102 protein-coding genes and 2 pseudogenes (1 of these 104 running past the window's edge) are annotated in these 115,343 nt (G+C 63.3%); 49 read left to right on the top strand and 55 right to left on the bottom strand.

The genetic code is table 11. The features are described from left to right. The 3 genes and pseudogenes from BM019_RS08130 to BM019_RS08140 all read left to right on the top strand — a co-directional run. On the top strand, window positions 1–917 hold a 917-nt coding region (locus BM019_RS08130), incomplete at its 5' end, for a hypothetical protein (protein WP_092418015.1). Then, window positions 898–1,476 carry a hypothetical protein gene (locus tag BM019_RS08135; RefSeq protein ID WP_092418016.1) on the top strand — a complete coding sequence of 193 codons (579 nt, stop codon included), beginning with the start codon at window positions 898–900 and terminating at the stop codon, window positions 1,474–1,476. The genes BM019_RS08130 and BM019_RS08135, both read left to right, overlap by 20 nt. A gap of 146 nt (window positions 1,477–1,622) precedes the next feature. Next, window positions 1,623–2,743: pseudogene (locus tag BM019_RS08140) on the top strand (IS3 family transposase); the annotation flags it as partial. A gap of 125 nt (window positions 2,744–2,868) precedes the next feature. Here BM019_RS08140 and BM019_RS08145 read toward each other — a convergent pair. The 10 genes and pseudogenes from BM019_RS08145 to BM019_RS08190 all read right to left on the bottom strand — a co-directional run bounded on the left by BM019_RS08145 (window position 2,869) and on the right by BM019_RS08190 (window position 13,116). Then, window positions 2,869–3,507: a hypothetical protein gene (locus BM019_RS08145; protein WP_092418017.1), complete on the bottom strand. Its 639-nt coding sequence runs from the start codon at window positions 3,505–3,507 to the stop codon at window positions 2,869–2,871. 177 nt (window positions 3,508–3,684) lie between these two features. Beyond that, window positions 3,685–3,987 (bottom strand): annotated as a pseudogene (locus BM019_RS30990) (DEAD/DEAH box helicase); the annotation flags it as partial. 154 nt (window positions 3,988–4,141) lie between these two features. Further along, window positions 4,142–5,419 (bottom strand): tryptophan permease, encoded by a 1,278-nt coding sequence (mtr, locus tag BM019_RS08155; protein ID WP_092418018.1) that lies wholly within the window; start codon window positions 5,417–5,419, stop codon window positions 4,142–4,144. Between the two features lie 99 nt (window positions 5,420–5,518). Beyond that, window positions 5,519–6,862 (bottom strand): amidase family protein, encoded by a 1,344-nt coding sequence (locus tag BM019_RS08160; protein WP_092418019.1) that lies wholly within the window; start codon window positions 6,860–6,862, stop codon window positions 5,519–5,521. Between the two features lie 36 nt (window positions 6,863–6,898). After that, window positions 6,899–8,608: an NAD(P)/FAD-dependent oxidoreductase gene (locus tag BM019_RS08165; protein ID WP_085530105.1), complete on the bottom strand. Its 1,710-nt coding sequence runs from the start codon at window positions 8,606–8,608 to the stop codon at window positions 6,899–6,901. Between the two features lie 18 nt (window positions 8,609–8,626). After that, complete coding sequence (locus BM019_RS08170; RefSeq protein WP_009042645.1) at window positions 8,627–9,097, bottom strand: aromatic-ring-hydroxylating dioxygenase subunit beta; 471 nt, start codon at window positions 9,095–9,097, stop codon at window positions 8,627–8,629. Further along, a complete protein-coding gene (locus tag BM019_RS08175; RefSeq protein WP_087089003.1) occupies window positions 9,090–10,391 on the bottom strand; it encodes an aromatic ring-hydroxylating dioxygenase subunit alpha in 1,302 nt (433 codons plus the stop codon). Before BM019_RS08175 ends, BM019_RS08170 begins: the two co-directional genes overlap by 8 nt. 13 nt (window positions 10,392–10,404) lie before the next feature. After that, the gene (locus BM019_RS08180) at window positions 10,405–11,352 is read right to left on the bottom strand and encodes a PDR/VanB family oxidoreductase (RefSeq protein WP_092418020.1); all 948 of its coding nucleotides are present in this window, start codon (window positions 11,350–11,352) and stop codon (window positions 10,405–10,407) included. A 14-nt stretch (window positions 11,353–11,366) separates the two neighbouring features. Next, entirely contained in the window at window positions 11,367–11,768 is a 402-nt protein-coding gene (locus tag BM019_RS08185; protein ID WP_062823307.1) for a hypothetical protein, read from the bottom strand. Next, window positions 11,749–13,116: an MFS transporter gene (locus BM019_RS08190; protein WP_007920621.1), complete on the bottom strand. Its 1,368-nt coding sequence runs from the start codon at window positions 13,114–13,116 to the stop codon at window positions 11,749–11,751. Before BM019_RS08190 ends, BM019_RS08185 begins: the two co-directional genes overlap by 20 nt. 118 nt (window positions 13,117–13,234) lie before the next feature. Here BM019_RS08190 and BM019_RS08195 point away from each other — a divergent pair, with 118 nt between their 5' ends. Then, complete coding sequence (locus tag BM019_RS08195; protein ID WP_009042649.1) at window positions 13,235–14,122, top strand: LysR family transcriptional regulator; 888 nt, start codon at window positions 13,235–13,237, stop codon at window positions 14,120–14,122. A gap of 46 nt (window positions 14,123–14,168) precedes the next feature. After that, window positions 14,169–15,293 (top strand): GNAT family N-acetyltransferase, encoded by a 1,125-nt coding sequence (locus tag BM019_RS08200; protein ID WP_092418021.1) that lies wholly within the window; start codon window positions 14,169–14,171, stop codon window positions 15,291–15,293. 15 nt (window positions 15,294–15,308) lie between these two features. Here BM019_RS08200 and aqpZ read toward each other — a convergent pair whose 3' ends face one another. From aqpZ to BM019_RS08225, 5 genes are all read right to left on the bottom strand, one after another. After that, window positions 15,309–16,007 carry an aquaporin Z gene (aqpZ, locus tag BM019_RS08205; RefSeq protein ID WP_087088997.1) on the bottom strand — a complete coding sequence of 233 codons (699 nt, stop codon included), beginning with the start codon at window positions 16,005–16,007 and terminating at the stop codon, window positions 15,309–15,311. 341 nt (window positions 16,008–16,348) lie between these two features. Then, window positions 16,349–18,181, bottom strand: coding sequence for an ABC transporter ATP-binding protein (locus BM019_RS08210; protein ID WP_009042652.1), 1,833 nt, complete (start codon window positions 18,179–18,181; stop codon window positions 16,349–16,351). Between the two features lie 230 nt (window positions 18,182–18,411). Next, a complete protein-coding gene (locus BM019_RS08215) occupies window positions 18,412–18,975 on the bottom strand; it encodes a peptidylprolyl isomerase A (protein WP_007920626.1) in 564 nt (187 codons plus the stop codon). A 3-nt stretch (window positions 18,976–18,978) separates the two neighbouring features. Further along, the gene (locus BM019_RS08220) at window positions 18,979–19,782 is read right to left on the bottom strand and encodes an alpha/beta fold hydrolase (RefSeq protein ID WP_062823303.1); all 804 of its coding nucleotides are present in this window, start codon (window positions 19,780–19,782) and stop codon (window positions 18,979–18,981) included. 43 nt (window positions 19,783–19,825) lie between these two features. Further along, window positions 19,826–20,749, bottom strand: a complete 924-nt coding sequence (locus BM019_RS08225; RefSeq protein WP_007920628.1) for a PA3225 family LysR-type transcriptional regulator — start codon at window positions 20,747–20,749, stop codon at window positions 19,826–19,828. 49 nt (window positions 20,750–20,798) lie between these two features. Between BM019_RS08225 and BM019_RS08230 the strand changes: the two genes are divergently transcribed. The 3 genes from BM019_RS08230 to BM019_RS08240 all read left to right on the top strand — a co-directional run bounded on the left by BM019_RS08230 (window position 20,799) and on the right by BM019_RS08240 (window position 23,101). Beyond that, window positions 20,799–21,113 carry a hypothetical protein gene (locus BM019_RS08230; protein ID WP_007920629.1) on the top strand — a complete coding sequence of 105 codons (315 nt, stop codon included), beginning with the start codon at window positions 20,799–20,801 and terminating at the stop codon, window positions 21,111–21,113. A gap of 149 nt (window positions 21,114–21,262) precedes the next feature. Then, window positions 21,263–21,862, top strand: a complete 600-nt coding sequence (locus BM019_RS08235; protein WP_009042654.1) for an FMN-dependent NADH-azoreductase — start codon at window positions 21,263–21,265, stop codon at window positions 21,860–21,862. Between the two features lie 375 nt (window positions 21,863–22,237). Next, window positions 22,238–23,101, top strand: a complete 864-nt coding sequence (locus tag BM019_RS08240) for a carboxylate/amino acid/amine transporter (RefSeq protein WP_009042655.1) — start codon at window positions 22,238–22,240, stop codon at window positions 23,099–23,101. 39 nt (window positions 23,102–23,140) lie between these two features. Here BM019_RS08240 and BM019_RS08245 read toward each other — a convergent pair whose 3' ends face one another. After that, a complete protein-coding gene (locus BM019_RS08245; protein WP_007920632.1) occupies window positions 23,141–24,439 on the bottom strand; it encodes a mechanosensitive ion channel family protein in 1,299 nt (432 codons plus the stop codon). Window positions 24,440–24,631: 192 nt separating this feature from the next. Between BM019_RS08245 and BM019_RS08250 the strand changes: the two genes are divergently transcribed. After that, a complete protein-coding gene (locus BM019_RS08250; RefSeq protein WP_007920640.1) occupies window positions 24,632–25,969 on the top strand; it encodes a DEAD/DEAH box helicase in 1,338 nt (445 codons plus the stop codon). Between the two features lie 56 nt (window positions 25,970–26,025). Here BM019_RS08250 and BM019_RS08255 read toward each other — a convergent pair whose 3' ends face one another. Continuing rightward, entirely contained in the window at window positions 26,026–26,304 is a 279-nt protein-coding gene (locus BM019_RS08255) for a hypothetical protein (RefSeq protein WP_009042658.1), read from the bottom strand. Window positions 26,305–26,513: 209 nt separating this feature from the next. On the opposite strand from BM019_RS08255, the gene BM019_RS08260 reads away from it, so the two are divergent. Further along, a complete protein-coding gene (locus BM019_RS08260; protein ID WP_139217365.1) occupies window positions 26,514–27,005 on the top strand; it encodes a hypothetical protein in 492 nt (163 codons plus the stop codon). A gap of 33 nt (window positions 27,006–27,038) precedes the next feature. On the opposite strand, the gene BM019_RS08265 is transcribed toward BM019_RS08260, so the two are convergent. Continuing rightward, window positions 27,039–27,986: an AraC family transcriptional regulator gene (locus tag BM019_RS08265; RefSeq protein ID WP_009042659.1), complete on the bottom strand. Its 948-nt coding sequence runs from the start codon at window positions 27,984–27,986 to the stop codon at window positions 27,039–27,041. Between the two features lie 116 nt (window positions 27,987–28,102). Next, window positions 28,103–28,840, bottom strand: a complete 738-nt coding sequence (locus BM019_RS08270) for a DUF899 domain-containing protein (protein WP_009047621.1) — start codon at window positions 28,838–28,840, stop codon at window positions 28,103–28,105. Between the two features lie 199 nt (window positions 28,841–29,039). Here BM019_RS08270 and BM019_RS08275 point away from each other — a divergent pair, with 199 nt between their 5' ends. Then, complete coding sequence (locus BM019_RS08275) at window positions 29,040–29,432, top strand: transcriptional regulator (protein ID WP_092418023.1); 393 nt, start codon at window positions 29,040–29,042, stop codon at window positions 29,430–29,432. A gap of 87 nt (window positions 29,433–29,519) precedes the next feature. Here the strand turns inward: BM019_RS08275 and BM019_RS08280 are convergent, their stop codons facing one another. The 3 genes from BM019_RS08280 to BM019_RS08290 form a co-directional block, all read right to left on the bottom strand. Beyond that, window positions 29,520–30,389 (bottom strand): DUF6279 family lipoprotein, encoded by an 870-nt coding sequence (locus BM019_RS08280; RefSeq protein WP_092418024.1) that lies wholly within the window; start codon window positions 30,387–30,389, stop codon window positions 29,520–29,522. A gap of 79 nt (window positions 30,390–30,468) precedes the next feature. Continuing rightward, a complete protein-coding gene (locus BM019_RS08285) occupies window positions 30,469–31,182 on the bottom strand; it encodes a TorF family putative porin (RefSeq protein WP_092418025.1) in 714 nt (237 codons plus the stop codon). 196 nt (window positions 31,183–31,378) lie between these two features. After that, window positions 31,379–31,567, bottom strand: coding sequence for a hypothetical protein (locus BM019_RS08290; protein ID WP_016702300.1), 189 nt, complete (start codon window positions 31,565–31,567; stop codon window positions 31,379–31,381). A 351-nt stretch (window positions 31,568–31,918) separates the two neighbouring features. Here BM019_RS08290 and BM019_RS08295 point away from each other — a divergent pair, with 351 nt between their 5' ends. From BM019_RS08295 to BM019_RS31155, 4 genes are all read left to right on the top strand, one after another. Beyond that, on the top strand, window positions 31,919–32,755 hold the full coding sequence (locus tag BM019_RS08295; protein WP_023968236.1) for a CvfB family protein: 837 nt from the start codon (window positions 31,919–31,921) through the stop codon (window positions 32,753–32,755). A 440-nt stretch (window positions 32,756–33,195) separates the two neighbouring features. Next, the gene (locus BM019_RS08300) at window positions 33,196–34,644 is read left to right on the top strand and encodes an NCS1 family nucleobase:cation symporter-1 (protein ID WP_092418026.1); all 1,449 of its coding nucleotides are present in this window, start codon (window positions 33,196–33,198) and stop codon (window positions 34,642–34,644) included. A gap of 152 nt (window positions 34,645–34,796) precedes the next feature. Further along, on the top strand, window positions 34,797–35,720 hold the full coding sequence (locus tag BM019_RS08305) for a DMT family transporter (protein WP_092418027.1): 924 nt from the start codon (window positions 34,797–34,799) through the stop codon (window positions 35,718–35,720). Window positions 35,721–35,971: 251 nt separating this feature from the next. Next, window positions 35,972–36,100: a PA1414 family protein gene (locus BM019_RS31155; RefSeq protein WP_009042667.1), complete on the top strand. Its 129-nt coding sequence runs from the start codon at window positions 35,972–35,974 to the stop codon at window positions 36,098–36,100. 148 nt (window positions 36,101–36,248) lie between these two features. Here BM019_RS31155 and BM019_RS08310 read toward each other — a convergent pair whose 3' ends face one another. The 6 genes from BM019_RS08310 to speB form a co-directional block, all read right to left on the bottom strand. Then, complete coding sequence (locus BM019_RS08310) at window positions 36,249–36,500, bottom strand: phosphopantetheine-containing protein (RefSeq protein WP_007920673.1); 252 nt, start codon at window positions 36,498–36,500, stop codon at window positions 36,249–36,251. A 72-nt stretch (window positions 36,501–36,572) separates the two neighbouring features. Further along, complete coding sequence (locus tag BM019_RS08315) at window positions 36,573–37,298, bottom strand: MBL fold metallo-hydrolase (RefSeq protein WP_092418028.1); 726 nt, start codon at window positions 37,296–37,298, stop codon at window positions 36,573–36,575. Window positions 37,299–37,382: 84 nt separating this feature from the next. Beyond that, window positions 37,383–38,762, bottom strand: a complete 1,380-nt coding sequence (locus BM019_RS08320) for a sodium:solute symporter family protein (RefSeq protein ID WP_092418029.1) — start codon at window positions 38,760–38,762, stop codon at window positions 37,383–37,385. 138 nt (window positions 38,763–38,900) lie between these two features. Continuing rightward, window positions 38,901–40,412 carry a purine-cytosine permease family protein gene (locus tag BM019_RS08325; RefSeq protein WP_092418030.1) on the bottom strand — a complete coding sequence of 504 codons (1,512 nt, stop codon included), beginning with the start codon at window positions 40,410–40,412 and terminating at the stop codon, window positions 38,901–38,903. A gap of 197 nt (window positions 40,413–40,609) precedes the next feature. Beyond that, window positions 40,610–41,032: a YybH family protein gene (locus tag BM019_RS08330; protein WP_092418031.1), complete on the bottom strand. Its 423-nt coding sequence runs from the start codon at window positions 41,030–41,032 to the stop codon at window positions 40,610–40,612. Between the two features lie 9 nt (window positions 41,033–41,041). After that, window positions 41,042–41,992: an agmatinase gene (speB, locus tag BM019_RS08335; RefSeq protein ID WP_007920678.1), complete on the bottom strand. Its 951-nt coding sequence runs from the start codon at window positions 41,990–41,992 to the stop codon at window positions 41,042–41,044. 372 nt (window positions 41,993–42,364) lie between these two features. On the opposite strand from speB, the gene BM019_RS08340 reads away from it, so the two are divergent. Next, window positions 42,365–43,258, top strand: coding sequence for a LysR family transcriptional regulator (locus BM019_RS08340; protein WP_092418032.1), 894 nt, complete (start codon window positions 42,365–42,367; stop codon window positions 43,256–43,258). A gap of 10 nt (window positions 43,259–43,268) precedes the next feature. Continuing rightward, window positions 43,269–43,880 carry a tRNA-uridine aminocarboxypropyltransferase gene (locus tag BM019_RS08345; protein WP_092418033.1) on the top strand — a complete coding sequence of 204 codons (612 nt, stop codon included), beginning with the start codon at window positions 43,269–43,271 and terminating at the stop codon, window positions 43,878–43,880. Window positions 43,881–44,700: 820 nt separating this feature from the next. Here BM019_RS08345 and BM019_RS08350 read toward each other — a convergent pair. From BM019_RS08350 to BM019_RS08360, 3 genes are read right to left on the bottom strand one after another with little or no spacing between them, the layout of a single operon-like run. After that, window positions 44,701–46,056 (bottom strand): HlyD family type I secretion periplasmic adaptor subunit, encoded by a 1,356-nt coding sequence (locus BM019_RS08350; protein WP_062823287.1) that lies wholly within the window; start codon window positions 46,054–46,056, stop codon window positions 44,701–44,703. A 10-nt stretch (window positions 46,057–46,066) separates the two neighbouring features. After that, complete coding sequence (locus tag BM019_RS08355; RefSeq protein ID WP_062823286.1) at window positions 46,067–48,226, bottom strand: type I secretion system permease/ATPase; 2,160 nt, start codon at window positions 48,224–48,226, stop codon at window positions 46,067–46,069. A gap of 19 nt (window positions 48,227–48,245) precedes the next feature. Further along, window positions 48,246–49,604, bottom strand: a complete 1,359-nt coding sequence (locus tag BM019_RS08360) for a TolC family outer membrane protein (RefSeq protein WP_007920684.1) — start codon at window positions 49,602–49,604, stop codon at window positions 48,246–48,248. 588 nt (window positions 49,605–50,192) lie between these two features. On the opposite strand from BM019_RS08360, the gene BM019_RS08365 reads away from it, so the two are divergent. After that, entirely contained in the window at window positions 50,193–56,567 is a 6,375-nt protein-coding gene (locus tag BM019_RS08365) for a retention module-containing protein (protein WP_092418034.1), read from the top strand. Window positions 56,568–56,629: 62 nt separating this feature from the next. On the opposite strand, the gene lapD is transcribed toward BM019_RS08365, so the two are convergent. The 4 genes from lapD to BM019_RS08385 form a co-directional block, all read right to left on the bottom strand. After that, complete coding sequence (lapD, locus tag BM019_RS08370; protein ID WP_092418035.1) at window positions 56,630–58,570, bottom strand: cyclic di-GMP receptor LapD; 1,941 nt, start codon at window positions 58,568–58,570, stop codon at window positions 56,630–56,632. A gap of 18 nt (window positions 58,571–58,588) precedes the next feature. Beyond that, complete coding sequence (locus BM019_RS08375) at window positions 58,589–59,296, bottom strand: transglutaminase-like cysteine peptidase (RefSeq protein ID WP_037004550.1); 708 nt, start codon at window positions 59,294–59,296, stop codon at window positions 58,589–58,591. 108 nt (window positions 59,297–59,404) lie between these two features. Beyond that, window positions 59,405–59,800 carry a YbaN family protein gene (locus BM019_RS08380; protein WP_007929758.1) on the bottom strand — a complete coding sequence of 132 codons (396 nt, stop codon included), beginning with the start codon at window positions 59,798–59,800 and terminating at the stop codon, window positions 59,405–59,407. A gap of 10 nt (window positions 59,801–59,810) precedes the next feature. Further along, on the bottom strand, window positions 59,811–60,398 hold the full coding sequence (locus tag BM019_RS08385; RefSeq protein ID WP_007929756.1) for a UPF0149 family protein: 588 nt from the start codon (window positions 60,396–60,398) through the stop codon (window positions 59,811–59,813). A 274-nt stretch (window positions 60,399–60,672) separates the two neighbouring features. On the opposite strand from BM019_RS08385, the gene recQ reads away from it, so the two are divergent. From recQ to BM019_RS08400, 3 genes are all read left to right on the top strand, one after another. After that, complete coding sequence (gene recQ, locus BM019_RS08390; protein WP_007929753.1) at window positions 60,673–62,799, top strand: DNA helicase RecQ; 2,127 nt, start codon at window positions 60,673–60,675, stop codon at window positions 62,797–62,799. 124 nt (window positions 62,800–62,923) lie between these two features. Next, entirely contained in the window at window positions 62,924–63,358 is a 435-nt protein-coding gene (locus tag BM019_RS08395) for a MarR family transcriptional regulator (RefSeq protein ID WP_007929752.1), read from the top strand. A 129-nt stretch (window positions 63,359–63,487) separates the two neighbouring features. Further along, window positions 63,488–64,723: a type IV pilus assembly protein FimV gene (locus BM019_RS08400; RefSeq protein ID WP_092418036.1), complete on the top strand. Its 1,236-nt coding sequence runs from the start codon at window positions 63,488–63,490 to the stop codon at window positions 64,721–64,723. Here the strand turns inward: BM019_RS08400 and BM019_RS08405 are convergent. After that, on the bottom strand, window positions 64,696–66,885 hold the full coding sequence (locus BM019_RS08405) for a patatin-like phospholipase family protein (RefSeq protein ID WP_092418037.1): 2,190 nt from the start codon (window positions 66,883–66,885) through the stop codon (window positions 64,696–64,698). The genes BM019_RS08400 and BM019_RS08405 overlap by 28 nt on opposite strands. Before the next feature lie 71 nt (window positions 66,886–66,956). Between BM019_RS08405 and BM019_RS08410 the strand changes: the two genes are divergently transcribed. After that, entirely contained in the window at window positions 66,957–67,244 is a 288-nt protein-coding gene (locus BM019_RS08410; RefSeq protein ID WP_007929749.1) for an Rdx family protein, read from the top strand. Here the strand turns inward: BM019_RS08410 and BM019_RS08415 are convergent. Then, complete coding sequence (locus BM019_RS08415) at window positions 67,238–68,128, bottom strand: DMT family transporter (RefSeq protein WP_092418038.1); 891 nt, start codon at window positions 68,126–68,128, stop codon at window positions 67,238–67,240. The two genes, BM019_RS08410 and BM019_RS08415, sit on opposite strands and share 7 nt — an antisense overlap. A gap of 94 nt (window positions 68,129–68,222) precedes the next feature. Beyond that, window positions 68,223–68,981 carry a helix-turn-helix transcriptional regulator gene (locus BM019_RS08420; protein ID WP_092418039.1) on the bottom strand — a complete coding sequence of 253 codons (759 nt, stop codon included), beginning with the start codon at window positions 68,979–68,981 and terminating at the stop codon, window positions 68,223–68,225. Between the two features lie 132 nt (window positions 68,982–69,113). Here BM019_RS08420 and BM019_RS08425 point away from each other — a divergent pair, with 132 nt between their 5' ends. Continuing rightward, window positions 69,114–69,935: a UDP-2,3-diacylglucosamine diphosphatase gene (locus tag BM019_RS08425; protein WP_009042684.1), complete on the top strand. Its 822-nt coding sequence runs from the start codon at window positions 69,114–69,116 to the stop codon at window positions 69,933–69,935. Between the two features lie 87 nt (window positions 69,936–70,022). On the opposite strand, the gene BM019_RS08430 is transcribed toward BM019_RS08425, so the two are convergent. Both BM019_RS08430 and BM019_RS08435 read right to left on the bottom strand, forming a co-directional pair. Beyond that, on the bottom strand, window positions 70,023–70,613 hold the full coding sequence (locus BM019_RS08430) for an HD domain-containing protein (RefSeq protein ID WP_009042685.1): 591 nt from the start codon (window positions 70,611–70,613) through the stop codon (window positions 70,023–70,025). Window positions 70,614–70,712: 99 nt separating this feature from the next. After that, entirely contained in the window at window positions 70,713–71,024 is a 312-nt protein-coding gene (locus tag BM019_RS08435) for an Mpo1-like protein (RefSeq protein WP_092418040.1), read from the bottom strand. Between the two features lie 162 nt (window positions 71,025–71,186). Between BM019_RS08435 and BM019_RS08440 the strand changes: the two genes are divergently transcribed. Next, a complete protein-coding gene (locus BM019_RS08440) occupies window positions 71,187–72,248 on the top strand; it encodes an AraC family transcriptional regulator (protein ID WP_009042686.1) in 1,062 nt (353 codons plus the stop codon). On the opposite strand, the gene BM019_RS08445 is transcribed toward BM019_RS08440, so the two are convergent. Next, window positions 72,205–73,659: a TrkH family potassium uptake protein gene (locus tag BM019_RS08445; protein ID WP_009042687.1), complete on the bottom strand. Its 1,455-nt coding sequence runs from the start codon at window positions 73,657–73,659 to the stop codon at window positions 72,205–72,207. The two genes, BM019_RS08440 and BM019_RS08445, sit on opposite strands and share 44 nt — an antisense overlap. 120 nt (window positions 73,660–73,779) lie before the next feature. Here BM019_RS08445 and BM019_RS08450 point away from each other — a divergent pair, with 120 nt between their 5' ends. Further along, window positions 73,780–74,346, top strand: a complete 567-nt coding sequence (locus tag BM019_RS08450; RefSeq protein ID WP_092418041.1) for a nitroreductase family protein — start codon at window positions 73,780–73,782, stop codon at window positions 74,344–74,346. A 12-nt stretch (window positions 74,347–74,358) separates the two neighbouring features. Here BM019_RS08450 and BM019_RS08455 read toward each other — a convergent pair whose 3' ends face one another. From BM019_RS08455 to BM019_RS08480, 6 genes are all read right to left on the bottom strand, one after another. After that, window positions 74,359–75,699 carry a sensor histidine kinase gene (locus tag BM019_RS08455; protein ID WP_092418042.1) on the bottom strand — a complete coding sequence of 447 codons (1,341 nt, stop codon included), beginning with the start codon at window positions 75,697–75,699 and terminating at the stop codon, window positions 74,359–74,361. Between the two features lie 69 nt (window positions 75,700–75,768). Then, window positions 75,769–76,206 (bottom strand): Spy/CpxP family protein refolding chaperone, encoded by a 438-nt coding sequence (locus BM019_RS08460; protein ID WP_016702278.1) that lies wholly within the window; start codon window positions 76,204–76,206, stop codon window positions 75,769–75,771. Between the two features lie 250 nt (window positions 76,207–76,456). Further along, the gene (locus tag BM019_RS08465; RefSeq protein ID WP_038581213.1) at window positions 76,457–77,134 is read right to left on the bottom strand and encodes a response regulator transcription factor; all 678 of its coding nucleotides are present in this window, start codon (window positions 77,132–77,134) and stop codon (window positions 76,457–76,459) included. 7 nt (window positions 77,135–77,141) lie between these two features. Then, a complete protein-coding gene (locus BM019_RS08470; RefSeq protein WP_009042691.1) occupies window positions 77,142–77,552 on the bottom strand; it encodes an SH3 domain-containing protein in 411 nt (136 codons plus the stop codon). Window positions 77,553–77,662: 110 nt separating this feature from the next. After that, window positions 77,663–77,962, bottom strand: coding sequence for a YciI family protein (locus tag BM019_RS08475; RefSeq protein WP_007930077.1), 300 nt, complete (start codon window positions 77,960–77,962; stop codon window positions 77,663–77,665). A gap of 1 nt (window position 77,963) precedes the next feature. Then, window positions 77,964–78,560, bottom strand: coding sequence for a septation protein A (locus tag BM019_RS08480; protein WP_092418043.1), 597 nt, complete (start codon window positions 78,558–78,560; stop codon window positions 77,964–77,966). Window positions 78,561–78,647: 87 nt separating this feature from the next. Between BM019_RS08480 and BM019_RS08485 the strand changes: the two genes are divergently transcribed. The 5 genes from BM019_RS08485 to rluB all read left to right on the top strand — a co-directional run bounded on the left by BM019_RS08485 (window position 78,648) and on the right by rluB (window position 83,504). After that, entirely contained in the window at window positions 78,648–79,511 is an 864-nt protein-coding gene (locus tag BM019_RS08485; RefSeq protein ID WP_085530131.1) for a PHP domain-containing protein, read from the top strand. 13 nt (window positions 79,512–79,524) lie between these two features. Then, window positions 79,525–80,154 carry an L-threonylcarbamoyladenylate synthase gene (locus BM019_RS08490; protein ID WP_009042694.1) on the top strand — a complete coding sequence of 210 codons (630 nt, stop codon included), beginning with the start codon at window positions 79,525–79,527 and terminating at the stop codon, window positions 80,152–80,154. Between the two features lie 120 nt (window positions 80,155–80,274). After that, window positions 80,275–80,973, top strand: coding sequence for a segregation and condensation protein A (locus BM019_RS08495; protein WP_172962981.1), 699 nt, complete (start codon window positions 80,275–80,277; stop codon window positions 80,971–80,973). Window positions 80,974–80,985: 12 nt separating this feature from the next. Further along, the gene (gene scpB / locus BM019_RS08500) at window positions 80,986–82,086 is read left to right on the top strand and encodes an SMC-Scp complex subunit ScpB (protein ID WP_092418044.1); all 1,101 of its coding nucleotides are present in this window, start codon (window positions 80,986–80,988) and stop codon (window positions 82,084–82,086) included. A 203-nt stretch (window positions 82,087–82,289) separates the two neighbouring features. Next, the gene (rluB, locus tag BM019_RS08505; RefSeq protein ID WP_007930085.1) at window positions 82,290–83,504 is read left to right on the top strand and encodes a 23S rRNA pseudouridine(2605) synthase RluB; all 1,215 of its coding nucleotides are present in this window, start codon (window positions 82,290–82,292) and stop codon (window positions 83,502–83,504) included. Between the two features lie 87 nt (window positions 83,505–83,591). Here rluB and BM019_RS08510 read toward each other — a convergent pair whose 3' ends face one another. Then, window positions 83,592–84,551 (bottom strand): CgnE/CgnB domain-containing protein, encoded by a 960-nt coding sequence (locus BM019_RS08510; RefSeq protein ID WP_092418045.1) that lies wholly within the window; start codon window positions 84,549–84,551, stop codon window positions 83,592–83,594. 70 nt (window positions 84,552–84,621) lie between these two features. After that, complete coding sequence (locus BM019_RS30750) at window positions 84,622–84,759, bottom strand: hypothetical protein (RefSeq protein WP_007930088.1); 138 nt, start codon at window positions 84,757–84,759, stop codon at window positions 84,622–84,624. Between the two features lie 1,057 nt (window positions 84,760–85,816). Between BM019_RS30750 and BM019_RS08515 the strand changes: the two genes are divergently transcribed. Next, window positions 85,817–87,238: an amino acid permease gene (locus BM019_RS08515; RefSeq protein ID WP_007930090.1), complete on the top strand. Its 1,422-nt coding sequence runs from the start codon at window positions 85,817–85,819 to the stop codon at window positions 87,236–87,238. A 104-nt stretch (window positions 87,239–87,342) separates the two neighbouring features. Further along, window positions 87,343–87,756: an alternative ribosome rescue aminoacyl-tRNA hydrolase ArfB gene (arfB, locus tag BM019_RS08520; RefSeq protein WP_007930091.1), complete on the top strand. Its 414-nt coding sequence runs from the start codon at window positions 87,343–87,345 to the stop codon at window positions 87,754–87,756. On the opposite strand, the gene BM019_RS08525 is transcribed toward arfB, so the two are convergent. The 6 genes from BM019_RS08525 to phhA all read right to left on the bottom strand — a co-directional run bounded on the left by BM019_RS08525 (window position 87,753) and on the right by phhA (window position 92,095). After that, entirely contained in the window at window positions 87,753–88,952 is a 1,200-nt protein-coding gene (locus BM019_RS08525; RefSeq protein ID WP_085530135.1) for an MFS transporter, read from the bottom strand. The two genes, arfB and BM019_RS08525, sit on opposite strands and share 4 nt — an antisense overlap. A gap of 113 nt (window positions 88,953–89,065) precedes the next feature. Beyond that, window positions 89,066–89,248 (bottom strand): hypothetical protein, encoded by a 183-nt coding sequence (locus BM019_RS08530; RefSeq protein ID WP_053277930.1) that lies wholly within the window; start codon window positions 89,246–89,248, stop codon window positions 89,066–89,068. A gap of 81 nt (window positions 89,249–89,329) precedes the next feature. After that, window positions 89,330–89,461: a hypothetical protein gene (locus tag BM019_RS31160; protein WP_007930094.1), complete on the bottom strand. Its 132-nt coding sequence runs from the start codon at window positions 89,459–89,461 to the stop codon at window positions 89,330–89,332. 223 nt (window positions 89,462–89,684) lie between these two features. Then, window positions 89,685–90,878, bottom strand: a complete 1,194-nt coding sequence (locus BM019_RS08535) for an amino acid aminotransferase (protein WP_092418046.1) — start codon at window positions 90,876–90,878, stop codon at window positions 89,685–89,687. Beyond that, window positions 90,878–91,234 carry a 4a-hydroxytetrahydrobiopterin dehydratase gene (locus tag BM019_RS08540; protein WP_009042703.1) on the bottom strand — a complete coding sequence of 119 codons (357 nt, stop codon included), beginning with the start codon at window positions 91,232–91,234 and terminating at the stop codon, window positions 90,878–90,880. The genes BM019_RS08535 and BM019_RS08540 overlap by 1 nt, the downstream gene beginning before the upstream one ends. 69 nt (window positions 91,235–91,303) lie before the next feature. Beyond that, window positions 91,304–92,095: a phenylalanine 4-monooxygenase gene (gene phhA / locus BM019_RS08545; RefSeq protein ID WP_009042704.1), complete on the bottom strand. Its 792-nt coding sequence runs from the start codon at window positions 92,093–92,095 to the stop codon at window positions 91,304–91,306. Between the two features lie 305 nt (window positions 92,096–92,400). Here phhA and BM019_RS08550 point away from each other — a divergent pair, with 305 nt between their 5' ends. The 17 genes from BM019_RS08550 to BM019_RS08630 all read left to right on the top strand — a co-directional run. After that, a complete protein-coding gene (locus tag BM019_RS08550) occupies window positions 92,401–93,966 on the top strand; it encodes a sigma-54-dependent transcriptional regulator (protein ID WP_092418047.1) in 1,566 nt (521 codons plus the stop codon). A 362-nt stretch (window positions 93,967–94,328) separates the two neighbouring features. Beyond that, window positions 94,329–95,069 carry a flagellar basal body rod protein FlgF gene (locus BM019_RS08555; protein WP_009042706.1) on the top strand — a complete coding sequence of 247 codons (741 nt, stop codon included), beginning with the start codon at window positions 94,329–94,331 and terminating at the stop codon, window positions 95,067–95,069. 45 nt (window positions 95,070–95,114) lie between these two features. Continuing rightward, window positions 95,115–95,900: a flagellar basal-body rod protein FlgG gene (flgG, locus tag BM019_RS08560; protein ID WP_009042707.1), complete on the top strand. Its 786-nt coding sequence runs from the start codon at window positions 95,115–95,117 to the stop codon at window positions 95,898–95,900. Window positions 95,901–95,952: 52 nt separating this feature from the next. After that, a complete protein-coding gene (gene flgH, locus BM019_RS08565) occupies window positions 95,953–96,648 on the top strand; it encodes a flagellar basal body L-ring protein FlgH (RefSeq protein ID WP_092418048.1) in 696 nt (231 codons plus the stop codon). Window positions 96,649–96,675: 27 nt separating this feature from the next. Then, the gene (locus BM019_RS08570; RefSeq protein WP_080748366.1) at window positions 96,676–97,764 is read left to right on the top strand and encodes a flagellar basal body P-ring protein FlgI; all 1,089 of its coding nucleotides are present in this window, start codon (window positions 96,676–96,678) and stop codon (window positions 97,762–97,764) included. Window positions 97,765–97,774: 10 nt separating this feature from the next. Beyond that, window positions 97,775–99,055 (top strand): flagellar assembly peptidoglycan hydrolase FlgJ, encoded by a 1,281-nt coding sequence (gene flgJ / locus BM019_RS08575; protein ID WP_092418049.1) that lies wholly within the window; start codon window positions 97,775–97,777, stop codon window positions 99,053–99,055. Between the two features lie 10 nt (window positions 99,056–99,065). Continuing rightward, window positions 99,066–101,117 carry a flagellar hook-associated protein FlgK gene (gene flgK / locus BM019_RS08580; protein WP_085530139.1) on the top strand — a complete coding sequence of 684 codons (2,052 nt, stop codon included), beginning with the start codon at window positions 99,066–99,068 and terminating at the stop codon, window positions 101,115–101,117. Window positions 101,118–101,130: 13 nt separating this feature from the next. Next, a complete protein-coding gene (locus tag BM019_RS08585) occupies window positions 101,131–102,705 on the top strand; it encodes a flagellar hook-associated protein 3 (protein ID WP_092418050.1) in 1,575 nt (524 codons plus the stop codon). A gap of 120 nt (window positions 102,706–102,825) precedes the next feature. Then, the gene (locus tag BM019_RS08590) at window positions 102,826–106,389 is read left to right on the top strand and encodes a glycosyltransferase (RefSeq protein WP_092418051.1); all 3,564 of its coding nucleotides are present in this window, start codon (window positions 102,826–102,828) and stop codon (window positions 106,387–106,389) included. A 305-nt stretch (window positions 106,390–106,694) separates the two neighbouring features. Beyond that, complete coding sequence (gene rfbF / locus BM019_RS08595; protein ID WP_009042713.1) at window positions 106,695–107,468, top strand: glucose-1-phosphate cytidylyltransferase; 774 nt, start codon at window positions 106,695–106,697, stop codon at window positions 107,466–107,468. Beyond that, a complete protein-coding gene (rfbG, locus tag BM019_RS08600) occupies window positions 107,450–108,532 on the top strand; it encodes a CDP-glucose 4,6-dehydratase (RefSeq protein WP_092418052.1) in 1,083 nt (360 codons plus the stop codon). The genes rfbF and rfbG overlap by 19 nt, the downstream gene beginning before the upstream one ends. Next, window positions 108,529–109,089 carry a dTDP-4-dehydrorhamnose 3,5-epimerase gene (rfbC, locus tag BM019_RS08605; RefSeq protein WP_062823262.1) on the top strand — a complete coding sequence of 187 codons (561 nt, stop codon included), beginning with the start codon at window positions 108,529–108,531 and terminating at the stop codon, window positions 109,087–109,089. The genes rfbG and rfbC overlap by 4 nt, the downstream gene beginning before the upstream one ends. Beyond that, entirely contained in the window at window positions 109,086–110,312 is a 1,227-nt protein-coding gene (locus BM019_RS08610) for a class I SAM-dependent methyltransferase (RefSeq protein ID WP_092418053.1), read from the top strand. Before rfbC ends, BM019_RS08610 begins: the two co-directional genes overlap by 4 nt. Before the next feature lie 5 nt (window positions 110,313–110,317). Then, on the top strand, window positions 110,318–111,175 hold the full coding sequence (locus BM019_RS08615) for an NAD-dependent epimerase/dehydratase family protein (RefSeq protein WP_175510620.1): 858 nt from the start codon (window positions 110,318–110,320) through the stop codon (window positions 111,173–111,175). Then, window positions 111,165–112,235: a class I SAM-dependent methyltransferase gene (locus BM019_RS08620; RefSeq protein WP_092418055.1), complete on the top strand. Its 1,071-nt coding sequence runs from the start codon at window positions 111,165–111,167 to the stop codon at window positions 112,233–112,235. Before BM019_RS08615 ends, BM019_RS08620 begins: the two co-directional genes overlap by 11 nt. A 19-nt stretch (window positions 112,236–112,254) precedes the next feature. After that, window positions 112,255–112,992 (top strand): cephalosporin hydroxylase family protein, encoded by a 738-nt coding sequence (locus BM019_RS08625; protein ID WP_009042719.1) that lies wholly within the window; start codon window positions 112,255–112,257, stop codon window positions 112,990–112,992. Between the two features lie 50 nt (window positions 112,993–113,042). After that, window positions 113,043–115,343, top strand: the 5' portion of a protein-coding gene (locus BM019_RS08630; RefSeq protein ID WP_092418056.1) for a TIGR00180 family glycosyltransferase. It continues 648 nt past the right edge of the window; the window shows 2,301 of its 2,949 coding nt (coding positions 1–2,301); the start codon lies at window positions 113,043–113,045; the stop codon falls past the right edge of the window.

Below are 115,343 nucleotides of genomic sequence, written 5' to 3' on the forward strand. Positions count from 1 at the left end.
CTGAGCTGTTGGCCGATCCACAACTGGAGCAGCGCGCCTTGCTCTCGGGCGCTCTGGTGCAACCTGGCAGTTCGTCCTTAACAACCCCGAAGGAGCCGTTGACTCCCGAGCTAATCGCAGTCGCCGGCAGCCAGCACGACACAAGCTCGGGCAACCAAATGATGTTCATCGGCCAAGCTGTGCGCGAACTGGCCGAATTCAAGCGCAGCAAGCCCGCCCTGGCGCGGACGCTGGTAGTGTTCACCCCGTCATACAGCGAAGCAATGCTCAGTGCGGCACGTGAATCCGCTGATGCCTATGATGCTGGCTTTATTGGCGTAACCAACGTTCAGGAACTGATCGACTACATGAACCAGGGCAAGGACCGCAAGCAATCACCCATCCAACACCTATCGCTGTTCAGCCACGGCGTGCCGCATCGGATCGCCTTCGGCTATCAGCTCGCCGGCGACTTCCAAATGTCCCTGGACGTACTGAGCTACGAGAAGATTTCACCTTCGGCGTTTGCCAGTTCGGCGCAGATCGACAGCTACGCCTGTAGGACCGGCATGGGCAATCGGTCAGACTTCCCCGTCGAAGATGGTATCCAGTTCTTTGCGCAGACTAATGAGAGCCTGGCGCAGTTGATGGCCAATCACCTGCAGATCAAGGTGCATGCCTTTGTTCGACGTTCAGATTACAAGAACACCTGGGGGTCGTTCGAGGAGCGGCAGTTGGGCAAGCTGTGTGGCATCAGCAATAACGCCGCACCTGGGGAAGAGTGGTGCAGGAAGTGGGGGACACTGAAAGATGAACGAAAGGAAAGCCAGGACATACTGAAGTTCACCTATCAAACCATGGGGGCTATCAACCCTGTAATTTCAGGCGACACGCCCATTGGCATACCAGGAGGTCATTTTGAGTTTCTACCGAAGTAAGCCCTTCTGGATCGCAATAGCCATTTTCTCACCGCTACTACTGGTCGCGAGTTACTACGGGTTCAAATTGATGACGAGCATATACAAGACGGATTTTGGCAACGGTGTGGTGATCTATGCCGACGATTATGTAAAAACCGGTCGCTGGGTGTTTGACTGTGAATACTCACGGTTGATCAGTCGAGAACCGCTGCCTGTACCGCTATCTGAGTTGGAGAATGCTGGAAAACTCACCATCGGCAACATGTTCTTTTTGAAAGACTCGGACAAGGAGCCAGCGAAGGAGGCGCTGAGGGCCATAACGGGCATACGAGATTGGTACAAGAGTCTGCGTTATCTTTACTCCAGCTTGGATGAATATAGTGATCTCAACACTCATGTTTTTGACTTGCTCGCTAAACATGATGGCCGGCAGTGGGCCTTGAGAGTGCGCCAGAACGTAGATTACAGAGGAGAGTCAAGCTTCAAAGTAACCGCAGAGCCCTACGATTCCGAAACCTACGTGGACTATGCTAAGGCACTTCAGGCTGCTGCCAAGAGCTGTCCTGTTCCACAGTAAAGGCATCAGTCGCCATGGATCTCCCTGTTGCCTTGCCGGTAGGCATTCGACGAAACCGATCCTCATGGCCTTTAGAGGCCATGAGGATCGCGACAAGCACCTCCCTCCTTACAAGTCCTGCGGCTGCTTTGTAGTGGTCAACTAATCCCGGGCAAAGCGTCTCGGTGGTGGCCCGGCGCAATGGCATCAACCCCAACCAACTGTTCCACTGGCGCAAGCTCTACCAGGACGGCAGCCTCTCGGCGGTCAGTGCCGGTGAAGCGGTGGTGCCCGCTTCCGAGCTGGCCGATGCCCTCAAGCAGATCCGCGAACTGCAACGGATGCTGGGCAAGAAGACCATGGAGGCCGAGATCCTCAAGGAAGCGGTGGAGATCGCCCGCTCGCGAAAATGGATTGCGCACTCACCCTTGTTGCCGGGGGACGACCAATGAAGGCGGTCAGTGAAAGTCTCGGTGTAGCGCGCTCGCAATTGACGGCTCGATGCAAGCAACCCACGGGCGAAAAGAGAGTTCGTCGTCGCAGGGTCTCCCGCGATGCGGCACTGCTCGAACAGATCAAGCTGGCGGTCGGCGAGTTGCCTAGCTATGGCTACCGGCGGGTCTGGGGTCTGTTGCGTCGGCAGCATGAACAGCAGGCCCTGCCACCGGTCAATGTGAAACGGGTTTACCGCGTCATGCGGGACCACGATCTGCTGCTGGAACGGCGGCGCAAACAGCCGGGTGTGGCTCGGCGTCACGAAGGTCGTGTGGCCGTGGACACGAGTAACACCCGCTGGTGTTCGGATGGCTTCGAGTTCCGCTGCGAGGATGGCGAAAAGCTGCGCGTGACCTTCGCCCTGGACTGCTGTGACCGCGAAGCCATCAGCTGGGTGGCCAGTCCCCACGGCTACAGTGGCGACGATGTCCGCGACGTGATGCTGGAAGCCATCGAGCACCGTTTCGGCGGTGAACTGCCTGCGTCGCCGGTGCAATGGCTAAGCGACAACGGCTCGGCCTATACCGCCGAGCAGACCCGCGCCTTTGCCCGGCAGATCGGCCTGCTGCCGTTGACAACCCCGGTGTGCAGTCCGCAGAGCAACGGCATGGCCGAGAGCTTCGTGAAGACCATGAAGCGCGACTACATCCGCCACATGCCCAAACCCGATCGAGCAACGGCCCTACGCAACCTGGCCATCGCCTTCGAGCATTACAACGAGGAACATCCGCATAGCGCCCTGAAATATCGCTCACCTCGGGAGTTCAGGCGCTTGGCTGAGGCATCAACTTAACGGGGTACCGGTGTCCGGTTTGATAGGGGCAAGTCCACCGATTGCCTGCGATGGCCATGCAGTCAAAGGAAAATCAAACGTCAGATCGGGTCGTTCTACCAATGCAGCTACGGGTCAAAGGAAAATCAAGGCAAAGGAGCTGCGTTGACGGTGTTCCAGCCCGATGGTGTTTTGGCACACACCTGCGGTCTTAGCGGAGTTTCAATGGTGGTATTGGCCTGAGTGGAGAGTTGGCGAACGGCAATCACGCAGCCTGCCTTGAACGTGCTGACTTTTATAATTTGAAGTTCCATTTCATAGTCTTTACCGGGCTCGGGGATGAGCGTGACGGGCGCGGGAAAGCAGGATATTTGCGAACCACCCATGGCGAACCCTGCAATAAAGGGTTTACCGGCTGGGATGACATGCTCGTCAAACACCTTGGGCGAATGATTGATGGCTTTGCTCGCTTTGCTGGCAGGCATGCCAATCACGCTGTTCTGGCTGTCTGTTGCCCGAAAAGGGTAGAGACCCGCCGAGTCGACATGCGCTGTTTGCCATCCGGCTTCTTCAGGCGTTTTGGTCAGCAGCGACTCGTTGTAAAACATCTCGCAGGTCTGGCCACTGATGAAGCCTGCATTGGAGGTATCACCTGTGATCAGGCGGACGCGAGCTGTGTTGGCCGGATCATATTGGCTTATTTGTGCTTCGTTACGAACGTCGGTTTTAGTAGTGGCGCAGCCGATAAGGGTCAAGCTGACGGCCAGTGGAAAGAGTAAACGCATGGGAACCTTCACATCCTGGAATGGTTGGTGGCCGCAACCATACTATGAAGGGGCCGTACTCGCCCACTTGCCAAATGCCGCGCAGGAGTGCCGCTGACTGAACAGCGGGAAGACAAGCCTGTTGTGAGCTGCATGATATCCGCAAAAAAGAAAGGCCACTCAAAGGTGGCCTGAAAATCATGTAGCAATCAATTGTCTGGCAAGTGCCATCTCCACTGAATCACCATCCTGGTTCAATGAATCGAGACCCGACTCAGGAACGTCTCCCGACGTGCTTTGAGCCACGGCAATTTTCTTGGCCATCAGTTGCAGACAGGTAATCTGCGAACTGTCGGCATAGACAAAGAAAACGACCCGCACAGGTTGCTTCTGCCCGATCCGTCACAACCGTCGCGCCGCCTGCTGCAGGGTGTACACGTTGTAACCCGTATGCAGGAACACAATGGTCGGAAAGTCGAGTAGATCCAGCCCGGTCTTTACCGTAAACGTCCGAACTACGCCGCCTTGCAACTCAAACCTTAACCCTAATGCTCCGCGTATAGGGTGACGCCGCGTTACCCATAACGCCTTATATGTGAAATCGGGGGGCACTTTGACGAGGAACCCCCTTTTTTGCCTGGGCCGAGGCCGGCAGCTAACGCCAGACCGGCAGCAGGTCGAAGCTGAACAGCAGGTGGGCCAGGGCGTTGGCCAGGCCGAACAGCAGCACCAGGACGATCATCGGCGTGCCACCCCAGACCCGGTACAGCGGGCTGGCGAAGCGCTTGCGCGAGGCGCGGGCGAGCAGGGCCGGGGTGATCACCGCCCAGACGGTCGCCGCCAGGCCGGCAAAACCGATGGCGAGGATGAAGCCTTTCGGCCAGATCAGCGCACAGCCGATCGGTGGGGCGAAGGTGGCCAGCGCGCTTTTCAGGCGGCCTTGGGGGCTGTCGTCGAAGCCCAGGGAGTCGGCGATGTAGTCGAACAACCCCAGGGTGACGCCGAGGAACGAACAGGCCACGGCAAAGTTGGAGAACAGGGTCAGCAGCAGGTCGACCCGGGCGCTGTCGAGCATGCTGCCCAGGGCGCTGATCAGCACATCGATGGTGCCGCCCTGGCGGGCGATGTCCTTGAACTGCTCGCGGGACAGGGTGCCCATGGTGCAGAGCATCCACACCGTGTACAGGACCAGGGCGATCAGGGTGCCGATCAGCAGGCAGTTGCGGATGCGCTGCGGGTCCTTGCCGTAGTGCTTCATCAGGCTCGGCACGTTGCCGTGAAAGCCGAAGGAGGTCAGGCAGAACGGCAGGGTCATGAACAGATAGGGCAGGTAGTCCGGCTGTGGGTTGCCGCGATCGAGCAAAACCTGTGGCTGCACCTGGCCGAGCAGGCCGCCGAAGGTCAGGAAGAAGGCGAGGATCTTGGCGCCGAACACCAGGGTGGTGATGCGGCTGACCGCCGCGGTGCTGAGCCAGACCACCAGGGCCACCGCCAGGGCGAACAGCAGGCCGCCGTTGCGCGAGGAAATCTCCAGGCCCAGGGTGTGGGCGGTATGACGGATCACCGAGCCGCTGGCCGAGATGTAGGCATAGGTCAGGATGTACAGGACGAACACCAGGGTGGCGCCGTTGAACAGGTTCCAGCGCCGGCCGATCAGGTCACGGGTGATGGTCGAGAAACTCGCCCCCGGCCGGTAGTTGAGGTTGGCTTCGAGAATCATCAGCCCCGAGTGCAGGGTGCAGAACCACGACAGCGCCAGCACCGCGAGGGAACCTTGGAACCACAGGCCCGACATCATCACCGGCAGCGAGAACATGCCCGCTCCGACAATGGTGCCGCCGATGATCATGGCGCCGCCGATGACCGAAGGCCGGCGTTCGTCGACCGTGCAGTGGGAGGTTGAAGGGGATGAAGCGATGGACGTACCGCGCATGGCAAGGCCTGCAATGAAATTGTTATTGGAGGTAGCGAGGGGGGCGCCTCGGATGTGCGGAAAACCGGCAGGCCGGCTCCCGCGCACCCGGGCGCTGAATCAGCGCAGAGCCAGCAGGCGACTCAGTTGCTGGGCCATCTGTAGCAACTGGTGGTCCTGCCCGGGCAAGGCGTCGAACGACAGCCCGACCGGCAGGCTGCCCGGCTCGGCCACCGGCACGCTGACACTCGGCGCCGCCAGGTTGCTGGCCGGGTCGGTGTTGCGCACGAAACGCTCGAAATGCTCCTGGGCGCCGCTGTCGCTCAGTAGCGGCGCGGTGCAGCTGACGGTCGGGTAGGCGATCAGGTCCAGCCGATGCTGCTGGAACAGCCCGGCGTATTCGCGATCCAGGCGGATCTTGCTCATCAGGGCCTGCACGTAGTCCTCGTAGGAAATGGCCGGGCTCTCCAACTGCGCCATCAGGGTCTTCTTGATCTGCGGGTCGCGGATCTGCGCCAGGATCTCGAGGAACCGCTCGCCACAGCCGGCCTTCAGCAGGAAGCGCGGGAAGTCGATGAAGAACTCGAAGATCGGCAGCGGGAACTGGATGCTTTCGTTGATCTCGCCGATCAGGCGGTCGTCCACCGGCACCATGTCCACGCCCTGATCGGCCAGGCAATCGATCGCCGCGCGGCAGTCGCTGTGCACCTTGGTCTCCAGCTCGGACCAGAAGAACCGCTGGGGAATGCCGATGCGCAGGCGCTTGGGCTCGGTCGGCGCGGCAAAGGACGCGCCGGTCAGATGCCGATGGACGAACAGCGCGTCTTCCAGGCTGCGGGTCAGCAGGCCCGGTGAGTCCTTGGTCTGGGACACCGGGACGATGCCGTCGCCAGGGTAGACCCCGGTGCTCGGCCGGAAGCCCACCACGCCGCAGAAGGCCGCGGGAATCCGCACCGAGCCGCCGGTGTCGGTGCCCACCGCGCACGGCACCAGGCCGGCGGCCACGGCCGCGGCACAACCGCCGCTGCTGCCACCGGCGCTGTGTTGCAGGTGGCGCGGGTTGACCACCGCGCCGTAGCTCAGGTTGGCCGAGGTCACGCCGAACGACAGCTCGTGCATATTGTTCTTGCCGGCGACCCGCGCGCCCAGCGCCCTGAAGCGCCGGACGATGCCGGCGTCCGCGGCCGGGTGGTAGTCGGCCAGGCCAGGGGTGCCGGCGGTGGTCGCCAGGCCACTGACATTGATGTTGTCCTTGAACGAAACCGGGATGCCGTAGAGCGGCGCCTGGCGCTGCTCGGGCGTGCCGGTGTCGCCGCTGAACGCCTGCGCGGCGAAGCTGATGAAGCTGTTCAGGTGCCCGGCGTCGGCGTATTGCTCGAGCAGCGCGCGGTGCCAGGAATCCAGGCAGAGGCTGCCCTGGCGAAACCCGTCAACGAGCGCTTCGATCGAATGCTGGCTGTACATGAAAAAGTCTCAACGAAAGTCGGTAGGGGCCTGGGCTCAGCAATAGCGGAAGTGCGATTGCAGATCGAACAGCGGGTTGCCTTCGAGCAGTTCGCCGCCGAGGCTGGCGATCACCGCACAGGCGCCGTTCAGGGCGGTCTGCACCGCGCCTTCGGCCCAGCCGCCGGTAAACGAACTGCCGCAGCCGGCCAGGTACAGGCCGGTGTCCTGCTGCGGGTCGAGGGCGGTCTTGAACTGATAGAACAGGCGCTGGGAGTACAGGTCGTCGCCCGGGAAGTTCAGCTTGAAGGCGCCCAGGGCCTGCTTGTCGGTGAGCCAGTCGTATTCCAGTACGTAACGCTGGTAGTCGCCGTCCAGCGGCACCAGGTGGCTAGCGAACTGCGGCGCGCTCATCGCCAGTTCGTCCACCAGGCGCTTGCAGCGCTGGACCTTGTCGGTCATCGAAACCATTTTGTGCGAGTCGTCTTCCCAGGTGTAACTGATCAGTACCACGCCCCAGGAGTCCGGGTCCTGCGGGGCGTAGTCCAGGCAGTAGACGCCCTTGACCAGGGTGTCGGTCTGGATGTTCTGCGCCAGGCCATGTTTGAGCCAGAACTTGTCGCGGGTCAGGATGAACAGCTTGGACGAGCCGACCATGTGGGTTTCGTTGATCGCCCGGGCCACGTCGCGATTGACGAACTGCTCGGCCTGGGTGAGGCGCATGTTGACTTGCAGGGCGCGGGTGGTGGCGGTGGTGATCACCCGGTCGCAGCCATAGGTTTCACCGTTGCAGCCTTGCAACAGGATCTGCCCGTCGGCGCCCTTGCTGATGGATTCGATGCGCGTGCGGCAGATCCGGTCGCGCAGGGCGATGCCATGGAATTCCTCGTCGGCGATTCGCTCCCAGAGGGTGGAAATGCCATTGGGCACCAGCCGCTGGTTGACCTCGAAGGCGTTGATCACCAGCCGCAGGATCTCGGTGAACGAGGCCCGGTACACCGACTGGAACCCACCCGAGCCGATGCCCAGGGAACCGAACAGGTGGAAGTCTTCCGGCTTGCGCCAGCGCTTGCCGCCCGGCGGGTTGTTCGAGGTGAAGATCTGCACCATGGCCGAGTAGAAAGAGTGGTCGCCAAAGCAGTCCAGGTAGCGTTGCCACTCCGGCTGCACTTCGGCGTATTGCTGCTTTTCCAGCAGGTCGGTGAGTAGCAGCGGCGGCGCCAGGAAGGTGCCGTCGTCCAGGCGCACGCCCTCCTTGAGAAAGGCGTTCCAGCCCTGGTGCACGGTGTTGAAGATCGGCGGTGGATTTTCCCCGGCCGGCCAATGGTGGGTTTCGCCGCGGTAGTGGATTTCGGTGTCGACCACGCCGGGGTCGGGGAAGGCCTCGGTGGTGCCGATGCCGAAGCGGTCCAGGTAATGGAACAGGCCGACTTCGCTCGGCGGGAAGCGCATGGCGCCCATCTCGGCGATGAACTGCGGTTGGGTTTCGTCGAAGCACTGGGTCAGGAAACGCCCGCCAAGGTGGTCTTTCGAGGCTTCGAACAGGGTGATGCGGGTGGCGCCGGCGCGCAGCAGTTCATAGGCCGCGATCAGGCCGCTGAGGCCGGCGCCGACGATGCCGACGTGCTTGTCGGCGATCGCCGGCGGCAGGTGACCGATGGCCTGGGTGGCACGGCGCAGGAACTGCCCATAGTCGTACAACAGATCGATGTTGGGGAACGAGCGGGTGCCTTGGGTTTCTTCGAAACCGGAGTGGGAGGAGTTCACAGGTAAGGGTCTCGGAAATCAGATGATGAGCTGCAGGCTTTCAAACGCGCGGGAAGGGTTGAGCAGGAGGACTTTCTTGCGCTGGATCTTCCACTGGCCGGCGAGGCACAGCAGTTGGTGTTCCACGGTCACCGGGTAATGCCATTCGCTGTCGCCCCGGGCTTCGCAATACAGCATGGGGGTCCGGCAATGGGCACTCAGGCCATCCGCATCGAGGCTGATCGTTGGCCTTTGGGCAATATGCAGGCCGCGGCTCTTGGGCTGCTGCGAGAAGTTGCGGGCACTGGCCAGGCGGTTGATGCGCAAGGTGGTGAGGAAGCGGTCCTCATACAGCAGCGAGGATTCGCGCAACGGGCAGGGTTGGTCGTGGCGCAGCGGAATCCAGTAGTGGAAGTCGTCGCACAGCAACTGTTGCCAGGCGTCGAAATCCTGTTGGTCGAGAAGCGCGATCTCTTGGTAGATCAGCTGTTCGAGGGGCGAGTTATCCATGGGCGGTCGATCCGTCTGGGGCCTGCATCAGTTGCTGCCAGGTGTTGTAGAAGTTGCGCATGGCCCGTTCGCTGGTGCCGGACACCACCTGGGTCTGCTCAAAGGCTTCGCCCGGTTCGAACAGGCGGGCGACATTCACCCAGTCGTTGGCCTGGCTGCGCAGCCCGTCCATGGCCCGCTCGTACATCTCCACGTCGTCGTGGGCGACCATCGAGCATGGCGAGTTGATCAGGTTGTTGTACTGCACGGTTCTTTCCAGCAACTGCACCGGCGCGCCCACCAGTTCGAAGATCCACGACTCGACCACGGTTTCGCTGGCCGAGATCGGGCGGATCACCCGCAGGGTCTGGATCGGTCCCTTGACCATCAGGTTGGGGAAATACACGGTGTTGTGCCGGGTGTCGTCGAGGATCGCCGCGGCCTGGGTTTCGCCGTAGCTCTCGACCATCAGTTCCCAGTAACCGGGAATGCTCGAATAGGCCTTGTGGATCGAGTTGCTGACGCCGGTATGACCGTGGCCGTTGGGCCAGGTACGGATGCCCATGGCGCTGAAGAACTCGTAGGACGCCATGAACGGCGAGAACAGTTCCACGGCCATCGGCGGCTGGCCGTCATGCCCGGTTTCCTTCCACAGGCGAATGGCTTCGCCGGCCGAGGATTCGTGGGCGACCATCGGGTGGCAGGTGTCGGTCTGGTTGTCGACCACCATCTTCCAGTTGCAGCGATGGCGGTGCAGCAAGGGCTGGCCGATGGCACGCAACTGCCCCTGGGGCGAGCGCATGACCATGTTGTCCAGGGTCGACAGCGAGTCGCCGAAGAACTCGCTGAAGCCGACGCCTTGCTCCTTGAGGCGCACGAACACGAAGCCCCGGTAGTTCTCCACCGCGGCCACCGGCTGCATGCCCTTGTGGGCGGCGCAGCTGCTGAGGTCGCAGTCGTCGTATTCTTTTTTCACCGGGATGCTCAGCAGCTGGCCGTCGGTCTTGAAGGTCCAGGCGTGGTACGGGCAGCGGATGAACCGGCCGACATTGCCTTGCGGCTCGGCCAGCACTTTCACGCCCTTGTGCGGGCAGCGGTTGTGCAGCACGACGATCTCGCCGTTTTTCTGCCGGACCATGGCCAGCGGTTGGCCGGCGATCTCGCCGGTGAAGAAGTCGCCGGTTTCCGGGACCAGGCTTTCATGGCCCAGGTAGCACCAGCTGGCGGCGAATACCTGTTGTTGTTCTCGCTCGAAGAGCGACGGATCAAGGAACAGCGTGCGATGCACTTCCTTGCCGTTGAAGTAGTTGTCCAACGAGGTTCTCTCTTTAGATGACCAGTTTCAGGCTTGGGCTTTTGGCCCGGGATACGCAGGGGTAGATCTTGTTGCTGCAGGCGGCCTGCTGCGGACTCATGATGAAATCGCGGTGATCGACTTCACCTTCCAGCACGTCCAGCTCGCACACTCCGCATTCGCCGCGACGGCAGTCATAGAGCGGCTCCAGGCCGGCCTCTTCGAGGGCGTCGAGCAGGGACTGGCCGGGCTGCACCCGCAGGTCGACGCCGGAGTCCGCGGCGTGCACGGCGAAGCCGGGGTCATCCTCGGCCAGGCAGGTGTTGAAGACTTCGAAGTGGATGCGCTCGCGGGGAAACCCCAGGCTCTGGGCATGGCTGAACACGTCGTTGAGCATGGCTTGCGGGCCGCATACATACAGGCGGTCCCGGGGTTGCAACTGGCCCAGCACCGCGGCCACCGACGGGCGCCCTTCGGCCGAGTCGGAGCAGTGCAGGCTCAGGCTGTCCTGCAACAGCTCGCGCATCTGCGCGGCATAGGCGGCGTCGCCCGCGCTCTTGGCGAAATAGTGCAGCCGCGCCGGGCGCTGTTGGGCTCGCAGATGCCGGAGGATGCCAGTCAACGGTGTGATGCCGATGCCGCCGGCGAGGGCGATGTCGGCGCCGTCGCCGTCGTCCAGCTGGTAGTCGAAGGCATTGAACGGGCCGTCCAGCCGTACCGGGTCGCCGGCCTTCAACTGGCGGATATAAGCGCTGCTGGGCGAGTCGGGGTTCAGGCGGATGGCGAACACCAGGCTGCCCGGGGGCAGCTCATGTTCGGCCAGCTCGACCCGGGAGTAGTGACGCCATTGCTCGAGCGTGGGAATCCACCATTTGAAGTGGGCCCCGGCGGTGGTCTCGCAGGGAGCCGGGACAAGAGGCGCCAGAGTGATTTCCTTGATGCTTGGCGAGAGCATCAGGCACTGGGTGATCTGGTAATTCATGGGGTGACTCGCTGTCAGCTTAACGGTGTTTCATGCAGGTACAGCCACTGGGCCGAGTGCTCATGGATGCGGATCACCACCACCGAGAGGCGCGAGGTTTCCTTCTGGTCCAGGCGATGGGTTTCCTTGTAGCGGATCGCCGCGCTGTGGCCTTCGTGCCACACGGTGTGCAGGTCGCTGACGAGGATTTCCAGGCCGGGGCGGGCACCGACGGCGCCGCGGAACATCTGTTCGACCTGTGCGCGGCTGACGATGGCGCCCGCGGTGGTGACCATGCTGAAGTGCTCGGCGAAGGCCGGCAGCAGGCGGTCGATGGCGGCGGCGCCGTTGCCGTCCTGGTCGGTGAAGACCGCGTGGATCAAGTCGTGGACCGCATGGATGCTGTGTTTGGCCTGTTCAACGATTGTGTTGTGCATGACATTCCTTTTGCGTGGTCAGGTTGCTCATCTGCAACAGGGGTAACAGACCCATCACCGCCGCGATGACGAAGGTCAGGTGATAGGCCGGGGTAGACGCCAGGCGGGCGAGCAGCAGGTTGTAGATCATCAGGAACAGCGCGGCGCCGATGCTGAAGGACATCTGCCGGTTGATGTTCCAGATCACGCTGCCCTTGTGGGTATCGGCACCTTCGAAATCCATCAGCGAAGTGGTTTGCGCGGTGTTGGCGCCGATGCCGCCGCCGATGCCCATCAGGCAGTAGGCGATGACGATGATCGGCAGGTCGGCGGCGCTGTCGACCAGGTACAGGGTGGCGATGCCGGCGCTGTGCAGGAGCATGCCGAGGGTGAACAGGCGCCGGGCGCCGAAGCGGTTGTAGACCCGGCCGCAGACCAGCATGGCGATGAAGGCGCCGCTGGCGTAGAGGATCATGAACATGCCGGTCAGCTGGGCGCTGAAGTGCAGGCTGTTCTGCAGGAAGAAGATGCTCAGCAGGTTGACCCCGGTGAACACTCCGGGAATCGCGTAATAGATGAAGATCGAGGTACTGAGCTTCTTGCTCTTGAGCAGGCTCAACTCGACGATGGCGTTGTCGCAGCGGCGGTAGTGCAGGACATACAGCACCACGCAGGTGACCCCCAGCATCAGGCAGCTCAGGGCGGCCAGCGGCGGGTAGTCGCCGCCGTACAGCGACATGCCCATCAGCAGGCTGCCCAGGGCCGCGCTGACCAGCAGCAGGCCCTTGATGTCCGGGCGCGCCAGGCTGGCGGGCCGGGCTTCCTTGATCCACAGCCAGGACAGGGCGGCGGCGATCAGCGAGAACGGAATATTGCTGTGGAACACCCAGCGCCAGGAGCTGCTGTCGACGATCACGCCGCCGATGGTCGGCGAAATGGCCGGGGCGATCAGGGCGACGGCCATCACCAGGGTGGAGATCTTGGCCCGCTGCGGGCCCTGGAACAGGTTGAAGGTCAGGGCCTGGCCCACCGGGATCAGCAGGCCGCCGCCGATGCCCTGGACGAAACGCCAGATCACCAGTTCATGGAAGCTGCCGGCCATCCCGCACATCCACACGGCGGTGCTGAACACCAGCATCGAGGCGGTGAGGGTTTCGCGGCTGCCAAAACGTCCGGCCAGCCAGGTGCTCACCGGAATGATCAGGGTCAGGCCGAGAATATAGGCATTGGCCACCCAGGCCACGGATGAAGTCGAGACGTGCATCTCATGGGCAATACTCGGTAAAGCCACGGCCGACATGAATATGTTTATACAGTCGATAAAGAATCCGATGAGGAATATAAGAGCCACTTTGTAGCGATAAGTCATATGATCTCCCTTTTGCGGCGGGATCATAGGAGCGATAGACCGAGGGTGTCGATACGCCTATACTTGAAACATTGTTTGGTGGAATTTGACAATGATTTACAACACGGTGAGCTATAACATGCACACGCATCTAAATCGCGTCCAGACATTCCTGGCGGTTGTCGATTTCGGTTCCTATACCAAGGCGGCCAACTACCTGTGCATCAGCAAAGCCATGGCCAGCCTGCATGTCAAGGCGCTCGAGGAAGTTTTGTCGGCGACCCTGTTGATCCGCAATACCCGCAATATATCCCTGACGGAAATAGGCCAGGACTTTTATAACGAGTTCAAGGGGATTGTCGCGGATATCGACAATGCCTTCGAGAATGTCCTGCATGGGCATAATCGTATTTCTGGAAAGTTGCGTTTCAGTTCAACTAGTGAATATGGCGAGCGGTATATACTGCCGATCATTTCCAAGTTCACCGAGCGTTATCCGGAGATCCGTCTTTGTTATAACTTCAACTCTTCGTTGAATGATCTGGTGGCGGAAAAACTCGACCTGGTGATCCGCCTGGGCAACCTCGCCGACTCGGCTTTCAAGAGCCGCAAGCTGGCCGATTACGACATCGTCCTGGTGGCCAGCCCGGACTTTCTGGCGCGTCATCCGGTGGGCGAGCCACAGGACCTGAACAACGTGCCGTGGATCGCCAACAGCAACCTGCAAGGGCCGACCAACTGGACCCTGAGCCACCCGCAACGGGGCCAGGTCGAAGTCAGCGGGCCCAATCATTTCGAATCCAATTCCTCCACCGCCATTCGCGCCATGACCCTGTCGTCCCTCGGGGTGTCGGTACTGCCCGGCTGGGTGGTCGAGGACGACCTGGCCAGCGGCCGGCTGGTGCGCCTGCTGCCCGACTACGCCTTGCCTTCGCAGTCGGTGAACGTGGTGTTTCCCAACAGTTCGCACCTGCCGCACAAGTCGCGGGCGTTCATTGATTTCCTGTTGCTGCACCTGGGGCAGTGATCGGCGATACTCGGCGCGTTCGTGGACCACACTCGCGGGGAACCCAATGCCGTTGCAATCCTTGACCAGCCTGGCCGCCGTCGATCCGCAGCAATGGGACGGTTTGCTCAGTGACGGCCAGCCGTTTCTGCGTCACGCCTTTCTCAGCGCGCTGGAAGACAGCGGCAGCCTCGGCCCGAACTCTGGCTGGCAGGCCGAGCACCTGCTGCATGTGCAAGACGGACGCCTGATCGCGGCGCTGCCCAGCTACCGCAAGTGGCATTCCTATGGTGAGTACGTGTTCGACCATGGCTGGGCCGACGCCTGCGCCCGGGCCGGCATCGAGTATTACCCCAAGCTGCTGAGCGCCGTGCCCTTCAGCCCGGTCAGCGGCGCGCGGCTGCTGGCGGCAAGCCTGGAAGACGGCTTCGAACTGCTGCAAAGCCTGCCCGGTTACCTGGAGATCGAAGGGCTTTCCAGCGCCCATATCAACTTCACCGACGCCTTCACCGATGCCGCCCTGGCCGGGCACCCCGGCTGGCTTGAGCGCCTGGGCTGCCAGTTCCATTGGCAGAATCGCGGTTATCGGGACTTCCAGGACTTTCTCGATACCCTCAGCTCGCGCAAGCGCAAACAGATGCGCAAGGAACGCGAACAGGTGGCGGGGCAGGGCATCGAGTTCGAGTGGCTCGAAGGCCGGCAACTCAGCGAAGCGCAGTGGGATTTTGTCTACGCCTGTTACGCCAACACCTATGCCGTGCGGCGCCAGTCACCCTACCTGACCCGGGCCTTTTTCAGCCTGCTGGCCGAACGCATGCCCGAGGCCATTCGCGTGGTGCTGGCCAAGCAGAACGCCAGGCCGGTGGCCATGGCCTTCAGCCTGATCGGTGGCGACAGCTTCTACGGGCGTTACTGGGGCTGCCTGGCGGAATTCGATCGCCTGCATTTCGAAACCTGTTTCTACCAGGGCATGGATTACGCCATCGCCCAGGGTGTGCAGCGTTTCGACGCTGGGGCCCAGGGCGAGCACAAGTTGATTCGGGGGTTCGAGCCGGTGATTACCCGGTCCTGGCACTACCTGCGACACCCCGGCTTGAAAGCGGCGGTGAAGGATTTTCTCCAGCAGGAGCGGGCGGGCGTGCTGGCTTACGCCGAAGAGGCGAGGGCCGCGCTGCCGTATCGGCAGGCGTGACCCTCGGGGTTGCTGTCAGCTGTCTTCCTTGCCCAGCCAGCGATAGAGGCCACCGCCGACCACCGCGCCGAGAATCGGCGCCAGCCAGAACAGCCACAGTTGCTGGATCGCCCAGCCGCCGACGATCAAGGCCGGCCCGGTGCTGCGCGCCGGGTTGACCGAGGTGTTGGTCACCGGAATCGAGATCAGGTGGATCAGCGTCAGCGCCAGGCCGATGGCGATCGGCGCGAAGCCTACCGGCGCACGTTTATCGGTGGCGCCGAGGATGATCACCACGAACATCCCGGTCATCACCAGCTCGCTGACAAAGCCCGCCGCCAGTGAGTAGCCCCCTGGCGAATGTTCGCCATAGCCGTTGGAGGCCAGCCCGCTGGCCAGCTCGAAGCCGGGCTTGCCGCTGGCGATGAAGTACAGCAGCGCCGCGGCGATCACCCCGCCTATCACTTGCGCGATCACATAGGCGGGCAGTTCCTTGAGCGGAAAGCGCCCGCCGACCACCAGGCCGACGGACACCGCGGGGTTGAGATGGCAGCCGGAGATATGGCCGATGGCGAAGGCCATCGTCAGCACGGTAAGACCGAAGGCCAGCGCCACGCCCAGCAGGCCGATGCCGACCTCCGGAAACGCAGCCGCCAGTACGGCGCTGCCGCAACCACCCAATACCAGCCAGAAGGTACCTAACAACTCAGTGACTGAACGTTTGAACAGCGACATAGAAGTTATTCCTTATCGATCCGATAACGCCGTTATGCAGCCGTGCAGCCTGGCTACAGGCCCTGCTCCAGAACCTAGGCTCAGTACAGCAGGCTTTTTTTACAAATCCAGTGCGAAAAAAAACGCCAGGGCCCTGTTCACGGGGCTCTGGCGTTTTCTGTAGCCGCTGGCGCAGCCTGTGATGGGCGGGTAGCGATTGAAGTAGCCGCCCCCCTTGTAGCCGCTGCCGAAGGCTGCGATCGGCCCCGAAGGGGACGTGTCCCTGAGGGCGTCGAGGGTTCTGCGAACCCTATCGCAGCCTCGCAGGCTCGGCAGCGGCTACAGGGCTACAGGGCTACAGGTCAATCGATACCGACGAACCCTCCGGTCTGGTGCTGCCACAGGCGTGCATACAGGCCACCGTGGGCCAGCAGCTCGGCATGGCTGCCGGTCTCGGCGATGCGGCCTTTTTCCAGGACCACCAGGCGGTCCATGCGGGCGATGGTCGAGAGGCGGTGGGCGATGGCGATCACGGTCTTGCCCTGCATCAGGGTCTCCAGGCTTTCCTGGATCGCCGCCTCGACTTCCGAGTCCAGGGCCGAGGTGGCCTCGTCCATGATCAGGATCGGCGCATCCTTGAGCAGCACCCGGGCAATGGCGATGCGCTGGCGCTGGCCACCGGAGAGTTTCACCCCGCGCTCACCGACGTGGGCATCGAAGCCGGTGCGGCCCTGGGCGTCGGAAAGCAACGGGATGAACTCGTCGGCGCGGGCCTTGCGCACCGCTTCCCAGAGTTCTTCGTCGGTGGCGTCGGGCTTGCCGTACAGCAGGTTGTCGCGGATCGAACGGTGCAGCAGCGAGGTGTCCTGGGTGATCATGCCGATCCGTTCGCGCAGGCTTTCCTGGGTCACGTCGGCGATGTTCTGATTGTCGATCAGGATGCGCCCGCTCTCCAGGTCGTAGAGCCGCAGCAACAGGTTGACCAGGGTCGACTTGCCGGCGCCGGACGGGCCGATCAGGCCGATCTTTTCCCCGGGCCGGATGGTCAGGTTGAGGTCGCTGATGACCCCGGCCTTTTTCCCGTAGTGGAAATCCACATGCTCGAAACGCACTTCACCGCTGGCCACTGCCAGGCGTGGCGCCTGCTCGCGGTCGCTGACGCTGATGGGCTGGGCGATGGTCTGCAGGCCGTCCTGGACCATGCCGATGTTCTCGAAGATGCCGTTGACCACCCACATGATCCAGCCGGACATGTTGACGATGCGGATCACCAGGCCGGTGGCCAGGGCGATGGCGCCGACCGAGATCAGCGACTGGGTCCACAGCCACAGGGCCAGGCCCGTGGTGGAGACAATCAGCAGGCCGTTCATGGCGGTGATCACCACGTCCATGCTGGTGATGACACGCCCGGCCAGCTGGCTTTTCTCGGTCTGTTCGCCGATGGCTTCGCGCGCGTAGTTCTGCTCGAAGTGGGTGTGGGCGAACAGTTTGAGGGTGGTGATGTTGGTGTAGCCGTCGACGATCCTGCCAACCAGCTTGGAGTTGGCGTCCGAGGAAATCACCGAGCGTTCCTTGACCCGCGGCACGAAGTACCAGAGCGCGCCGATGTAGCTGGCGATCCAGATCAGCAGCGGGATCATCAGGTGCCAGTCGGCCTCGGCGAACAGCACCAGGGAGCTGACCGCATAGATCAGCACGTGCCACAGCGCGTCCACCGCCTGCACCGCCGAATCGCGCAGCGAGTTGCCGGTTTGCATGATGCGCTGGGCGATGCGCCCGGCGAAGTCGTTCTGGAAGAAGTTCAGGCTCTGCTTGAGCACATAGCTGTGGTTCTGCCAGCGAATCAGGCTGGTCATGCCCGGGCTGATGGTCTGGTGCACCAGCAGGTCGTGCAGGGCGACGAACAACGGGCGGAAGATCAGCGCGACCACCGCCATCCAGGCCAGCTCGAGGCCGTGGGTCTTGAAGATCTCGACATTCGGCGTGCCCTGGGCCAGGTCGATGATCGTGCTCAGGTAGCTGAACAGCGACACCTCGATCAGCGCCACGAACAGGCCGACCACCAGCAGGGCGACGAAGCTCGGCCAGACCTGCTTGATGTAGTAGAGGTAGAAGGGCAGTACGCGGTTGGGGGGAGCGGCAGTGGGAGCGTCGCGGAAAATATCGATCAGCTGTTCAAAACGACGATAGAGCATGGGATCTGACGCCCGCGTGGCGGGCTCTCCTTATCAGTAAGCAGGCGCAGCGCTGTGTCAGCGCTGCGCCGGGACTCCCGGCTAAGCCTTGGGCTCTGTACGAAAAGTCGGCGAGCGAAGGTCAGGCAAGGCAAAAACAGGCGAGGAAGTGGAGTTTAGGGGCCTAAATGAGCATTCCGAGCCTGTTTTTAACGCAGCATGGCCGAGCGCAGCCACTTTCCGTCCAGAGCCTAGTCGATGCGCTTGGCCGACTTGATCAGCACGGGGTCGATCGGCACGTTCTGCATGCCTTGTTTGGTGGTGGTCTGCGAATTGACGATCTGGTCGACCACGTCCATGCCGCTCACCACCTTGGCGAACACCGCGTAACCGGCATCGCGACCCGGATCGAGGAAGGCGTTGTCGGCGACGTTGATGAAGAACTGGCTGGTGGCCGAGTTCGGGTTCGAGGTGCGGGCCATGGACAGGGTGCCACGTACGTTATGCAGGCCGTTGCTGGCTTCGTTCTTGATCGGGTCGCGGGTTTCCTTCTGCACCATCTGCGGGGTGAAGCCGCCGCCCTGGACCATGAAGCCCGGGATCACCCGGTGAAAGATGGTGTTGGTGTAGAAGCCACTGTCGACGTAGTCGAGGAAGTTCTTGCTGGAGATCGGGGCCTTGACCGGGTCCAGTTCGACTTCGATCTTGCCGAAGCTGGTGTCCAGCAGGACGTGAGGCGCCTTGGCCGGTTGGGCGGCCATCAGGTTGGCAGCGAACAGAACGGAGCCGGCGACGAGGGCGATTTTTTTCAGCATGGGTCAGTGATCCTGGGTGGTGGTGTCGACTGCGGTTAAAAACTCGAGCAGGGTTTGGTTGAAGCGTTGCGGCTGGTCCAGCGGCGTGGCGTGACGCGAATCGGCGATCACCACCAGGCGTCCGTCGGGCAGCAGTTTCACATAACTTTCTTTCAGTGCGACCGGGGTGTAGTCACGGTCGGCGCTGATGACCAGGGTTGGACAGGCGACTTGCGAAAGTCGTTCCTGGACCCCCCAGCCAACGATGGCATCGAAGCTTGCGAGATAAGCACGTTTGTCGTTTTTTGCCCAGCGCTCGGCCATCTTTTGCCGCAGCTCGGCCTGCGCAGGTAGGGGGAACAATTTGCCGGCCAGGGCAATGCCGATGGTTTCCAGGCTGAGCAGGCGCATCAGGCTCCAGCGCTTGAACCATTGCCAGGCATCGTTGGCGCTGCGGATCTTCACCTCGGGCGCGCTGTTGACGATGCACAGGCTTTTCAGCAGCCCGGGCTGATCCACCGCGAGCTGGAAGGCGATCATGCCACCCATGGACAGGCCTACCAAGTGCACCCGCGACAGGTTCAGGTGCTCCAGCAGGGCGATGAGGTCGGCGCTGAAACCGGCGATGCTGTAGGGCCCACGAGGTTTGTCGGAGCGACCATGGCCGCGCACGTCGGGCAGGATCAGGCGGTAACGGGCGGACAGCTCGGCGATCTGCTTTTCCCAGTCACGGGTGCTGGAGCCGAGCCCGTGGACCAGCACCAGCGGTTCGCCATGGCCGTATTCCTCATAGTGCAGGGTGCATCCTTCGTGTTCGAAATAGGCCATGGCTGAATTCCTGTTCAGGCGCGTGGAGGGTTCAAGTACGGGGTCAGGCTTGTTCCGGGGCGGCGAACGGCGCGTCCAGCGGCGCGGTGTCGAAGGTGCGCAGCAGCTCGACGAGGATTTGCGTGGCCGGGCCCAGGGGTTTGTCCTTGTTCGAGTACAGATAGAAGGTCGGGTGGCGACTGCCGCCCTGGTCCAACGGTAGCACCTTGAGCAGGCCCTCCCGGAGTTCGCGTTCGATCATATGCCGCGGCAGCCAGGCAAAGCCCAGGCCGCTGCCGACGAAGGTGGCGGCGGTGGCCAGGCTGCCGACGGTCCAGCGCTGTTCGGCGCCGAGCCAGCCAACGTCCCGCGGCTGTTGGCGGCCGGAGTCGCGGATCACCACCTGCAGCTGGCTTTCCAGGTCCTGGAAGTTCAGCTCGCGGTTCAGACGGTGCAGGGCGTGTTCCGGGTGGGCCACGGCGACGAACTCCACCGAGCTCATTTCCGTGCCCAGGTAGCCGGAGATATTGAAGCCACTGATGGCCAGGTCGGCCACGCCTTCGAGCAGCACCTCTTCGACCCCGGACAACACTTCTTCGCGCAGGCGCACCCGGCAGCCACGGCTTTGCGGCATGAAGGCAGTCAGCGCGCGGACCAGGCGCGCGCTGGGGTAGGCGGCGTCCACCACCAGGCGCACTTCGGCTTCCCAGCCCTGTTCCATGTGGTGGGCCAGGTCTTCCAGCTGGCTGGCCTGTTTCACCAGTTGCCGCGAGCGGCGCAGCAACACGCCGCCGGCCTCAGTGAGCACGGCCTTGCGCCCATCGATACGCAGCAGCGGCACGCCCAGTTGGTCCTGCATGCGCGCCACGGTGTAACTGACAGAGGATTGCGAACGGTGCAGCGCTTCGGCCGCCTGAGCGAAGCCGCCGTGGTCGACCACGGCCTGCAGCGTTCGCCATTGATCGAGGGTAACGCGGGGCGCTTTCATGAGGAGCTCCTCTTGTCCTAAGCTGGCGCTCCTTATTGGAGACTGCCGAATGAGAAAATTCTGTTGTGTGTTGCTGGCCCTGCTGCCGCTCAGTGCGTTCGCCTATCCCATCGACGTGAAGAAACACCTCGAAGGCGTGAGCATCGACTACACCGCCTACGACACCGATGCCGACATCGGTTCGATCCAGGTGAACAACTACGGCACCACCGACGCCGCCTGCACGGTGGTCTTTCGCAACGGTCCCGAAGCCCCGCGCACGCGCAAGGTGGAAGTGGCGGCCGGCAAGTTCAAGAACGCCACGGCCAAGTTCAACCGCAGCATCATCAAGCTGCGCATCGACCTGACCTGTACCGCCAAATAAGCGCAAAGCGGAGCAGGGCGCGCGACCTGCTCCGCTTATAAACGAATTTATTGATTGGTTATAGCAGTTATTTGCGCTTTTTCATCGATATGACTCTGTTTAATCTGCGCTCCATCGACCTACAGCATTCCCGATGGAGGCTACATCCCATGTCCCGCGTTCTGATCATCGAAAGCAGTGCCCGTCAGCAGGATTCCGTTTCCCGTCAGCTGACCCAGACCTTCATCAAGCAATGGCAAGCGGCCCACCCGGGCGACCAGATCACCGTGCGTGACCTGGCGGTAACCCCGGTGCCGCACCTGGACATCAACCTGCTGGGTGGCTGGATGAAACCCGCCGGGCAGCGCAACGAGATCGAAGAGGCCTCGCTGCAGCGCTCCAACGAATTGACCGATGAGCTGTTGGCCGCCGATGTGCTGGTGATGGCCGCGCCGATGTACAACTTCGCCATCCCGAGCACCCTCAAGGCCTGGCTGGACCACGTGCTGCGTGCCGGCGTGACCTTCAAGTACACCGCAACCGGTCCCCAGGGCCTGCTCAACGGCAAGCGTGCCTATGTACTGACCGCCCGTGGCGGCATCTACGCCGGCAGCACCGCGGACCACCAGGAACCTTACCTGCGCCAGGTCATGGGTTTCATCGGGATCCACGACGTCGAGTTCATTCACGCCGAAGGCATGAACCTGGGCGGCGACTTCCAGGAGAAGGGCCTGAACCAGGCCAACGCCAAACTGGCCCAGGTCGCCTGATCCGTTAATCGCCAGATAATCGCGCAGTGGTCTAGTAGGCCCTGCGCTCCCCTTCAAGTTTGTTTGCGCATCGAACCTCCCTTTGCACTTGTTGCTCCTGAGTGCTCCTGCCCGATTGAACGCTTTGCGAGATCGGGCTTTTTTTTGCCCGCGATTTCACCTCGTTCCCGGGGCGGGCTGGCCTACCCATTCGTGACGACTCGGCCCCTGTAGGAGCGAGCTTGCTCGCGATAGCCGCGACGCGGAACGTTTGGCCCACCGCGTTATCGTTCATCGCGAGCAAGCTCGCTCCTACAGGGGCGGGATATTGTCTGTCCGGTTTTATTATTCGGGGCAAAACCGCTATCGTCGCCTCCCTTCGAGACGAGGCGATCCATGGGCTATCTACTTTTTGTCACGCTGATCCAGGCGTTTTCCTTCAGCCTGATCGGCGAATACCTGGCCGGGCATGTCGACAGTTACTTCGCGGTGCTGGTGCGGGTGCTGCTGGCCGGGCTGGTGTTCATCCCGCTGACCCGCTGGCGCCAGGTGGAGCCGGCGTTCATGCGCGGCATGCTGCTGATCGGCGCCTTGCAGTTCGGCGTGACCTACGTCTGCCTGTACCTGAGTTTCCGCGTGCTGACGGTGCCGGAGGTGCTGCTGTTCACCATCCTCACGCCGCTGCACGTGACCCTGATCGAGGACGCGCTCAACCGCCGCTTCAACCCCTGGGGCCTGCTGGCGGCGCTGGTGGCGGTGGCCGGGGCGGCGGTGATCCGCTACGACCGCATCAGCCCGGACTTCTTCATGGGCTTTTTGCTGCTGCAACTGGCCAACTTCACCTACGCCGCCGGGCAGGTGCTGTACAAGCACCTGGTGGCGCGCCATCCGAGCGACCTGCCGCATTACCGGCGTTTCGGCTATTTCTACCTGGGCGCGCTGGCGGTGGTGTTGCCGGCTTTCCTGCTGTTCGGCAAGCCGGACTTCCTGCCCGAAGCGCCGTTGCAATGGGCGGTGCTGCTGTTTCTCGGGCTGGTGTCCACCGCGCTGGGGCTGTACTGGTGGAACAAGGGCGCCTGCCTGGTCACTGGCGCGACCCTGGCGGTGATGAACAACCTGCATGTGCCGGTGGGGCTGCTGATCAACCTGTTGATCTGGAACCAGCACGAAGAACTGGGGCGCCTGTTCCTGGGGGCGCTGGTGATTCTGGCGGCGGTGTGGATCAGCCGTCGCGGCACAAAAGCTGCTCCAGCAGAATAAGAGGGGTGATCGCCCCGGGGAACGGGGCGATCGGCAGGGTTACAACGCGCGTTTTTCCACTTCGGGGATATGGCTGGCGCCCAGCACCGCCGGCAGCAGGCCGGCGCGCAGGTCGTTGCCGCTCGGCTGTTGATACAGGCTCAAGCCGAACTCCGGCATCACCGCCAGCAGGTAATCGAAGATATCGCCCTGGATACGCTCGTAGTCGGTCCACGCCGTGGTGCGGGTGAAGCAGTAGATTTCCAGCGGAATGCCCTGGGCGGTGGTCTGCATCTGGCGGACCATGCAGGTCATGTTCGGCTGGATGTCCGGATGACTCTTGAGGTACGCCAGGGCATAGGCGCGGAAGGTGCCCAGGTTGGTCATGCGGCGGCGGTTGGCCGACATGGCGGCGACATTGCCCTGGGCTTCGTTCCAGCTCTTGAGCTCGGCCTGCTTGCGACTGATGTAGTCGGTGAGCAGGTGGACCTTGCCCAGGCGTGCTTCTTCCTCATCGTTGATGAAGCGCACGCCGCTGGCGTCGATGTACAGGCTGCGCTTGATCCGCCGGCCGCCGGACTGCTGCATGCCGCGCCAGTTCTTGAACGACTCGGACATCAGGCGCCAGGTGGGGATCGAGACGATGGTCTTGTCGAAGTTCTGCACCTTGACCGTGTGCAGGGTGATATCCACCACATCGCCGTCGGCGCCGACCTGGGGCATTTCGATCCAGTCGCCGACCCGCAGCATGTCGTTGCTGGTCAGCTGCACGCTGGCGACGAACGACAGCAGGGTGTCCTTGTAGACCAACAGGATCACCGCCGACATGGCGCCCAGACCGGACAACAGCAGCAGCGGCGAGCGGTCGATCAGGGTGGCGACGATGATGATCGCGCCGAACACGAACAGCACCATCTTCGCCAGTTGCACATAACCCTTGATCGAACGGGTACGCGCGTGTTCGGTGCGGGCGTAGATGTCCAGCAGGGCGTTGAGCAGGGCGCTGATGGCCAGCACCTGGAACAGGATGGTGAAGGCCAGGGCCAGGTTGCCGAGGAATACCAGGCTGGTCTTGCTCAGCTCCGGCACCAGGTGCAGGCCGAACTGGACCACCAGCGACGGAGTCATCTGCGCCAGGCGATGGAACACCTTGTTCTGGCGCAGATCGTTGAGCCAGTGCAGGGACGGCTGGCGGCCGAGCAGCTTGACCGCGTGCAGGATCAGGTAGCGCGCCACTCGTCCGACGAGCAGCGCCACCACCAGCAGGATGACCAGGGCCAGGCTGGAATGCAGGAGCGGGTGCTCATCGAGCGCCCCCCAGAGGTCTTGAACGTTGAGCCAGAGCTGTTTGAAATCCATGGGGTCAGAAGCTTCCTCTATGAGACGAGACGGATCGATTAGAACATTTAAGCCGCTGAAAGTTACCGTTAAGGACAAATCGCTGACAAAAACCAATTGTTTACCGTGGTTTGCGTGAAAGAAACTCGGCCTTCGCGCCCGAAACCGTTACCCTATGCAGCTGTTTTTTTGCATATCTTCGAGGTAGCACCCGTGTTTTCCCAATTCGCCCTGCACGAACGCCTGCTCAAAGCCGTGGCCGAGCTTAAATTTGTCGAGCCAACGCCTGTGCAGGCAGCGGCCATTCCGCTCGCGCTCCAGGGGCGTGACCTGCGGGTGACGGCACAGACCGGCAGCGGCAAGACCGCTGCGTTCGTCCTGCCGATTCTCAATCGCCTGATCGGCCCGGCGAAGATCCGCGTCAGCATCAAGACCCTGATCCTGCTGCCGACCCGCGAACTGGCGCAGCAGACCCTGAAGGAAGTCGAACGCTTCTCGCAGTTCACCTTCATCAAGGCCGGCCTGATCACCGGTGGCGAAGACTTCAAGGTCCAGGCCGCGATGCTGCGCAAGGTGCCGGACATCCTGATCGGCACCCCGGGCCGCCTGATCGAGCAACTGAACGCCGGCAACCTCGATTTGAAAGAAGTGGAAGTGCTGGTCCTCGACGAAGCCGACCGCATGCTCGACATGGGCTTTGCCGACGACGTGCAGCGCCTGGTGGACGAGTGCCCGAACCGGCAGCAGACCATGCTGTTCTCCGCCACCACCGGCGGCTCGGGCCTGCGCGAGATGGTCGCCAAGGTCCTGAACAACCCTGAGCACCTGCAGCTCAACGCGGTCAGCCAGCTGAACGACACTACCCGTCAGCAGATCATCACCGCCGACCACAACCAGCACAAAGAGCAGATCGTCAACTGGCTGCTGGCCAACGAGACCTACCAGAAGGCCATCGTCTTCACCAACACCCGTGCCATGGCCGACCGTATCTACGGCCGCCTGGTGGCCCAGGAGTACAAGGCGTTCGTCCTGCACGGTGAGAAAGACCAGAAGGACCGCAAGCTGGCCATCGACCGTCTGAAGCAGGGTGGGGTGAAAATCCTCGTCGCCACCGATGTCGCCGCCCGCGGCCTGGACGTCGACGGCCTGGACCTGGTGATCAACTTCGACATGCCGCGCAGCGGCGACGAGTACGTGCACCGCATCGGCCGTACCGGGCGTGCCGGCAACGACGGCCTGGCCATCTCGCTGATCTGCCATGGCGACTGGAACCTGATGTCGAGCATCGAGCGCTACCTCAAGCAGAACTTCGAGCGCCGCACCATCAAGGAAGTCAAAGGCACCTACGGCGGGCCGAAGAAGGTCAAGGCGTCCGGCAAGGCCGCGGGCGTGAAGAAGAAAAAGACCGACGCCAAGGGCGACAAGAAAAAAACCGCGGCCAAGGCCCCGACCAAGCGCAAGACCGCCAACCGGCCGAAAAGCGATGCCCTGGTCAGCCAGGACGGCATGGCGCCGCTCAAGCGCCGCAAGCCAGCACCGGCTGCCGAATAAGCCGTAGCGCAACAGAAAAAGCCCGGACCCTGTCCGGGCTTTTTATTGGCCGGCGATCAGCTGTCGGCCTTCTTCTCGGCCGCGCCCAGCTCCTTCAGGCGCTGGTCGATCAACTGGCACTTGTCCGGCAGATCCTTGCTGGCCGTGCTCAGGTCCATCTTCTGCAACTCGTCGTTGATTTCCTTGGCCTTGGCCGGGTTCTGCTCGGTGAGCCTGGCCACTTCCTGGGCCAGTTGCTCACGCTTGGCGGTGGCCTCGTCGAGGGTGCAGGCCCAGGCGGGCAGGGTGCAGAGCAGGGTGGTGGCGATGACGAGCGGACGTACTAAAGCGTTCATGGCAGGTCTCGGCTTCAGGGCAGGGGTTTATGAAGGTTGAGGGGCCGCGCAGGTTAAAAGTTCAGAGTTTTACGGTGGGCGGCCTCCCGGCTTATCCCCTTGCTGCGTTTTCAGTACGGGATGGAATGAGGCTGTGAAAATAATGGCCTGTTGATATCTTTGCTGGCCCTATGTCTGGGGGCTGTTCAAATCGTTCAAGGAGCATGTCGGTGAAGGGAACCTCCAAATACCCCTGGTTGAAGGTACTGCTGGGCATTCTTTTGTGCCCCTTGATTGGCGGTGTGGTGGGAGGTTTGGTGATGATGGTCGTGACGATCTATCAGATGGCTTCCAACCCGAGAATAATCGGTGAAATGGGGGGCGCCGGTGCGTTTGGCGCCTTGATCAGTGGGCCTTTCGTGGCTCAGTTGCTGTTCGCCATTCCAGCGCTGTTGCTTGCCCTGCTGGTGGTTTGGCGCCAGTTGTACAAGAACCGGAGTGGGCTGGTGCAGACGGCATTGGCCGGCGGGCTCCTGGGAGGAGGCTGGATGCTCACCGTCGTTTCCCTGCTGGACAAGCAATGGGGGCTCGAGCACTTCGGGTGGTCGCTGGCGGCGTTCGCCGGGTGTTTTCTGACCGCTCTGGTGGCCGCGGCCCTGGTCTTGCCATGGGAGGAGGAGCCCCCGATCTCCTCCTCGGTTGATGAAAACGGAAATTCTTGAACCGCCTTGGTGGCTAACGCCTGTCGGTATGATTTACAACGCCTTCACCGGAATACAGATCTCACACTCCAATTCCCCCGTCTTCATGTCGTATTTCGCGTCCACCGGATAACGCTCGAACGCTGGCCGGGCATCGAATTGCATGCCGCTCTTGGGCAGCCAGTCGCGGCACAGTTCGGTCCAGGCGTCGGCGATGTCGGGGCCTTTGCCTTGGTAGTGGGCGATGGCGTAGAGGCCGCCGAGCAGGGTGGTGACGACGGCGGGGGCGCTGGCCTTGAAGTCGTCGGGGACTTCGACACAGGCGTCGTAGCGGCATTTTTCGGGTGGGGTGACGTAGGGATCGTCGTGGCCGATACCGTAGCGCACGCGGCCCAACAGGCCGTTTTCGACCATCCAGGGGGCGACGGTGTCGCGCCAGAAGGTGCCGATACCCGGCCCGTAGGGGCCGATATAACGCAGGTAGGCGACGCGGACCGGTGGCAGTTCCTTGAGGGTGACGTTCATCAAAGGCTCCTTCAGGTGAATGAAGGCGTCAGGATCGTCGAAGGCCGGGATGTGCGTCTGATCAGGATTGCTCAATTCCCGCAGGCGCCGTTCGCGGACGTCGCTGAGGCGGCGGTGCCAGCGTTTGGGTTCGATGCTGCGCCAGGTGCTCGGGGTGACCGAGAAATGCTGCTTGAACGCCCGGGAGAACGCTTCGCCGGAGCTGAAACCGACCTCCAGCGCCACCTCCAGAATGCTCAATTCCGGATGGCTGGCCAGCTGATAGGCGGCACAGGCCAGGCGGCGTCGGCGCAGGTAGTCGCCCAGGGTTTCGCCGACCCAGGCGGTGAACAGGCGATGAAAGTGAAAGGGCGAAAAATGCGCGACCTGCGCGAGTTCCGCCAGCTCCAGCGGCTGGTCCAGGTGTTGGTCGATATGCTCCAGCACCCGGTTCATGCGTTGGGTGTATTCGTGGAGGCTGTGGTAGGCGGGGCTCATGGAGCCAAGTTTAGCCGGGGGCAGGCCACGGGTTTGTGCCGGGCGGTTTTTTTCCGCCGGCCGGACGAACATGATCGCGAGCCGGCTCCTGCAGGCCCGCGATCGCGGTCCGGCGCTCAGGAGCCGCCATGGCAGCAACTGGCGGCCGGTTTGTCGTCATAACGATCATGGTGCCTGACCCAGTCCATGATCTGTTCTTCATTGCGCCCCTTGGGCGTCAGGTCCAGGTAGTTGTAGGCCCCCACCAGCAGGTCCAGGCCACGGGCGTAGGTGGAGTAGGTGTGGAAGATCTCACCGGCTTCATTGCGGTAGAACACGCTGAGGCCGGGCAGCTCTTCTTCGGCGCCGTCGGTTTTTTCGTAGTTGTAGGTGGCGGTGCCGGCGGCGACCTCGTCGGCCCGGGCGCAGACCCCGAAGTCGTAGTTGAAATCACAGCCGGCGGACGAAACCCAATCGAACTTCCAACCCATGCGCCGCTTGAACGCCTGGAACTCGGCGAAGGGCGCGTGGGACACCGCCACCAGTGCGATGTCGTGGTGGGCCAGGTGCTGGTTGGCGCCGTCGATGTGATCGGAGAGGAAGGAGCAGCCCGGGCAACCTTCGTCCCAGCCTTCGGCGAACATGAAGTGGTAGACCACCAGCTGGCTGTGATCGCCGAACAGGTCGGCCAGGCTCAGTTCGCCGTGGGGGCCCTGGAAGCGGTAGGGCTTGTCGATTTTCACCCAGGGCAGGGCACGCCGCTCGGCGCTGAGCTGGTCGCGTTGGCGGGTGAACGCCTTTTCGTGAATCAGGTGCTGCTTGCGGGCCTGTATCCATTGTTCCCGGGATACGACCGGATGATCGTTGAGGTGCATGACGTCTTCTCCTGCGGCAAAGGTGGCGCGGCGACAGTGCCTACACAGGCTAGTCGTTTCGCCCGCGGGCAAATCGACAGCTGCCGGACGGTTCCGCCCAACGGTCGCCCGCCTGCTCGATGCTGCTGAACGGCCATAGGTGGCGTTTGTCACAACCTGGGTACAGGCATCTCTCTTTCATGAATGGAGGCAGAACAGGATGGCGACTTATAACTGGGATCTGATCGAACGATTGCTGCATGAGGTGCAGAACGGCGCGGGCCACAGCTTCACGCCGCGACCCTATGCCGAGCAGCATGCCGCGGCCAAGGCGGCCGAGGGTGAATCCACGGGCAATCTGGATGAGCTGAAAAGCACCGCCGCCGCGTACGAAAAACTGTTGCTGGACCGGGGTTTCATCGAGCCGCGTCCCGAGGAGGAAGGCGGCAATGGCGAGAACTTCAGGCTGACGCCGCGCGGTTCCAGCCTGCTGTGCATGATCGACAGCTGCATTCCGGGCAACGATCACCCGCGCCAGGTGCTGGACGAACAGGCCGATGCGCTGGAACCGACGGTGTTCGATGAGTTGGCGAGCAAGGCGCAGATTGCCTGACGCGTATCACGAACATCGCGAGCAAGCTCGCTGCTGCGGGGAATATGCCTTGCAGCAGCGAGCGCGTTGGCGCAAGACGCGCCAGTGTTACTCCTGGCGTACCGTCTTCATGCATTTCAACGCTTCGAACTCATTGCGCACGTTCTGCAGCTTGTTGCGCAGATGCTCGCGCTGGGCTGGCGTGCTTTTGGCCATCACGTCCCCCAGCAGGCTGCGCGCCGCCTGTTCGCTGTTGGCATAGGCCTGGCGATAAGCCGGTGTCCAGAAGCTTTCGCGATCCACCAGCAGGCGCTCGATACGTCTGTCGAAGTCGCTGTTCTGGCGTTGCTCCAGCGCGGCGCTGAACTGCGCCTGCCAGTTGGCCCGATTGGCGAGCCAGAGCTGGTTTTGTTCGCCGAGGGACGTTGACCAGTCCGTCACCCGCTGGGTCTGTTCAGGAGTGAGGGGGCCGAGCCAGGTAGTCAGGCGCTTGTCCATGCGTTCGGCACGCAGCCTGATCTGTTGCTCCAGTGGTGGCTTGAGGTATTTGCTGCGACGTTGGCGCATGTCCTTGGCGAAGGCCGCCTTCATTTCCGCGACCTGTCGGTCGTCCAGGCCCCGCAGCAACTCGATGGCCGAAGGCGCGATCGCGCGGGCGGTCTGGGCAATGGCCTGCTTGGCTCCGCGGGTGAACTCTTGCAGCTCGGCATCGTTGACCTGATTGCGTGCGACCATCTGCTGCAGACGGTCCAGGTAGTCCAGGTAGCCGGGCAATTGCGTGCTGCAGTGCCAGCTCAGGTGTTCCTTGAGGCGCTCGTTGAACCAGGTTTTCTGCTCGCGGTTCATTTCCAGGTAGTCATTGAGCGTCCAGGGAATGATCACATCGAGGTTGCGGTAAGCCAGGCCGACCCGATTGCAGGAGGTCAGAACCAGACTCAACAGCAGTAGCAGGGTGAGGTGTTGCAGCCGGCGCGACATGGCAAGTCCTTGCGAAGGCCTGGGTTTGTAAGCATGGGTTTCTTATCTGAACCCGGAAAGCTTCCGGCAGTTCAGCCGCTCAATAGAACGAATGCTCGGCCTTGAAGGTGAGCAGACCGTCGCATTGCGCGTTATGTCCAGAATAGGCCGAACAATCGCTGCCGTTGAGGTTGGAATCGCTGTAGATCAGTTTCAGGTCGATGCCCATCCAGGGGCGGGAGAACTTGATCGACCAGTCGTTGAAGCTGCTGACGTAGCCGCTGCTCACCGAAACCGGGTTGCTCAGCTGATGAGTGGTGTACTTGATGCTGACGCCGATGCCGAAGGGCTGGTTGCCGCCCAGGTCGGCGAACAGGGTGCTGTTGCGCTTGTCCGACTCCTGGCTGAACGCGGCGCCAAAGCGGCTGCCCAGCAGCGTCAGGCCGCCATAGAGCTCCTGGCTGTCCTGCGGGGCCAGTTGCGGGTAGTTGTACTGGATCATGCCCACCTCATAACCCAGGGTCTGATCGAAGGGGCGCTTGAAGCCCAGGTAGGAGTCCACTTCCAGGTCGCTCTCGCCCAGGCCCATGCTCGGCGACCACTGGCCGATGTACCAGCCGCTGTCATGGGTCAGGTCCAGGCCACCATGGAACGAGCCGGTGGCCGAGGGTTTGACCAGTCCCTGGGCCATGCTGCGGCTCGGGGTGCTGCTGAGCTTGAGGTCGAAGTCCCCCAGTTCGCGCTGGAAGATCTGCCCGTGGACCAAGGGGCTGGCGAGAAGGCTGGCAAGCAGCACATGAGAGGGTTTGAGCATGCTTCACTCCATGAAACGCGAGGAGCAGGAATCGCGGAACCTGCTGGAATGCTCGATCTAGACGTGTGAAAGGATACCGGCGAAACCTCAGGGATGAGGGCCGTTCGTCGATTTTTACGGGAGGGGAGAAGTCAGAACTCTAGTCCTAGCGCTTTGAGGCTCAAAGCGCATAGGGACCAGGAGGTATTGCGGGGGATTACTTCTTGCCCAGGCTGATCTGCTTGGACGGGCCGAAAGTCTGGCCGCTGACGCCTTTGGCAATTTGCTGGATCTCGCCACCGGATTTCAGGAAAGCAGCAATCTGATCGTTGATCGATTCGCTGGTTTCAACGGCTGGAGCTGGCTTTGCTTTGCTGTTGGATGCTTTTACACGCATGGCGGCCATTAACCTTCAGAAAATTAATTTGGCCAGCCATCATACATGAAATGCTTGACAATTGCTTGGTAAATATCCTCCTGGAATAACAGTGGAAAACTCCCGAATAATCCTAAGTTGATCTCGGGAATATCCCCATAAGCTGCTGTTTTAAATAAAGACAATGGCACAAAGAGCGGCTTGCTCGGCGGCGCTGAGGCAAAAGTCGCTGCCGGCTGGCCTGACGGGCGGAACCGGTTGCTGGCACAAAGCCAGAAAAATCAAGGCATTCAGGAAAATATCCGCTGCTATCCGGCGACTCGGGCCAACCAGGAGCGGAAAACCGGGTAGAATGCCGCCCACGCAATGAGGGTATTGGAAATGGCTTTAGTCGGGCGCTACAACAGTTTGCAAGTGGTTAAACACACTAACTTCGGTTTATATCTGGACGGCGGGGCGGATGGCGAAATATTGCTGCCCAATCGTTATATTCCCAAGGATATTCCCAGTGAAGATGAAGACTGGTTGAATGTTTTTGTTTATCTGGATAGCGCCGACAAGTTAATTGCAACTACCGAAAAACCAAAAGTTCAAGTCGGTGAATTCGCCAGTCTTAAAGTCGTGGAAGTTAACAGTATCGGTGTGTTCCTCGACTGGGGCCTGCCCAAGGACCTGCTGCTGCCGTACTCCGAGGAAAAGCGCCAGCTGACCGCCGGCGAGTATTGCGTGGTGCACGTCTACCTCGACAAGCACACCCGTCGCATCACCGCCACGGCCCGCCTGGACCGCTACCTGGACAAGGCTCCGGTGACCTACAAGGTCGGCCAGGAAGTCGACCTGCTGGTGGCCGAGAGCACCGACATGGGCTTCAAGGCGATCATCAACAACAAGCACTGGGGCCTGATCCACAAGAACGAAGTGTTCAAGTTCCTGCGTCCGGGCAAACAGGAAAAGGGCTTCATCAAAGAGATCCGCGCCGACGGCAAGATCAGCCTCAGCCTGCAACCGGTGGGCGAAGAACTGGCCAGCAGCCTGAACGCGAAGATCCTCGCCAAGTTGCGGGAAAACAATGGCACCTTGCCGGTCAGCGACAAGAGCGATCCAACGGTGATCAGTGGCCTGTTCGGCGTCAGCAAGGGCAACTTCAAGAAGGCCATCGGTGCCTTGTACAAGAATGGCCAGATCGTTATTCATGCCGATCGCATTGAACTGACCTGATTCGTTCCTCCCTGGCGTAGTTGCGGTCGAAGAACCCTTCGGCGGCGCTAACGGCCCGCTGGACTGTCCGAAAAAACCGCTGCCGGTTCCGGCAGCGGTTTTTTATTGCCTTTTTTCCTGGCTGCGTTGAGGGACGTCAGAGTCGGCGTCTTCGATTGTTGTCGATGTATACAGTTTTAAGCCATTCCTGATGCACTGATATCAGGCAGTCGTGCACAGCCAGTGGGCATGCCTGCCGCTGACCCCGCCTGCTGATCATCGTTGTGTAGCCAAGGCCCAGCCCTTGATGGACAAGCGATCCGCGCCGTTCGCCTACAGTTTTTTCCGGTATGGCACGCATTCTGCGTAGCGCTTCGTATACAAGTCATGTCAGCTCCCGTACGCAGTGTGGTCGCAAGGTCAATCGCGGGGGCAGAGCCTGTCCAACAAGGAGCCTTGCAATGACCGAGCAACTACCGAAGGGCTACAGCCCGCGCTTGTACAACCAGGACCTGGGGCCGCTGCCGCAGAAGTGGAACTGGTACAACATCTTCGCCTTCTGGATGAGCGACGTGCACAGCGTCGGCGGTTATGTATTCGCCGCCAGCCTGTTCGCCCTCGGGCTGGCCAGCTGGCAAGTGCTGGTGGCCCTGTTGGCGGGGATCTGCATCGTGCAACTGATCGCCAACCTGGTGGCCAGGCCCAGCCAGCAGGCGGCGGTGCCGTACCCGGTGATCTGCCGGCTGGCGTTCGGTGTATTCGGGGCGAATATCCCGGCGGTGATTCGCGGCCTGATCGCGGTGGCCTGGTACGGGATCCAGACCTACCTGGCGTCCAGCGCCCTGATCATCGTGGTGCTGCGCTTTTTCCCGGCCATGGCGGCCTATGCCGAGCCGCATTTTGCCGGGCTGTCCTACCTGGGCTGGTTCGGTTTCCTGGCGCTGTGGCTGGTCCAGGCCCTGGTGTTCTGGGCCGGCATGGAGTCGATCCGGCGCTTTATCGACTGGGCGGGGCCGGTGGTCTACGCGGTGATGTTCCTCCTCGCTGGCTGGATCGTCTGGAAGGCCGGCTGGAGCAATATCAGCTTCACCCTGGGGGAGAAGTCGCTGTCGGGTTGGCAGGCATTCGGCCAGGTGATCGTCGCCACGGCGCTGGTAGTGTCCTACTTCTCCGGCCCGACCCTGAACTTCGGCGATTTCAGCCGCTACTGCCGCAGCATGCAGGATGTGCGGCTCGGCAACTTCTGGGGGTTGCCGGTGAACTTCCTGGCGTTCTCCCTGGTGACCGTGGTCATCGTCTCCGGCACCCTGCCGGTGTTCGGTGAAATGCTCCATGACCCGATCGCCACCGTGGCGCGGATCGACAACGACGTCGCGGTGTTGCTCGGCGCCTTCGCCTTTGTCACTGCCACTGTCGGCATCAACATTGTCGCCAACTTCGTCTCGCCGGCCTTCGACTTCGCCAACGTCGCCCCGAGCCGGATCAGCTGGCGCACCGGCGGCATGATCGCGGCCCTGGCGTCGATCTTCATCACCCCCTGGAACCTGTTCAACAACCCCCAGATGATCCACTACACCCTAGACGTGCTGGCCGCCTTTATCGGCCCGCTGTTCGGCATTCTGCTGGTGGACTACTACCTGATCAAAAAGCAGCAGATCGATGTCGACGCGCTGTTCAACGACGGCCCGGACGGGCGTTATTACTACAGCGGCGGCGTCAATTGGACCGCGGTTAAGGCGCTGGTGCCGGCGACCCTGGTGGGCGTGGCGATCACCTTTACGCCGGCGCTGCAGCCGATGGCCAACTTCGCCTGGTTCACCGGGTGTTTCCTCGGTGGCGCGCTGTTTTTCCTCCTCGCGCGCCGTGAGGCCTCGCCATCCCTGAGGCTGAGCCCAACGGCCTCGAGCTGACGGTCAGGATAAAGGTCTTTTTCCAGGCGTCTTTTTCTGTCCGTTTGGTTGATAATCGACAGCACATCCATTCTTCGCCCCGGACCGGTTCCGGGGCTTTGTCGTTTCTGTCGAGTAACTGCCATGTCTATGAATCTGCCCGAGGGGCTGCGGTGAGCATCGAGCGGCGCAGCGCCGACGGTTTCGCACTGCAAGTGATGTTGGGGCTGTGCCTGATCTGGGGCGTGCAGCAGGTGATGATCAAGTGGGCCGCGGCGGATATCGCGCCGGTGATGCAGGCGGCCGCGCGTTCGGGCATTTCGGCGCTGCTGGTGGCCTTGCTGATGTGCTGGAAGGGCGGCTGGTCGCAGATCGGCAGTACCTGGCGCGGCGGTTTGCTGGCCGGCAGCCTGTTCGGCCTGGAGTTCCTGTTTATCGCCGAAGGGCTCAAGCTCACCAGCGCGGCGCACATGTCGGTGTTTCTTTATACCGCGCCGATCTTCACCGCGCTGGGGGTGAACTGGCTGCTGCCCAGCGAACGCCTCAGGCCCTTGCAGTGGCTGGGGATTCTGCTGGCGTTCATCGGCATTGGCGTGGCCTTCGCCGGCGGCATTTCGCTGGATAACCTGGATACGCGCATGCTGCTTGGCGACGCCCTGGGCGTGCTGGCCGGCCTGGCCTGGGGCGCGACCACGGTGGTGGTGCGCGCGTCGCGCTTGTCCGAGGCGCCAGCGACCCTGACCCTGTTCTATCAGCTGATCGTCGGTTTTGTCGGCCTGCTGCTGATCGCCGTGCTGAGCGGCCAGGTCACCCATGTCGACCTGACCCCGGTGGCGGTGGCCAGCGTGCTGTTCCAGGGATTGGTGGTGTCCTTTTTCAGTTACCTGACCTGGTTCTGGTTGCTGCGCCGTTACCTGGCCGCCAACCTGGCGGTGTTTTCCTTCATGACGCCGCTGTTCGGTGTCACCTTCGGGGTGCTGTTGCTGGGCGAACCCCTGAGCCTCAATTTCGTCATCGGCGCGGTGCTGGTGTTGCTGGGCATCACTTTCGTCAGCGCCGAACAGTGGCTGCGCAGGCGGATTCGCAACCTGTTGTAACCCCAGGCTCAGGCGGTGGCGTGGCATTCCCGGGCCAGCGGTTGTTGCCTCGACGGCAAGACACCCGCTAGCGGCAGGCCGATCAACGGGCAGCGCTGCGGACAATGCCCTGAAACGGGCTGGCTGATTCGGATTAATCCGGTAACAGATCATTGCTATCCGGGGGGAGCACTGGGCGAAAGTTAGCGCTATTATCAGAGCTAAGCGGCTTCAGAACCCAGCCGCCAGGCACGACCCTTAAGGGGGGCACTATGAAAGAGAAACTGCAAAACTGGCTTCACGACCTCGGGGTCGCACTGGGGCTGATCGAGCCGCCATTGCAGCCGGTGCCAATCCGCACAGACGACGAACAACGGCGTCGGCAACAGCGCCGCCGCTAACCATCGGCTCGGGAATGGGGCAGGCATCCAGCCTGCTCCCGTCACTTTTCAGCCGCGCGAGGGCAGGTTCACTCGCGAACGGTTGCCGCCTTCTGATCCAAACCCGTCAACCCGCAACCCGCCCATGGTGCTTGGCGCCATGGAGTCTTCAGTGCCGTGAAATCTTCAGCAGAAACCGGCTCAAGTCATTGGCGCTGTTCGCCGCCTTGAGCATCTGGTCTTCTTCGTGGGTGAAGGCGGTCAGTCCAAACTGATCTTCCAGGTGGAAGATCAGGTCCTCGATATCCTGCTTGTCCAACCCCAGCTCCTGCAGGCTCACATCGTCGGCAAATCCGTCGTTGCCATCGAGCAGGCGGCTGATGAAGTCATGCACGGCTTGTCGGACTTCGGCTCTTTTCATCTTGGCTCTTTTCGCCAGGGGCCTGCGCATGGTCTTTGAAACGGGCGCGATTGTGTGCAGTACAGCACAGCTTCATGGGTGCCGGCGGATCCAATCCTCGATCATCGTGCGCAGCTGCGTTCCCGAAAAACTGCCGAAATGGCCGCCATGCACAGTCCGCACCGGCAGCTCGTACAGGCGTCTCAGGCTGGCGGCGTAGTCCTCCAGATTGGAGTGGTAGGCGTCTTCGATCAGTGGGCCGTCGTAGATGATGTCGCCACTGAACAGGGTGCCGCTGGCGGCTTCCCAGAGGCTGATCCCCCCGGGGGAATGGCCGGGCGTATGCAGCACCTGGAGGCTACGGTTGCCCAGGTCGAGCACGTCGCCTTCCTCGATCAGGCGCGTCGCCGGGGCAGCCTTGACCCGATATTCGGCGTAGCACAGTGGGCAATCCGGGTGGGCCTCGAACATCGCATCGCCAACGAAGGCGGCCGACAAGGTATTGGCCCCGTCGGGCGCGGCGAGAATCTGCGCCTCGGCCGGGTGCACCAGGCGTTCGGGGAATTCGTGATGCCCGGCGATATGGTCGAAATGGCAATGACTGGCCACCGCCAGCAAGGGCCGTTCGGTGAGCCAGGGCAACTGTTCGCGCAAGCTGACCAGGCCGGAGCCGCTGTCCAGCAGCAGGTCCCTGTCACGACCCTGGATATGCCACAGGTTGCAGCGATAGAACGGCCGGATATAGGGCTCGTGGATCAGCCGAATCCCGTCGCTCAGGCTTCTGACTTCGAACCAGCGGTCGCGGCTGACAATCTTCATCGGCTTTCCTCCAGGCGAAAAAAAACGGGTGCAGCCACCGACGCTGCACCCGCCGAAGAAAAATGTACGGCGTCTGACCTGAGGTTAGATCGCGTTGGCCAGGGTTGCCGGGCGACGAGACAACAGGCTCACCACCACGAAGCTGATCAGGCCGACAGCCAGGCTGTAGTAGATCGGGGTGTTGGCATCCAGGCCGTCCTTGAACATGAACGCCAGGGCGGTGAGGAAGCCCAGGCCCATGCTGGCGATGGCGCCGGCGGTGGTCGCGCGTTTCCAGAAGATCGCCCCGATCAGCGGGATCAGCATGCCGCCCACCAGCAGGTTATAGGCCAGGGTCAGGGCGCTGATCACGTCGTTGACCACCAGGGCGATGCCCAGGACCACGATGCCAGTCAGCAGGGTGAACAGACGGTTGATCCCCAGGCTCGACTGCTTGCCGCCACGCAGCTTGGGCAACAGGTCTTCGGTCAAGGTAGTGGAGGCGGCCAGCAGGCCGGCGCTGGCGGTGGACATCATGGCGGCCAGAGCCGCGGCGATCACCAGGCCACGGATGCCGTCCGGCAGGGAGGCTTTGACGATGGCGGCGAAGGCGTTGTTGACGTTGTCCAGGTCCGGCAGCAAGACATGCGCGGCCATGCCGATCAGGGCGCAGGCCAGGCCGTAGAGAATGCAGTAGAAGCCGGCGACGGTGCCTGCGTATTGCGCGACTTTTTCGGTCTTGGCGGTGAACACCCGTTGCCAGATGTCCTGGCCGATCAGGATGCCGAAGAAGTAGATCATGAAGTAGGTGACGATGGTGTCCCAGCCGATGCTGGTGAAGCTGAAGCTGGACGCCGGCAGCTTGGCCACCAGTTCATCCCAGCCGCCGACGCGGTACAGGCAGATCGGCAGCAGGATGAACATCAGGCCGACGGTCTTGATCACGAACTGGACGATGTCGGTCAGGGTCAGCGACCACATGCCGCCGATCGCCGAATAAATCACCACCACGCCGCCACCCAGCAGCACCGAAATCCAGAACGGCAGGCCGAACAGCACTTGCAGCACGGTGCCGATGGCGAGGATCGAGGTCACGCCGATCATCAGCGCATAGGCCAGCATGATCACCGCGCTGGCCTGGCGGGCCATCGGGTTGTAGCGTTTTTCCAGGACCTGGGTAACGGTGAAGATCCGCAGCTTGAGCAGCGGTTTGGCCAGCAGCAGGTTGAGGGCGATGATGCCCAGGCCCAGCGCCGCGCACAGCCAGAAGCCGGAGATGCCGTGGACATAGCCCAGGCGCACGGTGCCGACGGTGGAGGCACCGCCCAGCACGGTGGCGGCCATGGTGCCCATGTACAGGGTCGGGCCCAGGTTGCGGCCGGCTACCAGGTAGTCCTCGTGGGTCTTGGCCTTGCGCATGCCGTAGTAGCCGAGCACCAGCATGCCGGCGGCGTAGATGAGTACGACGAATAGATCTAAAGCCATGATGGCGTGTCTCCGATTGTCTTTCTTATAGTGGCTTGCTGTAGATGCGAGGCTTGCTGCGATCAAGGCGACGGGGGGCTGGATCCGTCGTGTGGGGCGTGATCGCGGGCGAGCCTGCCGCTACAGGTCATGCATGAGTCAGGCGGTTTCGCGCATGACCGGTTTACCGAGCGAATCCGTGCTCTTGCTGCGTGGATCGTTGGGGCCGTAGACCGCGGCCGGCTCCGGGAACAGGTTGAGCAGGGCCAGGTACACCAGCGAGGCCAGGCCCAGGGTCACCGGCAGGCTGATATCGATGCCGTCGGCCAGGTTGCCCAGCGGACCGACGAACTGCCCGGGTAGGTTGACGAAGCACAGGCCGACCAGCGCGCTGGGGATCCAGGCCCCCAGGCCACGCCAGTTCCAGCCGTGCTGGAACCAGTAGCGGCCACCTTGCTCGCCACGGGTGAAGACTTGCAGGTCGTCCGGGCAGTAGAAGCCGCGACGCACCAGCAGGCCGATCAGCATGATCACCATCCACGGGGTGGTGCAGGTGATGATCAGCACGGCGAAGGTCGACACGCTCTGCACCAGGTTGGCGGCGAAGCGCCCGATGAAGATGAAGGCGATCGACAGCACGCCGATCAGCAGGGTCGCCTTGACCCGCGACAGCACCCGCGGGAACACGCTGGACATGTCCAGGCCGGTGCCATACAGCGAGGTGGTGCCGGTGGACATGCCGCCGATCACCGCGATCAGGCACACCGGCAGGAAGAACCAGCTCGGCGAGACCGCCAGCAGGCCGCCGACGTAGTTGTTGGCGGCGATGTAGTCGGGCGCCTTGATCGCCACGATGGTGGCGGTGGCCAGGCCGAACAGGAAGGGAATCAGGGTGGCGATCTGTGCGGCGATCACCGCCAGCATGATCCGGCCTTTAGGCGTTTCGCGGGGGATGTAGCGCGACCAGTCGCCGAGGAACGCGCCGAAGGAAATCGGGTTGCTCATGGCCACCAGCGCGGCACCGATGAAGGCCGCCCAGAAACCCGCCTGGCCGAGGGCCACGGTACCGGCGAACTGGCTGTCGAAGGCCGGCGCGAAGGCGAAGATCCCCAGCAGGAACAGCAGGCTCGCCGCCCAGACGGCAATGCGGTTGACCCATAGCATGAAGCGGAAGCCGTAGATGCACACCGTCAGTACCAGGATCGCGAACAGGCCGTAGGCCAGGCCCAGGGTCAGGTCGGTTTCCGGCAGGTCGACCAGGCGCTTGGCGCCGCCCACCAGGGCGTCCCCCGAACTCCATACGGAGAGGGAGAAGAAGGCGATGGCGGTCAGCAACGACAGGAACGAACCGACGATCCGCCCGTGCACGCCGAAGTGCGCACCGGAAGAAACCGCGTTGTTGGTGCCGTTGATCGGTCCGAACAGGCCCATCGGCGCGAGGATCAATGCCCCCAGGATCACGCCCAGCACGATCGCCCAGACACCCGCCTGGAAGGACAGGCCGAACAGCACCGGGAAACTGCCGAGCACGGCGGTGGCAAAGGTATTGGCGCCGCCGAAGATCAGGCGAAACAGGTCGCTGGGCCGGGCGTCGCGTTCATGGTCGGGGATCTGTTCGACCCCGTTTGTTTCGATGCTGCTAAGGCTTTTTTCTTTGTTGTTGTTATTCATGATCTGCTCCGATCACAAAGGCGCGCTCGTCGTGTGTGAGCGTCACCTGTCTGGCTAGCTTCTGTACGTAAACTGCCTGCGCGTCGATCATGCTGCGTTAAAAACAGGCTCGGAATGCTCATGTAGGCCCCTACACTCCGCTTCCTCGCCTGTTTTTGCCTTGCCTGATCGCCGCTCGGCGACTTTCCGTACAGAACCTAAGGGGGTGGCAGCCCTTCCGGCATTGCGGACAAATGTTCGTGGCAGGCCAGCCATAGGCCTTGTTGTTGTGTGCCGGACCCTTGTTTGCAAAAAACAATGGTCTCGCGCTCCTGGCTGAAGTGTTGCTCCCCTTGCATGCGCAGCTCGGTGGCGACGTCATGAATGAATACCGCGGTGTCCCCCTGCAGGCTGACAAACGCGTTGCTCGAGGTGCAGGACAGCACCTCGAAGCCGTCCTCGCGGCGCCAGCTGTCCCACAGCGCCTGGTAGGCGTCGCGGGACAGCAGGGGCTGGGCGAGGGTATGGAAGACGAAGCTGGCGTCGGTGCTGAACGCACCGAAGTAGGCTTCGCGATCGTTACGGGCGAAGGCCGCCACCAGCTCGGCGGCGGCTTTGAGGACCTGCTCGTGTTCGCTCATGGCCGGGCCTCAGCGACGCGCCACGCCCGGCAGCACGCAGAGCATTTCGTACAGCAGGTTGGCGCCCAGCAGCGAGGTATTGCCGGTGGTGTCGTACGGCGGCGAGACTTCTACCAGATCGCAGCCGACCAGGTCGAGGCCCTGGCAGCCACGGACGATCTCGATCGCCTGGATGGTGGTCAGGCCGCCGATTTCCGGGGTACCGGTGCCAGGCGCCCAGGCCGGGTCGATGCCGTCGATGTCGAAGCTCAGGTACACCGGGCCGTCACCGACCTTCGCCCGTACTTCGGCCATCAGCGGGTCCAGCGACTTGTGCCAGCACTCTTCGGCCTGCACCACGCGAAAGCCCTGCTTGCGGCTCCAGTTGAAGTCTTCGGCGGTGTAGCCCTGGGCGCGCAGGCCGATCTGCACCACGCGGTCGCAGTCCAGCAGGCCTTCTTCGACGGCGCGGCGGAAGGTGGTGCCGTGGGCAATCTTCTCGCCGAACATGTGGTCGTTGACATCGGCGTGGGCGTCGATATGCACCAGGCCGACCTTGCCGTGTTTCTTGTGGATGGCGCGCAGGATCGGCAGGGTGATGGTGTGGTCGCCGCCCAGGGTCAGCGGGATCACGTTGTGCTCGAGGATGCCGTCGTAGGCTTCTTCGATGATGCGCACGGCGTCCAGCAGGTTGAAGGTGTTGATGGCCACGTCGCCGATGTCGGCCACGTTCAGCGAGTCGAAGGGCGCGGCGCCGGTGGCCATGTTGTACGGACGGATCATCACCGATTCGGCGCGGATCTCACGGGGCCCGAAGCGGGTGCCGGCGCGCAGCGAGGTGCCGATGTCCAGCGGTACGCCGACGAAGGCGGCATCCAGGCCGGCCGGGGTAGGCACATGGGGAAGACGCATCATGGTGGCGATGCCGCCGAAGCGCGGCATTTCGTTGCCGCCCAGTGGTTGGTGGAGAATCTTGTCCACGGGATTGGCCTCATCGTTGTTTTATTTATGGGGTTTGTGGCGCGGCAATGACTGCCGGCGAAACCGAGTGGGGCCGATTCTGCGAAATGTAGTGGGCGGGAAGAATCGCTACGGGCAAATACTTAGTTCAGATTTTTCTAAACTAATGCTGGGCGGAAAGGATAGACTTTGGCCTCTGCGAGCGCGGCGTTGTTCACGCCGAGCAGGTGGCGCCCACGCCTCGCTCGTGCTTCTGCAGGAGCGAGGCTTGCCCGCGATTGGCCGCACAGCGGTCATAATCGGCGCCGCGACGCTGTTCATGAAGGAACGCCAATGAGGTCTGGATGACCCTGACACCCGATCCCCGTTGTCGATTTTCCTTGTGGAGCTCCCATGGCCAACGCTTTACCTGATCTGAAACTATTGCGCATCTTCGTCAGCGTGGTGCGGCATCAGGGGTTCGCCAATGCCCAGCACGAACTGAACCTCTCTACGTCGGCCATCAGCACCTACATGAGCCAGCTCGAGTCGGCCCTGGGGCTGGTCCTGTGCCACCGTGGCCGCGGCGGTTTCAGCCTGACCAGCAAGGGCGAGTTGTTCCACCAGGAAACCCTGCGCCTGTTGGGCGAGCTGGAGGGTTTCGAGCAGTACGCCGCGGCGCTCAAGGGCGAACTGCGCGGCACCCTCAACCTGGGGGTGATCGACTCGACGGTGAGCGACAAGGCCCAGCCGTTCGCCGAAGCCATCGGCGCCTACAGCCAGGAACACCCGGCGGTGCATTTGCATCTGTCGGTGCTCAGCCCCTACGAATTGCAGCTCGGGGTGCAGGACAACCGCCTGGACCTGGCCATCGGTGCGTTCTCCACGCGCATGAGCGGGCTGGTGTACATGCCGCTGTACCGCGAGCAGCACTGGCTGTATTGCAGCAGCCGGCACCCGCTGTTCAACGAGCGGCGCATCCCCGAGCAGGTGATCACCCAGCAGCGCATGGTCGGCCGTGGCTACTGGAGTCAGGCCGAACTGGCGCGCCACGGCTTCAAGCACAGCGCGGCGACGGTGGAGAGCATGGAGGCGCAGCTGATCCTGGTGCTGTCCGGTGCCTACATCGGCTACCTGCCGGAGCATTACGCCCAGGCCTGGGCCGACAAGGGCGATTTGCGCGTGCTGCTGCCGGCGACCTTCGGTTATCAGGCGCCGTTTTCGATGATCGTGCGCCGTGGGCGCAGCCGCGAACCGTTGATCCAGACGTTCCGCGACCTGCTCAAGGCGCAGCTCAATCAGGCCTGAGGAGGCGCCCATGTCGAGAATTCAATGCCCGCGTTGCCTGCGCCCGAAAACCCATTGCCTGTGCCCGCTGATTCCACGGCTGGACAGCCGAACCCGGATCCTGCTGTTGCAGCATCCCAGCGAAGTGAACCACGCGCTGAACACCGCGCGGCTGGCGGCGCTGGGGTTGAACAATGCCGAGTTGATCGTCGGCGAGGTGTTTGCCGATCTGCCGAAGCTGTTGAACTGTCCCGGGTATCAGGCGCGCCTGCTGTTCCCGGCGGAGGACGCGCAGCCGCTGCAGGCCTATTCCAGCGTGCCGGACGAGCATCCCTTGCTGCTGGTGGTGCCCGACGGCACCTGGCGCAAGGCGCGCAAGTTGCTGCACCTCAATCCGCTGCTGGCCGCGTTGCCGCGAGTGACCCTGGCCGCAGGCACGGTGTCCCGTTACCGGCTGCGCAAGGCGCCCGGGCCGGGGGCCCTGTCGACCATCGAGGCCATCGTCCAGGCCCTGCAGACCCTGGAGGCGCCAACCTCGTTCGAACCTTTGCTGAAACCTTTCGAAGCCTTGATCGACGGACAGATCGCGGCAATGGGCGAAGACACCTACCAACGTAACCACCAACAGACAAAAGACCTGTAGCCGCTGCCGCAGGCTGCGATCGACCGCGAAGCGGGCGCCGATCCAGGCGGCTTGGTTTTTCAGGGGGTACGCGGTGTCAGGCCCAGGGGCCGCTGCGCGCCCCGGCGCAGCCTGCGGCAGCGGCTACAGGGAGGTGGCAGCGTTTGCGCATCCTTGATCGATGGGCAGATTGCGGCGATGGGGGAGGAGCCTTGCAACGTAGGCAATGGCAGGCGAAAAACCTGTAGCCGCAGCCGCAGGCTGCGATCGACCGCGAAGCGGGCGCCGATCCAGGCGGCTTGGTTTTTCAGGGGGTACGCGGTGACAGGCCCAGGGGCCGCTGCGCGCCCCGGCGCAGCCTGCGGCAGCGGCTACAGGGTGGTGGCAGCGTTTGCGCATCCTTGATCGATGGGCAGATTGCGGCGATGGGCGAGGAGCCTTGCAACGTAGGCAATGGCAGGCGAAAGACCTGTAGCCGCTGCCGCAGGCTGCGATCGACCGCGAAGCGGGCGCCGATCCAGGCGCCTCGGTCTTTCAGGAAGTACGCGGTGCCAGGCCCAGGGCCGCTGCGCGCCCCGGCGCAGCCTGCGGCAGCGGCTACAGGGTGGTGGCAGCGTTTGCGCATCCTTGATCGATGGGCAGATTGCGGCGATGGGCGAGGATCCTTGCAACGTAGGCAATGGCAGGTGAAAGACCTGTAGCCGCTGCCGCAGGCTGCGATCGACCGCGAAGCGGGCGCCGATCCAGGCGGCGTGGTTTTTCAGGAGGTACGCGGTGTCAGGCCCAGGGGTCGCTGCGCGCCCCGGCGCAGCCTGCGGCAGCGGCTACAGGGGGACGTGTATTAGCGTTCGCGCATCGCCTCGGTCCGCGCCTTGAGCACCGGCTTGAGCAGGTAGTCGAGCACGCTTTTCTCGCCGGTGATGATGTCTACCGTGGCGACCATGCCGGGGATGATCAGCAGCGGCTTGAGGTCGCCGCCCAGGTGGTTCCTGTCGGTGCGCACCTGGATCAGGTAGAAGCTGTTGCCCTTGTCGTCGGCGATGGTGTCGGCGCCGATCAGTTCCAGCCTGGCGCTCAGGCCACCGTAGATGGTGTAGTCGTAGGCGCTGAACTTGACCATGGCTTTCTGCCCGGGATGGAGGAAGGCCACGTCCTGTGGCCGCACCTTGGCCTCGATCAGCAGGTTGTCCTCCAGCGGCACGATTTCCAGCATGTCGCTGCCCGGCTGGACCACGCCGCCGATGGTGTTGACCTTGAGCTGCTTGATCACCCCGTGCACCGGCGAAGTCACGGTGGTGCGGGTCACCCGGTCGTCGATGGCGATGCTCGAGGCGGTGATTTTCGACAGGTCGGTGCGTTTCTCGTTGAGTTCCTTGGCGGCATCGGAACGGAAGCCCTGTTCGGACTCGTCGATCTTGCTCCTGATTTCGTTGATCGCCGATTCCGCCCGGGGAATGGCCAGGGTCGTGGCATTCAGCGAGCCGCGGATTTCCACCGCGCTGCGCTTGAGACGCAGGATCTCCACCGGTGACACCGCGCCGGTACTCACCAGCGGCGCCGACATGTTCATTTCCTGGTTGAGCAGGGCCAGGCTGGAACTGAATTGCCCCTGTTTCGAACGGAATTCCGCCAGTTCCTGAGTCTTTTGCCGCAGCTGTTCGCTCAGGGTCCGCTGTTCGCTGGCTAGTCGGCGCTGGCGCTGTTCGTACAGCGAGCGTTCGTCCTCCGCCACCTGGGGCGCCTTGGCCACCACTTCGTCGGACGGCTTGAACGGCCGGCCCTCGGCTTCGGCGGACAGGCGTTCGACCTGGGCCATCAAGGCATAGCGGTCGGCCTCGCTTTCGCCCTTGTTCGACAAAAAGCGCGTGTCGTCCAGGCGCAGCAGGGTGTCGCCCTTGTTCACCATCTGCCCTTCGCGCACGAAGATCTCGGTGACGATGCCGCCTTCCAGGTTCTGCACCACCTGCACCTTGCTCGACGGGATGGCCTTGCCTTCGCCGGTGGTGACTTCCTGAAGCACCGCGAACTTGGCCCAGAGCAGGGCGCTGATGAGCAGCCCGGTGGTCAGCCAGACGACGATGCGTGAGCCGCGGGGCGAATCCTGCAGCGAGGCGCCGGCGGTTTCGGGCATGAACTCGCTTTCCGCGCTTTTGCGCAGGCTGGCGAAGTAGCCGCGTGATTGCGATGAGGCAGGCATGGGGCGACTCCTAGACCGCCGCAGAGCCGACACGGCCCTTGCGCAGTGCATCGATGACCGCTTCTTTCGGCCCGTCGGCGACGATCCGCCCGTTGTCCAGGACCACCAGCCGGTCCACCAGGCTGAGCATCGAGGTGCGGTGGGTCACCAGTAGCAGGGTCTTGCCTTGCACCCAGGCGTGCAGGCGCTGGCGCAGGGCGTCTTCGCTGCTGTTGTCCATGGCGCTGGTGGGTTCGTCCAGGAGCATGATCGGCGGGTCCAGCAGTAGCGCCCGGGCCAGCAGCACGGCCTGGCGCTGGCCGCCGGACAGCAACTGGCCACGCTCGCCCACCGGCCGGTCGAAGCCCTGGGGATGCTGGCGGGCCAGCTCGGTGACTCCGGTCAGCTCGGCGACCTCGAGCATGCGCGCATCGCTGATGTAGCGGGCGCCGAGGGTCAGGTTGTCGCGCAGGCTGCCGGCCAGCAGCGGCAGGTCGTGGGCGACATAGCCGATCTGCTGGCGCAGGTCGGCCACGTCCAGTTGGCGCAGGTCCAGGCCGTCCAGCAGCAACTGGCCTTCCTCGGGGGCATAGAAACCCATGACCAGGCGCCCCAGGGTGCTCTTGCCGGAGCCGCTGCGGCCGATGATGCCGATGCGTTCTCCGGGCTGCATGCTGAAGCTGATATTGCTCAGGGCCGCGGCATTCTGCCCCTGATACCGGAAGGTCACCTGATTGAGCGCCAGCGCGCCTTGCAGTTGCGTGCGCTCCAGGGGGCGCTGGCGGGCATCGCGTTCCTGGGGCAGGGCCATCAGGGCGTCGGTGCTGCGCATGGTCAGTTGTGCCTGCTGGTAGCGGGTGATCAGCCCGGCGATCTGCCCCAGCGGCGCCAGGACCCGGCTGCCGAGCATGTAGGTGGCCACCAGCGCGCCGACGCTGAGGTTGCCGGCGATGATGCTGTAGACCCCGGCGACTATGGTCGCCATGCCGCAGAACTGCTGGATGAACAGGGTGCCGTTGGTGGCCAGGGCCGAGAGATTGCGCGCGTGGCTGTCGAGGCGGGTGAGGGCGCCGTGGGTGCTTTCCCATTTGTGCTGGCGTTCGCTTTCGGCGCTGCAGGCCTTGAGGGTTTCCAGGCCGCCGAGGGTCTCGATCAGCAGCGCCTGGCGTTCGGCGCCCAGGCTCAGGCTCTTTTGCACGGTGTCGCGCAGGCGGGCCTGGATCAGCATGGCGAAGACGATGGTCAGGGGAAACGCCAGCAGCGGGATCACCACCAGCCAGCCGCCGAGCAGGCCGATTACCAGCAGCATCAGCACGGCGAAGGGCAGGTCGATCAGGCTGGTCAGGGTCACGGCGGTGAGAAACTCGCGCAGGCCCTGGAAGTCATGGATGCTCTGGGCGAAGCCGCCGATGGTCGCCGGCTTGGCTTTCATCGCCATGCCGGTGATGCGCTCGAACAGGGTGGCGGAGAGGATCACGTCGGTGCGCTTGCCGGCGCTGTCCAGCAGATGGGCGCGCACCACCCGCAGCACCAGCTCGAAGCCGGTGCCGATCAACAGGCCGATGGCCAGCACCCAGAGGGTCGAGGTGGCCTGGTTGGGCACCACGCGGTCGTAGGTCTGCATGACGAACAGCGGCACCATCAACCCCAGCAGGTTGATCAGCAGGCTGGCGAGGATCGCGTCGCTGTACAGCCAGCGCGAGAGTTTCAGGGTGTCGCGGAACCAGGCTTCGACCCGCGGCACCAGGGAGTTGCGCAGTTCTTCCAGTTCGTGGCGTGGCCGGGCGAACAGCGCCTGGCCACTGTAGTCATCGTTCAGCTCCGCCTGGCTGACCCACTGCTCGCCGCCTTCGGCTTCGCTGGGCAGGATCAGCGCCTGGCCGTCATCGCCCCAGCGGCGCAGGACCGCACAGCGGCCATGCTTGAGGATCAGCAGCACCGGCAGGTTGAGCCTGGAAATCGCCGACAGCTCACGACGCAGCAGGCGGGCCTGCAGGCTGGCGCGGGCCGCGGCGCGGGGCAGCAGGTCCAGGCTCAGGCGTTGCTGGGCCAGGGGCAGCCCCGCGCTGAGGCTGGCCCGGCTGACGGTGCAGTCGTGCAGTTTGCAGAGGATCAACAATCCGTCCAACAACGGGTCATCAAAGCTCAGGCGCGGATCGACGCCTGAGCTCCCGGGTTCCATGCTGGTCACATTGAAGTCCTCCGCGGACTTAACGCATCTCAGGCAGACGGGCTTCGCTCTTCACTTCGGTCTGGGCGATCGCTTCGGCCGGCACCACGACTTTTTCCTTGTTCAACAACTCGCCCATGTTCGCCAGCACGCGATACATCGAAAACTCCTCGGTGTAGCGCACCTCGGTGTAGCGGCGGTTGGCGTTGTACAGCTCGTTCTCGCTGTCCAGCAGGTCGAGCAGGGTGCGCTGGCCGAGACCGAACTGGTCCTGGTAAGCGGCCCGTACACGGGTGGTGGTTTCAGCGTATTCGCGAGCGGTGGGGGTCTGCTTCTTGGCGTTGAGCATGGCGTTCCAGGCCAGGGTGATGTTCTCGTTGAGCATACGCAGCGCGTTGTTGCGGATGTCCATGGCCTGGTTGATCTTGTGCGCGTCCGATTGCAGGCGGGCCTTGTCGCTGCCGCCGCGGAACAGGTTGTAGTTCATCACCACGCCCACTCGCCATTCATTGTCGTGGCCCTTGTCGCCCTGCACGTTGTCGTTGGCGCCCACCGCGGCCTCGGCATCGAAGCGTGGGTAGAACGGCGACTTGGCGACCTCGTACTGGCTCTCGGCCGCTTGCACGTCGGCCTGGGCCGATTTCAGGTAGGGGTTGTTCTCCAGCATGCTCTGCCGGGCATCCGGCAGGCTGGCGGGGATCTCGCCACGCACCGAAGGCAGGCTTTCCAGTTCGTCGGGCATACGGCCCACGGCGCTGAAGAAGTTGGCCTCGGCGTCGGCCAGGTCGACCTGCGCCGTGTCGTAGTTGTTTTCCGCCAGGGCGCGACGGGCCTTGGACTGGTCGAGGTCGGCGGTGCTGCCGACGCCGCGTTCGCTGCGCAGGCCGATCTGGTCGTTGACCCGCAGGTGCGCCTGCAGGTTGTTCTTGGCCAGGGTCACCAGTTCGCGGCGCTTGAGCACTTCCAGGTACACCTCGATGGTGCGCAGGGCCAGGCTCTCGGCGGTACCGCGGGTGTAGTAGGCCCGCGAGTTGGAGACCGACTGGGTACGCCCGACTTCGTTGGCGGTATTGAAGCCGTCGAAGAGCATTTGCCGCAGGCGCAACTCCGACTGGGTATAGGTCAGGGTCTCGGTGTGATGGTTGCCCAACGCGCGCGTGGTGGTGTTGTCGCTGTAGCCACGGCCATAGGCAGCATTCAGGTCCAGCGATGGATAGAAGCCCCCTTTGGCGACCTTGACGTCCTCATCCGCCGACAGACGGTTGTTCTGGCTCGCGCGCAGTTCCGGGTGGTTGTCCAGCGTGCTTTGAATCGCCTCCGTCAGAGACATGGCTTGGGCCTGATGAATGCAGGCCATGGCTAATAAAATCGCGCTACTGAGGGGGGTAAAAACGCGCATGAGGTACATCTCCCTGGTCCATGTATGGTGCTTTGCAGTCGCCAAAAAAATGACGAAATTTGAAGGTCAAACCGTTTCAGGCTTGTAACAACAGAGCTAAGAACATCCTGAGCGCAAGCTAAGAAGAATTTCTCATAAGCCTTATGCTGAAAAAAACTTATGCACTCTGTGAAATCCAGCACATTGTTCAGTTCGCAAGCCCCGTATTTATAGGCTCTAGGGAGCTTTTCAGGGACTTGAAAAGGTTCAACAAAATTTTCGACATAGGGCGGAAGAGAAGCGGTGGGGAGGGTGCGATACGGATTTCAATGCGACATTTTTTTGTCACTCGCAGTGTTTGAATCCGTGTCGCGACTTTCGCGGGAGGGCTGTCCGAAGCCTGGATGCGTTTGATTGCATTCGGTTTTACCTTCGGCAGAAACAGCAGGCCAGCGAGGGACGAGCGAGAGGGAAGGCCGGTGCGCAGGTTCGACTGAGCAGAAGTCAGCGAACCTTCAGGCTGGCGTTTCCCGTCGGTGACCCGATAACGCCATAGCACTTTTCCGTGCAACCAGATGCCGATAGCGGTCGGCAGCGGAGGAAGTGCTCATGGCTAGGTTAATCGGTGTCGTCAGTAAGGTAATCGGGCAAGTGGTAGCGGTCGCGGCGGATGGCAGCCGGCGCGTTCTGGTAGAAGGCGATCGTCTGTTTGCAGGGGATCAACTGGTGACCGGTGCGCAGGGCGCGGTAGCCGTGCATCTGCAGAACGGCCAGGAACTGACCCTCGGGCGCGACAGCAGCCTGCAATTGACCCCGCAACTGCTGGCGAAGCAGGCGCCCCATGTGCAGGCTCCTGAAGCCGTGACCCCCAGCCAGGCGCAACTGACCGATGTCGAGCAACTGCAAAAAGCCATCGCTGCCGGCGCCGACCCGACGCAGACCGGCGAAGCCACCGCGGCCGGCCCTGGTGCTACGGGTGGCACCGCCGGCGCCCTGGGTGGCGGGCATACCTTTGTACTGCTTGAAGAAGTCGCGGGTCGGGTCGAGCCGATCATTGGTTTCCCCACCGCGGGCTTCAACGGAATCCCTGAGTTCGTGCCTGAGCGGATTGCCGCGGTACCGCCTAGCGACGACGGCGGTATCGCGCCGCCACCTCCACCGAACAACCCGGTCACCCTGGGCGGCCTGTCGGTCGCCAATGGCGAGTTGACCCTCAGCGAAGCCAATCTGCCCCAAGGCTCGGCGAGCAATCCGGCGGCGCTGGTGCAGAACGGTACCTTCAGTGTCTCCGCCCCCGACGGGCTGCTCAGCCTCAGCGTGGGCGGGATCGCCGTGGTCAGTGGCGGGGTGGCCGCCGGCTTCCCGCAGTCGATTACCACCGCCCTCGGCAACACCCTGACCATCACCGGTTTCGATCCTGCCACGGGTACGGTCAGCTACAGCTACACCCTGGTCGGCAACGACATCCATTCCGCCGCCGACGGTGCCAACAACCTGAGCGAACATTTCACCGTGGTCGCCAGCGACAGTAATGGCGATTCGGCGAGCAACTCGCTGGATATCAACATCACCGACGATGTGCCCCAGGCGTTCAACGACAGCAATGGTGTCGCCTCGGAAAGCCAACTGACCCTGAGCGGCAATGTCCTGACCAACGATGTGCAAGGCGCCGACCGGGTGCCCAGCGGACCGATCACCGCCGGCACCTTCAACGGCACCTACGGCACTCTGGTGCTGGCGGCCGACGGTACCTATACCTACACCCTGCACCCTGGTGATTCGGCGTTCCTCGCCCTCCAGGGCGGCGGAAGCGGCACCGAGACCTTTACCTACACCCTGACCGATGCCGACGGCGACAGCAGCACCGCCAACCTGGTGTTGCAGGTGCACAACAACGACGACACGGTGGTGATTCAGGGCCTCAATGCCGAAGGCGGCGAAATCACGGTCTACGAGAAGAACCTGGCGGACGGCAGCAGCCCGGATGCGGGCGCGTTGACCCAAAGCGGCACCTTCACCGTGACCGCGCTGGACGGCCTGCAAACCTTGACGGTGGGCGGGATCAACGTGGTGACGGGCGGCGTGGCCGCGGGCTTCCCGCAATCGGTGACCACGGCCCTGGGCAATACCCTGACCATCACGGGCTACAACGCCGCCACCGGGGTGATCAGCTACAGCTACACCCTGGCCGACAATGAGGCCCACCCGACGGCCAATGGCGCCAACAGCCTGAGCGAACACTTCAATGTGGTGGCCACCGATGCCGATGGCAGCACCGCCAGCGGTTCGCTGGATGTGAATGTGGTGGACGACCTGCCAACGGCAGTCGATGACAGCAATGGTGTCGCCTCGGAAAGCCAGCTGGTGCTCAGCGGCAATGTGCTGACCAACGACGTGCAGGGCGCTGACCGCGTACCCACAGGCCCAGTGACCGCCGGCACCTTCACCGGTACCTACGGCACCTTGGTCCTCGCAGCCGATGGCACTTACACCTACACCCTCAACACCGCGGACGCCGACTTCAAGGCCTTGCAGGGCAATGGCAGCGGTACCGAGACCTTCGCCTACACCATTACCGACGCCGACGGCGACCCGAGCACCGCCAACCTGGTGCTGAACATCTATAACAACGACGACGGCGTGGCCCTCGATGGCCTGGATACCAACGGCGGCGAACTGACGGTCTACGAAAAGCATCTGTCAGATGGCAGCAGCCCGAATGCCCCGGCCCTGACTCAGAGCGGCACCTTCACCGTCACGGCCCTGGACGGCCTGCAAACCTTGACGGTGGGTGGTATCACTGTGGTCAGCGGTGGAGTCGCCGCCGGTTTCCCACAATCGATCACCACCGACCTGGGCAACACCCTGACCATCACGGGCTACAACGCCGCCACTGGGGTGATCAGCTACAGCTACACCCTGGCGGACAACGAGGATCACCCAACCGCCAATGGCGCCAACAGCCTCAGCGAACACTTCAATGTGGTGGCGACCGATACCAATGGCAGCACGGCCAGCGGTTCGCTGGACGTGAACGTGGTGGACGACCTGCCAACGGCAGTCGATGACAGCAATGGCGTGGCCTCGGAAAGCCAGCTGGTGCTCAGCGGCAATGTGTTGACCAACGACGTGCAGGGCGCTGACCGCGTACCCACAGGCCCAGTGACCGCCGGCACCTTCACCGGTACCTACGGCACCCTGGTCCTCGCAGCCGATGGCACCTACACCTACACCCTCAACACCGCGGACGCCGACTTCAAGGCCTTGCAGGGCAATGGCAGCGGTACCGAAACCTTTGCCTACACCCTCACCGACGCCGATGGCGACCCGAGCACCGCCAACCTGGTGCTGAACGTCCATAACAATGACGACTGCGTGACCCTGCACTGCCTGGATATCGAGGGCGGCGAGCTGACGGTCTACGAGAAGCACCTCAGCGATGGCACCAGCCCCAATGCCCCGGCCTTGACCCAGAGCGGCTTCTTCCTGGTCAACGCCCCGGACGGCCTGCAAACCCTGACGGTGGGCGGGATCAATGTGGTGACCGGCGGGGTGGCCGCGAGCTTCCCGCAATCGATCCTGACGGCCTTGGGTAACGTGCTGACCATTACCGGCTACGACGCCAGCCTCGGTGTCGTCGCCTACAGCTACACCCTGCTCGACAATGAGAGCCATCCGACGGGGCAGGGGGCCAACAGCATCGCCGAGCATTTCACTGTGTTCGCCAGCGATGGCGATGGCAGCAGTGCCTCCGGGGTGCTGGATGTGAATATCGTCGATGACCTGCCCACCGCTCACCCTGATGTGGCGATGGCCGACGAAGGCACCACCATCAGCGGCAACGTGCTGGGTAACGACATTGGCGGCGCCGATGGCCCGGCAATCACTGGCGCGGTGGTCGGCGTGCGCGCCGGCAGCGACACCTCGACCTCGGCCATTGGCGGCTTGAACACCACCATCAACGGCCTGTATGGCACGCTGACCCTGGACGCCTTCGGCAACGCGACCTATCACAGCTATCCGAACTCGGTCACCGCTCACGATTCGCAGGATGTGTTCGTCTACACCGTGCGTGACGCGGACGGCGATGAAAGCACCACCACCATCACCATCCAGATCTGCGACACCGAGCTCAGGGCCGTCAATGACCAGGATGTCACTGTCTTCGAAAAAGCCCTGGACCTGAACAAGGACGGCCAGGACCTGGCGGCCGGCACGGTGATCGGCAGTGACCCGGGCAACACCGGCGAAACCGCCAGCGGCACCCTGGTCGGCTCGGTCATCGGCGGCAGCGGTGCGATTACCTACACCCTGGTCGGCAGCGCCACCGGCACTTACGGGCAGATCCTGCTCAACCCCGACGGTACCTACCGCTACACCCTGACCTCGGCGCCAAAAACCGCGCCGACCGCCAACGACGGCCCCAACGTGCTGAGCGAAAGCTTCACCTACAAGGCCACCGACGCGGTGGGCAATACCACCACCAGCACCATCCAGATCAGCATCGTCGACGATGTGCCCCAGGCGGTCGCCAGCGAGCGGGCGGTCACCGCGCTGGAGGTCGATTCCAACCTGCTGCTGGTGATCGATGTCTCCGGCAGCATGGCCGATCCGTCGGGCGTCCCCGGCCTGTCGCGCCTGGAACTGGCCAAGCAGGCGATCAGCACCTTGCTCGACAAGTACGACGACATGGGCGATGTGAAGGTGCAGATCGTCACCTTCAGCAGCAGCGCCACGGACAAGACGCCGATCTGGGTCGATGTGGCGACGGCCAAGTCGATCATCGCCTCCCTGACCGCGGGCGGCGGCACCAACTACGATGCGGCCGTGGCCGCGGCGAAGCTGGCGTTTGTCACCAGTGGCCAGATCAGCGGGGCGCAGAACGTCGGTTATTTCTTCTCCGACGGCAAGCCCAACGATGGCCAGGAAATCGGCACCGCCGACGAAACCGCCTGGAAAGCCTTCCTCGACGCCAACGGCATCAAGAACTATGCAATCGGCCTGGGCAGCGGCGTCAGCAACAGCAATCTCGACCCGCTGGCCTATGACGGCAGTACCCACATCGATACCAATGCGGTGGTGGTCACCGACCTGAACCAGCTCGACTCGGTGCTGGCCGGTACGGTACAGGGCACCCCGGTCACCGGCAGCCTGCTCGGCGAAGGTGGCTCGTTCGGCGCCGACGGCGGTTTCATCAAGACCCTGGTGGTCGATGGCACCACCTATACCTATGACCCCAACGGCAATAGCAACCAGGGCTCGCTGAGCTTCAGCGGCGGGGTCAACCACGGCACCTTCAATACCCTGGACAACAGCCTCAGCATCGCCACCAACAATGGCGGCACGCTGGTGGTGAAACTCGACACCGGCGATTACGCCTACACCTCGCAGAAAGTCACCAGCGTGGTGCTGACCGAGACAGTCGGCTTCACCGTCAGCGATAACGACGGCGACCTGGCCAGCGCGACCCTGGTGGTCAAGGTCAATCCGAACGCGGCGCCGGTGGCGGGCGACGACCACATCATCACCAACATTCTGTCGGGCACTATCGTGGTGCCGGCCGATGCCCTGCTAGCCAACGACAGCGACGCCAACGGCGATCCGCTGACGGCCGCGCCGACCAGCTTCAACACTGGCTGGCAGTCGCCTGGCTCCGACTTTGCCGCCGCCAGCCTGCAGACCATTGCCTTCACCGGGGGTACCAGCCAGACCCTGAGCGTCGCCCGGGCCTCCTTCAATGCCAATTCCCTGGCCATGACCGCCGTGGTGGTGGTCAGCGGCTTGCTGGGCAGCATCAACAACGGCAATGACAATGACGAGGATGTGATCAGCGTCAGCCTGAAACAGGGCGAGACCCTGACCCTGGATCACAACGTGGTGGCGGGCCGGGTGGGCATGGAGTATGCCTTCAATGGCGGGGCCTACACCGCGATCGCCGATGGCGGCTCGTTCACCGCGGGGGCGGACGGGATCTACCAGATCCATCTCATCAACTTGCCCAACCCCAGCGGCAGCAACGCCAACGGTTCGGAAAACTACCAGCTGACCATGACCGTCAACTACGCGGGCGGCCAGGAGTCCACGCCGGATTACCACGGTACCTACACCGCCAGCGACAGCCATGGCGGCAGCGACAGCGCGGCGGTGAGCATCAGTTATCAGGACGGCCATACCCTGACCGGCACCGCTGGCGACGATGTGCTGCTGGCCGGCAGCGGCGACAACCTGATCAATGCCGGCGACGGCAACGACGTGCTCATCGCCGGCAGCGGCAACAACACCCTGCACGGCGACGCGGGTAACGACCTGCTGTTCGGCGGGCCGGGCAACGACCTGCTCGACGGCGGCACGGGCAACGACACCGCCAGCTACGCCCATGCCAGTGCCGGGGTCACGGTCGACCTCTCGCTGCTCGGTGCGCAGAACACCGGTGGCGCCGGGACCGATACCCTGACCGCCATCGAAAACCTGGTGGGCTCCAACTACAACGACACCCTGACCGGCGACAACAACGCCAACATCATCACCGGCGGCCTGGGTAACGATGTGCTCAACGGCGGTGGCGGCGACGACCTGTTGATCGGCGGGATGGGCAACAACACCCTGACCGGTGGCAGCGGCAGCGACACTTTCCAGTGGCAGCAGGGCAACAGCGGGCATGACCTGGTCACCGACTTCACGCCGGGCATCGACAAACTCGACCTGTCGCAACTGCTGCAGGGCGAGAACGCCAGCAGCGCATCGCTGGATGATTACCTGCACTTCACGGTCACTGGCAGCGGTCCGTCGCTGATCACCAGTATCGACGTCAGCGCGGCGGCGGGGGCCTCGCCGAGCCAGACCATCGATCTGGCCGGGGTCAACCTGGCGGAGCACTACGGAGTGACACCGGGCGCAGGCGGAGTGATCGCGGGTGGCGCGGATACTGCGACCATCATCAACGGCATGCTCAACGACCATTCGTTGAAGGTCGATACCGTCTGAGGCCCGGCGGGCCTGGCGCCAGCCTCGACCGAGGTTGGCGCCGGGGCTGTGCGGGGAAGGGGCTACATCGGTTCCGGTGGGCCGATCAGCCGCCCCATGACCCCGAACAGGCCCAGGGCCTTGAGGGTGTCCAGTTCGCCCTGGGTCTCGACCCGTTCGGCGATCAGCGGCAGGTCGATGCTGTGGGTGGCGCGAAATATCGCCTCGATGAACAGCTGTTTGTCGCTTTGCCGGTCGATGTCGCGGATGTAGCTGCCATCGACTTTCAGGTAGGCCAGGCCGAGGTGGGCGAGGTTGCCGATCTGGCTGAAGTTGCCGCCGAAATGTTGCAGGCCGATCCGGTAGCCGCTGTCCCGCAGGCGCTGGCTCAAGTGCTGCAGCTCGCTGGCCGAGGGCAGTTGGCGTTCGTCGATTTCCAGGGTCAGTAACTTGGCCAGGTCGGGCAGAGCCTTGAGCTGGTCGAGGATCCGCCGCAACGCGTCGGGGTCGCGCAGGGTGCTGCCGGACAGGCTCAGAGCCAGCGGCCAGGCATGCTCGAGCAGATAATCCAGGGTGTGTTCGAGCATGGCCAGGTCGAAGCGTGCCGACCAGCCCAGGCGCTCGATCCACGGCAGGAAATGCCCGGCGGCAATGGCTTCGCCCTGCGGGTCGAGCAAGCGCGCCAGCACTTTGTGATGCAGCACCTCGCTGGTGTCGGCGCACTGCACCACCGGCTGGAAATACAACTTCAACTTGCCGTTGCTCAGGGCGTCGTCGATCCAGGCGCGCCAGTCATGCTGTGGCTGGCTGGGGCCGGCGGCGAACTCCTGCAGCAGCGCCCAGGGACGTTCGGGATGCTGCTGGGCCTGCGCCAGCGCCTGGTCCAGGCGCAACCAGACGCCGCTCAGCGGGTCGCCGGGCCGGTAGGCGACTATGCCCAGGTGCGCCACCGGTGTGCAGTCGCTGGCCCCGGTCAGGCGCAGGTTCTCCAGGGTGGCGCTGATTTCCATGGCCAGGCGCTCGGCGCCGCGGCTGTCCAGTCCCGGTGTCAGCAGGCTGAATTCGCCGCCGCGATTGCGCGCCGCCAGCCAGTGGCGGCGGTCGGCCTGGGCGCTGATGCGCTTGAGCAGATCGCCGATGCTTTTGATCAGGGCGTCGGTGCGCTGGCCGCCCAGGCGCTGGTTCAGGCCACTGAGGTCATTGACACGCAGCATCAGCAGATAACCATCGCCACTCTGCTCGTTGAGCAGCAACTGATCGCCGAGCTGTTCGTCCAGCAGGCGCCGGTTGGCCAGGCCGGTCAGGCTGTCCTGATAGGACTCGGCCCGCAGTTTCTCGCTGCGCGCGGCCTCTTCGGCGAACAGGGCTTTGAGTTTTTCCACCATCTGGTTCATGGCCAGGACCACCCGCTTGAGCTCGGGCGTGCGCGGCACCGTCGGCAGGCTGAGGAACTCGCGGTGGCTGATGGCTTCGGCCTGCCTGACCATGGCGTCCAGCGGTCGCAACTGGCGCCGCAGCAGCCAGCCGCCGAACACCGCGCTGAGCAAGCCGCACACCAGCAGCCAGAGCAGGCTGCCGACGCTGCTGTCCCAGAGCCTGGCCAGGGCGAACTGCGGGTTGCTCAGCACTTCCACCCGCGCCACCTGTTCCCAGCCACGCATGACCAGGGCGTCGCCACCTTGCGGGCGCAGGCTCACCAGCCTGACGAACCACTGGGGTATGCCCTCGATCCTGGCAGGCACCGAACGCTCCAGCAGAATGCTTTCGTCTTCGATGTTCACCACCCGGATGCTGTTGTAGTAGCCGCTGTCGAAGATCGAACTGACCATCAGTTCCATCATCGCCGGGTCGTCGACCTGGCTGGTCAGGGACAGGCCCAGGGCGGTGGCCGCATCCTGGGCGTGGGAGCGCAGCTGGTTGAGCATCTGCTCGCGGGAGCTTTCCAGGCTGACAAAAAAACTGCCGCTGAAGGCCACCAGCAGGAACAGGCAGATGGCGATGAACAGTTGCTTGAGTAGCGACATTCGGCACTCCTTGTCGGATCAGCCATTACCCACCGTGAAGCCCTCGTCCCGCATCTTTTTCAGTACGTCCTGCCAGCGCGAGAGTTTTTTCGGGTCGATGCTGCGCGTGTCGCCAGCCACTCCGGGCAGGTACAGCCCCTCGGCATTGAAGGCGTATACCGGGTTCGGATCCTGGCGCTGGGCGGCGGAACGAATGTCGCTGCTGAGGTTGTCCAGTATCAGCGGTCCGGCGCCGGGGCTGGGGTAATAGGCCAGGACCATGTGCGGCCGGTTGCCGCGCCTGGCCTTGACGTAAGTGAGGCGCAGTTTGTCGCTGGAGACCCCCAGGCTGCGCAGGCTGAAATACTTGGCCAGTGCATAGTCCTCACAATCCCCGGCGCCCTTGAGCAGGGCCTCGATCGGCGTGGCCCAATAATCGCCCTGCTGCCAGGTGCGCTGGTCCTCCTTGAAGCTCAGTTGCTGGTTGAAGAAGCGGTTGATGGCATTGAGTTGTTCGTATTCCGGTCGCCCAGTCAGGTCCTGCAACAACTGGTTCCAGGCCTCGAGACGCTCCCGGGCCGGGCCCAGGACCTGATGACGGTACTCGAAGGTGCTCAGGGCAGAAACGAATTCCCAGTTCGCCCGCACATTGCCCGGGTCGGTCCACAAACAGACCAGCAACAACGACCAGCCGGCCAGCCGAAACCGGAGCAGTGTCCACTCGGGGCGACGCGAACGTGCGGGCATGGCGGGCTGCTCGAATGCAGGTGTCTGAAGTCTAGGCGGTATTTTTCGCGAGCATGGGCAGCTGGTCGGGTTGCCACGAACGGAGGAAGGCGGCGCGCAGGGCCGGGTTCAAGGCTTGTGCAGGGTCTTCTGGCGCAGGATGTAGATCGTCACCAGCACCGCGCTGGTCAGCATGAAGCCGCGGGCCCAGGGCAGGGGCACCAGATAGCAGGACAGACCGATGCTCAGCCACATCAGACCGATGGCGTAAACCTTGCCTTTGAGCGGGATACCGTGGCCGTCCAGGTAATCGCGGATCCACGGGCCGAGCCGCGGATGTTCCACCAGCCACCGATAGAAGCGCGGCGAACTGCGGGCAAAGCAGGCGGCGGCCAGCAGCAGGAAGGGGGTAGTGGGCAATACCGGGAGGAAGATGCCGGTCACCCCCAGCACTACGCTCAGCCAGCCGATGGCCAGCAGAACGTAACGCAGGATCAGGGGGCGGTTGCCTATGGGCTTGGCCATAGGCGGTGACTCAGTGGTGACGGGGCTTGAGAATGGCCGGTTTTTCGTCCGGCGCGTTGCACAGCAGGTACAGCGCGGTCAGGGCTTCCGGGATCTGCACGATCATGTCGTCCATCAGGTTGGCATCGCTGGCGATGTCGGAGAACTCGGGTTGTTCGTCGAACAGGCCGGAGCCGACCATGATCGGCAGGAGCATCTCGCTGACTTCTTCCTCGGCGGTTTCGAACCAGGCCGCTTCGCGCAGGAACACGCCTTCCATGAAACCGATGCACCAGCCGCGCAGGTCGGAGTCGTCCGGCTCGTCGCCGAGGTCGAGGTCGCACGGCAGCTCGAACTCTTCGTCGGAAGCCAGTTGGCGGGCGATGTGGGCCTTGAGGGCAATCAGGGTGGACTCGATCTCTTCGCGCTGGGCGGCGTCGCTGTAGTGCGGCTCCTCGGCGAACAGGGCGTCGATCCACTCACGGTCGGGAACGCTTTCGGAACAGATGGACAGCGCAGTCAGGTAGCCGTGGGCGGCCACATAGTCCAGCGCCTCGTCATGCAGCTCATCGGCGTCGAGGAAGGCTTGCAGGCGGGTTAATTGCTCAGCGAAGGACATTGAAGGACTACCTTGGGAATAAACGATGCTGAATTCTAGGCTTTCTTGAGCGCCCAGGCCAGCCGCCGCGCAGATTTGCGCGCTTCTAAAGGTTACCAGCGGTCCATTGTCGGCACCCTTCGCCGGCAAGTGCTCGGGTATACTTGCGCGTTTTGTGATGCCCGGCAGGCGTCATGACGGTCCAGGAAAAGTCCGCTAACGGATTTGTCAGTGAAAACCGTGGTCTTTTCGGCCAGCCTGCGCACAGGGATTTCAGCGATTTTTGGAGTTTTTCATGCTCGAACAGGCTCAACGCGTCCTCAAGGACATCTTCGGCTACGACAGTTTCCGTGGCCGCCAAGGTGCGATCATTGAGCGTGTGGCCAGTGGCGGCGACGCCCTGGTACTGATGCCTACCGGCGGCGGCAAGTCGTTGTGCTTCCAGGTCCCGGCCCTGCTGCGCGAAGGCCTGGCGGTGGTGGTTTCGCCATTGATCGCGCTGATGGACGATCAGGTCGCGACCCTGGAGGAACTCGGGGTCGCCGCGGCGGCGCTGAACTCCACCCTGAGCGCCGAGCAGCAGCGTGACCTGGCCGCGCGCATCCGGCGGGGCGAGGTGAAGATGCTGTACCTGGCGCCGGAGCGCCTGGTGCAACCGCGGATGCTGGCGTTCCTGCAGAACCTCGACATCGCCCTGTTCGCCATCGACGAGGCGCATTGTGTGTCCCAGTGGGGGCATGACTTCCGTCCGGAGTACCTGCAGTTGGGCCAGCTGGCGGAAATGTTCCCCCAGGTGCCGCGCATCGCCCTGACCGCCACCGCCGACAAGCGCACCCGCGAGGAAATCGTCAATCGCCTGCACCTGCAGGATGCCGAGCGTTTCCTCTCCAGTTTCGACCGTCCGAACATCTTCTATCGCATCGTTCCCAAGGAGCAGCCGCGCAAGCAGCTGCTGGCGTTCCTCAGCGAACGGCGCAGCGACGCCGGCATCGTCTACTGCCTGTCGCGCAAGAAGGTCGACGAGGTTGCCGCCTTCCTCTGCGAGCAGGGCTTTCCGGCGCTGCCGTATCACGCCGGGTTGCCTAGCGAGCTGCGGGCCTATCACCAGAAGCGTTTCCTCAATGAGGAAGGGCTGATCATGGTCGCGACCATTGCCTTCGGCATGGGCATCGACAAACCCAACGTGCGCTTCGTGGCGCACCTGGACCTGCCCAAGTCCCTCGAGGCCTATTACCAGGAAACCGGGCGTGCCGGGCGTGACGGCCTGCCTGCCGATGCCTGGATGGCCTACGGCCTGCAGGACGTGCTGATGCTCAAGCAGATGCTGCAGAATTCCGAGGGCGACGAACGCCACAAACGCCTGGAGCAGCACAAGCTCGACGCCATGCTGGCTCTGTGCGAGGAAACCCGCTGCCGGCGCCAGACCCTGCTGGCCTATTTCGACGAAGACATGCCACAGCCATGCGGCCATTGCGACAACTGCGTCGACGGCGTGCAGACCTGGGATGCCACCGAGCCGGCGCGCCAGGCGCTGTCGGCGATCTATCGCACCGGCCAGCGGTATGGCGTCGGCCACCTGGTGGACGTGCTGCTGGGCAAGGACACGGAAAAAGTCCGCAGCTTCGGCCATCAGCATCTTTCCGTGTTCGGCGTGGGCAAGGCGCGCAGCGAAGGCGAATGGCGCTCGTTGTTCCGCCAACTGGTGGCCCGCGGCCTGGCCGACATCGATCTGGAAGGCTACGGCGGCTTGCGTCTGAGCGACAGCTGCCGACCGCTGCTCAAGGGCGAGGTGAGCCTGGAGCTGCGCCGCGACATAAAGCCGCAGACCGCCGCCAAGAGCAGCACCAGCCAGGCCAGCCAACTGGTACGCGGCGAAGAGCGCGAACAGTGGGAAGCCTTGCGCGCCCTGCGGCGCAAGCTGGCGGAAGAACATGGCGTGCCGCCCTATGTCATTTTCCCCGATTCCACCCTGCTGGAAATGCTCCGCAGCCAGCCCGGCTCCCTGGCGGAAATGGCCCGGGTCAGCGGTGTCGGCGCGCGCAAGCTGGAGCGCTACGGCGAGGCCTTCCTCGAAGTGTTGGGCGGCCAGGTGGAGGCGCCGAAAGTGGTGGCCGACATCCGCCACGAGCTGATTACCCTGGCCCGCGCCGGCATGACGCCACTGCAGATCGCCGGGCAATTGCAGTGCTCGGAAAAGAACGTTTACACGATGCTCGCCGAAGCCGTGGGCAAGCAGCAGTTGTCCCTGGAGCAGGCGCTGGATCTGCCGGAAGACCTGCTCGGCGAGATCCAGGACGCTTTTCTCGACGGCGAAGGCGAGCTGCCCTCGGTGAGCGAAGTGGCCGAGCTGTTTGCCGGTCGCGTGCCGGAAGGTGTGCTGTATTGCGTGCGTGCGGCGCTGGAATCGGAATTCGAGATGTGAGTTGCCCGACGGCAAGATGTAACGATTCAGTTCATGGCAAACCTTGCCACTCGGCAACTGTCATGCTTAGCTGACTAATAATTAGTTTTTCTTAATTTTCAGTCTACTAACTCATGAGTTGTTTATGCCGTTAACCGATCAACACCGTTTTGGCATGCAGTTGGCGCAGATGTCCCGAGGCTGGCGCGCCGAACTGGATCGCCGTCTGGCTGGACTTGGCCTGTCCCAGGCCCGCTGGCTGGTGCTGCTGCACCTTGCCCGTTTCGATGAAGCCCCGACCCAGCGTGAACTTGCCCAGAGTGTCGGCGTCGAAGGACCGACCCTGGCGCGGCTGCTCGACAGCCTGGAAACCCAGGGTTTGGTGCAACGGCAGTCGGTGGTCGAGGATCGCCGGGCGAAGAAGATCGTTCTGTGCGCCCCGGCGCTGCCCTTGATCGAACAGATCGAAACCATCGCCACAGCCCTGCGCAGTGAATTGTTCGTCGGTGTCGATGAAGAGGATATGCGGGTCTGCATGCGGGTTCACGCGCATATCCTGGCCAATCTGGAAAAGTCTTGAGGCATAACTAGCGCCGCGGATTTTTGAGCTACCGACACCGGCGGACTATAAGAAATACTAGGTCCACAGCGGCATGCGCAGCCAGCGTATCGCCGCTGTGGTCGCTTTCGGTCCTCAAAAAGGGTGCTCATGTTCCAGAGTCTGCTGGCCGCTCTGCGCGGTTTCGTCGGGTCGTCCTGGGTGGCGAAGAATCGTTCCTTGTTCCTTCTGCCGGTGCTGGCGACCTTGTATTCGTCCCTGGCCTCGGCGGTGGGCCTGGGTGAAATCACCGTGCATTCGGCGCTGAACCAACCGCTGGAGGCGGAGATCGCCCTGGTGCAGGCACAAGCTCTGGAGGAGGGCGAGTTGTCAGTCAGCCTGGCGACGGCCAGCGAGTTCAAGCAGGCCGGTATCGAGCGCTTGCCGTTTCTCGAAGACTTGCGTTTTACCCAGGTTTTGCAGGGCGAGCGCAGGGTGATCCGGGTGGTGTCTAGCAAGCCGGTGAACGAGCCGTTCCTGGATTTCCTGCTGCAGGTGAACCAGGCCAATGGCCGGCAGTTACGCGAGTACACGCTGCTGATCGATCCCCCGGGAAGCCCCGAGATAGTGCCGGCCCCGGTGAGGGAGGTAGCAAAACCCGAACCGGCGATCGCCACCCAGGCGCCACCCGCGGCGGCCAAGGCGAGCGATCCTGCGGCCGGACAATTGGCGCAAGCCCTGCAGGCCAACCAGCAATTGCAGGACCAGGCCCAAGAGCTGCGCAACACATTGCAGCAGCGGGACGAACAACTGGCGCGCCAGCAGCAACAGCTGGTGGAGCTGCAACGTCAGTTGGCCGAAGCCCTGAGCAAACCTGCCGATAATCCTGCCCCGGCGCCCGCGCCCGCGACACCCACCGCAGTCAGTCCACCCCAGCCAGCCGAACAGGCCCCAGAGACTGATGAGGGCTCGAATCCCTGGCTGATGCTTGCCGCCTTGCTGCTGACGGCCTGGCTGGTGGTGTTGGTCATGCGTCGCCGTCGTCAGTCCGCCGCCGTACCGGAGGCACAGACGGCCCCCGAGAGTCGGCCCACACGAACGCTGGCCAGTGCTGTGACGACGGTGGCAGCCCAGGAGTCGTTCAGATCAACGCCCCCTGTTGCTCCGGTACAGCCCGTGGCAGGAGATCGGTTGGTTGATCGCGAGCCGTCGATCGATGTCGACTGGGACCTGATCGCACCTTCCGAGCCCTCCAGCGCTCCGCCGTCTCCTACCGCAGCACCGGCGCCATTCAATGCCGATTCGATCGTCTGGCGCCTGGAGGAGCCAGACGAACCGGGCTCCGGCAGCAAGGCCGAAGCCGAGTCGGACGCCAAGCCTCAGAACGTCTGGCCCAAGTTGAGGTAGACCGCTTTCTGGTTGTCGTCGTTGATGCCGTAACTGAAATTCAGCGGCCCCAGCGGCGTGTCGAAACCAAGGAAGATGCTGGCGGCGTTGATGTAGCCACTGTCGAACTCGTTGTCGTTGTTCCAGGCCCGCCCTCGCTCCAGGGAGCCGCCGATATACAGCGGGAAGTCCAGGGGCAGGTAGGAGCGGGGTGTCAGCCGCCGGTAGTAGACGCCCCGCATCAGGCTGACGTTCTGGCCCGAGAGCGCATCCTGGCGGAAGCCCGACAGCTGGCGGGCGCCGCCCAGCACAAAGCTTGAGGTCACCACTTCGGCCTCATCCAGGGTCCGGCCATACCGACCGCCGAGGATAAAGGTGTTCGGGCCGCTGCTCAGGGCCTTGTCCAGCTTGAACTCCCACTGCCGGTAGCGCTTGTCCGAGCCCAGGCTGGGTTCGAACTGGCGCAGCGACAGGCCGATGTCCTCGCCCGCGTGGGGGAAGTAGACATTGTCCAGGGAGTCGAACGAGTAGCGCAGTTCGTAGTAGCCCTCGTTGAAGCTTTCGCTGGGCAGGTTCTGGTCGCCGACGCGGACATCGGCCTTGCCCCAGGCCTCGCCGACACCGAAGCGGATCTCGCCGCTGTTGCCGATCTGGCGCCCGATATTGAGGCCGAAACCATAGCGCTCCAGGCGGTATTCGGCGATCGGGTCGTTATCCAGCACGGCTTCGATGTTCTGTGATTCAAGACCGATATACGGCGCGATGAAGTAGCGCGAGCCGACGTCCAGCGGCTGATAGAACTCACTGTAAAGCTCCTGCTGATCACCGATCTGCACCCGGGTCAGCCATTCGGCGCCGAGGCTGTTGATGCCGTTGACCCGGTAGCTGGCGCCCAGGTTGAAAGCACTGTCGCCGCGCATGTCGTCGGACAGGTTCAGCCCCAGGCGCAGGTAATCGGTGCCGCTGCGTTTGCCCCGGGCGTGGATCACCAGGGTGTGGTCATTGCCCTTGTGGACCACGCGGTATTGCACCTGCTCGAAGTAGTCCAGGCCATACAGCGTGCCCATGTCGGTCTGCAGCCGGCCCAGGTCCAGAGGCTCGCCGATGTGCTGGCGGATGTAGTAACGGATCACGTCGTCGCTGACCTTCGAATCGTTTTCCACCCGGATCGCGGTGATGATCGGGGTGCGCTGGCTGGGCGTACGCGCGGCGCTGAGTTCGGCATCCATCGGTTCGGCTCGGCGCAGCGGCGCCAGGCGGGCGTCGAGGATGCGGGTGGCGCGGTAGCCGGCGTCGATCATTTCCTGGGCGCGGCCGAAGTCGGTGACCCCGAAACTGGCCAGGGGCGGCTGGATCAGCACGTCATTCTTGTGCAGGGTCGCCAGTTGTTCCTCGGAGTTGCGCCGGGTCATCAGGGTGATGGACTGGTTCAGCACATCGACCACGGTCGCCAACTGCTGGCGCGAGCGCAGCGGGGTGCCGATGTCGACCACGATGGCGATGTCCACGCCCATGTCGCGGGCCACATCCAGCGGAATGTTGTCGGTCATGCCACCGTCCACCAGCAGCCGGCCATCCATTTCCACCGGGGCGAACACCGCCGGGATCGACATGCTGGCGCGAATCACCCGGGGCAGGTGGCCCTTGCGGAACACCACTTTCTCGCCGCTGGCGATGTCGGTGGCGACCGCGCGGAAGGGGATCGGCAGCTTGTCGAAGTCCCGGGTATCGCTGGCGTGGGCCAGCATGCTTTCCAGCAGTAGCGCCAGGTTCTGGCCCTGGATGACCCCCAGCGGCAGGCCGAGGCTGCCGTCGTCGCGGAAGCTGAGTTTCTGTTTCACCAGGAAGTCGCGGTCATCCTGCTTGCGACGAAACGGTATGTCTTCCCGGGGCGGCGCGTCGGACAGCGCCTGTTGCCAGTCGATGCCCAGGGCCAGTTTTTCCAGCTCGTCGATCTTGTAGCCCGAGGCGTACAGCCCGCCGATCACCGCGCCCATGCTGGTGCCGGCAATCGCATCGATCTTCACGCCTTGCTCCTCCAGGGCCTTGAGCACGCCGATATGCGCCAGGCCACGGGCGGCGCCGCCGGACAACACCAGGCCGATCTTCGGCCGTGGCGCTTCGGCGGCGTGCAGGAACACGGGGAGCAAACACAGGAGCAGGCAGGACAGCAAACGACGCATCATGGATCTCGGGGCGAGCGATAAAGGCGGCTATTATAACGACGCCCTTGAGCCCAGGAGTCGGCAGCACCATGTCAGAACGTAAACCCGAAGTGGTCATCACCTATTGCACCCAGTGCCAGTGGCTGCTGCGCGCCGCCTGGCTGGCCCAGGAACTGCTGAGCACCTTCAGCGACGACCTGGGCAAGGTGTCCCTGGAACCGGCCACCGGCGGCACGTTCCGCATTACCTGCGACGGCGTACAGATCTGGGAACGCAAGGCCGATGGCGGTTTTCCCGAAGCCAAGGTACTCAAGCAGCGGGTGCGCGACCAGATCGATCCGCAGCGCGACCTCGGCCACAACGACCGCACTCAGTGAGACGCGACTTCTGCCACTGGCGCTTTTTTGCTTGAGCCGGACAGGCTGCTGGAGACCACGATGGCGAGGATGATCAAGACGCCACCGATCAGCATCCGTAGCGTCGGCGTCTCGTTGAACAGCAGCCAGGCCACGGTAATCCCGTAGACCGGCTCCAGGGCGAACACCACCGCCGCGGTGCGCGCCTTGATCACCGCGAGGCTGGCGACGAACAGGCTGTGGGCCAGGCCGGTGCAGAAAATGCCGAGCAGGCTGATCCACAACCAGTCGATGGCCCGTACCTCGCTCAACCCCGGCGCCGCCACCGGCAGCAAGCACAAGGCAACCACTACGTTCTGGCACAGCGCCGCCTGTACCGCCGGGATGCGTGCGGAACTGGCGCGATTGTTCAGTGACAGTAGGGCGAACAGCAGGCCCGATCCCGCGGCCCAGAGCAGCCCGCTGGTGGCTTGGCTGGCGAGGTCGAAGTCCGGCGTCACCAGCACCAGGCCGACGCTGACCAGGGCCACCAGGACGATCTCGTTGAGGCGGATCCGCTCACGAAAGATCAGTCCCTCAAGGATCACCGTAAAGGCCGGGAAGCTGGCGAAGCCCAGGGTGGCGATGGCCACGCCGGCGACTTTCACCGCGATGAAGAAACTCACCCAGTGCCCGGCCAGCAGCAGGCCGCTGAGCAGCAGGCGCCACCCGTCCGTGGCCTGCAGCCGTTGCCAGCGGATGCTGCTGGCGCAGCGGGCGAAGAACGCCAGGGCGAGCACCGCGAACGCCGCGCGACCAAAGACGATGATGGCCGGCGAAGCGGCGGCGAGTTTGCCGAATACACCGGTGAGGCCGAACATCAATGCGCCGATATGCAGGGCGCCAAGGGCAGTACGCGGAGTCATTTCAATCCTTCAAAACGGTTGAGCGGAGCGGTGCCAGTCTAAAAGCCTGGGCAGGACCCGGTCTGTCGCGATCCTCGCGTTTTTTGTCGACAGCCTAGCGCTGGCCTGTCGCGCGCCGCAGCTTGCCGGGGGAGACACCGAACTCGCGCAGCACCGCGGCGGCGAAAGCGCTCTGGGAGCTGTAGCCGACGCGGCTGGCGATTTCGCCGATGGGCAGCGCCGAATCGCGCAACAGCCCGGCGGCCATGTGCAGGCGTCGGCTGCGGATATAGTCCATCGGCGTCTGCCCGCATTCGGCGACAAACCGCGCATGCAGGCGAGCGCTGGACAACCCGGCGATTTGCGCCAGGTCGGCCACTTGCAGCGGATGGGCGGCGTGTTTATCGATATGGGCATTCAAGGCGGCATAGGGCAGGCGTCGGCCGCCGATGCTGGCGGGGCTGGCCTGGTTGAGGCTGGCCAGCAACAGCACGGCGCCTTGCTGGGCAATCAGCGGGTCGTTGACCGGGCTGCCGGCGAGCCAGTTGACCAGTTGGCTCTGCGCCGTATCCAGGGGCAGGCGCCCAGGGTTGTCGAGCAGGCGGCGACTGGCATCGGCGTGATCGCCCAGCGACTGCAGCAGCCAATGTTCGTCGGGCACATCGAGCACCAGGCAGCGACTGCCGTTGGGGCTGCCGCAGGCATGATGGGCGCCGGAAGGCACTACCACGAAGCTCTGCTGGACCACCTGGCTGCCCTGGCCGTCGACCTCGAAGTCGAGCTGGCCCGACAGGCCGAACACCAGTTGCGCGTGTTCGTGGCTGTGGACGATCAGGTCGTGGCTGTATTGGCGTAGCGTGAGGATCGGTCTCATCGCAGTCTCCTTGGCAGAACGGCAGTCTACACCGGCGGCCCGGGCTTCAGCGTTGTCATCGGACTGCCGTATTTCTGTCACAGGCAATTAATCGCTGGGGTGCAAGCTCGCAGAAAATGCAGGAGCGTGCCCATGACCAGTGCCGAACTCGCCAGACCCAGCCGTAAACAACGCGTGCGCACCCTGTGGATTTCCGATGTGCATCTGGGCACCCGGGATTGTCAGGCGGAGCATCTGTCGCAGTTCCTCAAGGGCTATCACGCCGACCGGATCTACCTGGTCGGCGACATCATCGACGGCTGGAAGCTGCGCGGCGGCATGTACTGGCCCCAGGCACACACCAACGTCATCCGCCGCCTGCTGACCATGAGCAAGCGCGGCACCGAGGTGATCTATGTCACCGGCAACCATGACGAATTCCTGCGCCGTTATTCGAAACTGATCCTGGGCAATATCCAGTTGGTGGACGAGGCGGTGCACGTCACCGCCGACGGCCGGCACCTGCTGGTGATCCATGGCGACCAGTTCGATGTCATCACCCGCTACCACCGCTGGCTGGCCTTTCTCGGCGATTCGGCCTACGAGTTCACCCTGACCCTCAATCGCTGGCTGAATCACTGGCGGGCGCGCTATGGCTACGGTTACTGGTCGTTGTCGGCCTACCTCAAGCACAAGGTCAAGACCGCGGTCAGCTTTATCAGCGACTTCGAGGAAGCCATCGCTCACGAATGCGTGAAGCGCGAGCTGCACGGCGTGGTGTGCGGGCACATTCACCATGCCGAGATCCGCAAGGTCGGCGAGGTGGACTATCTCAACTGCGGGGATTGGGTCGAGTCGTGCACCGCCCTGATCGAGCATTGGGACGGCACCATCGAGCTGTATCGCCTGGCCGACGCCCAGGCGCGGGAGGCGCAGCGCAAGGCTGAACTGGCCAAGGTCGCGGAGCTGGCCTGAAGAGTATCGCGAGCAAGCTCGCTCCTACAAAAACCGGAGATCCCCCCTCTAGGAGAGAGCTTGCTCGCGATGGCCGCGCAGCTGTCCTCAGGCCGGCGCGTGTTCCTTCATGGCGGCCTTGTAGATCGAGTTTTTCGGCTGGGCGAACAGACGTTCGAGCATGGGTTCGAAAAAGCTCAGGGGCAGGCTGTCGTAGCCTGGATCGAACGCCGCGGCGTCGTACTTGGCACAGAATTCGGCGGTCTGCAGATACAGCGGGTGGTCCTTGAATTGCTCGCGCAGGTGCCGGTCCATGCCCAGGTGATGGAAGAAGTAGTAGCCCTGGAAGATCCCGTGCTTCTCCACCATCCACAGGTTCTCGGGGCTGACGAAGGGCTTGAGGATCGCCGCGGCGATGTCCGGGTGATTGTAGGAACCCAGGGTGTCGCCGATGTCGTGGAGCAGGGCGCAGACCACGTATTCCTCGTCGCGGCCGTCATGCCAGGCCCGGCTGGCGGTTTGCAGCGAGTGGGTCAGGCGGTCCACCGGGAAGCCGCCAAAATCGCCCTCGAGCAGCTTCAGGTGCGCCACGATGCGCGCTGGCAACTGCTTGGCGTAGGCGCTGAAGTCCGCGGCGATGATCGCCCAGTCTTCCTGGGTGCCATCCTTCATGTGGGTGAAACGGGCGTGAGCGTTCATCGGCCATCCTCTTGTTGTTTTTGTGCGCAACGATGGGAGTCTATGCCTTGGATCCAATCCTGCACTGGCTGTGCAGGACGCCTTGCTGTCCGGCCAGGCCTAGAACGGCACCTTGCCGGTCAGCATGTCGCGGTACATGACGAAATCGCCCAGAAGGCTGTAGAGCGGATGCTGAAAGGTGGCCGGGCGGTTCTTCTCGAAGAAGAAATGACCGACCCAGGCAAAGCTGTAGCCGGCCACCGGCAGGGCCAGCAGCAATAGCCAGGCGCCTTTGCCGATGGCGAAGGCGAGGATGAAAATTACCAGGGTCGTGCCCACGAAGTGCAGGCGGCGGCAGGTGCTGTTGCTGTGCTCGCTCAGGTAATACGCATAGAACTCGGCGAAGCTATTGAATTGCTTGATGTTATCCACGACTGCGATCTCTGTGGTTGTTGTTCTGTCAGCGGGATGCTCTGCGGGGAGCTTATTTGAGTCTAGAGTCATCAATGGCTGGGGCCAGTGACAATAGGCGCCACTTTAGTATCCTTGGGAAATCGGCCGTAGCATGCGGCTCATCATGTAAAAGAACCCACCATGAGCGAACGAACGACTTCTGCAAGCTGGGCGATGGGAATTGTCAAAGCTCTGGAGATGGACGGCCTGGATTGCCGTGCATTGTTCAAGCAGATCGGGCTCGACTATGCCGCGCTGGACGACCCGGACGCACGCTTCCCCCAGGACTCGATGACGCGTCTCTGGCAGCGTGCGGTGGAGCAGTCCGGCAACCCGGCGATCGGCCTGAACATGGGCAAGGTGGTGCGGCCGGCCTCCTTCAACGTGGCCGGGTATGCCCTGATGTCCAGTCGTACCCTGGCCGAGGGTTTCCAGCGTTTGGTGCGCTATCAGCGGATCATCGCGGAAAGCGCTGATCTGAGTTTCCGACTTTTACCTGAAGGTTATGCGTTGATTCTGACGGTGCACGGCGATCATCTGCCGCCGACCCGGCAAAGTGCCGAGGCCTCGCTGGCCTGTGCGCTGGCGCTGTGTGGCTGGTTGACCGGGCGTACGCTGCAGCCGCGCCAGGTCCTGATGCAGGGGGCGGTGCCGGTCGATCTGGAGCCCTACAAGCAGGCGTTTCATGCGCCGCTGGTGTTCAACGCGCCTTACGATGCGTTGATTTTCGAGCGGGCCGATATGGAAGCGCCGTTGCCGACCGCCAATGAAGCCATGGCGCGGCTGCATGACCGCTTCGCCGGTGAGTACCTGGCGCGCTTCTCCGAAAGCCGGGTGACGCACAAGGCGCGCCAGGCACTGTGCCGGTTGCTGCCCCAGGGCGAGCCGAAGCGCGAAACCGTGGCTCAGACCCTGCACCTGTCCCAGCGCACCCTGCAACGGCGTCTGCAGGAGGAGGGCACCAGTTTCCAGACCCTGCTCGACGACACCCGTCGTGAACTGGCCGAGCAGTACCTGGCGCAGCCGAGCATGACCTTGCTGGAGATTGCCTATCTGTTGGGGTTTGCCGACCCGAGCAACTTTTTCCGCGCTTTCCGCCGCTGGTTCGATGCCACGCCCGGCGAATACCGGGCGCGATTGCAGGAGTCCGGGGCCGCTGTCAGTGACGCCAGAATGCCGGAATACACAGCACGAATACGGTGATGATCTCCAACCGGCCGAGCAGCATGCCCAGGGACAGAATCCACTTGGCGGCGTCCGGCAGGGTGGCGAAGTTGCCGGCCGGGCCGATGGTTTCGCCCAGGCCCGGGCCGACCCCTGACACCGTACTGGCCGCGCCGGTCAGGGCGGTCATCCAGTCCACACCCAGCAGCGACAGCGCCAGGGCGATCACGCAAATGGTGATGGCGAAGAAGAACGAGAAGGTCAGGATCGAACGGACGATTTCCTCGTCGAGGCGGTGACCGTTGTATTTCTGTTTGATCACCGCGCGCGGGTGGATCAGCTGGTTCAAGTTGGCCTTGAGCAGGATATAGGCGACCTGGAAGCGGAAAATCTTGATCCCGCCGGCGGTCGAGCCGGAACAGCCGCCGACGAAGCCCAGGTAAAAGAACAGCATCAGCGAGAAGTTGCCCCACAGGCTGTAGTCGCCCAAGGCGAAACCGGTGGTGGTGACCACCGAGGTGACGTTCAGCGCGACGTGACGCAGGGCCTCCAGCCAATGCAACTGGGTGGTCCACCAGTACCAGGTGCCGAGCACCAGCCAGGTCACCAGCAGCATGCCGAGCAGGCCCTGGACCTGCTGGTCCTTGATCAGCGCCCGGCGGTTGCCGCGCAGGGTGGCGACGTACAGGGTGAACGGCAGGCTGCCGAGGATCATCACCACCACCGCCACCCAGTGCACCGCCGGTTGCGGCCAGTGCGCCAGCGAACTATCGGAGGTGGAGAAGCCGCCGGTGGAAATCGCCGACATCGCATGGTTGATCGCGTCGAACAGGCTCATCCCGGCCCACCAGAAGGCCAGGCTGCCGAGAATGGTGATGCCGACATACGCCGCCACGATCAGCCGCGCCACCATGTGCGAACGCGGCATGACCTTTTCCGAGCGGTCCGAAGATTCGGTCTGGAACAGGCGCATGCCACCGATGCGCAGCAGCGGCAGGATCGCCACCGCCATGCCGATGAAGCCGATGCCGCCGAGCCAGTGCAGCAGGGAGCGCCACATCAGGATGCCCGGCGACATGTTGTCCAGGCCGCTGAGCACGGTGGCGCCGGTGGCGGTGATGCCGGACATGCTTTCAAAGAACGAGTCGGTGTAGCTGATGTGCTGGGTCAGCAAAAACGGCAGGGCGGCGAAGATGCACACCACCAGCCAGCTGGACACCGTCAGCAGGTACATGTCCCGCGGACGCAGGTGCACATGTTCCGGACGCCCCGGTATCACCAGGGCCAGGCCGGCGACGAAAGTGATCATGCTGGCCCAGAGGAACGACGGCAGGTCGCCGGTGCGTTCGAACAACACCAGGGTCGCCATCGGGATGACCATGGCGATGGCCAGGGTGATCAGGAAAATGCCGATGATGAAACCAATGATCCGTAGGGTCGGCAACGCCATGAGGTCCGCTCGGGGCTGATAAGGAGGGCGCCATTCTACCTGCGGCGCAGAGCATGTAAACCGGCACCCGGAAGGCACTTCCCGGTAGAATGGCCGGACATTTTTTTCAGGAGGTGGCCGATGGAGGCTCTCGACGCATTGCTCAACCGTGTTTCCGTACCGCGTCTGGTGGACCCGGCGCCGACGGCGGCGCAACGCGAAGCGCTGTTCGCGGCGGCATTGCGCGCCCCGGATCATGGCCAGTTGCGGCCGTGGCGCTTTCTGACGGTGGAAGGCGCGGTCCGCGAGCAGTTGGGCGAGCTGCTGGTGGAGGCGGTGCAATTGCAGGGGGGCGAAGTGACCCAGGCGGCCCTGGACAAGGCCCGTGCCATGCCATTGCGCGCGCCGTTGGTGGTGGTTGTGGTGGCTCGCCTGCAGGAGCACGTCAAGGTGCCGAAGTCGGAGCAACGGCTGGCGGCCGGCTGTGCCGCCCACGGCATCCTGCTGGCGGCCTATGCCCAGGGTATCGGTGCGGTATGGCGTACCGGCGAGCTGTCCTATTCACCCCATGTCGCCCAGGGCCTTGGCCTGGGCGAAGGTGAAGAAATCATCGCCTTCCTGTACCTGGGCACGCCGCTGAACGAGCCACGGGTCGCGCCCAAGGTGGATACGGCGGAGTTCGTCAGCGCCTGGTCGGGCAAGGCCTGATCCTGAGGCTGCTCAGGCCTGGGCAGTAACGCCTGGCACCAACGGCAACTCCAGGCTGGCGATAAAGCCACCCTGCGGATGATTGTCCAGGGTCAGGCTGCCGCCATGGCGTTCCGCGGCGCGCCGGGCGATGGCCAGGCCCAGCCCGTGACCCGGTGCGGCCTGGCCCGGGGCGCGGTAGAAGGGTTCCCCCAGCTGGCGCAAATGTTCGGCCTCCACACCGGGGCCGTGATCGCGGACGCTGAGCACGATCCTGTCCCCCTGACGCAATGCCTGTACTTCGATCGGCTGTCCGGCCGGGTTGAAGCGCTGGGCATTGCGCAGCAGATTGTCCACCGCCCGCTCGATCATGGTCGGCCAGCCCTTGAGGCTGAGTTGCGATTCGGCCTGGATGTTCACCGGCTGTTCCGGGCAGGCCAGTTGGGCATCCTTCTGCAGGTTATCGAGCAGGGCGTTGAGGTCCACCTCTTCGGCGCTGGCGTTGTCGGCATCGACCCGGGCCAGCACCAGGATCTCGCTGATCAGCGCTTCCAGGCGATCGCACTCGCGGGTCAGGCGCGGCCACAGGCGCTCGCGCTCCTCGGCCGTGGCGCGCTCGGCCAGCGCCAGGGCAATGCGCAGGCGCGCCAGCGGCGAGCGCAGCTCGTGGGAGACATCGCGCAGCAGTTGGCGCTGGCTGCCGATCAGGCTTTGCAGGCGCGAGCCCATGCGGTTGAAGTCTTTGGCCAGCACGCCGAACTCGTCGCGGCGGGCGGCCAGGCGGGCCAGGCTGTTCTGTTGGTAGGTGGCTTGTCCCAGGTCATGCACCGCACCGCGCAAACGGCTGAGGGGGCGGGTGATGGACAGGGTCACCAGCAGGCTGAACAGGGTCAGCACCACCAGCGCGATGGTCAGGGCACTCAGTGGCCATAGCAGGCTGTCGCGGTGCCAGGCGTCCAGTTCCGGGTGGGGGATGCGGTAGATCAGCAGGTAGGTTTCGCCGGTTTTCGGGCTGGTGTATTCGGCGGTCAGGCGCCGCCAGGGCAGGCGCCGGTCATCGTTGTTCTGCCGGGCCTCCAAGGCGGCCGCGCGGCGCGGGAAGGTGCCGCGGACCACCGGGTCGCCGGCGTCGTTGAGCACTTGCACGTTGACGTGATACTGGTGCTTGCGCTGCTCCAGGATATCCTGGGCGGCGTCTTCGCCTTGTTCTTCGTAGGTGCGCGTCCACTCTTCGGCCAGGGTATTGAGGCCCGGATGGCGACTGAGGATCCAGGCGTCCTGGTTCAGCATGTGGCCAAGCAGAATCGACAGCCCTGCAACCAGGGTGATGGCCAGCCAGAAGCTGGCGAGGATGCGCCAGAACAATGAACGCACGGAAAGTCCTCAAACAAGGAAAGCCCAGTGGGGGCCACTGGGCTGGGCTGTGGGATAAGCGCTAAAGCATTATTGCGCTTTTTGCGGCTGTTGCGCTTTCCAGGCCTTGAACTCGGCCCATTCGGCGCGGCGCTCGGCGTGTTTCTTCTGGATGGCGTCAAACTCTTTCTGCTGTTCCGGCTTGAGCAGGGCGCGGATATCGGCTTCGGTTTTCTGGCGCTTGGCGGCGATCTCGTCCTTCATGGCCTTCTGGTCGGCCGGCGACAGTTTTTCCAGGTACTTCTGCACCAGCTGCTTGCGCTCGTGCATCTGCTCACCCATCAGCTTGCGGATCTGTTGGCGCTGTTCGTGGCTCAGGTCCAGCTGGCTGTAAGGGCCTTTGCCGCGCATGTGTTCGCTGTGGCGCGGGCCATCCATCGGTCCCATGGGGCCTGCGCCTTCCGGCATGGCCATGGCCACGGTCGGCAGGGCGGCGGCGAACATCAGAGCGATCAGGGTCTTGCGCATGGTGTATCTCCTTGTCTCATTCCCGGTCAGTTCCGGATGTGTGCAGATTACGCACAGCAAGGTCAGCGGCGGTCAGCGAAGGGTAAAGCTTGGGTAAAGACGTTTTTTGGCGAAACTGACATAACCCCTGTAGCCGCTGCCGAGCCTGCGAGGCTGCGAACGAGCGGTACGCTCGCAGGGATCTTGCGAATGCAGGAGGGTCTGGCCCTATCGCAGCCTGTGGCAGCGGCTACAAGGATCAGGGATCTGTTCAGAGGCTGTAGTAGTAGCCGCGGCTGCGCAGGGCGACGATGCGTGGGCGGCCGTCGGGGTGCGGGCCGATCTTCTTGCGCAGGTTGCTGACGTGCATGTCCAGGCTGCGGTCGTACAGGGTCAGCTTGCGGCCCAGGGCGATCTGCGCCAGTTCCTGCTTGTCCAGCGGTTCGCCCGGTTGCTTGAGCAAGGCTTCCAGCAGGCGGCTTTCGGAAACGGTGAGGGTGATGTCCTGTTCGTCGATGCTGACCACGCCGCGCACCGGGCTGAAACACAGGTCGCCCAGCTCCATCTGGCTGGACACCGCGGTCGGGTGGCTGCGGCGTAGCACAGCGCGCAGGCGGGCGGTCAGTTCACGCGGATCGCAGGGCTTGGCCAGGTAGTCGTCGGCGCCCAGCTCCAGGCCGAGGATGCGGTCCAGGGGCTCGCCGCGGGCCGAGAGCATCAGCACCGGCAAGTCCGGGTGGTCGTTGCGCAGTTGCTTGAGCAGTTCCAGGCCACTGCCGTCGGGCAGCATCACGTCCAGCACCACCGCCGCCGGGGCGTGATCGGCCAGGGCGCGACGGGCGCTCAGGCCATCGTGGCAGGCCCGTACCTGAAAACCTTCCTGGCCCAGCCAGCTGGTCAGGAGCTCGCAGAGTTCCTGGTCATCGTCAATCAGTAACAGGTCGCTCATGAATCACTCAATTTAGCCATTGTCGACGCTTTCTATGTCCACCACTGGCGAAGATACCGCAGAGCAGGGCCAATAGCGCTACCCCGGCGCCGGTGACGAACCACTGTTGCTGATCTGTCAGCAGGCGTGGCACGGAACTGGCCTGGGCCTCGCGCAGTTGCAGCTTGAGGCGTTGGTTCTCCTGGCGCAGGCGACTCAGCTGGGCGCTTTCGCGCTCGCTGTCGGCACCCTGCAATTGCCGGGTCAACTCTTCACGCTGGCGCTCGCTGTCTTTGAGGCGCTGCTGCAATTCGCTGATCTGGCTGCCGGCACTCAGGGACAAAGACGTGGAATGCCCCGGGTCCGTGGTTTCTTCGGCGGAGGCGCTCGCCCCGATCGTTAACATGACCAACAACAGGCACAACAGACCTTGGCGCATCGCAACTCCTGATTCCAATCGAGTGTTGGGCAGGTTGTCGGCAGTCAAACGAGAATAATGAGCGATTGAGAGCGCGATGAACCCATAAGGTTCACCGCGCGGGAGAGGATTTACGGCAGGACTTGCTTGAACGGCTTGACCACGACGCTGGCATAGACACCGGCGGCGACGTAAGGGTCGGCATCGGCCCAGGCCTGGGCGGCGCTCAGCGAGTCGAATTCGGCGACGATCAGGCTGCCGGTGAAACCCGCGGCGCCAGGATCATTGCTGTCGACGGCAGGGTGTGGCCCGGCCAGTACCACGCGACCTTCGGCCTTGAGCTGCTGCAACCGCTCCAGATGCGCCGGGCGCGCGGCCAGGCGGTTTTCCAGGGAGTTGGCGACGTCTGTAGCAATGATTGCGTAAAGCATGTCAGTCCTCGGTTTTCGACGTGGTGGGTTCGGTGTCGTGAAGATGGCGCGACAGGTAGATGCCCTGGCCGACCAGGAACAGCACGGTCATGCCCAGGCTGCCGAAGACCTTGAAGTCGACCCAGATGCTCTGGAAGGTGAAGGCGACGAACAGGTTGGCGGCGCCGCAGAACAGGAAGAAGGCGATCCAGGCGATGTTCAGGCGGGTCCAGACCGGATCCGGCAGGGTCAGCGCGTGGCCCATGATGCGCTTGATCAGCAGGCGGTCGCCGATGAAGTGGCTGCCGATAAAGGCCAGGGCGAACAGCCAGTTGACCACCGGCGCCTTCCACTTGAGGAAGGTCTCGCTATGGAAGGCCAGGGTCAGGCTGCCGAACACCAGGCAGGCGACCAGGGTCAGCCACTGGCTTTTCTCCAGCTTGCGCTGGGAGATGAACAGCGCGCCGTAGACCACCAGGGAGCTGACGATCAACACCGCCGTGGCGCTGTAGATACCGCCTACGGTCAGTTGTTGACCGGCAATGTCGACGACTCGGGGATCGATTTTGTAGACGATGAAAAACAGGAACAGCGGGATGAAGTCGATGAATTGTTTCACAGTGGCAGCCAGAAGCAGGATGTGGCGGCATAATAACAAACATCCATGGTAGCGAAAGCGCCAGCTGACTTGAGGTTGAACAGTCCCGTGAATGTTGATTTGCACTGCCACAGCACGGCCTCCGATGGCGCCCTGGCGCCCGCGGCTCTGGTTGCGCGTGCGTTCGAGAAAGGCGTGCGAGTCCTGGCCCTGACCGATCATGACACCCTGGAAGGCCTCGACGAGGCGCGCCTCGCGGCCCAGGAACTGGGCATGCAGCTGGTCAATGGCGTCGAATTGTCCTGCACCTGGGGTGGGGCGACCATTCATGTGCTGGGCTACGGCTTCGACGTCAATGCGCCGTCATTGGTCGAAGCCATCGGCAAATTGCACGACGGTCGCTGGCTGCGGTCCGAAGAAATAAGCCGCAAGCTGGCGCTCAAAGGCATGCCGGGCGCCCTCGAAGGGGCCCGGGCGATCCAGCAGGAACTGGGCGACAGCGGCAATGCGCCGGCCAGGCCGCACTTCGCCGATTACCTGGTGCGCGCCGGTTTCGTGAAGGACCGCGCCGAGGCTTTTCGCAAATGGCTGGGGGCCGGCAAGCTGGGCGACGTCAAGCAGCACTGGCCGACCCTCGAGGAAACCGTCGAGACGCTGCGCGCGGCGGGGGCCTGGGTCAGTCTGGCGCATCCCTGGCATTACGATTTCACCCGCAGCAAGCGTCGCCGCCTGATTGCCGACTATATTCAAGCAGGTGGCCACGCGATCGAAGTGGTCAACGGCCATCAACCCGCCGAGCAGGTGGGCAGCCTGGCCATCCTTGCTCGGGAGTTCGGTCTGCTGGTGAGCGCCGGCAGTGATTTTCATGGTCCTGGAGGCTGGTCCGAGATAGGCGAGTATCGCCCGGTTCCGGAGGATCTGCCGCCGCTTTGGTGTCGGTTCAAACATGACCCAATTATTGCCGCCGTCTGAACAGGTAGAGAATGTGAGTCAATTTTTCCAGATTCATCCGGAAAACCCGCAACCGCGCCTGATCAAACAGGCTGTCGAAATCATCCGCTCAGGGGGCGTGGTGATTTACCCGACCGACTCGTCCTACGCCATTGGCTGCCAGATCGGCGACAAGAGCGCGGTCGAGCGCGTGCGGCGCCTGCGGCAACTGGATGACAAACACAACTTCGCGCTGATCTGCAGCGACCTGTCGCAGCTGGGCCTGTTCGCCAAGATCGATACCGGCACCTTTCGCCTGCTCAAGGCGCATCTGCCTGGGCCTTATACCTTCATCCTCAACGCCACCCGCGAAGTGCCACGGCTGTTGCTGCACCCGAAGAAACGCACCATCGGCCTGCGGGTGCCAAGCCATCCGATCGCCCTGGCGCTGCTGGCCGAACTCGGCGAGCCGCTGATGAGCGTCAGCCTGATCATGCCCGGCGAAACCGAGCCGATGAACGACCCTTATGAAATGCGCCAACTGCTCGAGCATCAGGTCGACCTGATCATCGATGGCGGTTTTGGCGGCATCATGGCCTCCACCGTGATCAACCTGGCCGATGGCGAGCCGGAAGTGATCCGTATCGGCTGCGGCGACCCGGCTCCCTTCATGGTCGAGGCCTGAATGTCCGCAGTGGAACACGTCGACGACCAGGCCGGAGCGCAGCAGGAGCTGCCCTTTGCGATGGTCTACGGCCAGGCGGTCATGGAAATGCCGCAGGACCTGTACATCCCGCCGGACGCCCTGGAAGTCTTTCTCGAAGCCTTCGAAGGCCCGCTCGACCTGCTGCTGTACCTGATCCGCAAACAGAACATCGACATCCTCGACATCCCGGTGGCGGAAATCACCCGCCAGTACATGGGCTATGTCGAGTTGATGCAGTCGGTGCGCCTGGAGCTGGCCGCCGAATACCTGGTGATGGCGGCCATGCTGGCCGAGATCAAGTCGCGCATGCTGTTGCCGCGCTCGGCCGAGGTGGAAGAGGAAGAGGAAGACCCGCGCGCCGAACTGATCCGCCGCCTGCAGGAGTACGAGCGCTTCAAGGCCGCCGCCGAAGGCATCGACGGCCTGAGCCGGGTCGGCCGCGACGTCATAGTGCCCAAGCTCGACGCCCCGGAAGCCCGGGCGCGCAAGCTGTTGCCGGATGTCGCCCTGGAAGAGGTGCTGATGTCCATGGCCGAGGTGCTGCGCCGTGGCGACATGTTCGAAAGCCATCAGGTCAGCCGCGAGGCGCTGTCCACCCGCGAGCGCATGAGCGAGGTGCTGGAGCGGCTCAAGGGCGGTGGTTTTGTGCCCTTTGTCGAGCTGTTCACCGCAGAAGAGGGGCGCCTGGGGGTGGTGGTGACCTTCATGGCGATCCTCGAACTGGTCAAGGAATCCCTGGTCGAGCTGGTACAGAATGAGCCCTTCACGGCTATCCATGTGCGGGCGCGAGCCGAATAACGAGCTGAAACAATGAATCTGAATGAACCCCGCGAGCTGGCGCCACTGCTTGAAGCCTTTCTGTTGGCCTCGGGAAAACCGCAATCCATGGAGCGCCTGTTCGAGCTTTTCGAGGAAGGCGAGCGGCCGGACCCCGCGGTCTTCAAGAAGGCCCTGACCATTCTGGGCAAATCCTGCGAGGGGCGGGCCTTCGAACTCAAGGAAGTGGCCTCCGGTTATCGCCTGCAGGTGCGGGAAAAGTTCGCGCCCTGGGTCGGCCGTTTGTGGGAAGAACGGCCCCAGCGTTATTCCCGGGCGATGCTGGAAACCCTGGCGTTGATTGCCTACCGCCAGCCGATCACCCGTGGCGAGATCGAGGATGTGCGGGGCGTGGCGGTCAATAGCCAGATCGTCAAGACCTTGCTGGAGCGCGAGTGGATTCGGGTGGTCGGCTACCGTGACGTGCCGGGCAAGCCGGCGATGTTCGCCACCACCAAGGCGTTTCTCGATCACTTCAACCTGAAGAACCTCGACGACCTGCCGCCGCTGGCCGAGCTGCGCGAGATCGAGACCGAGCCGGTCCTCGACTTCGACGACGCGCCGGTGCCCGCCAGCCTGCAAGCCCTGGCCGACACCAGCGCCGAGCCGGAAGAACCGAAGGAAGAGACTAGTTTCCACACCTTGCTGCTGGAGCTGGACTCGATGGAGGAGGGGATCAAGACCGACTTCGACGATCTGCATCGCGATGGGGCGGTCGAGTCGTCCGGGGACGATGTGATTGCCGGCGCCGAGGTGGACGCCGAGATCAGCGCCGAAGCGCACACTCGTGTCGAAGCCGAAGCCGAAGCCGAAGCCGAAGCCGAAGCCGAAGCCGAAGCCGAAGCCGAAGCCGAAGCCGAAGTGCAAGTCGAGCACGAAGCCGAACACGAGGCCGAACTCGAAGCGGATGCACGCGACGAGCAGGAGCAGGAAGTCGATGACGATGTGCTCGGCGTCGCCGAAGCCCGCGCCAAGCTGCTGGCCGCCGTGGCAGCGCTGGAGCCGCCGGCTCCGGAACTGAGCGACGAAGAGGCCGAAGCCCTGGCGCTGGCCGAAGCCATCGAGAACGAAAGACGCCTGCTCGAAGACGATTGAGACGCCTCGGTCGTCCCGGTGCCTGCGCTGCCACCGGCCAGCGGAAAAACCGCTGAGCCGCCACTTATTGGCTAGTCTCTGATGCGCAATCGGCGCCATGAGCGTATGATTCGCGACCCTTTGGCGATCCCTTCGCCACAAGACCTGTTTTTACTACCGTTCAGGCCGCTCAAGCCTGAATCGACACACCGGGAGGTGCCCAGATGAGTGAAGATCAGCAAGACCAACAGGAAATCGGCCCAGCAGGCGAAAAACTGCAGAAAGTCCTCGCCCGCATCGGCGTCGGCTCGCGCCGTGACGTGGAATCCTGGATCAGCCAGGGCCGGATCAAGGTCAATGGCAAAGAGGCCACCCTTGGCCTGCGCGTCGACCTGCATGACGCCATCTCCATCGATGGCAAGGTGATCAAGCGCGAAGAAGCGTCCGAATCGGTCCGCCGCGTGATCATGTACAACAAACCCGACGGCGAAATCTGCACCCGCGACGACCCGGAAGGCCGTCCGACCGTGTTCGACAAGCTGCCGCGTCCGCGAGAAGGCCGCTGGATCAATATCGGTCGCCTCGACATCAACACCACCGGCCTGCTGATGTTCACCACCGACGGTGAGCTGGCCAACCGCCTGATGCACCCGTCCTATGAAATGGACCGTGAGTACGCGGTACGTGTGCGTGGCGAAGTCGACGACGAGATGATCGAGCGCCTGAAAGCCGGCGTGATGCTCGAAGACGGCCCGGCCAAGTTCACCGACATCCAGCAGGCGCCCGGTGGTGAAGGTTTCAACCATTGGTACCACTGCGTGGTGATGGAAGGCCGCAACCGCGAAGTACGTCGCCTGTGGGAATCCCAGGGCCTGGTGGTCAGCCGCCTGAAACGCGTGCGTTTCGGTCCGGTGTTCCTCAACTCCGACCTGCCGATGGGCCGCTGGCGCGAAATGAGCCAGTACGAAGTGGACGTCCTCAGCGCCGAGGTTGGCTTGACGCCGGTGGCGATGCCGCAGCTCAACGCCAAGAGCAAGGACAAGCTGGAACGCATGCAGCGCAAATCCTCACGCCCGGTGGGCAAGAGCGAGCGCGTGCGGACCCTGCGTCCAGCCCATGGCGCGCCTGCCGCCGGTGCCCCACGCCCGTCGCGCGAGCCGCAGATCGAAGGCGAGCGTCCGGGCCGCAAGCCCGCGCCACGCCAGGATGGCGAGCGCGCTCCACGGGCGCCGCGTCCGGCTGCCGGTCGGGGTGAATCGGGTCGTGGCACGCCAGTGGCGGATCGTCCGAGCGACACCAAGCGCCCGGCCAAGCCAGCGCCGAAGTCCAAGCGTCCGGGCATTGTCCTGGTCGACAAGGATGCACCGTCGGGCAAGCGTCGTGGCGCTCCGGCCGGTTCCGGCCAGCGCCCGGGTTTCGGTCGCCGCAAGCCTGAGTGAGGCAGCCTTGAGCCGCAAGCTGTAAGCAACAAGAAAAAACGCCAACCTCAGGGTTGGCGTTTTTTTTGCCTTTATGTAGCCGCAGGCTCAGAACACAAACCTGCCATCGAACACCGGCTGGTCGTCCAGCGCCAGCACCCCGCTGGCAAAGATCAGGTCCAGGTGATGGCTGCCCTTGGCGCCGCCGCCCAGCCCCAGGTGCAGGCCGCAATGGCGCTCCTCGAAACCCGAGTTGCGTGCGTAGAGGTCTTTCACCCCTTCGTTGGTGCCGATGCCCAGCTCTTCGATGCGCCGGTTGGACGGGTTGGCATCCAGGTATTTGTTGAAGTCCTCCGCCAGCCCCGGCACGTCGGTGGCGATGCGGCTGATGGTGGAGTTCTCGATCCACAGTTCCAGCGGTGATTGCAGCACGCCGTACTTGCGTGCGAAGGGGATGGTGCCGAGGAAGGTGCCGACGAATTTCACCCGGCCATTGATGGCCTCGCTGTGGCTGGCGATTTCTCCGGGCGCCAGGTCGTAGTTGCCTACGCCGTTGATGTTGGTCCACTTCTTGATGCTGTCCAGCGGTGCTTCGAAGTACGAGCCGTGGTCGTCGCGAAAGCTCAGGGTGGTGGCCTCGGACATGTGGCGGATCAGGGTCGCGTTGAGCTCGGCGATGCGTTGCGGCTCGACGCTGAAGGTGTCGTAGAAGTAGTCGCCGTAGTCCTTGAACAGCAGCGACTTCTTCCAGTTCTCGGCCATCACGCCCTGCAGCGCCTGGATGAACTCTGGGCCTTGCGGGCGGGGCGGCGAGAGGGTGGAGGAGTCGTAGAAGAAGATATACAGATCGCAGTCGGCGATGGCCTGGGCCAGCGCCGAGGTGGGTTCGAGGTCGAGACGCAGGGCAGTGAAGCGGAAGGGCTCACCGGCCTGCTCGATGATGGCGGCGCTGGTGGCGGCATATTCGGCGGTGTGGCCGATCAGGACCCTGGCGCTTTGGCGCTCGGCCAGGGCCGGGTGGTGTTCGAGGTAGTAAAGGAAATGCCGGATGGCAGCGGTGTTTTCCATGGATCCTCCCTGACAGACAGCGGATGGAGGCAGGGGCGACCGCCGGGCCGCTCCTGCCTGAAGACCCTTTTTACAAAGGCCACATCGCCGTGCCGAACGGTACTACCGCATCGGCCTGCATCATTTCCACCGCGGCCTCGTGGGTCGCTGCTTCAAACCAATCGTCCAGTTGCAGTTCAGTGTCCAAGTCTTTTTCCAGTGCTTGCATCGTGAATCTCCTAGATGACTTTTTCGGATAAAAGCAGTTTCGGATAAAAGCAGTCGATGAGACGGCTCGGGCGTTCTACGGGGAGTATTTGAAAGCCCCAACTGTTCAACGTGGCCGCTCGGCTTGCCGGGGGTGTGGTCCGGCAAGTGGCTGGAAACCTAGTCCAGGTTTTTTTGAAATGCAAAAAAATAATTGAAATATTTTTATTAAACTTTTTGTTCTGTTTTTGTGCTGGAAAATTATCAAGAAAAAACAAAAAGCTGAGCGAGCAGACAGATAAAAAGGCGCTGGCCGTCAATTTGCAGTCGCCGATGTCACTGATCTGAGGTGGAAAAAATACGTTCCGCCTTGTAAAGAAATGCTTACGAAAAAACCACTATCGATTCATCGAGTCGACCCTTGTTCGGCGCTGTAAGAAAAACCTTCCGTTGTTGCCTCGATACAACCCGCCGCCGGGCTCCAAGCCGCTTGTTCCGCGGCCTCAAGGCAGGTGTGATGCAGCCCATGCCTGTGTGCAGGTGCATAACAAGAAGGAGGCGCAATGAACGCCGTGGCTCACCTCAACCGATTCCCTCCGAAGGGCGATTGCTGTCGTACCTTCGTCGACGACCCCGACGGGTCTGTCCCGAACCTTGCCGCCGATGCCGAGCATCGAGCAGGCCCCGTGCGATTCCGGCACCCGACGCGCTGATAAGCCGCGTCTGGCGGCAGGGAGTCAGGGGTGTACAATGCGCGGCGTTTTAACTGTGACTCAACTGCGTATCCGCGCATTTTGCGCCCCAACGACTGCTTTCGACGCGTGACGAGCCCTGGCTCGAATGCTCGAGACACGCTCCCAAGGCCAATAATCTCAAGGCTATCCGCCTTGTTCACTCCGCCGCGTCACAAGCGTGGTGGGTTCGATTTCGTCACAGATAAAAACAAACAGGTGACGCATGACCGTTAAACAAACGCTGAACTCCTGGTGCCTGCGCTGGGGTTTGATCCGCGCTGCTTAAGCCTGCTGTCGGCTGCAACGTCTATCGAACATCATCAAACCTTGCGTGAGACCCTTTTCATGAGTGGACAAAACTCGCATTCAGGCGAGCTGAAGCGCGGCCTGAAAAATCGCCATATTCAACTGATCGCCCTGGGCGGCGCGATCGGTACCGGATTGTTCCTGGGCTCCGCCGGCGTGCTCAAGTCAGCCGGGCCGTCGATGATCCTCGGCTATGCCATCTGCGGTTTCATCGCCTTCATGATCATGCGCCAGCTCGGCGAGATGATCGTCGAAGAGCCGGTAGCCGGTTCCTTCAGCCATTTCGCGCACAAGTACTGGGGCGGTTTCGCCGGTTTCCTGTCGGGCTGGAACTGCTGGATTCTGTACATCCTGGTGGGTATGTCGGAGCTGACCGCGGTCGGCAAGTACGTGCACTACTGGTGGCCGGACGTGCCGACCTGGGCCTCGGCCGCGGCGTTCTTCGTGCTGATCAACCTGATCAACCTGGCCAACGTCAAAGTCTTCGGTGAAGCCGAGTTCTGGTTCGCGATCATCAAGGTGGTGGCCATCGTCGGCATGATCGCCCTGGGCAGCTACCTGCTGGTCAGCGGTCACGGCGGCCCGCAGGCCTCGGTGAGCAACCTGTGGGAGCACGGCGGGTTCTTCCCCAATGGCGTCAGTGGCCTGGTGATGGCCATGGCGATCATCATGTTCTCCTTCGGCGGCCTGGAGATGCTCGGGTTTACCGCGGCCGAGGCCGACAAGCCGAAGACCGTGATTCCCAAGGCCATCAACCAGGTGATCTACCGCATCCTGATTTTCTACATCGGTGCCCTGGTCGTGCTGTTGTCCCTGACCCCATGGAACAGCCTGCTGGAGACCTTGAATGCCTCCGGCGATGCCTACAGCGGCAGCCCGTTCGTCCAGGTGTTCTCGATGCTGGGCAGCGATACCGCGGCGCATATCCTCAACTTCGTGGTCCTGACCGCGGCCTTGTCGGTGTACAACAGCGGCACCTACTGCAACAGCCGCATGCTGCTGGGCATGGCCGAGCAGGGCGACGCACCGAAAGTCCTGGCGAAGATCGACAAGCGCGGCGTGCCGGTGATGTCGATCCTGGCCTCGGCGGTGGTGACCTTCGTTGCCGTGGTGCTCAACTACCTGATCCCGCAGCACGCCCTGGAGCTGCTGATGTCGCTGGTGGTCGCGACCCTGGTGATCAACTGGGCGATGATCAGCTACTCGCACTTCAAGTTCCGCCAGCACATGAACCGCACGAAACAATCGCCGCTGTTCAAGGCGCTGTGGTATCCCTACGGCAACTACGTCTGCCTGGCGTTCGTGGTGTTCATCCTCGGCATCATGCTGATGATTCCGGGCATCCAGATCTCGGTGTACGCGATTCCGGTGTGGGTCGCCTTCATGTGGGTCTGCTACGGCATCAAGAACAAGCGCAGCGCGCAGCACAGCCTGCAGGCGGCCAACGCTTCGCTGAAGTGAGGCTCGCGCAGTAACGGAAAACCCGGCTTCGGCCGGGTTTTTTGTGGGCGCTGCAAATCCGCAGGCGCGGTATCCTGAACGCCCTGAAAGCGGATGTCTTTTCCATGCTGGTGATTTCCAACAACGTGCATCTGCCGGATGCCGAGATCGAGTTGACCGCCATTCGCGCGCAAGGCGCGGGTGGGCAGAACGTCAACAAGGTTTCCAGCGCGGTGCACCTGCGCTTCGACATTCCGGCCTCGTCGCTGCCGCCGTTCTACAAGGAGCGGCTGCTGGCGCTGCGCGACAGTCGCATCACCAGCGACGGGGTGATCGTCATCAAGGCCCAGCAATACCGCACCCAGGAACAGAACCGCGCCGATGCCCTGGAGCGTCTGGTGGAGCTGATCCTCGGCGCCATCAAGGTGGAGAAGAAGCGCCGCCCGACCAAGCCGACCCTGGGCTCGAAGACCCGGCGCCTGGAGTCCAAGAGCAAGCGCGGTAACATCAAGGCCGGCCGCGGTAAGGTCGACTACTAACGCTCGCCGCGCTCCTCGCGATACTTCGGCGCCTGACGGTACAGGTAGAGGCTCAGCAGCAAACCGCTGCAGGCGGCGAGGGCGGCGAACAGGAAGATCGAGGCAAAGCCGAAACCGGCGGCGATCGCCCCGGCCAGCGGTCCGGTGATCCCCAGCGACAGGTCGATGAACAGCGAATAGGCACCCACCGCCGCGCCACGGCTGGAGGCGGGAACCAGGTTGACCGCTTCCACCCCCAGCGCCGGAAACACCAGGGAGAAGCCGAAGCCGCTCAGCGCCGCGCCGGCCAGCGCCCAATGGGCATCCGGCGCCAGCCACAACAGCAACAGGCCGAGGGTTTCCACCGACAGGCAGGCGATTGCCACGCGAAAGCCGCCGAGGCGGTTGATCAGGTTGCCGAACAACAGGCGCGCGCCGATGAAGCTGGCGCCGAACAGGCTCAGGCACAGCACCGCGTTGGACCAGTTCTGCGTGGCGTAATACAGGGTGATAAAGGTGGCGATGGTGCCAAAGCCGATCGAGCCCAGGGCCAGGCCGCAGCCGTGGGGGAATACCCGGCCCAGGACATGGAGGAACGGCAGGCGCTCGCCGGCGACGATCGGCGCCGCCAGTTTCGGCCAGGCCAGCGCCAGGCCGAGGAGCGCCAGCAGAATGATGCTCACGCCCATGCTCCACAGCCCCAGGCGATCCACCAGCAGCACCCCCAGCGGCGCGCCAACGGCCAGCGCGCCATAGCTGGCGATGCCGTTCCAGGAAATAACCTTGGCGGTGTTCTGCGCGCCGACGCGGCCGATGCCCCAGCCGATGGAGCCCGAGCCCACCAGGCTCTCGGCGCTGCCCAGCACCAGGCGCCCGACCAGCAGGCTGGCCAGGCTCAGCACCGGCAGGCTGTGCAGCCATGCCGACAGCAGCATGAACACACCGCTCAGACCGCAGCCGGCCAGGCCGTACATCACCGCGCGCTTGCTGCCCAGGTTGTCGATGATCTTCCCGGCATAGGGGCGGCTGAGCAGGGTGGCCAGGTATTGCACGCTGATCACCAGCCCGGCGATCACCGCGCCGAAGCCCAGCTCGCTGTGCACGTAGCCCGGCAGCACGGCCAGGGGGATGCCGATGTTCAGGTAGCCGATAAAGGTGAAAAGGACAATGGAGACGACTTGCAGCGTGACCGCCAAGGGGCGCTGGGTATCTGGCATGGGAAAGGTCCACGGGCGCGGCAGAGATAGATAGGCTGCTTATGATACCGAGGCTGGAAGCGATTCAGGTGGAGAAATCGATGTTCTGGCGCAAGTTTTTGCGCGTCGCGGGGTCAGGCTTGGGCTGGGGCCAGCAATTGCGTGGTGACCAGGGCGGCCAGGGCGTTTTCCTGGGTGCCGAAGCGCGCCAGCAGGGCGGCCTGTTTTTCCGGCGTCAGGCGGTTCCAGATCTCGATCATCTTTTCGGCGGTGCCGATCAGCACGCTGGCTTGGGTTTCGCTGAAGGCGTCGGTCATGGAGGCGGTTCTCGAAAGCGGGTTTCAGGCGGTGTGGAAAGCGCATCAAAGAGCGCTTTCCACACGGTCTGGGTGTTGCGGTCAGTCTTCGCTGTCGGCCTTGTGACCGGGTGCGGCTTCTTTCGGCTCGGGCTGTTGGGCGCCGGCTTGTTGCGGGGTTGTCTGCTCAGTTTCGTGCAGGCTTGGGAAGGGGAGATTAGGAATCTCGTGCATGTTCGTTGCTCCTCGCAAGGTCTGTTTTTTAATCGCTGGGTAGATCCGCGCTTTTAAAAAGCCTGGGCAGGATACAGCACTGGAAATGACAAAAAGATTTTTATCTGGGGTTTTGGGATGAAAGGTGTTTCATCGGGCGGGGGATCGTTGAAGAGCATCGCGAGCAAGCTCGCTCCTACAAAAGCACCTGCCTGTAGGAGCGAGCTTGCTCGCGATCAGGGTGTCACTTGCAGACTGCGGCGATGGCTTCGGCCAGCAGGTCCAGGCGGGTGGCGTCGATGCCAGCGACGTTGGCCCGGCCGGAGCTGACCATGTACACGCTGTGCTGATCGCGCAGTTTGCCGACCTGTTCCGGCGTCAGGCCGGTGTAGGAGAACATCCCGCGTTGCACGCCGATGTGGGCGAAGCGCTCGGCCAGGTCGAAGGGTTGCAGCGCCTCCACCAGGCCTGAACGCAACTGCGCGATGCGCAGGCGCATGGCTTCCACTTCGTCGGCCCAGAGGCTTTTCAGCTCCGGGTCGCCGAGGATGGTGGCGACCACCGCGGCGCCGTGATCCGGCGGGGTGGACCACAGGTTGCGGGCGATGTGGGCCAGCTGGCTGCGTACGTCCAGCAGCTTTTCCGCGTCCCGGGTGCAGACGATCAGCGCGCCGGTGCGGTCGCGGTACAGGCCGAAGTTCTTCGAGCAGGAACTGGTGATCAGCAGCTCGGGCAGTTCTGCCGCGAACAGCCGTACCGCCCAGGCATCCTGCTCCAGGCCGTCGCCGAAGCCCTGGTAGGCGAAGTCGATCAGCGGCAGCAGGTGGCGGCTGCGCACCACGTCCAGCACCCGATGCCAGTCATCGTGGCTCAGGTCGAAACCGGTGGGGTTGTGGCAGCAAGCGTGCAACAGCACCACGTCGCCCTTGGGCACCTGGTTCAGGGTCGCCAGCATGGCCTCGACGTCGAGGCGGTTGTCGCTGCCGACGTAAGGGTAGTGGCTGACCTGGATGCCGGCGGCGGCAAAGATGGTTTCGTGGATCGGCCAGGTCGGGTTGCTCAACCACACGCCACGGCCCGGCAGGCAGTGGGCGATGAAGTCGGCGCTCAGGCGCAGCGCGCCGGTGCCGCCCGGGGTCTGGGTGGCGCCGGCGCGGCGTTCGGCGATCAGCTGCGAATCGGCGCCCAGCACCAGTTCATTGATCACCTTGCCAAAGGCCGCGTCGCCGTGGCCGCCGATGTAGATCTTGGTGGTCTGCCGGTCGACCAGGCGCTGCTCGGCCAGCTTGACCGACCGGGGGATCGGCGTCAGGCCCTGGGAATCCTTGTAGACACCGACGCCGAGGTCGAACTTGCGTGGGTTGCTGTCCGACGCATAGGCCTCCATCAGGCCAAGAATCGGGTCGCCGGGTACTCGGCCTATGGCGTCGAAATGCATTACTTGCGTCCTTCTGCGGTCTTGGCCACTTCGTCGGTGCGGGCGGCCATGATGAAGTCGTTGCGGTGCAGGCCCTTGATGGAGTGGCTCCACCAGGTCACGGTGACCTTGCCCCATTCGGTGAGCAGGCCAGGATGATGACCTTCTGCCTCGGAAATTTCACCTATTGCATTGGTAAAGGCCAGGGCGAACTTGAAATTTTTGAACAGGAAGACTTTTTCCAGTTGCATGACGCCATCGCGTACTTCGATGTTCCAGTCGGGGATCTGCTTGATCAATACCGGCAGTTCTTCGTCGCTGACTTGTGGAGCATCGGCGCGGCAGGCTTCGCAATGGGCTTGGTTGAGAGCGGTCATGGTGGGTTCCTGAAGTCGGTTCTTGTTGGAAATTACGGGTTTTATGAGCGCCGCGCGAGGGCAGGGTGCTCAGGCCGCCTTGGGTTTGGGCGGAAACTTGGGTGCGTGCAGGCCCATCTGCATGCCCTGGTGCACCAGGGCCATGATGTCTTCATGGGCCAGGTCGAACAGGCGCTTGAGGTTGGGCAGCACAAAGTAGATGGGTTGCAGGATATCGATACGGTACGGGGTGCGCATCGCTTCCAGCGGGTCGAAGGCCTGGTGCTCGGGCACGTCCGACAGGCAGTAGACGGTTTCCTTCGGCGAGGAGAGGATGCCGCCGCCGTAGATGCGCTGGCCTTGCGGGGTGTCCAGCAGGCCGAATTCGATGGTCATCCAGTACAGCCGCGCCAGGTACACCCGTTCTTCCTTGGTGGCCTGCAGGCCGAGCTTGCCGTAGGTGTGGGTGAATTCGGCGAACCAGGGGTTGGTCAGCAGTGGGCAGTGGCCAAAGATCTCGTGGAAGATGTCCGGCTCTTGCAAGTAGTCCAGTTCTTCGCGGGTACGAATAAAGGTCGCGACTGGAAACTGTTTGCTGGCGAGCAATTCGAAGAAGGTCTGGAAGGGGATCAGCGCCGGCACCCGGGCTACCTGCCAGCCGGTGGTTGCGCTCAGCACCTTGTTGATTTCGCCCAGTTGCGGGATGCGGTCGTGGGGCAGGCCGAGTTTCTCGATGCCGTCCAGGTATTCCTGGCACGCGCGACCCTCGATCACTTTCAGCTGACGGGTGATCAGGGTGTTCCACACCGCGTGTTCTTCATCGGGGTAGTGGATAAAACCTTGCGCGTCGGGCTCGCGGGCCACGTACTGCGTCTGCTTCATGCTGCTCTCCTGTCAGGGGCTGCTTCTTGTTATCAGTTGACGCTAGAGATAACCCAAGGTTGCAGCCCATGCAGCAGGTTGACGTGAACGTAATGGGCGGATCAGGGCTGATTTCGTAAAGTTTTCGTTACGAAAACAGCGCGGGGCCGCTAATACTGAGAATAGTCGATTTGAAAAGGCCGACGACTGTCACATAATCTTGACGATTATCTGCGTCACACCGCAGAAAGTTCCTGTCGGACGGTGCCAAAAACGCCGCTTTCTGGCATTCACGCCCTCCATTACCTGCCTCGGGCCTTCCTTCTATGCGTATCAAAGTCCACTGCCAGAATCGCATCGGCATCCTGCGCGACATTCTCAACCTGCTGGTGGAGTACGGCATCAACGTGGCCCGGGGCGAGGTGGGCGGCGAGCATGGCAATGCCATCTACCTGCATTGCCCGAACCTGATCAATCTGCAGTTCCAGGCATTGCGGCCGAAGTTCGAATCGATCGCCGGGGTGTTCGGGGTCAAGCGGGTCGGGCTGATGCCCAGCGAGCGGCGGCACATGGAACTCAATGCCCTGCTCGGAGCCCTGGAGTTTCCGGTGTTGTCCATCGACATGGGCGGCTCCATCGTCGCCGCCAACCGCGCGGCGGCGCAGCTGTTGGGCGTGCGGGTGGACGAGGTGCCGGGGATCCCACTGTCGCGCTATGCCGAGGATTTCGACCTGCCGGAACTGGTGCGGGCCAACAAGTCGCGGATCAACGGCCTGCGGGTCAAGGTCAAGGGTGACGTGTTTCTGGCGGACATCGCGCCGCTGCAATCGGAGCACGACGACAGCGAGGCCATGGCCGGCGCGGTGCTGACGCTGCACCGCGCGGATCGGGTCGGCGAGCGCATCTATAACGTGCGCAAGCAGGAGTTGCGCGGGTTCGACAGCATCTTCCAGAGTTCGAAAGTCATGGCCGCGGTGGTCCGCGAAGCGCGACGCATGGCACCGCTGGACGCGCCGCTGCTGATCGAGGGTGAGACCGGCACCGGCAAGGAACTGCTGGCGCGCGCCTGCCACCTGGCCAGCCCGCGCGGGCAATCGCCGCTGATGGCACTCAACTGCGCCGGCCTGCCGGAATCCATGGCCGAGACCGAGCTGTTCGGCTACGGGCCGGGGGCCTTCGAAGGCGCGCGGGCCGAAGGCAAGCTCGGGCTGCTGGAGCTGACCGCCGGCGGCACGCTGTTTCTCGATGGGGTGGGCGAGATGAGCCCGCGCTTGCAGGTCAAACTCCTGCGTTTTCTGCAGGACGGCTGCTTCCGCCGGGTCGGCAGCGACGAAGAGGTGTACCTGGACGTGCGGGTGATCTGTGCGACCCAGGTCGACCTGTCCGAGCTGTGCGCCCGCGGCGAGTTCCGCCAGGACCTGTATCACCGCCTCAACGTCCTGTCGTTGCACATCCCGCCGCTGCGCGAATGCCTCGACGGCCTGACACCGCTGGTGGAGCACTTCCTCGACCAGGCCAGCCGGCAGATCGGCTGCGCCTTGCCCAGGCTGGCGCCGGCGGCCATGGAGCGCCTCAGTCATTACCACTGGCCGGGCAACGTGCGGCAGCTGGAAAACGTGTTGTTCCAGGCGGTGTCCCTGTGCGACGGCGGCACGGTCAAGGTCGAACACATCCGCCTGCCGGACTACGGCGTGCGCCAACCCCTTGGTGACTTCTCCCTGGAAGGCGGGCTCGACGACATCGTCGGGCGCTTCGAAAAGGCGGTGCTCGAACGCCTGTATTCCGAACACCCCAGCAGCCGTCAGCTGGGCAAGCGCCTGGGCGTGTCGCACACCACCATCGCCAACAAACTGCGCGAATACGAAGTCGGCAAGAACGCCGACGAAAGCTGAATCCTGTAGCCGCTGCCGCAGGCTGCGATCGGCTGTGCAGCAGGCGCCAGACCTTTAGTCTGCGATCGGGTCGAGGTCATGCGTTGCCAGCCTGCGAGTCCTGCGGCCTCGATCGCAGCCTGCGGCAGCGGCTACAGGAGCGGCGGCGAGGCAGGGGAGTGCCTGGAGGCCGAGCCTTGCCGTAAGCGGCATATCTGCGCCGGTTTTTCGTCTTTGACACAATCCCCCGATTCCCTTCGAACGCCCTCAAGCTCCCGGATTTCCTGCCTTCGACCGCCCGAAAAACAAGTTGGTGCGCTTATTGCTTATGGCTCAGCAGTACAGCGGTGGACGGCAAACGTCCGACATGCAGAGGAAAGACTGTGGACAAGTACCTTTATGTGGCCATGACCGGTGCCAGCCAGAATGCGCTGGCGCAAAAGGCGCATGCCAACAACCTGGCGAACATCTCCACCAACGGTTTCCAGCGCGACCTGGAGCAGGCGCGTTCGATGCCGGTGTTTGGTGACAGCTTTCCGGCGCGGGCCTTTGCCATGTCCGAACGGCCGGCTACCGATTTCACCCCGGGCTCGCTGGTGGAAACCGGTCGCGACCTCGACGTGGCGGTCAGCGGCAATGGCTGGATCGCCGTGCAGACCCCGGAGGGCGGTGAAAGCTACGTGCGCACCGGCAGCCTGAACATCGACGCCCTGGGCGTGTTGCGCGCCGGCAACGGCATGCCGGTGATCGGCAACGGCGGCCCGATCGCCGTGCCGCCGGAGCAGCAGGTGGAAGTCGGCCAGGACGGCACCATCAGCATCCGCGCCATGGGCGAAGGCCCACGGGTGATGGCCGAGGTCGACCGCATCAAGCTGGTCAACCCGGACCTGAAGAACATGACCAAGGGGCTGGACGGTTCGATCCATACCAAGGACGGCAAGCCGGCAGCGGCTGACGCCAATGTGCAACTGGTCTCGGGATTCCTCGAGTCGAGCAACGTCAATGCAGTCGAGGAAATGACCTCGGTGCTGGCGCTCTCCAAGCAGTTCGAACTGCACATCAAGATGATGAACACCGCCAAAGAAGACGACCAGGCCATGGCTCGGGTCTTGCAGATCAGCTAATTACCAGTACGTCGCGCCGTAAAACAGGCGCACGAGGAGAATCGAATGCTTCCGGCTCTGTGGGTTGCCAAAACAGGTCTGTCCGCCCAGGACACTAACCTGACTACCATTTCCAACAACCTGGCGAACGTTTCGACCACGGGTTTCAAACGTGATCGCGCCGAGTTCCAGGACCTGCTGTATCAGATCAAGCGCCAGCCTGGCGCCCAGTCGACCCAGGACAGCGAGCTGCCGTCGGGCCTGCAACTGGGTACCGGTGTGCGCATCGTCGGCACCCAGAAGAACTTCACCGCCGGCAGTCTGCAGACCACCGAGCAGCCGCTGGACATGGCCATCAACGGCCGCGGTTTCTTCCAGGTCCTGCAACCGGACGGCACCACGTCCTATACCCGCGACGGCACCTTCCACCTGGACTCCAACGGCCAGATCGTCACCGCCAACGGCTTCGCGCTGGAGCCGGCGATCGTCGTGCCGAACGACGCCCAGACCTTCACCGTGGGCCAGGACGGCACCGTCTCGATCACCACCGCCGGCAACCCGGCCTCGCAAGTGATCGGCAACCTGCAGACCGCCGACTTCATCAACCCGGCCGGCCTGCAAGCGACGGGCAACAACCTGTTCCTGGAAACCGCCGCCAGCGGCGCGCCGCAAGTCGGTACCCCGGGCCTCAACGGTTTCGGCACCACCCTGCAGAACACCCTGGAAACCTCCAACGTCAGCACCGTTGAGGAGATGGTCAACATGATCACCACCCAGCGCGCCTACGAGATGAACTCCAAGGTGATCTCCACCGCCGACCAGATGCTCTCGTTCGTCACGCAGAATCTGTAATCAAGTCCTAGGGGCGGCCCTGGGGCCGCCAGCAACACCATGAGGTAGGGTCATGAATCGCTTTGTATCTGTTCTCGCATTGAGTGGGTTCGTTGTGCTCGAAGGCTGCGTGGCCCCGACGCCGAAGCCCAATGACCCGTATTACGCTCCGGTGTTGCCACGTACTCCGTTGCCGGCTGCGGCCAACAACGGCTCGATCTACCAGGCCGGCTTCGAGCAGAACCTGTACAGCGATCGCAAGGCGTTCCGCGTGGGCGACATCATCACCATCACCCTCAACGAGCGGACCCAGGCGAGCAAGAACGCCAACTCGCAGGTCGACAAGAACAGCAAGACCGGCATCGGCCTGACCTCGTTTTTCGGTGGCGGCCTGAGCACCAATAACCCGGTGGGCGGCGGCGACCTGAGCCTGGACGTCGGTTACAGCGGCGACCGGGCCACCAAGGGCGACAGCAAGTCCGGCCAGAGCAACAGCCTGACCGGCTCGATCACCGTGACGGTGGCCGACGTGCTGCCCAACGGCATCATCGCCGTGCGCGGCGAGAAATGGCTGACCCTCAACACCGGCGACGAGCTGGTGCGGATTGCCGGCCTGGTGCGCGCCGACGATATCGCCACCGACAACACGGTGTCCTCGACCCGCGTCGCCGACGCCCGCATCACCTATTCGGGCACCGGTGCCTTTGCCGATGCGAGCCAGCCGGGCTGGTTCGACCGTTTCTTCCTCAGCCCGCTGTTCCCTTTCTAGGTGGCTACGTTGAATTTCAAACGCCTCATGCTGGCCGCGCTGTTGCTTTCGGCGGCCTGCCACGCTCAAGCCGAACGGCTGAAGGACATCGCCAGCATTTCCGGCGTGCGCTCCAACCAGTTGATCGGCTACGGCCTGGTGGTCGGGCTTAACGGCACCGGCGACCAGACGACCCAGACACCCTTCACCCTGCAGACCTTCAACAACATGCTGTCGCAGTTCGGCATCAAGGTGCCGCCGGGTTCCGGCAACGTGCAGTTGAAGAACGTCGCGGCGGTATCGGTGAGCGCCGATCTGCCGGCGTTCGCCAAGCCGGGGCAGCAGGTGGATATCACCGTGTCCTCCATCGGCAACTCCAAGAGCCTGCGCGGCGGCACCTTGCTGCTGACGCCACTCAAGGGGATCGACGGCAACGTCTACGCCATCGCCCAGGGCAACCTGGTGGTGGGCGGTTTTGACGCCGAGGGTCGTGACGGTTCGAAGATCACGGTCAACGTTCCGTCGGCCGGTCGCATCCCGGGCGGTGCCTCGGTGGAGCGCGCGGTACCGAGCGGTTTCAACCAGGGCAACAGCCTGACCCTGAACCTCAACCGTTCCGACTTCACCACCGCCAAGCGCATCGTCGACAAGATCAACGACATGCTCGGCCCGGGCGTGGCCCAGGCCATCGACGGCGGTTCTATCCGCGTTACTGCGCCACTCGATCCGAGCCAGCGCGTTGACTATCTGTCGATCCTCGAGAACCTGGAAATCGATCCGGGGCAGGCGGTGGCCAAGGTCATCATCAACTCGCGTACCGGCACCATCGTCATCGGCCAGAACGTCAAGGTGTCGCCAGCCGCCGTGACCCACGGCAGCCTCACCGTGACCATCACCGAAGACCCGATCGTCAGCCAGCCGGGCCCGCTGTCCAATGGCCAGACCGCGGTCGTGCCACGCTCGCGGGTCAACGCCGAGCAGGAAGCCAAGCCGATGTTCAAGTTCGGTCCGGGCACCACCCTCGACGAGATCGTGCGTGCGGTGAACCAGGTCGGCGCGGCACCGGGCGACCTGATGGCGATCCTCGAAGCCTTGAAACAGGCCGGCGCGCTGCAAGCCGACCTGATCGTGATTTGAGGTAGGGGCCATGGATATTCGCAAGAGCGGTCTGGTCAGCAGCGGCGATTCGGGTTCCTACTCGGACCTCAACCGGCTTAACCAGCTCAAGGTCGGCGACAAGAACAGCGACGCCAACATGCGCAAGGTGGCGCAGGAGTTCGAGTCGCTGTTCCTCAACGAAATGCTCAAGTCCATGCGTTCGGCCACCGAAGCGCTGGGCAAGGACAACCCGCTCAATACCCCGGCGGCCAAGCAATACCAGGAAATGTACGACCAGCAGCTGGCGGTTTCCATGTCCCGCGAGGGCGGTGGTATCGGCCTGGCCGATGTGCTGATGCGCCAGATGTCGAAGAACAAATCCACTAGTCCTGCCGCGGCGGCGACCTTGCCTGGCGCCCAGGCTGAAAAGGTCGCGCTGACTGAAAAGGTCGCGACGCCAACCGCCATCGCTGCCGGCACCACCGCTTTGGGCGGGCCGTTGTCGCGGGTCAATGGCCAGCGTCCGTTGTGGGCGTCTCGTGCGCTGGAACCGCAGCGCGCCGCCGACAGCGGTACCCATAACGATATGGCGCTGCTCAACCAGCGGCGTATTTCCCTGCCGAGCAAGCTGACCGATCGCCTGCTGGCGGGCATCGTGCCGTCGGCCGACAGCGCCGCCGTCAACAGGACGGCCTTGCCGGAACGCACCACGGCCGCTACCGACGCGCTGGTCAAGAACAGCTCGCGCAGTTTTGCCGCGGTGCCCCACGGACGCATGCAGATCTACGGTCGCGCCGTGGCCCAGCCACCGTTGGCGCCGGCGAAGAAAGCCTTCAGCTCGGCGGACGAATTCGTCGCCACCATGCTGCCGATGGCGCAGCAGGCCGCCGACCGCATCGGGGTCGATCCGCGCTACCTGGTGGCCCAGGCCGCGCTGGAAACCGGCTGGGGCAAATCGGTGATGCGCCAGCAGGACGGCAGCAGCAGTCACAACCTGTTCGGTATCAAGGCCGGCAGCAGTTGGAAGGGCGACCAGGCGCGGGCGATCACCAGCGAATTCAGAAATGGCCAGATGGTCAAGGAGACGGCCGAGTTCCGTTCCTATGCCTCGTATCAGGACAGCTTCCACGACCTGGTGACCTTGTTGCAGAGCAACAATCGCTATCAAGAAGTGCTGAAGTCGGCCGATAACCCAGAACAGTTTGTACGCGAGTTGCAAAAGGCCGGGTATGCAACCGACCCGGACTACGCAAGCAAGATTTCGCAGATTGCCAAGCAGATGAAGAGCTACGAGAACTACGCTGCGGCGGGCGCTTCCACGAATTTATAAGGTCTGAATCATGAGTTTGCTCAATATCGGGATGTCGGGGCTGTCAGCCAGCCAAACGTCGTTGATGACCACGGGTAACAACATCGCCAACGCCGATACCGCCGGTTATTCGCGCCAGCAGACCGTGCAGGGCAGCAAGGCTTCGAATCAGTACGGCAATGTCTTCATCGGCAGCGGTACCACCCTGGCCGACGTGCGCCGGGTGTACAACAGCTACCTGGACGCCCAGCTGCAGACCACCACCTCGCTGAACAGCGATGCCGCTGCCTATCTGGGGCAGATCACCCCGGTGGACAAGTTGCTGTCGGACAGCGGCACCGGCATCACCGGCGCGCTGACCAAGTTCTTTGCCTCGATGCAGAACGTCAACGCCAAGCCGGCCGACGATGCTTCGCGCCAATTGCTGCTCAGCGATGCGCAAGCCTTGAGCAACCGCTTCAACTCGGTTTCCAGCCAGTTGAACGAGCAGAACGCCAATATCAACGGCAACCTGAGCAGCATGGCTGACCAGGTCAACAAGCTGGCGGCCACTGTCGCCCAGCTGAACCAGAAGATTTCCGAAGTCTCCAGCGGCGGCGGCATGCCTAACGACCTGCTCGACGCGCGCAACGAGACGCTGCGCCAGCTGTCGACCTTCGTCAAAGTGGATGTCTCGGAGCGCGGCTCGAGCGTCGACCTGTACCTGGGCAGCGGCCAGCCGCTGGTCGTGGGCAACACTTCCAGCAAGCTGGAAGTGGTTGCCGGCAAGACCGACCCGACCCGTTCCTCGCTGCAGCTCAATCGCGGTTCGAGCACTATCGATGTGACCTCGGTGGTCACCGGTGGCGAGATCGGCGGCCTGCTGCGTTATCGCAACGAGGTGCTGGACCCGGCGATGAACGAACTGGGGCGCGTGGCCCTGGTGATCGCCGACCAGGTCAACAGCCAGCTCGGACAAGGCATCGACAAGAACGGCGAGTTCGGCGCGGCGCTGTTCAACAACATCAACAGCGCGGCCCTGATCAGCCAGCGCAGCATTGCCAACGGCAACAACAGCGCAGGCTCGGGCAACCTCGACGTAACCATCAAGGACACCGGCAAGCTGACCATCAGCGACTACCAGGTGACCTTCACCAGCGCCACCGACTACACGGTCAAACGCTCCGACGGCACCAGCCTGGGCGCGTTCAGCACCACCACCACGCCGCCACCGGTGATCGACGGTTTCACCCTGAGCCTCAACGGCGGGGCGATGAGTGCCGGCGACAGTTTCAAGATCACCCCGACCCGTAACGCGGCGACCACCATCAAGACCGAGCTGACCGACGCCAAGCGCCTGGCCATTGCCGCGCCGCTGAATGCCGAGGTGCTGCCGGGTGCCACCGGTTCGCTGAGCATTCCAGGCCTGCCGACAGTCAAGCCGGCGCTGGACATCTACAACTCGGCCGCCAAAACCGAGATGCAGACCGCGATCAAGAACTCGGTACCGGTTAAGCTGGTCTTCGACGCCCCCGCGGGCGGCAGCCAGGGCTACAAATACTACGATGCCAAGGGCACGTTGATGGGCACCGGTTCGATCGTCCCGGGGCAGAACAACACCCTGAACCTGCAGATCAAAATGGTCGATGCCAGCGGCAACCCGATCACCGACGGCGGCACACCGCCGGTGCAGAAAACCTTCACCGTGGAAATGAGCGTCGCCGGCTCGCCGAAGGAAGGCGAAGGGCTGAACGTCAAGTTCAACGGTGCCGGTTCCACCGACAACCGCAACGGCACCGCCCTGGCGGGCCTGCAGAGCAAGCAGACCGTCGATACCGGTTCGGCCAGCAAGGGCATCACCCTGGTCGACGCCTACGGCAAGCTGGTGGAGAACGTCGGTGCCAAGGCCAGCCAGGGCAAGCTCGACAGCGCGGCCACCGAGACGATCCTGGCCAACGCCAAGGGCGCGCGGGATTCGTTGTCCGGGGTCGACCTGGATCAAGAGACCGGCAACCTGGTCAAGTACCAGCAGTACTACACCGCGTCCTCGCAGATCATCAAGGCGGCGCAGGAAACCTTCGCCACCCTGATCAACAGCCTTTAAGGAGTCGTAGTCCATGCGTATTTCCACCGCCCAGTTTTACGAGTCCTCGGCTGCCAACTACCAGAAGAACTTCGCCAATGCGGTCAAGAGCAGCGAAGAGGCCAGCAGCCTGGTTCGCGTCAACACCGCGGCCGATGATCCGGTAGGCGCCTCGCGCCTGCTGCAACTGGGCCAGCAGGCTTCGCTGTTGAGCCAGTACTCGGCCAACACCACCTCGATCAAGGCGTCCCTGGGCCAGGCCGAATCGGTCCTGACCAGCATCACCAACGTTCTGGCGCGTGCCCAGGAACTGGCGACCGGCGCGGGCAGCGCCGGTTACACCGACGCCGACCGCAAGGCCAACGCCGCCGAGCTGGCGCAGATCGAAGAGCAGCTGTTGAGCCTGATGAATACCCAGGATGAAAACGGCAAGTACATCTTTGCCGGTTCCCAGGGCGACACCGTACCGTTCACCCGCAACTCCGACGGCACCTACAGCTACAACGGCGACCAGACCACGCTGAACCTGCCGGTGGGCGACACCATGTCCATGGCCACCAATACCACCGGCTGGGCCGCCTTCCAGCAAGCCATCAATACCAGCCGCAGCCAGGTCAGCATGACCGCCCCGGCGGTGGATGATGGCCGGGTGACGCTGTCCAACGGCCAGGTGTCTTCGAATCCGAAGTACAACAGCGAGTTCCGCAGCGGCGAGCCGTATACCATCAGCTTCCTCAGCAGCACTCAGTTCAAGATCACCGACAGCGCCGGCAACGACGTGACGTCCGAGGCCAGCCAGAATGGCTCCTTCAGCTCCAGCAAGGGCGCCGAGGCACAGACCGTCAGTTTCCGTGGCGTCGATCTGCGCCTGAGCATCAACCTGAAACCCGGCGATGCCACCCCCCCGAACACGGAGATCGCCGGCCACAGCTTCACCCTGGCGGCCAAGCCTGACTCCTTCAACGTCTCGCGCAGCCCGGGCAACCCGTCGACCGCGGTGGTGACCGGTGCCAGCGTCAGCAACAGCAACGCCTACAACGCCAGCTTCCCGAGCGGCGGTGCGATCCTCAAGTTCACCAGCGCCACCGACTACGAGCTGTACGCGTCGCCGTTGACCGCCGACAGCAAGCCGGTCTCCACCGGCACCATGGCCGGCTCCACTGCCACGGCGTCTGGCGTGGGCTTCACCTTCAGCGGTACGCCGGCGGCGGGCGACCAGTATGTGGTGGCGGTCAACAACCACCAGACCCAGAACGTCCTCGACACCATCAGCCAGCTGCGTTCGGTGCTGGATACACCGACCAACGGTGATCCGATCGCCATCCAGAAACTCAACGCGGGGTTGCAGGCGGGGATGGCCAACCTGGCCAGCGGCGCCAACCAGGTGGCGAGCGCGGTCAGTGATATCGGTGGTCGTGGGTCGGCGCTGGATATCCAGAACGAGACCAACCTGAGCCTGAGCGCCGCCAATACCCAGACCCAGTCGGCAATCCGCGATTCCGACCCGGCCGAGGTGTTGACCCGCCTGACCCTGCAACAGACCATGCTGCAAGCCTCGCAACTGGCCTTCAGCAAGATTACCCAGCTGGGCCTGTTCAACAAGGTCTGAGCCTGAGCCCGGTCGCGCTCCTGTGAGCGCGGCCGCACCGCCGAGCCGCCAACCGTCTTCATTAAGCGGTTCCGCGGCCCGCCTGACCAGGCCGGGCCCGCCGCTCGAGAGTTTCCCGTCGTGAATCAACGCCCGCTAGTCAGCATCGTCATCCCTGCCTTCAATCCGCGCTTCTTCAGCCAGGCGTTCGAGAGTGCGCTGGCCCAGACCTGGGAGCGGATCGAAATCGTCATCTGCGACGACTCGGCTGGCGATGAGATCCGTCAGGCGGTCGAGGCCATCGCCGAGCCGCCCCATCCGGTGCGCTATCTGCGCAACCCGCAGTGCCTGGGCATGCAGAAAAACCTGCTGCGCTGTGTCGAAGAGGCGCGGGGCGAACTGATCAAGATCCTCTGCGACGATGACCGTCTGTTCGCTCCCTGCATTGCCATGCAGGCGCAGGTGTTGGCCGATCACCCCGAGATCAATCTGGTCTGCGGTTTGCGGGTGTTGAGCGACGCCGGCAATTTCATTCTGCCGCCGCGGGTCGAGAATGCCCGGCTGTCGCCGAACGACGCGATGCTCAAGGGCGACGACATGCTGGCGATCCTCGAGAGCACGCCGCGCCACTTCCTCGGTAATTTCAGCTCGACCCTGATGCGCCGTGTCGACGTGCTGGAGCTGTTGCCAGCCCTGACGCAAGAGGGCGCGGGCTTCCTCGCGCTGTTGGATCTGGCGCTGTTCGTGTGCCTGATGCGGCGTGGCAACCTGGGGCTGCTCAATACCGTGCTGAGCACCGAGCGCCTGTACCCGGAGCGCCTGAGCAAGCAACCGCAAGTGCAACGCGTGGCGAAACTTGAATGGGACTGGCTGGCGCAGATGCTCGCTGCGCGCAGCGGCGAGTCGGCCCCGGCCGAGGGCTGGGTACGCTATGTGGACCTGGAGAGCATGGCGCAGCCCGGCTGGCAGTGGGACGAGCTGTGCGTGACCCGGGTACTGGGCAACCGCAGTACGGTGGTCAATGGCCGGGTCGGCGGCGAGAGTGAAAGTTACGCCGAGTTCTACAAGGAGTGGCTGGCGATCCGGCGTTTTACCGACACCGAGAAACGCCACCTGCCACAGCGCATCGCCAGCTGGCCGACACGGCCGCAGATCGTGCCCGTCGTGATCGACGTGGACGCCGATAGCGTGGCCCTGGAGTCGACCCTGCAGAGCCTGGCGCGGCAGCTGTATGCGCCGCAGGCGATCCTGGTCCTCTCCAATACCGAGTGCGCGGAGCACGAACGCGTGCTGCAACTGCCGCTGGAGGCGCAGTGGCCACAGCAGCTCAATGCGCTGGTGCCGCAGCTGGAAGGTTGCCACTGGTTTTACTTGCTGCGTGCGGGTGACACCTTGAAGGAGTCGGCGCTGCTGATCCTTGTCGAACGCATTGCCGCGAGCCCGGGCGCGCTGTGCGTCTACAGCGACGAAGGCGCGCTGGTCAAAGGCGAGTCCGGCGACCCGGTGTTCAAGCCTGATTTCAACCTCGACCTGATGCGCGGTTACCCCTACGTCGGCCGGACGCTGGCATTCGAGCGCCAGCGTTTTCTGACCCAGGGCGGTTTCGACCCGGCCTTCGGCGAGCTGGCGCCTCATGACCTGCTGTGGCGCCTGGTGGAAGAGGCGGGGCCGCAGACCATCGAACATATTGCAGAAATCCAGGTCGAGAGCCCGTTCAATTTCGCCGACTGGCTGTCGCTGCCCGCAGTGATCGAGGGCAACGCCGGCCTGGTCGGCGCGCATCTGGACAGAATCGGCGTCGAGCACCGCATCCGCCACGACGAATTGCCGCTGCTCAACCACATCGACTACCTGTTCCCGCAGCGGCCGTTGGTGTCGATCATCATCCAGGCTGGCGATTCACTGGCGGCTTTGCAGCGCTGCACCGAAAACCTGATCGAAAAGACCGCCTACAGCCATTACGAGATCCTGATCGTCGACAGCGGCAGCCGCGACCCGGCCATGGCCGCGTGGCTGGAGGCCATGGCGCAGCTCGGTGCCGACATGTTGCGGGTGTTGCCGTTTGCCGGCCGCGGCACTGCGGCGGCGGTCCGTAATTACGCGGCGCAACAGGCGCGCGGCGAATACCTGCTGTTGCTCGACGCCAATGCCTTGATCTGCTCCGGCGACTGGCTGGACGAACTGCTCAACCACGCCCGGCGCCCGGAAGTGGGGGTGGTGGGCGCGCGAATACTCGGGCCGGACGGCTCGATCGTGCACGCCGGGTTGATCCTCGGCCTGGCTGGAGCCGCCAGTTCGCCGTTCCATGGCGAGGCCGCCAGCGCCCGCGGTTACATGCAGCGCTTGCAAGTGCCGCAGAGCTGGAGCGCGGTCAGCGGCGACTGCCTGCTGGTGCGCAAGGAGGTATTCGACAGTGTCGGCGGGCTGGATGAGGTCAACTATTCCCAGGGCCTGAGTGATGTCGACCTGTGCCTGCGGATCAATCGCGACGGTTACCTGGTGGTCTGGACGCCTCATGCCAGCCTGGTGTTGATGCCGGCCGAGACGGCGCCAGCGGAGCCCGAAGCGCTGGAGGCGCAGGAAGACACGTTCTACCGCAGCTGGATGCCTCAGGTCGCCCGTGACCCGGCCTACAACCCGGCCCTGAGCCTGGGTTATTCCAGCTTCAGCCTGGAAGTGGGGTTGCGCGATAACTGGAATCCCTTCTCGACCCGGGCCTTGCCGCTGGTGCTCGGCTTGCCGGTGAACAACATGGCGGTGGGTCATTACCGGGTGATCGCGCCGCTGACGGCGCTGGAAGAGGAGGGACGGCTGATCGGTCGAGTGGCCCATGAGTCCCCGGCGAACGTGGAAATCGAGCGCTTGTCCCCCGACTCGATCATCTTGCAGTGCCGCTACAGCGACGGCGCGGTGAGCGATATCCAGCGCATGAAAAAGTACTCCAGTGCCCTGCGGGTCTTTGAGCTTGACGACTACGTGGTCAGTGCGCCGAAGAAAAACAGCCACGCGCGCAATATACCGCTCAACACCGAAGCCCTGCTGCGCCAGGGCATCGCCCTGTGCGACCGGGTGGTGGTCACCACGCAGCCGCTGGCCGATGCGCTGTCGGGCATGCACAGCGACATCCGGATCGTGCCGAACATGCTGCCGGTCGACCCCTGGGGCAGCCTGACCAGCCGCCGTGGTACCTCAAGCAAGCCGCGGGTGGGCTGGGGAGGGGGGACCAGCCATACCGGCGACCTGGAAGTCATCGCCGAGGTGGTGCGCGAACTGGCCAATGAAGTCGAATGGGTGTTCTTCGGCATGTGCCCGGACGAGCTGCGGCCGTATGTCCACGAGTTCCACGCCTTGATCAGTCTGCAGGCTTACCCGTACAGGCTGGCCAGCCTCAACCTCGACCTGGCCCTGGCGCCGCTGGAGTTCCACATCTTCAACGACTGCAAGAGCAACCTGCGGCTCCTGGAGTACGGGGCTTGCGGTTACCCGGTGATCTGCACCGACACCGCGGCCTATCGCGGCTACCTGCCGTGTACCAAGGTCGTCAGCAACAGCACCCGGGAATGGATCGAAGCGATCCGCATGCACCTGGCCGATCCCGCTGCCAGCTACCACATGGGCGATGCGCTGCGCGAGCACGTGCTGCGCGATTACATGTTGCGGGGCAATAACCTGAATCTGTGGATGAAGGGCTGGTTGCCGGACTGACAGGGTCTGCGGGGACAAAAAAGCCAGGCTTTCGATGCCTGGCTTTTTTATGACGGTTATCCCGGGTTTTTTGCTGCTCAAGCCTACGATCTGCTGCGTTGCCCGCTCTGATTCACGACGCCGAGGTCATGCGTCAGCCCCGCCAGGAGCTGGCGCGTTTCCTGCAAGCCCCCCTCGATATCGCCATAAAACGAGCGTTTCCGCTGAAAGGAAGGCGCCGCCAAGGGCACAAGGTTTTATCCAGAAGGTCCGCAAAAAGCTCGCTGCAGCTTGGCAGGGCCCTGTGAGGAACAAGAGGGGAGACGATGAAGGCAGTTATTTTGGCGGGTGGCCTGGGCACGCGCATCAGCGAAGAGTCCCATCTCAAGCCCAAGCCGATGATCGAGATCGGCGGCAAGCCAATTCTCTGGCACATCATGAAGCAGTACTCGGCCCACGGTATTCACGACTTCGTGATCTGCCTGGGCTACAAGGGGTACGCGATCAAGGACTTCTTCGCCAACTACTTCCTGCACACCTCCGACGTCACCTTCGACATGCGGGAAAACCGCATGGACGTTCACCAGAACTACAGCGAGCCCTGGCGCGTGACCCTGATCGACACCGGTGAGGAAACCATGACCGGCGGCCGTCTGCGCCGGGCCGGACGCTACCTGGAGAACGAAGAAGCCTTCTGCTTTACCTACGGTGACGGCGTTTCCGACCTGAATATCGGCGCCCTGGTGGACTTCCACCTGGCCCATGGCAAGCACGCGACCGTCACGGCAGTGCAGCCGCCCGGTCGTTACGGCGCCCTGGAGCGCGACGGCGACAGCGTCCTGGGCTTTACCGAAAAGCCTCGCGGTGACGGTGGCTGGATCAATGGCGGTTTCTTTGTCTTGTCGCCCAAGGTGTTGCCGCTGCTGACGGCCGACGACACGGTGTGGGAAGCCGGCCCGCTGGCCACCCTGGCCCGGCAAGGCCAATTGCATGCCTTCCAGCACGACGGCTTCTGGCATCCGATGGACACCCTGCGTGACAAGAACCACCTGGAGCAACTCTGGCAGAGCGGGGAGGCCCCATGGAAGCAATGGGCCTGAGCGCGCAATTCTGGCGTGGCAAGCGGGTTTTGCTGACCGGCCACACCGGTTTCAAGGGCAGCTGGCTGACCCTGTGGCTGCACAGCCTGGGGGCCGAAGTCAGTGGCTTCTCCCTGGACCCTGCGACCGAGCCGAGCCTGTTCGAGCTGGCGCGGGTCGCCGAGGGTATCAACGACCAGCGTGGCGACTTGCGTGACCTTGGCGCCTTGCTGGAACTGATCGCCGAGATACAGCCGGAAATCGTCCTGCACCTGGCGGCGCAGCCGCTGGTGCGCGAAGGCTATCGCGACCCGCTGGGTACTTACTCCAGCAACGTGATGGGCACCCTCAACCTGCTGGAAGCGATCCGCCAGGTCGGCGGCGTGCGCGCCTGCGTGCTGGTGACCACCGACAAGGTCTACGCCAACCAGGAATGGCTGTGGCCGTACCGTGAAAACGAAGCCCTGGGCGGGCATGACCCCTACAGCAGCAGCAAGGCGTGCTGCGAGTTGCTGGCGCAGTCCTATGCCGCTTCATTCTTCCCGGCCGAGCGTCATGCCGAGCATGGCCTGGCCCTGGCCACGGCGCGCGCCGGCAACGTGTTGGGCGGTGGCGACTTTGCTCCTGAACGGTTGATCCCCGATGTGCTCAAGGCCTGGTCGGCCGACGAGCCGGTAACCCTGCGCTATCCGCAGGCGGTGCGCCCATGGCAGCACGCCCTGGAGCCACTGGCCGGCTACCTGCAACTGGCCGCCGGCCTCTACGAACAAGGGCCGCGGTTCGCCGGGGCCTGGAACTTCGGGCCAAGCGAAGCGGACATGTGCAGCGTCGGCGAAGTGGTCGAGTTGCTGGCCGCGCGCTGGCCAGCCGCCCCCGGGCTGCGGATCGAGCCGAGCGAGCTGCACGAAGCCGGCCTGTTGCGCCTGGACAGCAGCCGCGCACGCCAGCTGCTGGCCTGGCAACCGCGCTGGTCGCTGCAGCAATGCCTGGCGCAGACCCTGGACTGGCATCTGGCCTGGCAGCGTGGCGACGATATGCGCGCTGTGACCCTCGCTCAACTGAACCTGTACCGGGGCGCGCTGTGAGCGAGTTTTCCTTGAAACAGCTGCCGCTGGCCGGGCTGTTCAGCGTCCAGCACAAACGCTTCGAAGATCAGCGCGGACACTTCGCCCGGCTGTTCTGCGAAGGCAGTCTGAGTGCATTCGGCAGCGAGTTTCATATCCGCCAGATCAACCATTCCTGTACCCGCGAGAAGGGCAGTGTGCGTGGTCTGCATTACCAGAACGCCAAGGCGCCGGAAGCCAAGCTGATTACCTGCCTGCGCGGCGAGGTGTGGGATGTGGCGGTGGATCTGCGTCCGGACTCCGAAACCTTTCTGCACTGGCACGCCGAGCACTTGAAGGCCGGCGATGGCCGTAGCCTGCTGATCCCGGCCGGATTCGCCCACGGTTTTCAGACCCTCACCGACGACGCCGAGTTGCTCTACCTGCACAGCGCCGATTACACGCCGGAGCACGAGGGCGGTCTGTCGGTGAATGATCCACGGCTGGCGATTGCCTGGCCGTTGCCTGTCAATAATCTGTCGGCCCGGGATTCCAGCCATCCCGCGCTCGATCAACACTTTGCTGGAGTGCGTCTATGAACTGCCGTGGGTGCGCCGCGCCGCTGAGCCTGCCGTTGATCGACCTCGGCACCTCGCCACCGTCCAATGCCTATGTGCATGCCGAGCGTCTTGAACAGGCCGAGCAGTGGGTGCCGCTGAAGGTCGCCGTGTGCCAGCAATGCTGGCTGGTACAGACCGAGGATTACACCAGCGCCGAAAGCCTGTTCGATGCCGAGTACGCCTACTTCAGTTCGTTCTCCAGCACTTGGCTGGCCCACGCCGAGCGCTATGTGGCCGAGATGGTCGAGCGCTTTGGCTTGACGGCTGACAGCCGTGTGGTGGAAGTCGCCGCCAACGACGGTTACCTGTTGCAGTACGTGGCCGCTCGCGGGATCAAATGCCTGGGCGTCGAGCCGACCCGCAGCACCGCGCAAGCCGCGCGGGAAAAAGGCCTGGAGATTCGTGAGCTGTTCTTCGGTCGCGACACCGCCGCGCAGTTGAAAAACCAAGGCTGGGCCGCCGACCTGATGGCCGCCAACAATGTGCTGGCCCATGTGCCGGACATCAACGATTTCCTTGGCGGTTTCGCGACGCTGCTCAAGCCGACCGGCGTGGCCACCTTCGAATTCCCGCAACTGCTGACGCTGATGGCCGGCGCGCAGTTCGACACGCTCTATCACGAACACTATTCCTACCTGTCGCTGACCGCGGTGCAGACGCTGTGCGAGCGCAATGGCCTAGAAGTCTTCGACGTCAGCCAACTGCCGACCCATGGCGGTTCGTTGCGGGTCTTCGTACAGCGCAGCGATGGCCCGCGCCGCGAGGTGCAGGCGGCGGTGCAACAGCAGTTGCAGCTCGAGCAACAAGCCGGGGTCAAGACCTCGAAGTATTACGCAACCCTGGCGCCGGCCGCCGAGCGCATCAAGCATGACCTGCTGCGCTTCCTGCTCCAGGCCAAGGCCGAAGGCAAGCGCGTGGTGGGTTACGGCGCCGCGGCCAAGGGCAACACCTTGCTCAATTACGCCGGGATCAAGCCGGACCTGCTGGCCTGGGTCGCCGACGCCAGCCCGCACAAGCAGGGCAAGTTCCTGCCCGGCAGCCGAATTCCGGTAGTCGCGCCCGAGCGTATCGACAGCGAGCGCCCGGACTATGTGCTGGTGCTGCCGTGGAACCTGCTGTCGGAAGTCGGCGAGCAACTGGCCCACGTTCGCCAGTGGGGCGGGCGTTTCGTGATCGCCGTGCCCGAGTTGAAGCTGCTGTGAGTGGCCTGAAGGTACTGGTCACCGGGGCCAGCGGGTTTGTCGGCCGGCATCTGGTCGCCGCCTTGCTGGCCCGCGGCTGCCAGGTGCGGGCGCTGGCCCGTGACCCACAAAAGCTGGCCGCCATGCCCTGGGCTGGAGCGGTGGAGCGGGTGGCCGCGGACGTGCATGCCGCCGACACCGATATCGCCGCCCTGGTCGAGGGCGTCGATGCCCTGGCGCACCTGGCCTGGCCGGGGCTGCCGAATTACAAGGCGCTGTTCCACTTCGAGCACAACCTGATGGCCGACTACCGGTTCATCAAGGCCGCGGTCGAGGCGGGCGTGCCCCAGGTCATGATCACCGGCACCTGTTTCGAATACGGTATGCAGAGCGGTCCGCTCGACGAGCAGACGCCGGCGCAGCCGAGCAATCCCTATGGGTTGGCCAAGCACAGCCTGCGGCTGTTCCTGGAAAACCTGCAGCAGCAACTGCCGTTCACCCTGCAATGGGTGCGGCTGTTCTACCTGCATGGCGCCGGGCAGAACCCCAACAGCCTGCTGGCCGCCCTGGACCGGGCGATCGACGCCGGCGATGCGGTGTTCGACATGTCCGCCGGCGAACAGCTGCGCGATTACCTGGCCATCGAAGACGCCGCCGCCAGCCTGGCGGCGTTGCTGCAACGGCGGGAGTTTTCCGGGGTGGTCAACTGTTCCAGCGGCCAGCCGATATCGGTTCGTGCGCTGGTCGAGCGACGGGTGCGCGAGCGTGGCTCGATGATCCGCCTGAATCTTGGGCATTACCCCTATCCTGCCCACGAACCCATGGCGTTCTGGGGGGCGAACCAGCGCCTGCAACAACTATTGGGAGCTGAACATGGGGCATGAGTTGTATCGGGTCATGGACCTGCCGGTGCTGCAGAATCGCACCTTCGCCGACGCGCAGAGCGCCAGGGCGTCGGCCTGTGCCGACATGGTGCTGGTGCAGGACGAGGAGAGCGGCCTGATCTTCAACCAGGCTTTCGACCCCGACAAGTTGAGCTACGACAGCGACTACCAGAACGAGCAAGCGCACTCGGCGCAGTTCCAGCGTCACCTGCTGGATGTCGAGAGCATCATCGCCCGGCATTTCAAGGGCCGCGAGCTGATCGAGGTCGGTTGCGGCAAGGGCTATTTCCTTGAGCTGCTGCGTGAGCGGGGCTATCGCATCAACGGCATCGACCCGGCCTACGAAGGCGATAACGCCGATGTGATCAAGGCGCCCTTTACCTCTGGCCTGGGCCTGTCGGCCGATGCCGTGGTGTTGCGCCATGTGCTGGAGCATATCGCCGACCCGCGGGCGTTCCTGGCACAGATGGCCGAGGCCAACCGGGGCGGGCAGATCTACATCGAAGTGCCGTGCTTCGACTGGATCGTCGAGCATCGCGCCTGGTTCGACGTGTTCTACGAGCACGTCAACTACTTCCGCCTGGACGACCTGCGCCGGATGTTCGGCAGCGTGCATGAAGCCGGCCACCTGTTCGGCGGCCAATACCTGTACGTGGTGGCCGACCTCGGCACCTTGCGCGAGCCCGGCGAGACGCCGGTCGAGCGCCTGGAGATGCCGCTGGATTTCACCGCCAGCCTCGAGCGCGCCAAGCAGATCATCCAGGCCCAACCCGAGGCGGGCTCGGCGATCTGGGGCGCGTCTTCCAAGGGTGTGATCTATTCGCTGTTCCTGCAGCGTGCGGGCGTTTCGGTGGACCAGGTGGTGGATATCAATCCAGCCAAGCAGGGCCGTTACCTGCCCCTGAGCGGCGCCCGTGTGTCGTCCCCCGAAGAGGCCATGGCGACCTTGCCCGAGGGTGCCCAGCTGTTTGTGATGAATTCCAACTATCTCGACGAAATCAAGCGCATGACCGATGGGCGTTATGTCTATCACGCGGTCGACAGCGCTTGGTTCAAATGACGTTTATTGAGACCCGACCATGACCGACAACAGCATCATCCAAGCCTTCGAAGCCGAGTGTCAGGAGCAGATCCGCGCCCAGGGCGAAGACCAGAAACTCAAGGGCCTGGCGCGCGATTTCTTCAACGAGTCCGCCGGCCATAAGTACAGCTATCACTTCTCCTGGATGGGCCGCCCGATCATCCAGCTGCCCCAGGACATGATGGCCATGCAGGAGATCATCTGGCGGGTCAAGCCGGACCTGGTGATCGAATGCGGCATCGCCCACGGCGGCTCGATCATCTACTACGCCTCGCTGCTCGAACTGCAGGGCCACGGCGAAGTGCTGGGCATCGACCTGGATATCCGCGCGCATAACCGCGAAGCCATCGAAAGCCATCCGATGAGCAAGCGCATCCAGATGATCGAAGGCTCGAGCATCGATCCGGCGATTGCCGCCAAGGTGCGCGCCGCCGCCGAAGGCAAAAAAGTGATTCTGGTACTCGACTCCAACCACACCCACGAGCACGTGCTCGAGGAGCTGCGTTTGTACGCGCCGCTGGTGTCGGTGGACAGCTACTGCGTGGTGATGGACACCGTGGTCGAGGACATGCCGGCGGACTTCTTCCCGGACCGCCCATGGGGCCCGGGCGACAACCCGAAAACCGCGGTCTGGGCCTATCTGGAAGAGAACCGCGACTTCGAGATCGACTACCAGATGCAGAACAAGCTGCTGATCACCGTGGCGCCGGATGGCTATCTGCGTCGCGTTCGTTGAATTCAATGGTTTGCAGGTAACAGCACTTTGCCGGTTGTGGGGAAACACTGATGCAGGTTCAAGACAAGGCTCAAAACACTAGCGCACCGTTGAGCGAGCGTTTCACGCTGGTGGTGATGTCCCACAATCGCAAGGCGTTCTTGCGCCGCACCTTGCAGTACTACAGCACCTACCCCTGCAAGATCCTGGTGCTGGACTCTTCGCAGCACGCCGACGAAAGCCTGGCCGGGCAGTTCCCCCAGGTCGACTACCGGCATCTGCCGCAGTACACCTACAAGGGCCTGCAGGACAAGCTCACCTACGGTGTCGGGCAGGTGACCACGCCGTACATGGTATTTGCCGCCGACGACGACTTCCTGCTGCATGGCGCGCTGACCGAGTCGGTGGAGTTTCTCGAAGCCAATCCCGACTACGGCCTGTGCCATGGCTACGGGATGATGTACCTGGCCCGCGCCGCCGAGGTGAACTACTACCGGCGCGATTGCCGGGTGATCGAGGACTACGCCTCGGCAGATGCCGGCGAGCGAGTCATGGCGTTCATGAGCCATTTCCTGCCGCCGTTCTACGCGGTGACCCGCACCGACCTGCTGCAACAGTGGTACAGCCTGCTGCCACCGGGGACCAGTTTCGAATGGCAGGAAATCGGCCACACCTTCTTCCTGCTGGCCTCGGCCAAGGCGCGGATCCTGCCGATCCCGTTCGCCGTGCGTGAAGTCAACTACAACGCCTCGGAGCACAACACCGATGTGTTGACGGTGCTGACCTACGGCGACGCCAAGTCGGTGGCCCAGCGCGAGGCGTTCGCCGGCTTCCTGGCGTCGTTGCCCACCGGCTTGAGCGGCCTGGACCCACAGCGGGCCAAGCAGATTGCCCTGGACAGCTTCACGGCCATGGCCGAGTGCCTGCTCAGCGGGCGCTCGCTCAACGGCAAGATGATTTTCCGTTCGGCCTGGCTTGAGCCGGGGGCCGAGCCGGTGCGTTCGTTCGGCCCGGAACAGTTCGTCGAGATGCCGTTCTACAACAAGCCGATGTTCGACCTGTTGACCGAATTCGAATTCCTCATGCATGGGATGCCGGCCGGCCGCCTGCAACTGCAGGAGCTCGAAGGCGTGCTGCTCAAGCAGCGGGAGTTGATGCAGGTACAACCCAACGACACCGAGCGTACTCTGCGCAGCCGCCTGTGGGAGGCGCTGTCGTGCAACCTGTTCAACCTTGAGGTGGTCCAGCGTCTGGCGGCCTCGCTGCAGGCTTGCGAGGGGCAGGACCCTCAGGAGCAGAACGATGCCCGCAAATTGCAGGCCTGGGCCGAGTGCCTGGCGTCGCTGCCTTTCCAGGACAGCCCGGGGCTGCTGGAGAACATGCCTTCGGGGCGCCTGCTGAAGTGGCTGGAGGCGCGCAACCCCGAGGCGCAGCAGCTCAAGGCGATCAACGAGCACCTGGCCCGGCACAACGGTGGCCCGAGCTTCGGCATCCTGCTGCTCGACCTCGACGCGGACATGGTCAAGCTGCAGGCGACCTTCGACAGCCTGGTCAACGGCCATTGCCGGTCTTTCCAGGTGGTGGTCTTCACCACGGGCGACCTGCCGGCGACCACCATCGCCCAGGACACCGTGCATTTCGTCAAGGTCAGCACCAGCAACTATGTGGAGCGTATCAACCAGGTCGCGGCGCAATCCTCCCGTGACTGGTTGCTCCTGGCCCGTGCCGGCGAGCGTTTTACCGCCAGCGGCCTGCTGCGCGCCAGCCTGGAACTGCTCGGCGCGCAAGGGTGCCGCGCGGTGGCCATGGACGAAATCCACTACGGCGCCGATGGCGCGCTGAAGGATGTGTTCCGCCCGGGCGTCAACCTCGACCTGCTGCAAAGCGTGCCGGACCTGATGGCCGGCCACTGGCTGATTCGCCGGGATGTGCTGGCGGCTGCCGGCGGCTATTCGACAGCCTTTCCACAGGCCATGGAATACGACCTGCTGCTGCGCCTGATCGAAGACGGCGGGCTGGCCGGCCTGGCCCATCTGGCCGAGCCGCTGTTGATCGGCCAGGCCGCGACGGTGGAGGAGAACACCCAACAAAGCCAGGCGTTGACCCGCCATCTGGGCAACCGTGGCTACCGGGCCCAGGTCAGCGCGGCGCAGCCTGGGGTCTACCAGATCAACTACGGCCATGCCGAGCGTCCGCTGGCCTCGATCATTCTGCGCAGCGAGGACAACCTGGAGCAGCTGCAGCGTTGCCTGGTCAGCGTGCTGCAACGCACGCGCTACCAACGCTACGAAGTGGTCATCGCCGACAACCATAGCCAGTCCGAAGAGTTGGCCAGCTGGCTCGCCAGCCTGGAGCAGAAGGGCGATCGTATC

The organism is Pseudomonas sp. NFPP07 (genome assembly GCF_900115645.1).
Lineage (GTDB): Bacteria > Pseudomonadota > Gammaproteobacteria > Pseudomonadales > Pseudomonadaceae > Aquipseudomonas > Aquipseudomonas chlororaphis.

Coding starts and splice junctions, on each gene's coding strand:
- BM019_RS08145 (WP_092418017.1), bottom strand. CDS start 3,507: ATGCGTTTACTCTTTCCACTGGCCGTCAGCTTGACCCTTATCGGCTGC.
- mtr (WP_092418018.1), bottom strand. CDS start 5,419: ATGCGCGGTACGTCCATCGCTTCATCCCCTTCAACCTCCCACTGCACG.
- BM019_RS08160 (WP_092418019.1), bottom strand. CDS start 6,862: ATGTACAGCCAGCATTCGATCGAAGCGCTCGTTGACGGGTTTCGCCAG.
- BM019_RS08170 (WP_009042645.1), bottom strand. CDS start 9,097: ATGGATAACTCGCCCCTCGAACAGCTGATCTACCAAGAGATCGCGCTT.
- BM019_RS08180 (WP_092418020.1), bottom strand. CDS start 11,352: ATGAATTACCAGATCACCCAGTGCCTGATGCTCTCGCCAAGCATCAAG.
- BM019_RS08185 (WP_062823307.1), bottom strand. CDS start 11,768: ATGCACAACACAATCGTTGAACAGGCCAAACACAGCATCCATGCGGTC.
- BM019_RS08190 (WP_007920621.1), bottom strand. CDS start 13,116: ATGACTTATCGCTACAAAGTGGCTCTTATATTCCTCATCGGATTCTTT.
- BM019_RS08195 (WP_009042649.1), top strand. CDS start 13,235: ATGCACACGCATCTAAATCGCGTCCAGACATTCCTGGCGGTTGTCGAT.
- BM019_RS08200 (WP_092418021.1), top strand. CDS start 14,169: ATGCCGTTGCAATCCTTGACCAGCCTGGCCGCCGTCGATCCGCAGCAA.
- aqpZ (WP_087088997.1), bottom strand. CDS start 16,007: ATGTCGCTGTTCAAACGTTCAGTCACTGAGTTGTTAGGTACCTTCTGG.
- BM019_RS08210 (WP_009042652.1), bottom strand. CDS start 18,181: ATGCTCTATCGTCGTTTTGAACAGCTGATCGATATTTTCCGCGACGCT.
- BM019_RS08215 (WP_007920626.1), bottom strand. CDS start 18,975: ATGCTGAAAAAAATCGCCCTCGTCGCCGGCTCCGTTCTGTTCGCTGCC.
- BM019_RS08220 (WP_062823303.1), bottom strand. CDS start 19,782: ATGGCCTATTTCGAACACGAAGGATGCACCCTGCACTATGAGGAATAC.
- BM019_RS08225 (WP_007920628.1), bottom strand. CDS start 20,749: ATGAAAGCGCCCCGCGTTACCCTCGATCAATGGCGAACGCTGCAGGCC.
- BM019_RS08230 (WP_007920629.1), top strand. CDS start 20,799: ATGAGAAAATTCTGTTGTGTGTTGCTGGCCCTGCTGCCGCTCAGTGCG.
- BM019_RS08235 (WP_009042654.1), top strand. CDS start 21,263: ATGTCCCGCGTTCTGATCATCGAAAGCAGTGCCCGTCAGCAGGATTCC.
- BM019_RS08240 (WP_009042655.1), top strand. CDS start 22,238: ATGGGCTATCTACTTTTTGTCACGCTGATCCAGGCGTTTTCCTTCAGC.
- BM019_RS08245 (WP_007920632.1), bottom strand. CDS start 24,439: ATGGATTTCAAACAGCTCTGGCTCAACGTTCAAGACCTCTGGGGGGCG.
- BM019_RS08255 (WP_009042658.1), bottom strand. CDS start 26,304: ATGAACGCTTTAGTACGTCCGCTCGTCATCGCCACCACCCTGCTCTGC.
- BM019_RS08265 (WP_009042659.1), bottom strand. CDS start 27,986: ATGAGCCCCGCCTACCACAGCCTCCACGAATACACCCAACGCATGAAC.
- BM019_RS08270 (WP_009047621.1), bottom strand. CDS start 28,840: ATGCACCTCAACGATCATCCGGTCGTATCCCGGGAACAATGGATACAG.
- BM019_RS08275 (WP_092418023.1), top strand. CDS start 29,040: ATGGCGACTTATAACTGGGATCTGATCGAACGATTGCTGCATGAGGTG.
- BM019_RS08280 (WP_092418024.1), bottom strand. CDS start 30,389: ATGTCGCGCCGGCTGCAACACCTCACCCTGCTACTGCTGTTGAGTCTG.
- BM019_RS08285 (WP_092418025.1), bottom strand. CDS start 31,182: ATGCTCAAACCCTCTCATGTGCTGCTTGCCAGCCTTCTCGCCAGCCCC.
- BM019_RS08290 (WP_016702300.1), bottom strand. CDS start 31,567: ATGGCCGCCATGCGTGTAAAAGCATCCAACAGCAAAGCAAAGCCAGCT.
- BM019_RS08295 (WP_023968236.1), top strand. CDS start 31,919: ATGGCTTTAGTCGGGCGCTACAACAGTTTGCAAGTGGTTAAACACACT.
- BM019_RS08300 (WP_092418026.1), top strand. CDS start 33,196: ATGACCGAGCAACTACCGAAGGGCTACAGCCCGCGCTTGTACAACCAG.
- BM019_RS31155 (WP_009042667.1), top strand. CDS start 35,972: ATGAAAGAGAAACTGCAAAACTGGCTTCACGACCTCGGGGTCGCACTG.
- BM019_RS08310 (WP_007920673.1), bottom strand. CDS start 36,500: ATGAAAAGAGCCGAAGTCCGACAAGCCGTGCATGACTTCATCAGCCGC.
- BM019_RS08315 (WP_092418028.1), bottom strand. CDS start 37,298: ATGAAGATTGTCAGCCGCGACCGCTGGTTCGAAGTCAGAAGCCTGAGC.
- BM019_RS08320 (WP_092418029.1), bottom strand. CDS start 38,762: ATGGCTTTAGATCTATTCGTCGTACTCATCTACGCCGCCGGCATGCTG.
- BM019_RS08325 (WP_092418030.1), bottom strand. CDS start 40,412: ATGAATAACAACAACAAAGAAAAAAGCCTTAGCAGCATCGAAACAAAC.
- BM019_RS08330 (WP_092418031.1), bottom strand. CDS start 41,032: ATGAGCGAACACGAGCAGGTCCTCAAAGCCGCCGCCGAGCTGGTGGCG.
- BM019_RS08340 (WP_092418032.1), top strand. CDS start 42,365: ATGGCCAACGCTTTACCTGATCTGAAACTATTGCGCATCTTCGTCAGC.
- BM019_RS08345 (WP_092418033.1), top strand. CDS start 43,269: ATGTCGAGAATTCAATGCCCGCGTTGCCTGCGCCCGAAAACCCATTGC.
- BM019_RS08350 (WP_062823287.1), bottom strand. CDS start 46,056: ATGCCTGCCTCATCGCAATCACGCGGCTACTTCGCCAGCCTGCGCAAA.
- BM019_RS08360 (WP_007920684.1), bottom strand. CDS start 49,604: ATGCGCGTTTTTACCCCCCTCAGTAGCGCGATTTTATTAGCCATGGCC.
- BM019_RS08365 (WP_092418034.1), top strand. CDS start 50,193: ATGGCTAGGTTAATCGGTGTCGTCAGTAAGGTAATCGGGCAAGTGGTA.
- lapD (WP_092418035.1), bottom strand. CDS start 58,570: ATGTCGCTACTCAAGCAACTGTTCATCGCCATCTGCCTGTTCCTGCTG.
- BM019_RS08375 (WP_037004550.1), bottom strand. CDS start 59,296: ATGCCCGCACGTTCGCGTCGCCCCGAGTGGACACTGCTCCGGTTTCGG.
- BM019_RS08380 (WP_007929758.1), bottom strand. CDS start 59,800: ATGGCCAAGCCCATAGGCAACCGCCCCCTGATCCTGCGTTACGTTCTG.
- BM019_RS08385 (WP_007929756.1), bottom strand. CDS start 60,398: ATGTCCTTCGCTGAGCAATTAACCCGCCTGCAAGCCTTCCTCGACGCC.
- recQ (WP_007929753.1), top strand. CDS start 60,673: ATGCTCGAACAGGCTCAACGCGTCCTCAAGGACATCTTCGGCTACGAC.
- BM019_RS08395 (WP_007929752.1), top strand. CDS start 62,924: ATGCCGTTAACCGATCAACACCGTTTTGGCATGCAGTTGGCGCAGATG.
- BM019_RS08400 (WP_092418036.1), top strand. CDS start 63,488: ATGTTCCAGAGTCTGCTGGCCGCTCTGCGCGGTTTCGTCGGGTCGTCC.
- BM019_RS08405 (WP_092418037.1), bottom strand. CDS start 66,885: ATGCGTCGTTTGCTGTCCTGCCTGCTCCTGTGTTTGCTCCCCGTGTTC.
- BM019_RS08410 (WP_007929749.1), top strand. CDS start 66,957: ATGTCAGAACGTAAACCCGAAGTGGTCATCACCTATTGCACCCAGTGC.
- BM019_RS08415 (WP_092418038.1), bottom strand. CDS start 68,128: ATGACTCCGCGTACTGCCCTTGGCGCCCTGCATATCGGCGCATTGATG.
- BM019_RS08420 (WP_092418039.1), bottom strand. CDS start 68,981: ATGAGACCGATCCTCACGCTACGCCAATACAGCCACGACCTGATCGTC.
- BM019_RS08425 (WP_009042684.1), top strand. CDS start 69,114: ATGACCAGTGCCGAACTCGCCAGACCCAGCCGTAAACAACGCGTGCGC.
- BM019_RS08430 (WP_009042685.1), bottom strand. CDS start 70,613: ATGAACGCTCACGCCCGTTTCACCCACATGAAGGATGGCACCCAGGAA.
- BM019_RS08440 (WP_009042686.1), top strand. CDS start 71,187: ATGAGCGAACGAACGACTTCTGCAAGCTGGGCGATGGGAATTGTCAAA.
- BM019_RS08445 (WP_009042687.1), bottom strand. CDS start 73,659: ATGGCGTTGCCGACCCTACGGATCATTGGTTTCATCATCGGCATTTTC.
- BM019_RS08450 (WP_092418041.1), top strand. CDS start 73,780: ATGGAGGCTCTCGACGCATTGCTCAACCGTGTTTCCGTACCGCGTCTG.
- BM019_RS08460 (WP_016702278.1), bottom strand. CDS start 76,206: ATGCGCAAGACCCTGATCGCTCTGATGTTCGCCGCCGCCCTGCCGACC.
- BM019_RS08465 (WP_038581213.1), bottom strand. CDS start 77,134: ATGAGCGACCTGTTACTGATTGACGATGACCAGGAACTCTGCGAGCTC.
- BM019_RS08470 (WP_009042691.1), bottom strand. CDS start 77,552: ATGCGCCAAGGTCTGTTGTGCCTGTTGTTGGTCATGTTAACGATCGGG.
- BM019_RS08475 (WP_007930077.1), bottom strand. CDS start 77,962: ATGCTTTACGCAATCATTGCTACAGACGTCGCCAACTCCCTGGAAAAC.
- scpB (WP_092418044.1), top strand. CDS start 80,986: ATGAATCTGAATGAACCCCGCGAGCTGGCGCCACTGCTTGAAGCCTTT.
- rluB (WP_007930085.1), top strand. CDS start 82,290: ATGAGTGAAGATCAGCAAGACCAACAGGAAATCGGCCCAGCAGGCGAA.
- BM019_RS08510 (WP_092418045.1), bottom strand. CDS start 84,551: ATGGAAAACACCGCTGCCATCCGGCATTTCCTTTACTACCTCGAACAC.
- BM019_RS30750 (WP_007930088.1), bottom strand. CDS start 84,759: ATGCAAGCACTGGAAAAAGACTTGGACACTGAACTGCAACTGGACGAT.
- BM019_RS08515 (WP_007930090.1), top strand. CDS start 85,817: ATGAGTGGACAAAACTCGCATTCAGGCGAGCTGAAGCGCGGCCTGAAA.
- arfB (WP_007930091.1), top strand. CDS start 87,343: ATGCTGGTGATTTCCAACAACGTGCATCTGCCGGATGCCGAGATCGAG.
- BM019_RS08525 (WP_085530135.1), bottom strand. CDS start 88,952: ATGCCAGATACCCAGCGCCCCTTGGCGGTCACGCTGCAAGTCGTCTCC.
- BM019_RS08530 (WP_053277930.1), bottom strand. CDS start 89,248: ATGACCGACGCCTTCAGCGAAACCCAAGCCAGCGTGCTGATCGGCACC.
- BM019_RS31160 (WP_007930094.1), bottom strand. CDS start 89,461: ATGCACGAGATTCCTAATCTCCCCTTCCCAAGCCTGCACGAAACTGAG.
- BM019_RS08535 (WP_092418046.1), bottom strand. CDS start 90,878: ATGCATTTCGACGCCATAGGCCGAGTACCCGGCGACCCGATTCTTGGC.
- BM019_RS08540 (WP_009042703.1), bottom strand. CDS start 91,234: ATGACCGCTCTCAACCAAGCCCATTGCGAAGCCTGCCGCGCCGATGCT.
- phhA (WP_009042704.1), bottom strand. CDS start 92,095: ATGAAGCAGACGCAGTACGTGGCCCGCGAGCCCGACGCGCAAGGTTTT.
- BM019_RS08550 (WP_092418047.1), top strand. CDS start 92,401: ATGCGTATCAAAGTCCACTGCCAGAATCGCATCGGCATCCTGCGCGAC.
- flgG (WP_009042707.1), top strand. CDS start 95,115: ATGCTTCCGGCTCTGTGGGTTGCCAAAACAGGTCTGTCCGCCCAGGAC.
- flgH (WP_092418048.1), top strand. CDS start 95,953: ATGAATCGCTTTGTATCTGTTCTCGCATTGAGTGGGTTCGTTGTGCTC.
- BM019_RS08570 (WP_080748366.1), top strand. CDS start 96,676: ATGCTGGCCGCGCTGTTGCTTTCGGCGGCCTGCCACGCTCAAGCCGAA.
- flgJ (WP_092418049.1), top strand. CDS start 97,775: ATGGATATTCGCAAGAGCGGTCTGGTCAGCAGCGGCGATTCGGGTTCC.
- flgK (WP_085530139.1), top strand. CDS start 99,066: ATGAGTTTGCTCAATATCGGGATGTCGGGGCTGTCAGCCAGCCAAACG.
- BM019_RS08585 (WP_092418050.1), top strand. CDS start 101,131: ATGCGTATTTCCACCGCCCAGTTTTACGAGTCCTCGGCTGCCAACTAC.
- rfbF (WP_009042713.1), top strand. CDS start 106,695: ATGAAGGCAGTTATTTTGGCGGGTGGCCTGGGCACGCGCATCAGCGAA.
- rfbG (WP_092418052.1), top strand. CDS start 107,450: ATGGAAGCAATGGGCCTGAGCGCGCAATTCTGGCGTGGCAAGCGGGTT.
- BM019_RS08610 (WP_092418053.1), top strand. CDS start 109,086: ATGAACTGCCGTGGGTGCGCCGCGCCGCTGAGCCTGCCGTTGATCGAC.
- BM019_RS08620 (WP_092418055.1), top strand. CDS start 111,165: ATGGGGCATGAGTTGTATCGGGTCATGGACCTGCCGGTGCTGCAGAAT.
- BM019_RS08625 (WP_009042719.1), top strand. CDS start 112,255: ATGACCGACAACAGCATCATCCAAGCCTTCGAAGCCGAGTGTCAGGAG.